Source organism: Staphylococcus sp. SA22 (assembly GCF_054165785.1).
The window spans coordinates 1-115,343 of record NZ_JBSZQY010000008.1; the positions used below are offsets into that span (position 1 = coordinate 1).

Annotated in this window: 107 protein-coding genes, 1 other RNA gene, 1 riboswitch and 4 other annotated features (1 of these 113 running past the window's edge); of the genes, 8 read left to right on the plus strand and 100 right to left on the minus strand. The window is 32.8% G+C overall.

Features of this window, described 5'->3' with window-relative positions; translation table 11 throughout:
- Positions 1–417 precede the first annotated feature (417 nt).
- The 20 genes from ACXQH5_RS08270 to ACXQH5_RS08365 form a co-directional block, all read right to left on the minus strand.
- A complete protein-coding gene (locus ACXQH5_RS08270; protein ID WP_000542305.1) occupies positions 418–1,638 on the minus strand; it encodes a Fic family protein in 1,221 nt (406 codons plus the stop codon).
- 287 nt (positions 1,639–1,925) lie between these two features.
- Positions 1,926–3,155 (minus strand): NRAMP family divalent metal transporter, encoded by a 1,230-nt coding sequence (locus tag ACXQH5_RS08275; RefSeq protein WP_000533241.1) that lies wholly within the window; start codon positions 3,153–3,155, stop codon positions 1,926–1,928.
- An 11-nt stretch (positions 3,156–3,166) separates the two neighbouring features.
- On the minus strand, positions 3,167–3,919 hold the full coding sequence (pxpA, locus tag ACXQH5_RS08280; protein WP_001261799.1) for a 5-oxoprolinase subunit PxpA: 753 nt from the start codon (positions 3,917–3,919) through the stop codon (positions 3,167–3,169).
- Positions 3,919–5,280 carry an acetyl-CoA carboxylase biotin carboxylase subunit gene (locus tag ACXQH5_RS08285; protein WP_000942737.1) on the minus strand — a complete coding sequence of 454 codons (1,362 nt, stop codon included), beginning with the start codon at positions 5,278–5,280 and terminating at the stop codon, positions 3,919–3,921. The genes pxpA and ACXQH5_RS08285 overlap by 1 nt, the downstream gene beginning before the upstream one ends.
- Positions 5,281–5,293: 13 nt before the next feature.
- Entirely contained in the window at positions 5,294–5,743 is a 450-nt protein-coding gene (locus ACXQH5_RS08290; protein WP_001019350.1) for an acetyl-CoA carboxylase biotin carboxyl carrier protein, read from the minus strand.
- Between the two features lies 1 nt (position 5,744).
- Positions 5,745–6,755, minus strand: coding sequence for a 5-oxoprolinase subunit C family protein (locus ACXQH5_RS08295; RefSeq protein WP_000023312.1), 1,011 nt, complete (start codon positions 6,753–6,755; stop codon positions 5,745–5,747).
- Entirely contained in the window at positions 6,745–7,479 is a 735-nt protein-coding gene (gene pxpB, locus ACXQH5_RS08300) for a 5-oxoprolinase subunit PxpB (protein ID WP_000383164.1), read from the minus strand. Before pxpB ends, ACXQH5_RS08295 begins: the two co-directional genes overlap by 11 nt.
- 325 nt (positions 7,480–7,804) lie before the next feature.
- The gene (gene greA / locus ACXQH5_RS08305) at positions 7,805–8,281 is read right to left on the minus strand and encodes a transcription elongation factor GreA (RefSeq protein ID WP_000431312.1); all 477 of its coding nucleotides are present in this window, start codon (positions 8,279–8,281) and stop codon (positions 7,805–7,807) included.
- A 27-nt stretch (positions 8,282–8,308) separates the two neighbouring features.
- A complete protein-coding gene (udk, locus tag ACXQH5_RS08310; protein ID WP_000648617.1) occupies positions 8,309–8,932 on the minus strand; it encodes a uridine kinase in 624 nt (207 codons plus the stop codon).
- Entirely contained in the window at positions 8,932–10,200 is a 1,269-nt protein-coding gene (locus ACXQH5_RS08315) for a peptidase U32 family protein (RefSeq protein WP_000848304.1), read from the minus strand. The genes udk and ACXQH5_RS08315 overlap by 1 nt, the downstream gene beginning before the upstream one ends.
- Positions 10,201–10,211: 11 nt before the next feature.
- On the minus strand, positions 10,212–11,135 hold the full coding sequence (locus tag ACXQH5_RS08320; protein WP_000137775.1) for a peptidase U32 family protein: 924 nt from the start codon (positions 11,133–11,135) through the stop codon (positions 10,212–10,214).
- 2 nt (positions 11,136–11,137) lie between these two features.
- Positions 11,138–11,776: an O-methyltransferase gene (locus tag ACXQH5_RS08325; RefSeq protein WP_000342260.1), complete on the minus strand. Its 639-nt coding sequence runs from the start codon at positions 11,774–11,776 to the stop codon at positions 11,138–11,140.
- Between the two features lie 284 nt (positions 11,777–12,060).
- Positions 12,061–12,369, minus strand: coding sequence for a DUF1292 domain-containing protein (locus ACXQH5_RS08330; protein ID WP_000134779.1), 309 nt, complete (start codon positions 12,367–12,369; stop codon positions 12,061–12,063).
- Between the two features lie 14 nt (positions 12,370–12,383).
- The gene (gene ruvX / locus ACXQH5_RS08335; protein ID WP_000939062.1) at positions 12,384–12,812 is read right to left on the minus strand and encodes a Holliday junction resolvase RuvX; all 429 of its coding nucleotides are present in this window, start codon (positions 12,810–12,812) and stop codon (positions 12,384–12,386) included.
- A gap of 3 nt (positions 12,813–12,815) precedes the next feature.
- The gene (locus ACXQH5_RS08340; protein WP_000426912.1) at positions 12,816–13,076 is read right to left on the minus strand and encodes an IreB family regulatory phosphoprotein; all 261 of its coding nucleotides are present in this window, start codon (positions 13,074–13,076) and stop codon (positions 12,816–12,818) included.
- 62 nt (positions 13,077–13,138) lie between these two features.
- Entirely contained in the window at positions 13,139–15,769 is a 2,631-nt protein-coding gene (alaS, locus tag ACXQH5_RS08345) for an alanine--tRNA ligase (protein WP_000735809.1), read from the minus strand.
- A gap of 131 nt (positions 15,770–15,900) precedes the next feature.
- Positions 15,901–16,078 (minus strand) — a binding site (T-box leader).
- A 33-nt stretch (positions 16,079–16,111) separates the two neighbouring features.
- Entirely contained in the window at positions 16,112–18,589 is a 2,478-nt protein-coding gene (recD2, locus tag ACXQH5_RS08350) for an SF1B family DNA helicase RecD2 (RefSeq protein WP_001283328.1), read from the minus strand.
- Position 18,590: 1 nt separating this feature from the next.
- The gene (locus tag ACXQH5_RS08355) at positions 18,591–19,259 is read right to left on the minus strand and encodes a tetratricopeptide repeat protein (protein ID WP_000567020.1); all 669 of its coding nucleotides are present in this window, start codon (positions 19,257–19,259) and stop codon (positions 18,591–18,593) included.
- A 629-nt stretch (positions 19,260–19,888) separates the two neighbouring features.
- Complete coding sequence (gene mnmA, locus ACXQH5_RS08360) at positions 19,889–21,007, minus strand: tRNA 2-thiouridine(34) synthase MnmA (RefSeq protein WP_000066097.1); 1,119 nt, start codon at positions 21,005–21,007, stop codon at positions 19,889–19,891.
- On the minus strand, positions 21,008–22,150 hold the full coding sequence (locus ACXQH5_RS08365) for a cysteine desulfurase family protein (protein ID WP_000409170.1): 1,143 nt from the start codon (positions 22,148–22,150) through the stop codon (positions 21,008–21,010).
- A gap of 311 nt (positions 22,151–22,461) precedes the next feature.
- Between ACXQH5_RS08365 and ACXQH5_RS08370 the strand changes: the two genes are divergently transcribed.
- Positions 22,462–23,475 (plus strand): LLM class flavin-dependent oxidoreductase, encoded by a 1,014-nt coding sequence (locus ACXQH5_RS08370; RefSeq protein ID WP_000985896.1) that lies wholly within the window; start codon positions 22,462–22,464, stop codon positions 23,473–23,475.
- A gap of 236 nt (positions 23,476–23,711) precedes the next feature.
- Here ACXQH5_RS08370 and ACXQH5_RS08375 read toward each other — a convergent pair whose 3' ends face one another.
- From ACXQH5_RS08375 to cymR, 3 genes are all read right to left on the minus strand, one after another.
- On the minus strand, positions 23,712–23,858 hold the full coding sequence (locus ACXQH5_RS08375; RefSeq protein ID WP_000009238.1) for an SAS049 family protein: 147 nt from the start codon (positions 23,856–23,858) through the stop codon (positions 23,712–23,714).
- Between the two features lie 39 nt (positions 23,859–23,897).
- Complete coding sequence (locus ACXQH5_RS08380; RefSeq protein WP_000752909.1) at positions 23,898–24,080, minus strand: CsbD family protein; 183 nt, start codon at positions 24,078–24,080, stop codon at positions 23,898–23,900.
- A 99-nt stretch (positions 24,081–24,179) separates the two neighbouring features.
- Positions 24,180–24,602: a cysteine metabolism transcriptional regulator CymR gene (cymR, locus tag ACXQH5_RS08385; RefSeq protein WP_000704122.1), complete on the minus strand. Its 423-nt coding sequence runs from the start codon at positions 24,600–24,602 to the stop codon at positions 24,180–24,182.
- 84 nt (positions 24,603–24,686) lie between these two features.
- Between cymR and ACXQH5_RS08390 the strand changes: the two genes are divergently transcribed.
- Entirely contained in the window at positions 24,687–25,961 is a 1,275-nt protein-coding gene (locus tag ACXQH5_RS08390) for a replication-associated recombination protein A (RefSeq protein ID WP_000102738.1), read from the plus strand.
- Positions 25,962–26,122: 161 nt separating this feature from the next.
- Here ACXQH5_RS08390 and ACXQH5_RS08395 read toward each other — a convergent pair whose 3' ends face one another.
- The 25 genes from ACXQH5_RS08395 to ACXQH5_RS08515 form a co-directional block, all read right to left on the minus strand.
- Complete coding sequence (locus ACXQH5_RS08395) at positions 26,123–26,896, minus strand: tRNA threonylcarbamoyladenosine dehydratase (protein ID WP_000682646.1); 774 nt, start codon at positions 26,894–26,896, stop codon at positions 26,123–26,125.
- A complete protein-coding gene (locus ACXQH5_RS08400; protein WP_031845039.1) occupies positions 26,896–27,024 on the minus strand; it encodes a hypothetical protein in 129 nt (42 codons plus the stop codon). The genes ACXQH5_RS08395 and ACXQH5_RS08400 overlap by 1 nt, the downstream gene beginning before the upstream one ends.
- A gap of 64 nt (positions 27,025–27,088) precedes the next feature.
- Positions 27,089–27,279, minus strand: a non-coding RNA gene (ssrS, locus tag ACXQH5_RS08405) — 6S RNA.
- 77 nt (positions 27,280–27,356) lie between these two features.
- Positions 27,357–29,123 carry an aspartate--tRNA ligase gene (gene aspS / locus ACXQH5_RS08410; protein ID WP_000044807.1) on the minus strand — a complete coding sequence of 589 codons (1,767 nt, stop codon included), beginning with the start codon at positions 29,121–29,123 and terminating at the stop codon, positions 27,357–27,359.
- A 15-nt stretch (positions 29,124–29,138) separates the two neighbouring features.
- Positions 29,139–30,401 carry a histidine--tRNA ligase gene (gene hisS / locus ACXQH5_RS08415; RefSeq protein WP_000590822.1) on the minus strand — a complete coding sequence of 421 codons (1,263 nt, stop codon included), beginning with the start codon at positions 30,399–30,401 and terminating at the stop codon, positions 29,139–29,141.
- A 460-nt stretch (positions 30,402–30,861) separates the two neighbouring features.
- On the minus strand, positions 30,862–31,737 hold the full coding sequence (locus tag ACXQH5_RS08420) for an N-acetylmuramoyl-L-alanine amidase (protein ID WP_234720444.1): 876 nt from the start codon (positions 31,735–31,737) through the stop codon (positions 30,862–30,864).
- Complete coding sequence (gene dtd / locus ACXQH5_RS08425) at positions 31,734–32,186, minus strand: D-aminoacyl-tRNA deacylase (RefSeq protein ID WP_000869979.1); 453 nt, start codon at positions 32,184–32,186, stop codon at positions 31,734–31,736. Before dtd ends, ACXQH5_RS08420 begins: the two co-directional genes overlap by 4 nt.
- Before the next feature lie 11 nt (positions 32,187–32,197).
- Positions 32,198–34,387, minus strand: coding sequence for a RelA/SpoT family protein (locus ACXQH5_RS08430; RefSeq protein WP_001058593.1), 2,190 nt, complete (start codon positions 34,385–34,387; stop codon positions 32,198–32,200).
- 426 nt (positions 34,388–34,813) lie between these two features.
- Positions 34,814–35,332, minus strand: a complete 519-nt coding sequence (locus tag ACXQH5_RS08435; protein ID WP_000364543.1) for an adenine phosphoribosyltransferase — start codon at positions 35,330–35,332, stop codon at positions 34,814–34,816.
- Positions 35,333–35,353: 21 nt separating this feature from the next.
- Positions 35,354–37,627 carry a single-stranded-DNA-specific exonuclease RecJ gene (gene recJ / locus ACXQH5_RS08440; RefSeq protein WP_000594983.1) on the minus strand — a complete coding sequence of 758 codons (2,274 nt, stop codon included), beginning with the start codon at positions 37,625–37,627 and terminating at the stop codon, positions 35,354–35,356.
- A gap of 202 nt (positions 37,628–37,829) precedes the next feature.
- On the minus strand, positions 37,830–40,109 hold the full coding sequence (gene secDF / locus ACXQH5_RS08445) for a protein translocase subunit SecDF (protein WP_000749798.1): 2,280 nt from the start codon (positions 40,107–40,109) through the stop codon (positions 37,830–37,832).
- Positions 40,110–40,383: 274 nt separating this feature from the next.
- Positions 40,384–40,644 carry a preprotein translocase subunit YajC gene (gene yajC, locus ACXQH5_RS08450; RefSeq protein ID WP_001160682.1) on the minus strand — a complete coding sequence of 87 codons (261 nt, stop codon included), beginning with the start codon at positions 40,642–40,644 and terminating at the stop codon, positions 40,384–40,386.
- Between the two features lie 18 nt (positions 40,645–40,662).
- Entirely contained in the window at positions 40,663–41,802 is a 1,140-nt protein-coding gene (gene tgt, locus ACXQH5_RS08455) for a tRNA guanosine(34) transglycosylase Tgt (protein ID WP_001112045.1), read from the minus strand.
- Between the two features lie 22 nt (positions 41,803–41,824).
- The gene (gene queA / locus ACXQH5_RS08460; protein WP_001019166.1) at positions 41,825–42,850 is read right to left on the minus strand and encodes a tRNA preQ1(34) S-adenosylmethionine ribosyltransferase-isomerase QueA; all 1,026 of its coding nucleotides are present in this window, start codon (positions 42,848–42,850) and stop codon (positions 41,825–41,827) included.
- A 1-nt stretch (position 42,851) separates the two neighbouring features.
- On the minus strand, positions 42,852–43,856 hold the full coding sequence (gene ruvB / locus ACXQH5_RS08465) for a Holliday junction branch migration DNA helicase RuvB (protein ID WP_001005767.1): 1,005 nt from the start codon (positions 43,854–43,856) through the stop codon (positions 42,852–42,854).
- Positions 43,857–43,887: 31 nt separating this feature from the next.
- A complete protein-coding gene (gene ruvA, locus ACXQH5_RS08470; protein WP_000271547.1) occupies positions 43,888–44,490 on the minus strand; it encodes a Holliday junction branch migration protein RuvA in 603 nt (200 codons plus the stop codon).
- Positions 44,491–44,503: 13 nt separating this feature from the next.
- Entirely contained in the window at positions 44,504–44,959 is a 456-nt protein-coding gene (locus ACXQH5_RS08475) for an ACT domain-containing protein (protein WP_000368900.1), read from the minus strand.
- A 12-nt stretch (positions 44,960–44,971) separates the two neighbouring features.
- Positions 44,972–46,264, minus strand: a complete 1,293-nt coding sequence (gene obgE, locus ACXQH5_RS08480; RefSeq protein ID WP_000496105.1) for a GTPase ObgE — start codon at positions 46,262–46,264, stop codon at positions 44,972–44,974.
- 754 nt (positions 46,265–47,018) lie between these two features.
- A complete protein-coding gene (gene rpmA / locus ACXQH5_RS08485) occupies positions 47,019–47,303 on the minus strand; it encodes a 50S ribosomal protein L27 (RefSeq protein WP_000916187.1) in 285 nt (94 codons plus the stop codon).
- A gap of 11 nt (positions 47,304–47,314) precedes the next feature.
- Positions 47,315–47,635, minus strand: a complete 321-nt coding sequence (locus ACXQH5_RS08490) for a ribosomal-processing cysteine protease Prp (protein WP_000633690.1) — start codon at positions 47,633–47,635, stop codon at positions 47,315–47,317.
- A 5-nt stretch (positions 47,636–47,640) separates the two neighbouring features.
- Positions 47,641–47,949 (minus strand): 50S ribosomal protein L21, encoded by a 309-nt coding sequence (gene rplU / locus ACXQH5_RS08495; RefSeq protein WP_000457386.1) that lies wholly within the window; start codon positions 47,947–47,949, stop codon positions 47,641–47,643.
- A 12-nt stretch (positions 47,950–47,961) separates the two neighbouring features.
- Positions 47,962–48,158 (minus strand) — a sequence feature (ribosomal protein L21 leader region).
- 26 nt (positions 48,159–48,184) lie between these two features.
- Positions 48,185–48,715, minus strand: a complete 531-nt coding sequence (gene mreD, locus ACXQH5_RS08500; protein ID WP_001259925.1) for a rod shape-determining protein MreD — start codon at positions 48,713–48,715, stop codon at positions 48,185–48,187.
- Positions 48,715–49,557 (minus strand): rod shape-determining protein MreC, encoded by an 843-nt coding sequence (gene mreC / locus ACXQH5_RS08505; protein WP_000911041.1) that lies wholly within the window; start codon positions 49,555–49,557, stop codon positions 48,715–48,717. The genes mreD and mreC overlap by 1 nt, the downstream gene beginning before the upstream one ends.
- Before the next feature lie 198 nt (positions 49,558–49,755).
- Positions 49,756–49,875 carry a hypothetical protein gene (locus ACXQH5_RS08510; RefSeq protein ID WP_000840603.1) on the minus strand — a complete coding sequence of 40 codons (120 nt, stop codon included), beginning with the start codon at positions 49,873–49,875 and terminating at the stop codon, positions 49,756–49,758.
- A 73-nt stretch (positions 49,876–49,948) separates the two neighbouring features.
- Positions 49,949–50,422, minus strand: a complete 474-nt coding sequence (locus tag ACXQH5_RS08515) for a DUF4930 family protein (RefSeq protein ID WP_001236737.1) — start codon at positions 50,420–50,422, stop codon at positions 49,949–49,951.
- 159 nt (positions 50,423–50,581) lie between these two features.
- Between ACXQH5_RS08515 and ACXQH5_RS08520 the strand changes: the two genes are divergently transcribed.
- Positions 50,582–50,779 (plus strand): hypothetical protein, encoded by a 198-nt coding sequence (locus ACXQH5_RS08520; protein ID WP_000025835.1) that lies wholly within the window; start codon positions 50,582–50,584, stop codon positions 50,777–50,779.
- A 116-nt stretch (positions 50,780–50,895) separates the two neighbouring features.
- Here the strand turns inward: ACXQH5_RS08520 and ACXQH5_RS08525 are convergent, their stop codons facing one another.
- The 5 genes from ACXQH5_RS08525 to ACXQH5_RS08545 form a co-directional block, all read right to left on the minus strand.
- Positions 50,896–51,180, minus strand: coding sequence for a hypothetical protein (locus ACXQH5_RS08525; protein WP_000171863.1), 285 nt, complete (start codon positions 51,178–51,180; stop codon positions 50,896–50,898).
- A gap of 67 nt (positions 51,181–51,247) precedes the next feature.
- A complete protein-coding gene (gene radC / locus ACXQH5_RS08530; RefSeq protein WP_170833331.1) occupies positions 51,248–51,934 on the minus strand; it encodes a RadC family protein in 687 nt (228 codons plus the stop codon).
- Positions 51,931–52,638, minus strand: a complete 708-nt coding sequence (locus tag ACXQH5_RS08535) for a prepilin peptidase (protein ID WP_000261111.1) — start codon at positions 52,636–52,638, stop codon at positions 51,931–51,933. Before ACXQH5_RS08535 ends, radC begins: the two co-directional genes overlap by 4 nt.
- 267 nt (positions 52,639–52,905) lie before the next feature.
- Complete coding sequence (locus ACXQH5_RS08540; RefSeq protein ID WP_001108341.1) at positions 52,906–54,177, minus strand: bifunctional folylpolyglutamate synthase/dihydrofolate synthase; 1,272 nt, start codon at positions 54,175–54,177, stop codon at positions 52,906–52,908.
- 12 nt (positions 54,178–54,189) lie between these two features.
- Positions 54,190–56,820 (minus strand): valine--tRNA ligase, encoded by a 2,631-nt coding sequence (locus tag ACXQH5_RS08545; protein WP_000425338.1) that lies wholly within the window; start codon positions 56,818–56,820, stop codon positions 54,190–54,192.
- Between the two features lie 45 nt (positions 56,821–56,865).
- Positions 56,866–57,168 (minus strand) — a binding site (T-box leader).
- A gap of 57 nt (positions 57,169–57,225) precedes the next feature.
- On the opposite strand from ACXQH5_RS08545, the gene ACXQH5_RS08550 reads away from it, so the two are divergent.
- Complete coding sequence (locus ACXQH5_RS08550) at positions 57,226–57,786, plus strand: DNA-3-methyladenine glycosylase I (protein ID WP_001001222.1); 561 nt, start codon at positions 57,226–57,228, stop codon at positions 57,784–57,786.
- Positions 57,787–58,008: 222 nt separating this feature from the next.
- Here the strand turns inward: ACXQH5_RS08550 and ACXQH5_RS08555 are convergent, their stop codons facing one another.
- From ACXQH5_RS08555 to ACXQH5_RS08710, 32 genes are all read right to left on the minus strand, one after another.
- On the minus strand, positions 58,009–59,082 hold the full coding sequence (locus ACXQH5_RS08555; RefSeq protein ID WP_000177994.1) for an AbrB family transcriptional regulator: 1,074 nt from the start codon (positions 59,080–59,082) through the stop codon (positions 58,009–58,011).
- 33 nt (positions 59,083–59,115) lie between these two features.
- Positions 59,116–59,217, minus strand: a complete 102-nt coding sequence (locus tag ACXQH5_RS08560) for a hypothetical protein (protein WP_001788970.1) — start codon at positions 59,215–59,217, stop codon at positions 59,116–59,118.
- Positions 59,218–59,277: 60 nt separating this feature from the next.
- Positions 59,278–60,564: a glutamate-1-semialdehyde 2,1-aminomutase gene (hemL, locus tag ACXQH5_RS08565; RefSeq protein ID WP_001270861.1), complete on the minus strand. Its 1,287-nt coding sequence runs from the start codon at positions 60,562–60,564 to the stop codon at positions 59,278–59,280.
- Between the two features lie 47 nt (positions 60,565–60,611).
- On the minus strand, positions 60,612–61,586 hold the full coding sequence (hemB, locus tag ACXQH5_RS08570; protein WP_000667126.1) for a porphobilinogen synthase: 975 nt from the start codon (positions 61,584–61,586) through the stop codon (positions 60,612–60,614).
- Between the two features lie 2 nt (positions 61,587–61,588).
- Positions 61,589–62,257, minus strand: a complete 669-nt coding sequence (locus ACXQH5_RS08575; protein ID WP_000805954.1) for a uroporphyrinogen-III synthase — start codon at positions 62,255–62,257, stop codon at positions 61,589–61,591.
- A 21-nt stretch (positions 62,258–62,278) separates the two neighbouring features.
- Entirely contained in the window at positions 62,279–63,205 is a 927-nt protein-coding gene (gene hemC, locus ACXQH5_RS08580) for a hydroxymethylbilane synthase (RefSeq protein ID WP_001230223.1), read from the minus strand.
- Between the two features lie 41 nt (positions 63,206–63,246).
- Positions 63,247–64,062, minus strand: coding sequence for a cytochrome c biogenesis protein (gene ccsA / locus ACXQH5_RS08585; protein WP_001157329.1), 816 nt, complete (start codon positions 64,060–64,062; stop codon positions 63,247–63,249).
- 21 nt (positions 64,063–64,083) lie between these two features.
- The gene (hemA, locus tag ACXQH5_RS08590; protein ID WP_000545461.1) at positions 64,084–65,430 is read right to left on the minus strand and encodes a glutamyl-tRNA reductase; all 1,347 of its coding nucleotides are present in this window, start codon (positions 65,428–65,430) and stop codon (positions 64,084–64,086) included.
- Between the two features lie 216 nt (positions 65,431–65,646).
- Entirely contained in the window at positions 65,647–66,237 is a 591-nt protein-coding gene (gene yihA, locus ACXQH5_RS08595; RefSeq protein ID WP_000867697.1) for a ribosome biogenesis GTP-binding protein YihA/YsxC, read from the minus strand.
- A 153-nt stretch (positions 66,238–66,390) separates the two neighbouring features.
- Entirely contained in the window at positions 66,391–67,653 is a 1,263-nt protein-coding gene (clpX, locus tag ACXQH5_RS08600) for an ATP-dependent Clp protease ATP-binding subunit ClpX (RefSeq protein ID WP_000472293.1), read from the minus strand.
- Positions 67,654–67,803: 150 nt separating this feature from the next.
- On the minus strand, positions 67,804–69,105 hold the full coding sequence (gene tig, locus ACXQH5_RS08605; protein WP_000127572.1) for a trigger factor: 1,302 nt from the start codon (positions 69,103–69,105) through the stop codon (positions 67,804–67,806).
- 47 nt (positions 69,106–69,152) lie between these two features.
- Entirely contained in the window at positions 69,153–69,263 is a 111-nt protein-coding gene (locus tag ACXQH5_RS08610) for a hypothetical protein (protein WP_001790560.1), read from the minus strand.
- A gap of 4 nt (positions 69,264–69,267) precedes the next feature.
- Positions 69,268–70,197 (minus strand): hypothetical protein, encoded by a 930-nt coding sequence (locus tag ACXQH5_RS08615; protein ID WP_001280027.1) that lies wholly within the window; start codon positions 70,195–70,197, stop codon positions 69,268–69,270.
- Positions 70,198–70,215: 18 nt separating this feature from the next.
- Complete coding sequence (locus tag ACXQH5_RS08620) at positions 70,216–70,824, minus strand: NUDIX domain-containing protein (protein WP_000032657.1); 609 nt, start codon at positions 70,822–70,824, stop codon at positions 70,216–70,218.
- A gap of 143 nt (positions 70,825–70,967) precedes the next feature.
- A complete protein-coding gene (gene rplT / locus ACXQH5_RS08625) occupies positions 70,968–71,324 on the minus strand; it encodes a 50S ribosomal protein L20 (RefSeq protein WP_001138360.1) in 357 nt (118 codons plus the stop codon).
- 46 nt (positions 71,325–71,370) lie between these two features.
- Positions 71,371–71,571, minus strand: a complete 201-nt coding sequence (gene rpmI, locus ACXQH5_RS08630; RefSeq protein ID WP_001125540.1) for a 50S ribosomal protein L35 — start codon at positions 71,569–71,571, stop codon at positions 71,371–71,373.
- 28 nt (positions 71,572–71,599) lie between these two features.
- Positions 71,600–72,127 carry a translation initiation factor IF-3 gene (gene infC, locus ACXQH5_RS08635; protein ID WP_001791162.1) on the minus strand — a complete coding sequence of 176 codons (528 nt, stop codon included), beginning with the start codon at positions 72,125–72,127 and terminating at the stop codon, positions 71,600–71,602.
- Positions 72,128–72,155: 28 nt separating this feature from the next.
- Positions 72,156–72,281, minus strand: a sequence feature (ribosomal protein L20 leader region).
- A gap of 73 nt (positions 72,282–72,354) precedes the next feature.
- Positions 72,355–73,848 carry an amino acid permease gene (locus ACXQH5_RS08640; RefSeq protein WP_000049297.1) on the minus strand — a complete coding sequence of 498 codons (1,494 nt, stop codon included), beginning with the start codon at positions 73,846–73,848 and terminating at the stop codon, positions 72,355–72,357.
- Between the two features lie 145 nt (positions 73,849–73,993).
- Positions 73,994–74,169, minus strand: a riboswitch (Lysine riboswitch).
- Between the two features lie 105 nt (positions 74,170–74,274).
- Entirely contained in the window at positions 74,275–76,212 is a 1,938-nt protein-coding gene (gene thrS / locus ACXQH5_RS08645; protein ID WP_000435132.1) for a threonine--tRNA ligase, read from the minus strand.
- A gap of 197 nt (positions 76,213–76,409) precedes the next feature.
- Entirely contained in the window at positions 76,410–76,532 is a 123-nt protein-coding gene (locus ACXQH5_RS08650) for a hypothetical protein (RefSeq protein ID WP_031844955.1), read from the minus strand.
- 92 nt (positions 76,533–76,624) lie between these two features.
- Positions 76,625–77,545, minus strand: coding sequence for a primosomal protein DnaI (gene dnaI, locus ACXQH5_RS08655; RefSeq protein ID WP_000808621.1), 921 nt, complete (start codon positions 77,543–77,545; stop codon positions 76,625–76,627).
- Entirely contained in the window at positions 77,545–78,945 is a 1,401-nt protein-coding gene (locus tag ACXQH5_RS08660) for a replication initiation and membrane attachment family protein (protein WP_000533476.1), read from the minus strand. The genes dnaI and ACXQH5_RS08660 overlap by 1 nt, the downstream gene beginning before the upstream one ends.
- Positions 78,946–79,416 carry a transcriptional regulator NrdR gene (gene nrdR, locus ACXQH5_RS08665; protein WP_000650082.1) on the minus strand — a complete coding sequence of 157 codons (471 nt, stop codon included), beginning with the start codon at positions 79,414–79,416 and terminating at the stop codon, positions 78,946–78,948.
- A 209-nt stretch (positions 79,417–79,625) separates the two neighbouring features.
- Positions 79,626–80,651, minus strand: coding sequence for a type I glyceraldehyde-3-phosphate dehydrogenase (gene gap, locus ACXQH5_RS08670; protein ID WP_000106134.1), 1,026 nt, complete (start codon positions 80,649–80,651; stop codon positions 79,626–79,628).
- Between the two features lie 169 nt (positions 80,652–80,820).
- Entirely contained in the window at positions 80,821–81,444 is a 624-nt protein-coding gene (gene coaE / locus ACXQH5_RS08675; RefSeq protein ID WP_001127167.1) for a dephospho-CoA kinase, read from the minus strand.
- Between the two features lie 15 nt (positions 81,445–81,459).
- Complete coding sequence (gene mutM / locus ACXQH5_RS08680; RefSeq protein WP_001114460.1) at positions 81,460–82,332, minus strand: bifunctional DNA-formamidopyrimidine glycosylase/DNA-(apurinic or apyrimidinic site) lyase; 873 nt, start codon at positions 82,330–82,332, stop codon at positions 81,460–81,462.
- Positions 82,333–82,347: 15 nt separating this feature from the next.
- The gene (gene polA, locus ACXQH5_RS08685; protein ID WP_001038293.1) at positions 82,348–84,978 is read right to left on the minus strand and encodes a DNA polymerase I; all 2,631 of its coding nucleotides are present in this window, start codon (positions 84,976–84,978) and stop codon (positions 82,348–82,350) included.
- A 292-nt stretch (positions 84,979–85,270) separates the two neighbouring features.
- The gene (locus tag ACXQH5_RS08690; RefSeq protein ID WP_000849430.1) at positions 85,271–86,758 is read right to left on the minus strand and encodes a hypothetical protein; all 1,488 of its coding nucleotides are present in this window, start codon (positions 86,756–86,758) and stop codon (positions 85,271–85,273) included.
- A 498-nt stretch (positions 86,759–87,256) separates the two neighbouring features.
- The gene (pnpS, locus tag ACXQH5_RS08695; protein ID WP_078065174.1) at positions 87,257–88,918 is read right to left on the minus strand and encodes a two-component system histidine kinase PnpS; all 1,662 of its coding nucleotides are present in this window, start codon (positions 88,916–88,918) and stop codon (positions 87,257–87,259) included.
- On the minus strand, positions 88,918–89,622 hold the full coding sequence (locus ACXQH5_RS08700; RefSeq protein WP_000080026.1) for a response regulator transcription factor: 705 nt from the start codon (positions 89,620–89,622) through the stop codon (positions 88,918–88,920). The genes pnpS and ACXQH5_RS08700 overlap by 1 nt, the downstream gene beginning before the upstream one ends.
- A 388-nt stretch (positions 89,623–90,010) precedes the next feature.
- Positions 90,011–91,279: an NADP-dependent isocitrate dehydrogenase gene (gene icd / locus ACXQH5_RS08705; RefSeq protein WP_000123175.1), complete on the minus strand. Its 1,269-nt coding sequence runs from the start codon at positions 91,277–91,279 to the stop codon at positions 90,011–90,013.
- A gap of 48 nt (positions 91,280–91,327) precedes the next feature.
- Complete coding sequence (locus tag ACXQH5_RS08710) at positions 91,328–92,449, minus strand: citrate synthase (RefSeq protein WP_000829167.1); 1,122 nt, start codon at positions 92,447–92,449, stop codon at positions 91,328–91,330.
- Positions 92,450–92,796: 347 nt separating this feature from the next.
- Here ACXQH5_RS08710 and ACXQH5_RS08715 point away from each other — a divergent pair, with 347 nt between their 5' ends.
- Positions 92,797–94,158, plus strand: coding sequence for an amino acid permease (locus ACXQH5_RS08715; protein ID WP_000818529.1), 1,362 nt, complete (start codon positions 92,797–92,799; stop codon positions 94,156–94,158).
- A gap of 346 nt (positions 94,159–94,504) precedes the next feature.
- On the opposite strand, the gene pyk is transcribed toward ACXQH5_RS08715, so the two are convergent.
- The 8 genes from pyk to ACXQH5_RS08755 all read right to left on the minus strand — a co-directional run bounded on the left by pyk (position 94,505) and on the right by ACXQH5_RS08755 (position 107,103).
- Positions 94,505–96,262, minus strand: coding sequence for a pyruvate kinase (gene pyk / locus ACXQH5_RS08720; RefSeq protein WP_001232650.1), 1,758 nt, complete (start codon positions 96,260–96,262; stop codon positions 94,505–94,507).
- A 21-nt stretch (positions 96,263–96,283) separates the two neighbouring features.
- Complete coding sequence (pfkA, locus tag ACXQH5_RS08725) at positions 96,284–97,252, minus strand: 6-phosphofructokinase (RefSeq protein WP_000717561.1); 969 nt, start codon at positions 97,250–97,252, stop codon at positions 96,284–96,286.
- 268 nt (positions 97,253–97,520) lie between these two features.
- Positions 97,521–98,465, minus strand: a complete 945-nt coding sequence (locus tag ACXQH5_RS08730; protein ID WP_000883646.1) for an acetyl-CoA carboxylase carboxyltransferase subunit alpha — start codon at positions 98,463–98,465, stop codon at positions 97,521–97,523.
- On the minus strand, positions 98,465–99,322 hold the full coding sequence (gene accD, locus ACXQH5_RS08735; protein ID WP_000471567.1) for an acetyl-CoA carboxylase, carboxyltransferase subunit beta: 858 nt from the start codon (positions 99,320–99,322) through the stop codon (positions 98,465–98,467). The genes ACXQH5_RS08730 and accD overlap by 1 nt, the downstream gene beginning before the upstream one ends.
- 194 nt (positions 99,323–99,516) lie before the next feature.
- Positions 99,517–100,746: an NAD(P)-dependent malic enzyme gene (locus ACXQH5_RS08740; protein ID WP_000058390.1), complete on the minus strand. Its 1,230-nt coding sequence runs from the start codon at positions 100,744–100,746 to the stop codon at positions 99,517–99,519.
- Between the two features lie 449 nt (positions 100,747–101,195).
- Entirely contained in the window at positions 101,196–104,393 is a 3,198-nt protein-coding gene (locus ACXQH5_RS08745; RefSeq protein ID WP_000226897.1) for a DNA polymerase III subunit alpha, read from the minus strand.
- Positions 104,394–104,413: 20 nt separating this feature from the next.
- Positions 104,414–105,355, minus strand: coding sequence for a pApA hydrolase Pde2 (gene pde2, locus ACXQH5_RS08750; RefSeq protein ID WP_000626083.1), 942 nt, complete (start codon positions 105,353–105,355; stop codon positions 104,414–104,416).
- 449 nt (positions 105,356–105,804) lie between these two features.
- Positions 105,805–107,103, minus strand: coding sequence for a CBS domain-containing protein (locus ACXQH5_RS08755; protein WP_000160435.1), 1,299 nt, complete (start codon positions 107,101–107,103; stop codon positions 105,805–105,807).
- Between the two features lie 204 nt (positions 107,104–107,307).
- On the opposite strand from ACXQH5_RS08755, the gene ACXQH5_RS08760 reads away from it, so the two are divergent.
- On the plus strand, positions 107,308–107,721 hold the full coding sequence (locus tag ACXQH5_RS08760; RefSeq protein WP_000277602.1) for a universal stress protein: 414 nt from the start codon (positions 107,308–107,310) through the stop codon (positions 107,719–107,721).
- A 387-nt stretch (positions 107,722–108,108) separates the two neighbouring features.
- Here the strand turns inward: ACXQH5_RS08760 and ACXQH5_RS08765 are convergent, their stop codons facing one another.
- Positions 108,109–108,798, minus strand: a complete 690-nt coding sequence (locus ACXQH5_RS08765) for a metal-dependent hydrolase (protein WP_000777188.1) — start codon at positions 108,796–108,798, stop codon at positions 108,109–108,111.
- 174 nt (positions 108,799–108,972) lie between these two features.
- Between ACXQH5_RS08765 and ACXQH5_RS08770 the strand changes: the two genes are divergently transcribed.
- Complete coding sequence (locus tag ACXQH5_RS08770; protein WP_000161673.1) at positions 108,973–110,028, plus strand: M24 family metallopeptidase; 1,056 nt, start codon at positions 108,973–108,975, stop codon at positions 110,026–110,028.
- 78 nt (positions 110,029–110,106) lie between these two features.
- On the opposite strand, the gene ACXQH5_RS08775 is transcribed toward ACXQH5_RS08770, so the two are convergent.
- The gene (locus ACXQH5_RS08775; protein WP_001824175.1) at positions 110,107–110,220 is read right to left on the minus strand and encodes a hypothetical protein; all 114 of its coding nucleotides are present in this window, start codon (positions 110,218–110,220) and stop codon (positions 110,107–110,109) included.
- Between the two features lie 123 nt (positions 110,221–110,343).
- Complete coding sequence (ald, locus tag ACXQH5_RS08780; protein WP_000689998.1) at positions 110,344–111,462, minus strand: alanine dehydrogenase; 1,119 nt, start codon at positions 111,460–111,462, stop codon at positions 110,344–110,346.
- 140 nt (positions 111,463–111,602) lie between these two features.
- Between ald and ACXQH5_RS08785 the strand changes: the two genes are divergently transcribed.
- Positions 111,603–112,103, plus strand: a complete 501-nt coding sequence (locus tag ACXQH5_RS08785) for a universal stress protein (RefSeq protein WP_000634175.1) — start codon at positions 111,603–111,605, stop codon at positions 112,101–112,103.
- Between the two features lie 245 nt (positions 112,104–112,348).
- On the opposite strand, the gene ACXQH5_RS08790 is transcribed toward ACXQH5_RS08785, so the two are convergent.
- From ACXQH5_RS08790 to ACXQH5_RS08805, 4 genes are all read right to left on the minus strand, one after another.
- Positions 112,349–113,551, minus strand: coding sequence for an acetate kinase (locus tag ACXQH5_RS08790; protein ID WP_000040069.1), 1,203 nt, complete (start codon positions 113,549–113,551; stop codon positions 112,349–112,351).
- A gap of 87 nt (positions 113,552–113,638) precedes the next feature.
- On the minus strand, positions 113,639–114,586 hold the full coding sequence (locus tag ACXQH5_RS08795; RefSeq protein WP_000840587.1) for a class I SAM-dependent methyltransferase: 948 nt from the start codon (positions 114,584–114,586) through the stop codon (positions 113,639–113,641).
- Positions 114,587–114,708: 122 nt separating this feature from the next.
- On the minus strand, positions 114,709–115,203 hold the full coding sequence (gene tpx, locus ACXQH5_RS08800; RefSeq protein ID WP_000136257.1) for a thiol peroxidase: 495 nt from the start codon (positions 115,201–115,203) through the stop codon (positions 114,709–114,711).
- A gap of 97 nt (positions 115,204–115,300) precedes the next feature.
- A protein-coding gene (locus tag ACXQH5_RS08805; RefSeq protein ID WP_000365324.1) for a sulfite exporter TauE/SafE family protein crosses the window boundary here: on the minus strand, positions 115,301–115,343 show its 3' portion. 728 nt of this gene lie beyond the right edge of the window; the window shows 43 of its 771 coding nt (coding positions 729–771); its start codon lies beyond the right edge, outside the window; the stop codon is at positions 115,301–115,303.

A 115,343-nucleotide genomic window follows, 5' to 3' on the forward strand; every position in this document is an offset into this window, starting at 1 on the left:
CATTAGCTGTGGCTAATGTGTAAGAACCACTACATAATAAATCATTAGTGGCTCTTTATCATTTCTGTCCCACTCCCTTGAGCCTACAATTTTGATTTATGTATCACACTCATAATACTTTTCAATTTGAAATACCCTGTTCGCAATTATTAGTTGAGTTATATCAACCAATACAGTGTAAACTTAAAAATTCCAAACCGTTTAACAATATATCAGAAAAAATGATAATTATTTCAATTATTTTTATTAAATTTCATAATGATTCATATAATATTCGCATTAAAACATCACAATACTGATACTCAACAAAAAGAGCAGTACACTTGTCATGCACCACTCTCAACAAATATATTTTTTCAATGAAGCAATTACGCAATCTTACAAATACTATAAGTATAGCTGAATCACATATTACATTTATTTTATAATCGAATTTAGAAATTCATCACTTATCTCATAAATTGTTGGTCTACTTTTAATTTTAACTAAGTAGTTACCAAATTTTTTAATTGTATTATTAATTTTTACTCTTCCTACTCCCAATATGTTTTCTAAATCAATTAATGTTAATCTATTTCTTTTATTTCCAAACAATTTATCCATTGAAAGGAGATACAAAAATTCATAATCTATCTGTTTATAATGACTAGTTAAATAAAGCGTTAATTTTTCAGTCGCATCCATTTTTGGTATTAACTCATCAAGTATTCTTTCTTGTCCTGCTATCAATAACTCAAGCATTGTGTCAATAAATTCCGTCAGATCACCACAATTCAAATGATTTGAAGCAGTCATAAACGCCTTGTAATATTTCGATTTATTTCTATTTATGACATATGAAAATGTCAAAGCAGTATAATTATCATAATAATCACTTAAGAGCTTGGCAATTATAAATCTTCCAACTCTACCATTGCCATCATAAAAAGGATGTATATATTCAAACAGATAATGACTAGCCATGATTTTGAACGGCTGAGGCGCATCAAAATATTTTAAAAATGTTAGCATTTCACCTATATATTCAACAATTTTGGTTTCAGGTTGTAACCCAACATGTATATATTTATTCGTTGACCCATCATGCATACCAACAAAATTTTTACGAAATAGCTCTCCATCTAACTTATCTTGTTCGTTAATTTCATTTGAAACTAATTTATCATAAATCGCTCTAATGTCTCTTACATTATCAACTTTAATTTTTTTATTAAGTTCTATCTCTTTATATTGATCCACGAGGCCTCTGAACTTAAGAAATTCTGATGCTTGGTTATTTAACGCATGTGCAATCTCTTGTTTAGTACTAAATACATTTTCAATTTCATTAGTACTTTGTAATTCATCGATTAATAAATCATTAAAATATTGTTCTCTAGCTGCATATGGTAAAGAATTAAGTGCTCTATCAATTTTTCTACTATTAATTGATATTAATTCTTGTTTTTTTGATAGATTTTTAGTCACCATAAAGAATAGAGGATATTCCAAATCATTAACTTTTTTTCCATTTTCCATAGGTATGATATTAATATTAGTATTGAAAGAAGCTAAAGAATTAAATCTTTTAATATACTCTTCCTTCATTTTACTTTCATTGTGTTCATGAAAAATACTTTTTAAAGTTCTGTAACCCATTTGCACCCTCCTCTACTTATTTAAAATGTATTTTTAGCTCAATAAATCCATTTTCATTAGATTAGCTAAATATTATCACTTTTTTTCTTTAAAAACTATATAAATATCTATTTTCTCAATCAATAGAAAAAGATTTTTCATCATAACAAAAAAGAGCAGTACATTTGTCATGCACCACTCTCAACAAATATATCTAATTATGCTTTATAAATGAATCACCGGAAATCAAAATACATCTTGCCTAATACTAACAACATTTACAGTGATGCTATTAGTCGAAATGTCTTTTAAAATAACTGAAGTACTTCTTTGAATGAGAATATACCTGTCAATATTGTAACAAGTACTGCAACGATACCAAAGATGAACATCCAATTTGGGTGTTTATAATCACCAACAATTGATTTCTTTTTACTTGCAATCAAAATTGCACCTAACGTAATAGGTAAAATCCATCCATTTATCGCGCCTGCTATAATTAAAAGGCTGATTGGTTTTCCAATAAATAAGAAAATCATTGTTGAAATAACGATAAACACAATCACAATTAAATTACTTCTTTCGTTAAGTGATTTATGAAGTGTTTTTAAAAATGTTGCGCTTGTGTATGCTGAGCCAATTACTGATGACATAGCTGCAGCAAATAACACAACACCAAAAATATTCTTTCCAATTGGTCCAATTGCGTGTTCAAAAACTGACGCTGGTGGATTTTCAGAACTTAGTGTCACACCTGTTACAACAACTCCTAATACCGCTAGGAATAGTAACGTTCTCATAATACCTGTAGTTAAAATACCAGCAATTGCTGATTGATTTACAAATGGTAAATATTGCTTACCTTTAATGCCAGAGTCTAATATACGATGTGCACCTGCAAAGGTAATATAACCACCTACAGTTCCACCAACTAACGTAATGACTGGCAAGACTAATTTCATTGGATGTTCTGGCGCAAATGTATGCACAAAAGCATCACCATAAGGTGGATTAGAAACAAACATCACATATGCCACAACTAAAATCATCACAATACCAAGAATCATTGAAACAACGTCCATGATTTTTTGGCCACTTTTACTTACAAAGATTAATATTGCAAAGATTGCAGTAATAGCTGCGCCCCATTTTACATCTAATCCAAAAATTGCATTTAAACCTAAACCGGCACCAGCAATATTACCAATATTAAAAGCTAGACCACCAAATGCAATCAATATTGAGATAACAGTACCAAGCCCAGGAACAACTTTATTTGATATTTCTTGACCTCTTAAACCAGTTACAACTAATATGCGCCATATATTAATTTGTGCACCAATGTCAATGATGATAGACAGTAATATAGCAAATGCGAAACTTGCAAAAAATTGTGATGTAAATACTGCTGTTTGCGTTAAAAATGCTGGCCCAATTGCAGAAGTTGCCATCAAAAATACAGAACCTAATAATAACCTTTTATGATTTTTTGTGAATTCAAAGTCACTTTCTTTTTTAAGCTTTAAATTTCTCCCCATTTTTTAGCCCCCTATAAGGATTGAATATCAATGCCTTCTTTCATTAAAATTTCTCTAATTTTCGAAACAAATAATAATGCATGTTCTCCATCACCATGCACACAAATTGTATCTGCTTGTAACGTTACTTCCTTATTGTTTTTTGAAATAACTTTATTTTCCTTCACCATCTTCAAAACCTGCTTAAGTGCTTCGTCAGTATCAGTAATCACAGCATCACTTTCTTTTCTACTAACGAGCTGCCCATCATCTTCGTATCGTCTATCAGCAAACACTTCAGAAGCTGTAATTAATCCGACATTCTTTGCTTCTGAAATTAGATATGAATTTGCTAATCCTACCAACACTAGTGATGGATCAAAGTCATGAACAGCTTGTGCTATAACGCTTGCTATTTCTCTGTCTTTTGCACCCATCTGATACAATGCACCATGCGGTTTAACATGATTAATTTTAACTTGATGAATGCGACAAAACCCTTGTAATGCACCTAATTGATAAATCATCAAATTATAAATCTCCTCGTTAGAGATATCTATATTTCGTCTGCCAAAGCCTTTCAAATCAGGTAAACCAGGATGTGCACCTACTGCAACATTATGTGCTTTGGCAAGTTTTACCGTTTCATTCATTACATTTTCATCACCAGCGTGAAAACCACAAGCAACATTCGCACTTGTAATTAACGGAATAATTTGATGATCACCACCAAAGGAATAATTTCCAAATGCTTCTCCTAAATCACAATTCAAATCAACTCGCATTATAATTCCACCCCTTTAACAATTTGATGTTTTTCTAAAAATTTAATATCAACATCTTTTGCATCTCCATCACGATATAGTGGATAATTTAAAACTGCATATAAAAAATCGGCAGTTGTAGAAAATCCATCTATCACCATTTCATCTAAGGTGGCTTTCAATTTATCAATTGCTGAAGCTCTATCATGAGATTTTACAATTACTTTAGCTACTAAAGAATCATAATATGGTGAAACTTGATAACCGTGATATAGTAAAGAATCGACTCGCACATTAAAACCTTGTGGTAAATGTAACGCTGTCACTTTACCTGGTGTTGGTTGAAATTTCTTTTCAGGATTTTCGGCATTTATTCTCGCTTCTATCACATGACCATTAAATTGAATATCGCTTTGTGAAAAAGGTAAATGATTATGTTCCAATAAATACATTTGTGCTGCAACCAAATCACGTTCTGCTCGCATCTCTGTAACAGTATGTTCAACTTGAATTCGAGCATTCATTTCAATAAAGTAATGTGCGGTATCAGTTACTAAGAATTCAATCGTACCTGCACTTCTATAATTTGCTGCACGTGCAACTTTAACAGCATCGTTACATATTTGTTGTCGTCTTTCTTCAGTTAATGCTGCACAAGGAGATTCTTCGATTAATTTTTGATTTTTACGTTGTACAGAACAATCACGTTCCCCTAAATGTACATAATTATCCTGCCCATCCCCCATAACTTGAACTTCAACATGTTTTGCAACAGGTATAAAAGCCTCAACATAAACACGATCATCATCAAAGTATTTTTTTCCTTCACTTTTAGCTTCTTTAAATGCCTTTTCTAAATCTTCAGCTTTCTTTACAATACGTATACCTTTACCACCACCGCCACTGGCAGCTTTGATAACAACTGGATAACCAATGTCTTTGGCAAGCTTCTCAATTTCAGACACATGATTCACAGCACCATTTGATCCTGGAATCACAGGAACACCTGCATGATGAACTGTTTGTCTTGCTGTTATTTTATCCCCCATCATTTCCATCGTTTTTTTAGTAGGCCCTATAAACGCTATGCCTTGTTCCTCAACGGTTTGAGCAAATTTTGTCGATTCTGATAAAAAGCCATATCCTGGGTGAATTGCATTAGCACCAGTGATTTGTGCAGCAGATATGATGCGGTCAATATTTAAATAACTATCCAAAGCATTAGCTTCCCCAATACATATAGCTTGATCTGCTAAATGTACATGCAAGCTTTGCTCGTCCCCTTTTGCATAAACTGCTACAGTTTCAATCCCATATTCTCTGCAAGCTCTTATAATCCTTACAGCAATTTCACCTCTGTTCGCAATTAAACAACGAAGCATTTACTTACCCCCTTTACTTAATACGTACCAAAACTTGGTCGTATTCAACATTTGTGCCGTGATCAGCTACTATTTCAGTAATTTCTCCAGCAACATCTGTTGTTACCTCGTTTAATACTTTCATCGCTTCAACATATCCTATAATATCTCCCTTGTTAACTTTGTCACCGACTTTCACAATTGGTTCAGTTAATTCTTTACTGTCTTGTAAAAAGAATGTACCTACCATTGGTGATTTAATGTCATGATAATCATTTGTCGAAACATTGGAGTTATCATTCGCTTTTGAAGCTGTCAAATCATTATTGTTCATACTTTGATTTGATTGATTACTGTGTGCAGCCAAATGATTCGAGTCAGTGAAGTCAATTTCTATTTCAACTTCAAAATTTTTATATTTAAATTTCTTAACATCATTTTCCTTCACTAATTTGATTATTTGTTCGATTTTTTCAATATTCATTTTACAAATCCCCTTTTAAAATTGTTGCTAATTTTTTCGAAGTATGTCGCAAGCTAGATGTATCAAAAATTGGAGTCTTTTGATGACTCTTAAGAATTTCATTAAACAGAGACATTTGTTCCCGATTCTTATCTACAGCTTCTTGGAATGATATCCATTTAAATTGAATTGTATCTTGTGGTTTCATCTGTGCTAACTTTGGCAGATCAAATTTGCATACAGTTGCAATTTTGGTATAACCACCTATCGTTTGTTTATCATTAAGCAGAATAATAGGTTGACCATCATTTGGCACTTGAACACTGCCAAGAGCAACCGGTTCAGAAATGATATCTGCTTGATTAATTGGTGCAACGCTGTCACCTTCCAAACGATACCCCATACGGTCTGATTGTTCAGTGATTAAATATGGATGATTTACAATTTTCGCTCTAGCCTCTTCAGAAAATGCCTCGAATTGAGGTCCTTGAAGAATGTGTATAATATTATTTTCTGGCAATAAATCGTCCTGTAAATGAATAGTCTTTCCAATGTTTTCTTTAAAGTCATTATTTATTTTCACTGTTATTACATCATTAGCTAATAACTTTCTACCTTTGAATCCTCCTATACTGCTTCGGGTATGTGTTGCATAACTTTCAGCAATAGGAGGTACGTTGATAGATTGACCAAAAGTAAGATAACCGCGTGCACCTTTGGTTATAGCACCTATTTTTAAAATGTCACCTTTCTCAGCTAATATGACAGAATTCATTGATATAGTTTTATTATTTAGCGAAGCATTAACACTACCACCGGTTATAACAAATGTATTTTGCGTATTAAATTGAATGGTAGGACCAATCAAAGTATATTCAATCGCTGGACCATCATTGTTAATTAATGACTGCGCAACCTTAAAACTAAATTGATCCATGGCACCTGCGCCTGCAAATCCAATATGTTCATAACCTTTTCTTCCTAGATCTTGTACCGTTGAAAAGAGACCTGGTTTTAAAATCTTAATTGACATTTTCGATCACCACCCAGTCATCAACATTAAAGTTGCCATCTGATATATCTCTTTCGATTTGTATAAATTCCTGTTCATCTATTGCATAAAATTGTATCCATTCTCCTGCTTCATACATTGACATTGGTTCACGCTCGCTGCTAAATACTTTTAACGGTGTGCGTCCAATAATTTGCCATCCGCCAGGAGAATCTGATGGATATAGTCCTGTTTGATTATTCGCAATACCTACAGAACCTGCATGAATTTTTAACCTTGGCTGATTACGTCTAGGTGTATGTAGTTGTTCATCAAGTCCGCCTAAGTATGGAAATCCAGGCATAAATCCTAGCATATATATTAAATAAGGTTTATTTGTATGTTTTTCAATAACTTGCTCAACAGTTATTCGATTATGCTTTGCTACTTCTTCAATATCAGGTCCATATGTACCACCATATTGAACAGGTATTTTAATAATACGATTGGTTTGATTCACAGCATGAAGATTTTTTTCATTAAATTTGTTAAGTTCTAAATTTTCAATTAATTTAGAAGGTGTTATAGCTTGTTCATCAAAATATATTAGAACTGCTCGATACGAAGGGACAATATCTTGAATTTCTAATATTTCTTTTTCTCGTATCCACCGTACCATTGCTGTGACATTTCGATATGTCTCTTCAGATATTTTATTTTCAAAATAAATCATAATTGTCTGCTCGTTAATAAATCTTACATCCACTCTAAATCCCCCTTTGTATTGCAATAAAACAGTATTGAATACCTTTTCATTGTATCATTGAGAAGCACAAGTTGTTTAATAAGTAATTCAAATCGCATACAATAACAAATGATAATCAATTTGTTTTCTCGGAAATATTTTGCTTTTTTAAAATGGAGTAGTTAATATTGAAACACTTACACTAATTTAGGTTCTGCTATCAATCGGTCTGATGGAAAATTTTCACTTTTCATCTGTCCGATTTTTTGATTTTGAATATAAAAAAGCACGACCGAAGTATCATTAACACACTTCAATCGCGCAATTAAACAATCTATTTGATCATTTATTGGATATTAACAATTTTTACGTTCATTTCGCCACCATTAGGTAGTGGAACACGAACTTCATCATCTAAACCTTTACCAATTAACGCTTTAGCCATTGGTGATTCATTTGAAATCTTACCATTAAATGCATCTGATTCAGCTGAACCAACGATTTGATAACTTTCCTCTTCATCACCTGGTAATTCTACAAACGTTACTGTTTTACCAATTTTAACAACGTTGTTATCTCCAGTATCTTCAATGATTAATGCATTTCTTAACATATGCTCAATTCTTTGAATATCTTGTTCGATGAATCCTTGTTCATCTTTTGCCGCATCATACTCAGAGTTCTCTGATAAGTCACCAAATGAACGTGCAACTTTAATTTTCTCTACAACTTCAGGACGCTTAACTGTTTTTAATTCTTCAAGTTCACGCTCTAATTTTTCAAAACCTTCTTGAGTCATTGGATATTGCTTTTGATTTTCCATATTGTCATCTTCCTTTACTGAATTATACTATTGCTTGCTAACTAAAGACTGAATTTTTGTTGTCATAATATCTATTGCAACTTTATTGCTCCCACCTTCAGGAATAATTATATCAGCATATTTCTTAGTCGGTTCAATAAATTGGTCATGCATAGGTCTAACAACACTTAAATATTGATTGATAACAGAGTCCATTGAACGCCCACGCTCTTTAGTATCTCGTGTTAAACGGCGTAATATTCTCAAGTCTGCATCTGTATCAACATATATTTTAACATCCATCATATCACGTAATACCTTATTTTCTAAAGCGAAAATACCTTCTACGATAATAACATCTTTAGGTTTAAAATCAATGGTAATGTCACTTCTTGTATGACTAGCATAATCATATGTCGGTACTTCTACTGCTTTACCATTTTTCAAGTCTTTAAGATTTTCAATTAATAAATCATTATCGAATGCAAATGGATGGTCATAATTGGTTTCTAGACGCTCGTCGAAAGTCAAGTGCTTTTGATCTTTATAATAGTAATCTTGAGCAAGTAAAGCGACACTATGACCTTCTAAGTTTTTCATAATTTCGTTAGTTACAGTTGTTTTTCCTGAGCCAGATCCACCAGCTATGCCAATGATTGTAGTAGCTTTCATTAGCCAATTTCCTTTCTCATCATGTTGTTTGGATATATCGGGCGATCCACTTTAATTTGAACGATTTGTAATGGATGGCGCGCCGCGTCTAAGCTGTTACCTTCTTCATCATAAATTGCTTCTACTACTTGTGTAAATGTTTCAATTTCTGGACCAAAGAATTCTATTTCTTGACCTGGTTTAAAGTTATTTCGTTGTTGAATAGTCGCAATTTTTGTATCTTCATTATAATCTAATACCAAACCACAAAAATCAAATGGTGATTTTTTAGATTGTTGTTGACCAAACATCTGTTCTTCATAACCAGGTGTACCCTCAAAGAATGCTGGTGCAGTGTCTCTATTTGCACATTTATCTAACTCAATTAACCATTCCGGATTAATCTTAAAGTTGTCAGGATCTGCCGCATACGCATCAATGACTTTACGATATACTGAGACAACTGTTGCAATATAATGAATTGACTTCATACGTCCTTCAATTTTTAATGAGTCCACACCAATATCCATCATTTGAGGAATAGATTCGATTAATTTTAAATCTTTAGGACTCATCGCAAACGGTGTAACTTCACCTTGATTATAAAATACATCAAGTTCACCATTATCATCAACTTCTAATAATTCATAATCCCAACGACAACTTTGACAGCAACCGCCTCTGTTGGAATCCCTTGCAGTCATATGATTACTTAATGTACATCTACCTGAATAGGCGATACACATAGCACCATGAATAAATGCTTCGATTTCAATATCTACTTTTTCCTTCATTTCACGCATTTCCATCGCGCCGGTCTCACGTGCTAATACAACACGATCCAATCCTTCTTCTTTCCAATATTCTACAGCTTTGTAATTAGAAAGTGATTGTTGAGTAGATAAATGAATTTCAAGTTTTGGCGCAACTTCTTTACATGTTTCGATAATTAAAGGATCTGCAACAATGATACCTGTCGCACCTGTCTTTTCCAAATTACGCAAATATGATTCTAGACCTTCAATATTCTCATCATGTGCAATAATATTTGTCGTAACATAAATTTTGGCACCGTAACGGTTCGCAAATTCAACACCTTCAGCTATTTCTTCCATCGTGAAATTATCAGCATTTGAACGTAATCCATATTCTTGACCACCTAAAAATACGGCATCAGCGCCATAATGTACTGCTATTTTTAACTTTTCTAAGTTTCCAGCAGGTGCTAATAATTCTGGTTTCTTCATAACTGTTTTAGGAGTTGATTTAATCTCTTCTATTGTCTTCATGATTAACCTCCTTAATATACTGTTTGTTTATATAAGAAACCTTCGTCAAATGGTCGATGATCAGGTTGAATTTCTTCAATTGGGTCCATCAACATAAATTTCTCATCTTCATAGATTTCAGGATCTTCATTGTACAAATCTATCGCTTGACGATACTGTTCCGTTACCACATTAATATATTCTTCTGTTTGTAGAATACCATCGATTTTAAATGAATCTATACCCGCCTCAAAAAATGGTGCTAATTCTTCAATTAAACAAATGTCGTTTGGTGACATAATGTGCGTACCATTGTAATCTTCGTAAACTGGGTAATTATTTTGTCTTTCTTCATCATAAAGTAATAAAGATTGTTCATCATTGCGACGTTCAATTTTCATTTGACGATCTTGGAACGTATAATAATTGCCTAGTAGCATACGCTTTGATTGGAACATACAAGTCATTCCTTGAACTTGCACCTCAATTTCCACATTTGAATTTTCTTTTATATTAATAATTTCATCCAAATTCAGCTCACGTGCTAAGACAGCTCTTGATGCGCCTCTTTTACCCCAGTAATTACATTGAAAATGATTAGTTACTAACGTCTCTGCATTCCAATGAAGTGGTATTGGATTCTCTTGCGCCTTCACATACATTACTACTGCTGGATCCCCGAAAATAATTCTGTCAACTCGTATTTCATGTAAAAAATTAATATAATCTTCTACAGCATCTAAATGATAATTATGAAATAATCCATTCACCGCCGCATATACTTTTTTATCGTTTTTGTGAGCTAATGCGACAGCCTCTGTCATTTGTTGTCTATTGAATTCCCCTGGAAGTCTTAAACCAAACTTTTGCTCGCCAATTACAAAAGCATCTGCACCTAAATCAATAAGTGTTTCCATATGGCTTAATGACTTGGGTGTGACAAGTAATTCTGTCATAGTCATTCTCCTTTAATTGAAATCGCTAATCCATCGTCTATATTTAAAAAATTCGTTGTATATCCTGGTTGCTTTATTAACCACTCATTATAATCTTGAACCTTTTTAACCATTTGTCTTACATTTCTCGATCTAACAATCCCAATATCCGATACAAAACCGTGATATAAAACATTATCTGTAATTACAAGACCTTGGTGCTTTAAAAGTGGTGTATATATTTCAAAAAATTTCTTTGATTGCGCTTTTGCTGCATCAATAAATATCATATCATAAACTTTGTCATTTACATTTTCAAATTGCTCTAAAGCATTACCTTCAATAATTCGAACCTGGTTTTCAAAATGATAAGTAGCTAAATTTTCTTTAGCATATTGAATCATCGTTTCATTACGCTCTATCGTTGTGACATGAATGTCATCAGATATAGAAGCGAATTGCATAGAACTATAGCCGATTGCTGTACCAATTTCTAAAATATTTTTAACATTATTCATACGAATTAATTGCTTAATTAAATCTAATGTTAAACGATCTACGATTGGCACTTCATTTACTTCGGCAAATTCACGCAAAACTTCGATTGAACTATTTTGATGTTGATGTAAATCTATTAAATATTTTTTATTTAGGTCATCCATGTTTTAAACTTCCTTTATGTAAAATAAGTCAATATGATTATGACAATAAAATAAATCAGCCTTCACAATTGATTATAATTTTGCCAACCAATTAAATGACTGATTTTGTGTTAGACGCAAAGCTATTTTATTTATAGAAGCGAATCATTCATATAAAATTTAACTTTAGATATTTTACCATATTTTCAATAAAATTATAAGCGTTAATTATTTATACATTGCTTGACTTAAAAAAATACTCTTGCCTACCCATCTTAAGGTTAGCAAGAGTAAAATCTTTTTAATTATTCTTCCATTTCAGTATTTACAACTTCTTCAATCATGTCCCATTCTTCATCAGTTTCGATTGGTACTAACTTACCACCGTCACCTGACTCATCTGGTTCATTGATCATTGGTACAAGCTCAATCATATCGTCTTCATCTGATTGAGCACCTTCTTCAGCTAAGATAACATACTCTTTTTTGAATTCAGGATGATAAAATTCTAAAACTTTTCGGTATAAAACTTCATTTCCTTCTTCATCGAATAAAGTTAATAATTCTTCTTCGTTATTAATTTCTAATTGTGAATCATGATTATGTTCAGTCATAGTAAAATCTCCTTTTAATGTAGTGAATCTAAATAGCCTTGTAAAATAAATACCGCTGCCATTTTATCAATCACTTGTTTTCTTTTTTGTCTTGAAACATCTGCTTCTAATAATGATCGTTCAGCAGCCATTGTGCTTAATCTTTCATCCCACATCACAATCTCAATAGAAGGATAAGCTTTTAATAATTTTTCTTTATATGTTAACGAAGCTTCGCCTCGAAATCCTATTGAATTATTCATGTTTTTAGGTAGTCCTATTACGACTGTACCCACATTATTTTTTTTAATAATGTCTACTAATTGGTCAATACCTAATTCATTATTTTCTTCATTGATTCGGAGTGTGTCTAATCCTTGTGCCGTCCAACCCATTATATCACTAATTGCAATTCCTACCGTTCTACTACCGACATCGAGTCCTAAAATTTTATGTTGTAACATAAATTATTTATTTTGCTCTTTTAAATAGTAAGAAACAAGCTCTTCCATAATAACATCTCTATCAATATGACGAATTTGATTTCTTGCTTCATTTTGGCGTGGAATATACGCAGGGTCACCTGATAATAAATAACCTACAATTTGGTTTACGGCATTATATCCTCGTTCATCTAATGTTCGATAAACATTATTTAAAACATCTCTTACATCTTGTGTTGGAAGTTCTTCATAATCGAATTTCATTGTTTTATCAAAGTTTTCCATTTGCGACACTCCTTTAATTACAAATATAACTCACTATCATCATACAATATTATGGCTTTAAATTATAGATTTTTAATGTAATCTTTAATAAAGCTTAATGATTTTGAGATATTTTCAGGTTGTGTACCGCCACCTTGAGCCATATCTGGACGACCGCCACCTTTACCACCAACGATTGGTGCCATTTGTTTGATAAGATCACCGGCTTTAACATTATTTGTTAAAGATTTAGGGACAGTTGCAACCATCGATACTTTATCATCAACATTACTTGCAAGAATGATAATTGTATCTTGTAGTTTAGATTTAAAATCGTCCATTGTCGAGCGAATTGCTTTCGCATTTGGTACATCCACTTCAGTAACCAATACTTTATAGCCATTGATTTCTTCAACTTGATCTTCAATATTACCCATTTTAAGTGATGTGATTTCTTTGTCACGTTGCTCTAATTGTTTTAATAATGCTTTTTCTTCATCTTGCAATTGTGTTAACTTATCGACTACTTGATCATCAGATTTCACTTTCAGCTGTGATTTCATCGTATTAAATTTCTCTTGAATATCTTCTAAATATAAGAAAGCTGCTTTACCTGTTAATGCTTCAATACGACGCACACCAGCTCCTGTACCTGACTCACTTACTATTTTGAATAAGCCAATTTCAGAAGTATTGCGGACATGAATACCACCACATAATTCAATTGAAAATGGTGCCATATTTACTACACGCACAACATCACCATATTTTTCACCGAATAATGCCATTGCGCCCATTTCTTTAGCTGAAGCAATATCCATTTCTTGAATGTTAACGTCAATACCTTTCCAAATTTCTTCATTTACTAAGCGTTCAACTTGATCAATTTCCTCATTAGTCATTGGACCAAAATGAGAGAAATCAAAACGTAAACGATCTGCTTCTACTAGTGAACCAGCTTGGTTAACATGATCACCCAGTACTGATTTCAACGCTGCATGTAATAAATGTGTTGCACTATGGTTCTTTTGAATGTCACGTCGATCATTTTGGTTCACTTCAGCAGACACTGTAGCGCCAACATTTACTTGGCCAAATTGTACTACTCCTTTATGCAAGTTTTGACCATTTGGTGCTTTGGTTACTTCACTAACAGCAATTTCAAAATTGTCATTATAAACAATACCTGTATCCGCAACTTGTCCACCACTGACTGCATAAAATGGTGTTTCCGTTAACATGAAGTATACTGTTTCACCCGCTTCAACTTGTGAAACTTCTTCACCATTATATATCAAGTGTGTTAGTGTTGTTTGAGCTGTCGCAGTATCATAACCAACAAAAGTACTTGCAGATGTAATATTTTTCAATACTTCACTTTGAACTTGCATTGATTGAGAATTTTGACGTGCTTGACGTGCACGATCACGTTGTTGTTGCATTTCTGACTCGAATGTTGTCATATCAACTTTCAATCCTGCTTGCACTGCTATTTCTTCAGTTAATTCAATTGGGAACCCATACGTATCATACAATTTAAATGCATCTTTCCCATTAATTTCATTTGTTGTCACTTTAGCTTTTTTAATTAATTCATTTAAAATCGCTAAACCATCTTCTAATGTTTCATGGAATCGTTCTTCTTCAGACTTTATAACACGCTTAATGAAATCTGCTTTTTCCTTAACATTTGGATAATATGGTTCCATAATGTCTGCAACAATATCAACAAGTTTGTACATAAATGGCTCATTGATTCCTAACGTTTGACTAAAACGAACGGCACGACGTAACAATCGACGTAATACATATCCTCTACCTTCATTGGCAGGTAATGCACCATCAGAAATTGCAAATGCAATCGTACGAATGTGGTCAGCAATTACTTTAAATGCCACATCTTGTTCGTTGTTTACTAAATATTGTTTACCTGATACTTTTTCGATTTCATTCATTATAGGCATAAATAAATCTGTTTCATAGTTAGTACGTACATTTTGAGAAACTGAGGCCATACGCTCAAGCCCCATGCCGGTATCAATGTTTTTATTAGGTAATGGTGTGTAACTATGATCTTTATTATGATTGAATTCACTAAATACTAAGTTCCATACTTCAAGATAGCGTTCATTTTCTCCACCTGGATACATTTCTTCTGCCGGATCGTCTTGTCCATATGCTTCTCCGCGATCATAGAAAATCTCAGTGTTCGGTCCTGAAGGCCCTTCACCAATATCCCAGAAGTTACCTTCAATGCGAATAATACGACTTTCTTCAAGCCCAATATCTTTATGCCAAATGTTGTATGCTTCCATATCTTCCGGATGAATCGTAACGTACAATTTATCTGGCTCCATACCCATCCATTTATCACTCGTTAAAAATTCCCAAGCAAATTCAATCGCTTCTTGTTTAAAGTAATCACCAATTGAGAAGTTACCTAACATTTCAAAGAATGTATGGTGACGCGCTGTGAAACCAACATTTTCAATATCATTTGTACGGATAGCTTTTTGAGAGTTTACAATTCTTGGCTTTTTAGGTGTTTCACGTCCATCAAAATATTTCTTTAATGTTGCTACACCTGAATTAATCCATAATAATGTATCATCATCAATTGGCACTAATGGTGCAGAAGGTTCAACCATATGTCCTTTTTCAACAAAGAAATCTAGATATTTTTGTCTAATTTCACTCGCATTTAACTTTTTCATCATTTACACATCCTATTTACTGTTTTTAAATTACCATTCCATAAAAATTGATGACACAGATAGTCGATTTGAAAAACTAGTATAAATCAATATCATTTTTTATTATTAAAAAATAAAAAACGCCCATCCTCAAAAGGGACGAACGTTATCGCGGTACCACCCTAGTTATAAATGTAATTCAACACATTTATCACTTTAAATCGACTATACAGTTGTGCATAAAGTAGCGTTCACTAATGTTTGTTGTACTTTTCACCAACCAGTACATCTCTGATAAACAAATCATTAACTACTCATCTTTATACGAATTTAATTCTATTTTAGTTACATTTACGCTTGTTGTCAACGTTCTATAAAGTCATACGGCGTGATTTCTCCCATATTAATCATTGGGTCAATTTTAAACATTGTAGCTTCCGTTAATACATTTGTATCTGTTTTTGTTGAATCAGACGTAACTTCTTCACTAGCATTCGATGACATTGGAACTTCTACTTGATCATCTATTGTCGTTTGTGAAGCTCCTGTATCATTAGTAGCTGTGTTTTCCAGCATTTCTTCATCTTCTGAATTAAAATAATTTTTCAACAATGTACATAATTGTGTTAAACGCGCTTGACCATTTGTTTTCAATCCAATATCAAATGCTTCCGGATCACCAAGTAAAACTAAACTCGTTTTCGCTCTGGTTAAACCAGTATATAATATCGGTCTTTGTAACATTCTAAAATACTGTTTAACAATAGGCATGATAACAATAGGAAATTCTGAACCTTGTGATTTATGGATTGATGTACAATATGCATGCGTTAATTCCATCATATCTTGTTTTGTAAATGTAATTTCATTACCTTCAAAATCCACAACAAGTACATCTTTATTAAGGGCATTTTCTTTCGCCCCAAAAATACCAACAATAACTCCTATGTCACCATTAAATATGTTATCATTTGGCCTATTAACAAGTTGTAATACTTTGTCACCTTTTCTAAAGACTACATCACCAAACTCAATTTCTCGTGTGTCTTTCTTTTTAGGGTTTAAAATATCTTGTAAAACTTGATTTAAACGTTTAATACCGGCATTTCCTTTATACATTGGTGCAAGCACTTGAATATCAGCCATAGTATACCCTTTATTAACAGCACTAGTAACTACCTTCTCAACTACTGTTGGTATTTGGTTTGCCTGACAGTTAATAAAACTTCTATCATGAAAACGCTGTGTAATATCAATTTTCTGACCCAATTTCATTCGATGTGCTAATTCTATAATGCTTGAACCATCTTGTTGACGATATACTTCAGTCAGATTAACTCGTGGTATAGCTTTCGATTCAATTAAATCTTTAAATACTTGACCAGGACCTACAGAAGGCAATTGATCCTCATCACCTACAAATATCAATTGCGCATCTAAAGGAACTGCACTTAAAAATTGGTGGAACAACCAAGTATCTACCATAGACATCTCATCAATGATTATGAGTCGTGCGTTTATTTCATTTTCTAATATATCCTCTGGCTTTGTGTCTTGATTCCAACCTATTAAACGATGAATCGTCATTGCTTCTAATCCAGTTGACTCTTGTAGTCTTTTGGATGCTCTTCCTGTTGGCGCTGCTAATACAACTGGATAATCATCATTGACATAATCATCATAATCTAATGATAAGCCATGAATCTCAGCATATAATTCTACAATGCCTTTAATTACTGTCGTCTTTCCTGTTCCCGGCCCACCGGTTAATAGCATCACCTTAGAATTGATAGCCGTTTGCAAAGCTTCTTTTTGTGAAGCTGCATAGTTCACTTGATTCGCATCTTCTATTTCGCCAATATGCATTTGTAAATCTGACTGTTCAATTTCCGTAAGTTTATTTGTATGCGTCTTTATTCTGAATAAGTTTTGAACACTTTTGATTTCAGAATAATACAAACTTGGAATTGCAACTTGTTCATTGTCAATAATTAGTCGTTTTTCCTCATTTAAGTATTGCAACATTTCGTCTAATTTTTCAGGTTCGATGACTTCTTCATCTTGATAATTTAATACATCAACCGTTAAATCTATAACAACATTTATAGGCAAATATGTATGTCCCTGTTTAATACATTCTTCTTCTAACGTATAGAGCAACGCAGCTTTTAATCGTTCATTATCGTTATAAGCGATACCAATATTTCTAGCAAGTTGATCTGCTTTATTAAAACCAATACCTTTAATATCATAAATCAATTGATAGGGATTTCGATCTAAAATAGTCAGTGTATCACCGAGATAAAACTGATAAATTGCCATTGAAAGTTTAGGACCAAACCCTAAATCATGTAAACGAATCATTATTCTTTCAGATTCTTGATTTGCTGAAATTTGTTCTGCAATTTGTTTCTGTTTCTTTTTAGATAATCCCGAAACTTTTTCTAGCACTGAATGGTCATCTAATATATCATTTATCGCATTATCACCTAATGTATTAACAATATTTTGAGCTGTCTTTTTACCTACACCTTTAAACAAATCACTTGATAAATAACTTATAATTGCTTCTTTCGTTTGTGGCATTTCTTTTTCAAAAGTCTCTGCTTTTAATTGTTTACCATAACGTGGATGATCAACAACTTGACCTTTAAATGTGTAGACATCGCCTTCAACAATATTCGGAAGAAACCCTACAACAGTTGGCATTGTATCAAAGTCTTCATTTGTTTCAATAGTATCTACTTTAAGCACTGTATAAAAATTATCACTGTTTTGAAACAATATCGCTTCAACAGTACCTTTGATCATTGAATAATCAAATAGTGTAGGGTCTGACATGTTACTCCTCCTCTTTCATTTTAGTGAATGTTTTCAGCGCATGCTGACTTAATAAGTGTTTAGGGTCGATAGTCACAGCTTCTTTAAAATGAGTTATTGCTTCATCAATATCTTCATTTTTCATAAATAACGCTAAGCCTAAATTGTATCTTGCATCAACATGATTTTTATCAATCGTTAATACATGTTTAAGTTGTGTTATGGCTTCATTAAACATTTCTAATTGACATAATACAAGACCATATTGAAATTGAACTTCTGTATCTTTGTCTTTATCTAGTTCCGCTGCAGTCATTAAATACGGCAATGCCAGCTTAAATGATTCTAACTGATTAAACGCCATACCAATCATATAATTACAATCAACTTGTTCAATCTCTGTTTGTAATGCTTGTTGATATAATTTAATAGCTTCTTGATAACGTTGCTGATTATAATATACATTTGCTAGATTATAAAATACGACGCCATTCTTCGGATCTATTGTTAAAGCTTTTTGGAAAAAACGCTCTGCCTTTTCAATCTCATTCGCATCAGCAAGTACGATACCGGCATTAATATAATTTTCAATAATTGTAGGATCCTCTTCGATATTTCCGAACAATGCTTGTAACGCTTCTTCTATTTTTCCATTTTGTATGTATTGATAAATTGTTTGTTGATCTATCATTTACGAACCTCATTTCTCATCAATTATAACATCTTGATAAATTGTATGTCTCGAATCACTTAACAACGAATAAAATATAATCTAATATCATCTTCATTCATGAAAAAGCGGGAATGGAATAGAAATGCTAAAGAACCATTAACGGTTTATTATGTAATGGTTCTTCCGCATTAGCCACCACTATTATGTACTTAAAAATAGGAATACATAATTAGACTCATGCATAGGGAGTGGGACAGAAATGATATTTTTACAAAATTAATTTGTTTACCCCAACTTGCATTGCCTGTAGAATTTCTTTACGAAATTCTCTGTGTTGGGGCCCCATCCCCAACTCGCATTGCCTGTAGAATTTCTTTACGAAATTCTCTATGTTGGGGCCCCGCCAACTTCCATTGCCTGTTGAATTTCTTTACGAAATTCTCTGTGTTGGGGCCCCGCCAACTTCCATTGCCTGTTTAAATTGGGGTTCCAATTTCTCTATGTTGGGGCCCTGCCAATATAACATTGTAGAGCCTAGGACATTGTGATGTCCCAGACTCTATCATCATGAATTATTCTCATCAAAAACTGTCTTTCGTCATTTCCAACGCTGAAACTTCAAATAAGTAATTTATTGTTCCCATTGTTTATACAACATAATTTAATTGACCTTCATTTTTGAACACATCGTCAATTGTTGCACCACCAAGACACACATCACCTTGATAAAAAACAACTGCTTGTCCAGGTGTGATTGCTCTTACTGGCTCAGCAAAAGTAACACGCAGTGCATGGTCGTTTTCACGTTTCACAAAAACTTTCGTATCTTTTTGGCGATATCTAAATTTAGCTGTACATTCAAAACCTTGATCTAAGTCATTATCTTCTGGATTTACAAATGAATAGTCTGAAGCAATTAAGTAATCACTGTATAATGCATCGTGATGGAATCCTTGTTCTACATATAAAACATTATCTTTTAGATTTTTACCGACAACAAACCAAGGATCGCCATCTCCACCTATACCTAAACCATGTCTTTGTCCTATTGTGTAATACATCAAACCACTATGTTTACCCATTTTCTTACCATCAAGTGTTATCATATCACCCGGTTGTGCAGGTAAATATTGTGATAAAAATGTTTTAAAGTTTTTTTCGCCGATAAAACAAATGCCTGTAGAATCTTTTTTCTTAGCAGTAACAAGTCCTTGTTCTTCAGCAATTCGACGCACTTCACTCTTTTCGATGTCACCAATTGGGAACATCACTTTTGAAAGTTGTTGTTGAGATAATTGATTCAAGAAGTATGTTTGATCTTTATTATTATCTACACCACGTAACATTTCAACATGACCATCTTCATGACGATGTATGCGTGCGTAATGTCCTGTTGCTACATAATCTGCACCTAAATTCATCGCATGATCTAAAAAGGCTTTAAACTTAATTTCTTTATTACACATAACGTCTGGATTTGGAGTACGACCTTTTTTGTATTCATCTAAGAAATACGTAAAGACTTTATCCCAATATTCTTTTTCAAAATTAACAGCGTAATATGGTATGCCAATTTGATTACACACTTCAATAACATCGTTGTAATCTTCAGTTGCAGTACATACGCCATTTTCGTCAGTGTCATCCCAGTTTTTCATAAATATGCCAATGACATCATAACCTTGTTCTTTTAAGACGTGGGCTGTTACAGAACTATCTACACCGCCTGACATACCAACGACAACACGTATATCTTTATTTGACAATTATGACTCCTCCTTAAATTTAAAATATATTTTATGAATTTCAGCTACAATTGCATTAATTTCATTTTCAGTAGTCAATTCGTTAAAACTAAATCGAATCGAATGATTTGATCGCTCCTCATCTTCGAACATTGCACCTAAAACATGCGACGGTTGTGTAGAGCCTGCTGTACATGCAGATCCAGACGACACATAGATTTGTGCCATATCCAACAATGTTAACATCGTTTCAACTTCAACAAACGGAAAATATAGATTTACAATATGGCCTGTAGCATCCGTCATTGAACCATTTAATTCAAATGGAATCGATCTTTCTTGTAATTTAACTAAAAATTGTTCTTTTAAATTCATTAAATGAATATTGTTATCGTCTCGATTCTTTTCTGCTAATTGTAATGCTTTAGCCATCCCGACAATTTGTGCAAGATTTTCAGTACCTGCACGGCGTTTCAATTCTTGTTCACCGCCAAGTTGAGGATAATCTAATGTGACATGGTCTTTAACTAATAATGCACCGACACCTTTTGGTCCGCCAAACTTATGAGCAGTAATACTCATTGCGTCGATCTCAAATTCGTCAAACTTAACATCAAGATGTCCAATTGCTTGAACCGCATCAACATGGAAATATGCATTTGTCTCAGCAATAATATCTTGAATATCATAAATTTGTTGCACTGTGCCAACTTCATTATTTACAAACATAATAGATACTAAAATCGTCTTATCTGTAATTGTTTCTTCAAGTTGGTCTAAATCAATAGCACCTGTATCATCAACATCTAGATATGTTACATCAAAACCTTCTCGCTCTAATTGTTCAAAAACATGTAACACAGAATGATGTTCAATCTTCGATGTGATAATGTGATTACCCAATTGTTCATTTGCTTTTACTATGCCTTTAATTGCCGTATTATTCGATTCTGTTGCACCACTCGTAAATATAATTTCATGTGTATCCGCACCAAGTAATTGTGCAATTTGACGTCTTGACTCATCTAAATATTTACGCGCATCTCTTCCCTTAGCATGTATTGATGATGGATTACCATAATGCGAATTGTAAATCGTCATCATCGCATCTACTACTTCAGGTTTTACTGGTGTGGTCGCAGCATAATCTGCATAAATTTCCATGTTTGGACACTCCTCACAATTTTATCAATGTTCCAATAATAGCACCTTACATACTATTTTTCTACTTTTCTGTTTAACTTTATTTATAATGTTTTTAATTATATTTTACCATTTTCTACACATGCTTTTCGATAGGCTTTTTTAAGTTTATCGCTTTATTCTTGTCTTTTTTATAAATTTTAGTATTTGCAGATATTTTTTCATTTGTAAAATGTAACGTACTATTATTTTGGTTATGAGCAATTTAATATTTACCTGGTTATTCGATTGGTATACTTCTTATATCATAAAAAAGGAAGGACGATACAAAAATGGCGATTAAATATTCAGCATTAAACCTTGTCCCTATTCGAGAAGGTGAAGATGAACGAACAGCAATTAATGATATGGTTAAGCTCGCACAACATTTAGACGAATTATCATATGAAAGATATTGGATTGCTGAACACCATAACGCTCCCAACCTAGTAAGTTCAGCAACTGCTTTATTAATTCAACATACGTTAGAACATACGAAACACATACGTGTAGGTTCTGGAGGAATCATGTTACCTAACCATGCTCCATTAATCGTTGCGGAACAATTTGGCACGATGGCAACATTATTTCCAAATCGTGTCGATTTAGGATTAGGACGTGCACCTGGAACAGATATGATGACCGCAAGTGCATTAAGACGAGATCAACATGATGGTGTTTATAAATTTCCAGAAGAGGTTTCATTATTACAACAATATTTCGGCCCTGCTCACCAACAAGCATATGTTCGTGCTTATCCAGCAGTAGGTAAAAATGTGCCTTTATACATTCTTGGTTCTTCAACAGATTCTGCACATTTAGCTGCTCGCAAAGGGCTTCCATATGTGTTCGCTGGACATTTTGCACCTCAACAAATGAAAGAAGCTATCGAAATTTACAAAACGTTATTTGAACCTTCTGATGTATTAGACGAACCTTATGTTATTGTATGTTTAAATACAATCGTTGCTGAAAATGATGACGAAGCACAATATTTAGCTTCATCTATGGCACAAGTAATGGTTAGTATCACTCGTGGCAGAATGCAGCCCGTTCAACCGCCAACACATGAACTACAAAATATATTAACGCCGAGAGAATACGCGATGGCTATGGAAAGACAGAAAATATCATTAATAGGTTCAGAAAATACTGTTCAACAAAAAATTCAAGATTTTATGGAAACTTATGGTGAAGTCAACGAAATTATGGCAATAAGTTATATTTATGATAAAGATATGCAATTAGACTCTTATCGTCGGTTCAAGAATGTTATAAATCAGATAAATGAAAAAAGCACTTTATAATGTGATAAATAAACTAAGTGAAAGTATGTATCCATAATATTAATAAAAATATACAGTAACAGCATTTTGAATGAAAGATGTCTTTATTGTTCGATCATTTATTTTAGTAATGATTCAAATTCACTTAAAATTCTAATGCAAATATGAAAGCGCCCCTTCAACTTTACACTGTGTAAGTGTTTATTTGATGGGGCGCTTTCAAAATATTGAAAAGCATATCCAAAATTTAAAGAATTTTATTTCTCTTTATCTTCATTTTCTTTTTTCTCTTCGTTATTCGAACCTGTATATTCATTTATCTTATCTTTTACATTTTTAACTTGTTCATTATCGCTATTTTTAAATTTTTCTACTGCGTCTTTAGCTTTATCCATAAAACTCATATTAATCGCTCCTCTTATATTTGATTAGTTTAATTGAACTTATTTTTTAAGTTTATCAATTGCATCAGTTATTTTGTTTTTAGCATTTTCAACAACTTCTTTTGCTTTACCAGTCGCTTTATCTTGCTGACCTTCTTTTTCTAATTCTTTGTTGTCAGTAACGTTACCTACTGTTTCTTTAACATTGCCTTTAAATTGATCGAACTTACTTTCGTCTGCCATAGTGAAACCTCCTTAGATGTATATATTTATATACCACAAAGGAGGTTCGCTAAACATTATAATATGAAGTTTTTATGTTATAGTATAGTATTTATACGATTAAATATAAAACATGTATCCGTCTAAATCTTCACTTGTATCTACATATTCCGCTAAATATTTCAATGTTGTATTATCTAAAACATCTCTCACTGCATCTCTCATGCGAATCCATAGTTGTTTTTGCGCAGGTGGTTCTGATTCAATACTTTCAACAAATGTAATTGGACCTTCTAACAGTCTTATAATATCCCCTGCTGAGATTTCTTCCGCTGGTACTCTTAATTGGTATCCACCTTTAGCACCGCGTACACTTCGAATTAACCCCGCATTTCTTAAAGGACCTACAAGCTGTTCTAAATATAAATCACTCAAATTATTTTCTTCAGCAATTGACTTTAATGATATACATCCTTGCCCCTCTTTTTTAGCAAGAGAAATCATCAATGTAAGTCCATATCTCCCTTTAGTAGAAATTTTCATTGTATAACCTCACTTAATTCGAATATTGATATTCCCATTTTAGCATTTTTTGAGTTAAGATAGTATAAGAAAGGTGTGACAAATGTGAGTACAGAACCATTAGCATCGAGAATGCGCCCAAAAAATATAGATGAAATCATTTCCCAACAACATTTAGTTGGACCAAGAGGCATTATCAGAAGAATGGTTGATACAAAAAAATTAACTTCAATGATTTTTTATGGTCCACCTGGTATAGGCAAAACAAGTATTGCCAAAGCAATTTCGGGCAGTACGCAATATAAATTCAGACAATTGAATGCTGTAACTAACACTAAAAAAGATATGCAACTTGTTGTTGAAGAAGCTAAAATGTCTGGTCAAGTTATCTTGTTATTAGATGAAATACATCGACTAGATAAAGCTAAACAAGACTTTTTATTACCTCATTTAGAAAATGGCAAAATCGTCTTGATCGGTGCTACAACTTCAAATCCTTATCATGCTATCAATCCAGCGATTCGTTCAAGAGCGCAAATTTTTGAGTTATATCCTTTAAATGATGAAGATGTGCGTCAAGCGTTAACTCGTGCAATAGAGGATGAAGAGAATGGTTTAAAAACATATCAACCCAAAATTGATGAAGATGCCATGGCCTACTTTTCTACACAAAGTCAAGGTGATGTTCGTAGTGCGTTAAATGCATTGGAATTAGCTGTATTAAGCGCAGATAATGACAAAGACGGTTATCGACATGTTACATTGCAAGATGCTAAAGACTGTTTACAAAAAGGTGCATTTGTAAGTGATAAAGATGGTGACATGCATTACGATGTTATGAGCGCTTTCCAAAAATCTATCCGTGGTAGCGACGTCAATGCCGCTTTACATTATTTAGCACGATTAATTGAAGCTGGAGATTTACCTACAATAGTTCGACGATTACTTGTAATTAGCTATGAGGATATAGGCTTAGCCTCACCTAATGCTGGTCAGAGAACACTTGCTGCTATTGAATCAGCAGAACGTCTAGGTTTACCAGAAGCTAGAATTCCACTAAGCCAAGCAGTAATCGAACTATGCTTATCACCTAAGTCAAATTCAGCAATGAGTGCCATTGATAGTGCATTGTCCGATATTAGAAACGGTCATGTGGGCCAAATTCCAAACCATTTAAAAGATGGACATTATCAAGGTGCTAAAGATCTAGGCCGATCTATTGGTTACAAATATCCACACCAATATGTTAATGGCTATGTTTCACAGCAATATTTACCTGATAAACTAAAAAACAAAATTTATTATGAACCAAAAACGACATCTAAAAGTGAACAACAACTCAAAGAAATATATAACAACTTACTTAAACAAAGGCCGTAAAAATAAGATTAAATCGATTACCTTTGATATTTTAGCTATAATCAAATCAAAACTGACTAGTACACGAGGCATATTCTACTATGCTTGCGAACTAGTCAGTTTTAGTTTTATGGTGTGGTTACACTTGCCTTACGTTGAAAATTATCCCTTTCAAAAATTAATTATTGCCCTTTGTCTTTAATGCGACGAACTGGAATATCTTTTAATACGTCATTCACCACATAACTTGCACAAATTAATCCAACAACACTTGGCACAAAGGCATTTGAAGAAGGTGGCATTTGTCCTTTTCGATTGATAGCATTTTTATCTCCAACTATATCTTTTACATCTTCTCTTATGACAATTGGGCTTTCATCTGAAAATACAACTGGAATCCCTTTACGAATTCCTAGTTTTTTCAATTTTTGACGAATAATTTTGGCCATTGGATCGGTATGTGTTTTAGAGATATCTGAAATTGTAAAACGTGTTGGATCTGTTTTATTTGCAGCACCCATACTGGAAATCACTTTAATCCCTCGGTCAAGACACTCTTTCATTAAGTGTACTTTGTACATTATTGTATCACTTGCATCTACAAAATAATCTATATCGTAATTATCGAAAATTTCTTCATATGTCTCTTCTGTATAAAACATATGTAAAGGCGTGACTTTACAATCTGGATTAATTAATTTAATACGTTCTTCCATCAAAGAAACTTTACTTTGTCCTACCGTTGTAGTTAAAGCGTGTAATTGTCTGTTTACATTTGTAATATCAACATCATCTTTATCTATTAATATAATATGACCAATATTCGTTCTTGCTAATGCTTCAGCAGCAAATGAACCAACACCTCCAACACCAAGTATGACAACAGTTTGTTGCTTCAATAAATCTAAACCTTGTTGTCCAATCGCTAGTTCATTTCTTGAAAATTGATGTTTCATTATTTTACCTCTTTCACTGATTTATACATAATTACATAGTAACTTAAAATTTTATGTTTAGCATTATTGCTTTGATTATTTTCCCAAAATTCAACGAGGAAACAATTATTAAACGCTATTAAACCCAACTAATTCTTTATTAAAAACTTAAAGAAAAGCATAAAAATACGCAAGACAAAGTCTTGCGTATCGATAGAGTCCGTATTGCCGTAGTTATAATAGCTTGATCATTCGGCCTGTTATATACAGGTGGGTGCCCTGTTTCTTGTTTTGTACGTCCTTCATATAAGGCGTGTACGCTGCAAGAAAACCCATTGGGCTCCCTTGATCAAAGAGTGTTAGGCCCAAATTAAAAAGCAAACTTACGAACAACTCAGATGACTATCTTATGATGTTATATTACCACATAATTAAAATTAATGAAATTATAACAAACCAAAGTTTATTGATTTTTTAAAATTTAGTGACGAATTCGCAAAGAAAGTTCTTCTAATTGTTTATCAGAAACTTCACCAGGCGCATTCGTTAATAAACATGTAGCAGATGCTGTTTTAGGGAATGCAATTGTATCTCTCAAGTTTGTTCTATTAGTCAATAACATGACTAATCGGTCTAATCCTAATGCAATACCGCCATGAGGTGGTGCACCATATTTAAATGCATCTAGTAAGAAGCCGAATTGTTCCTGTGCTTGTTCTTTAGTAAATCCAAGAACTTCGAACATTTTTTCTTGTAACTCACCGTCATGAATTCTGATTGAACCGCCACCTAATTCATAACCATTTAATACTATGTCATAAGCATTTGCCTCAGCTTCTTCTGGCGCAGTGCCAAGCTTAGCAATATCGGCTTCTTTTGGAGATGTAAATGGATGATGTGCTGCAACGTAACGTTTCGCATCTTCATCATATTCTAATAATGGCCAATCTGTCACCCATAAGAAGTTTAATTTTGTTTCATCGATTAAACCTAATTCTTTAGCTAATTTGACACGTAATGCACCTAAACTTTGTGCAACGACATTTGGTTTGTCTGCAACAAACATTACTAAGTCACCAGCTTCAGCACCAGTTAATGTAAGTAATGTTTCAACATTTTCTGCTTCAAAGAAACGTCCAATTGGACCTGTCAAACCATCTTCCACAACTTTAACCCATGCTAATCCTTTAGCACCATAGATGTTTACAAATTCTGTTAAAGCATCCATATCTTTACGTGTATATTGTTCAGCTGCACCTTTAGCGACAATTGCTTTAATTTCACCATCATTTTCAACAGTATCTTTAAATACTTTAAAGTCCATATCACGTCCTAATTGAGAAACGTCAATTAATTCCATTTCAAAACGCGTATCTGGTTTATCAGAACCATAGCGACGCATCGCTTCTTTATATGTCATGCGTGGGAAAGCGCCATTAATTTCAACGCCTTTAACTTCTTTAACAACTTTTTTAAGCATTTCTTCACCCATTTGCATCACATCTTCTTGATCTACAAAACTCATTTCAATATCGACTTGTGTGAATTCAGGTTGACGATCTGCACGTAAATCTTCGTCACGGAAGCATTTTACGATTTGGTAGTATTTGTCAAATCCACTAATCATCAATAATTGCTTAAATAATTGTGGCGATTGTGGTAATGCATAAAATTCACCATCATGGACACGAGATGGTACTAAATAGTCACGTGCACCCTCAGGTGTTGACTTCGTTAGTACTGGTGTTTCGATGTCAAAGAACCCTTCATCATCCAAATATCGACGAATAGAACGAGTAATTTGATGTCTCATTTTAAATGTTTGCGCTAACTCTTGACGACGTAAATCTAAATAACGGTATTTTAATCGAATATTTTCATCAACGTTAACATTTTCTTCATTTATAGAAAATGGTGGTGTCTCAGATTTATTAATCACTTTAATATTTGTAACTTGTACTTCAACTTGGCCAGTTTTAATTTTAGGGTTAACTGTTTCAGGGTCACGCTTCGTAACTGTACCTTGAACTTCTACAACATATTCAGAACGTACTGTTTCAGCAATTTTCAATGCCTCTTCTGAAAATGCAGGATTAAACACGACTTGTACAATTCCTTCTCTATCTCTTAAATCAACGAAAATCAATCCACCAAGGTCACGACGATTGTTAACCCATCCTTTTAATGTAATTTCTTGTCCTAAAAATGCTTCAGTAACTAATCCACAATAAGTTGTTCTCTTACTCATATTTTAACGCCCTCTCTACTTCTTAAAATATTCGACTAATGCGTCTAATTCAATTGTTTCAGATTCACCAGTTGTCATATTTTTAACATCGATTTTATTATTTTCTAATTCTTGATCACCAATAACGATTGTAAACTTGGCACCTAAACGGTCTGCTTGTTTCATTTGTCCTTTAATTTTACGCTGTAAGTAGTCTTTATCTGCTTTAATACCATTATGTCTCAAATGATTTAATAACTTCACAGCATATCGATCTGCTTGATCACCCATTGTAACAATGAATAAATCTAAGTTTTCTTCAATATCTAATTCGATACCTTCTTCTTCAAGTGCAAGCAATAATCGTTCTATACTTAACGCAAAACCAATACCTGTTTCGCTTGGACCATCTAGCAATTCTAATAAACCATTATAACGGCCACCACCACAAAGAGTTGTAATGGCACCATCATAGTTTGGGTTATCCATCATTAATTCAAATGCTGTATGTGTATAATAATCCAATCCACGAACTAAGTTAGGATCTTCAATATATGGAATACCTAAATCATCTAAATAAGCTTTTACTTGTTCATAATATGCCTTAGATTCCTCATTTAAGAAATCAGTGATTCTAGGTGCAGTCTTAATCGCTTCTTTATCACGGTCTACTTTACAATCCAAAATTCGCATCGGATTTGTATGCAAACGTGATTGACAATCTGAACAAAATTCATGAATTACTGGTTCAAAGTGTTTCACTAACGCTTCGTTATATTCTTTTCGAGACGCAATATCCCCTACACTATTAATAACAAGCTTTAAATGTTTTAATCCAAATGATTGATAAATATGCATAACCATAGCTAATACTTCTGCATCTACGCTAGGATTTTCAGCACCAATAGCTTCTACACCAAATTGTTTAAATTGACGATAGCGCCCTTTTTGCTTACGTTCATATCTAAACATCGGTCCATTGTAATAAAGTTTAATTGGTTGGTTTGGATTACCTTGCATTTTATGTTCAATATATGAACGCACAACTGCAGCTGTTCCCTCAGGTCTTAATGTAATACTTCTGTCGCCTTTATCTTTAAATGTATACATTTCTTTTTGTACGACATCGGTTGAATCACCAACACCTCTTGCAAAAAGATCTGTACTTTCAAAAATTGGTGTTCTTATTTCTTTATAATTATAAAATGTCATTAATTCATCTAATTGATTTTCAATGTAACGCCATTTCTTTGAATCTTCAGGTAAAATATCCTGCGTCCCTCTAGGTATTTTAATCATTTTGACATCTCCCTCGGCAAACTATTTTATTTAATTACCTTTTTAAAACTAAAACTATATACGACCACTTAACTTTGCACGATAAATCATAATTTTAAAAGCAAAAGAAAAAGCCCTTGCACAGCCTGAAACTGCACAAGGGACGAATATCCGTGTTGCCACCCTCATTGGTTTAAAAAACATGCCTAATTGTAATCATCATTACTTTTTATAAGCGTGCATTTAATAAACCCACTCAAAACGTTTAACGTACGTTTAACGGCTTTACTTTTCATAAAGCACCTCTTCTTGTGTTCAATGTATATAAACTACTCAGCATAATCTTTCAGTCTATGGATTATATTCCTACACAATCTTAATTAGATTGCTACCTATTTCATTTACCATTTCAAGAATACAAACGGTTTTAGTTATAAAATTCAATATCAATGATAACTACTTTCACATATTTTTGCAAGCCCTACGCAGAAAAATAAATTTCAAGGCCATCAACAATTGCTTGTTCTAAAATTTGTCTATGTAATTGATCTTTAATCATCGTTTCATCAGTTGGGTTACTAATATAACCTAATTCTAATAAAACAGCAGGAACTTTTGTTTGTCTTAACACTTGATAATTTTCTTGTCTTGAACCGCGATTAGAAAGTAGACCTTTCTTCTGAATCGTAGCGTCTAACGTATCTGCTAAAGCTCTTTGATTATCATGATACCAATAAACTGTCATTCCATTTGCATTAGATGATTCTAATGCATCATTATGTATACTCAAATAGGCATCGCCTTTGATATCACGATTTTCTAGTGAAACATATGTATCGTCTGTTCTTGTCATCTTAACAGTTGCGCCTTCTTTTTCTAAAGTGCGCTGCAATTCTTTTGCTGTTTTCAACGTATAATCTTTTTCTAAGCTTTTATATTTAGTATAGCTTGAAGCACCCTGGTCACTACCTCCATGACCAGGATCAAGCACTATTGTTTTACCTTGCAAAGGATTTTTCTCCTTTGTATTATCCGCGACAATATCTAAATTTGTGTGCCATCCAGCTATCCAACCTTTTTCATTACTGGATGTATCTTCAACTTCAATCCATTTACCTACTTTACCAATCTTTTTAAAATGGTCACCTTTCTCAACTTTGTAAATGACTGGATACGCAGCGTTTGGACCTGTACGTAATTCAGCATTTTCAGTTATCGTAATGTTCCCACTATCTTCACTATTGCTATTCAGCAATAAAAATAAAAAGATGATAAATAAGACAAAGGCAATCACTACTATTAGAGTACGTTTATTTTTAAGACCCTTTTTAGATAACCATGCCTCTATTTTTTTCATTGAATTTTGCCGTCCTGACTTTCATAAATAATAGTGACTGGACCATCATTATTTATGTTAACATTCATGTGTGTTCCAAATTCACCTGTTTTCACAGTAAGACCATACGCTCGTAGCGCATCATTAAAATACTCATATATTTTTACTGCTTGATCAGGATTTTTAGAATTTGAGAAACCTGGACGGTTACCTTTTTTTACATCTGCATAGAGAGTAAATTGTGAAACTGATAGTATTTCACCATTCATTTGTTGGATATTAAAGTTTAATTTATTATTGTCATCTTCAAATAATCTTGCATTAGCAATTTTCTTTGCAATTACATCTGCATCTTGCTCTGTAGAGTCCTGACCGATACCGACTAATAAACAATATCCTTTTTTGATTTGATTATTTAATGTATCATTCGTCACCGATGCTTCTTTAACTCTTTGTACAACTACTTTCATATTTTGCACCTCTAGTTCCAAACTCTTGTTACTGTATAAACATCACCAAGTTGTTTGATCTTTTCTACCACACGATAAACATCATTCACGTTTTTCACCATGACACTAATATTTATTATTGCATTTTTATCAATATCTGAACGTCCTGAAACTTTAATTAAATTGCCGGCTGTCGAGCTAACAGCTTGTAGTACTTCATTCAACAAGCCATTTCGGTCATACGCAGTTACCTCTAAATCAACCTGGTATTTTTGAGTTGCGTCTTTTGATTTTACCCATTCAACATTAATTAGTCGTTCAGTTTCGTTCTTAATATTTGGGCAATCAGTGCGATGTACTTTAATACCGTGACCTTTGGTGATATAACCTACAATATCATCACCTGGTATAGGATTACAACATTTTGACAACTTGATAAGCACATTTTCTAAACCTTCTACATAGACACCACTATCAGTAATGATGTTGTCTTTAATAGGCAATGATTTCGTAACTTCTTGTGCTTCATTTAAAGCACGTTGTTTATCTAAAATACGTTGTCTCTCAGTTAATTTATTAACAATCTGCAAGGATGTCACGCCGCCAAATCCTACAGCTGCGAATAAATCATCTTCATTTGCAAAGTTATATTTTTCATTAACAACCTGAATATTTTTCTCTGTCAAAATATCTTCGACTCTAAATCCTTGCTCTTTTATTTCAGCTTCAACCATCATTCGGCCTTTTTCAATATTAGATGAACGATCTTGTTTTTTGAAGAAACTTTTAATTTTACCTTTGGCACTAGACGATTTAACAATTTTCAACCAATCACGACTTGGTCCATATGAATGTTTACTAGTACGTATTTCAACAATATCGCCTGTTTGTAAAACATAGTCAATTGGTACAATTTTGCCATTCACCTTGGCACCAATCATCTTATTACCTACTTCACTGTGAATCGCATAAGCAAAATCAATCGGCACAGCACCATATGGCAACTCAATAACATCACTCGCTGGGGTAAATGCGTATACTTTGTCACTCTGTAAGTCATATTTTAAGGTTTCCATAAATTCTTGAGCGTCAGACGATGTATGATCCGCTTCAGCTAATTCTTTTAACCAATTTAACTTATTTTGATAAGTTTGATCTTTTTCACTTACTTTTTTACCTTCTTTGTAAGCCCAGTGTGCTGCAACACCATGTTCAGCAATTTCGTGCATATCAAACGTTCGTATTTGGATTTCGAGCGGGTCTCCATTTGGACCTACTACTGTAGTATGCAATGACTGATACAAATTTTGTTTAGGCATTGCAATATAATCTTTAAAACGTCCTGGCATCGGTTTCCATAACGTATGCACCAACCCAAGTATCGCATAACAATCATTAATAGAATTGACAATAACACGTATCGCCAACAAATCAAAAATTTGATCAAATTGCTTTTTCTGCTTCATCATTTTCCGATAAATACTGTAAATATGTTTAGGTCTACCATTTATATCGCCTTCAATATTCATTCGGTCCATTTCAGTACGTATTCTATCAATAGCTGTTTCGATATACGCTTCACGTTCACTACGTTTCTTCTTCATTAAATTGACTATTCTAAAATATTGTACATTATCAATATAACGAAGAGCCGTATCTTCTAGTTCCCATTTGATTGTATTAATACCAAGACGATGTGCTAAAGGTGCATAAATTTCTAATGTTTCTCGAGAAATTCTAATTTGTTTTTCGCGCGGCATGGCTTTCAAGGTACGCATATTATGTAATCTGTCTGCTAATTTCACCAAAATTACGCGTACATCTTTGGCAATCGCAATAAATAACTTGCGATGATTTTCAGCTTGCTGTTCTTCTTTTGAGCGGTATTTTACTTTTTTAAGCTTCGTCACACCATCAACAATTCGAGCAACTTCTTCATTGAACATTTCTTTTACATCTTCAAATGTATACGGTGTATCTTCAATTACATCATGCAAAAAACCTGCGACAATCGTTGGTCCGTCTAATCGCATTTCTGTTAAAATACCTGCAACTTGTATAGGATGCATAATGTATGGTAATCCGTTTTTTCGGAACTGACCTTTATGTGCTTCATAAGCAATATGATAGCTTTTTAAAACATACTCATATTCATCTGCTGACAAATATGATTTTGCTTTGTGAAGAACTTCGTCTGCACTATATGGATATTCGTTGTTCATTATATGATACACCCCATTCATATTTATTACTTCGCCTTAAACAATGATTTAGGTACTCTTGTTGAATAGTATTTGTCCCACACCAATCATACGTCCGTCGACGATAAATATTTATCCTGTCGTCATTAATCGTAATATTAATTTTACTTGAGCGAGTTTAATTTGTATACTATTCCTACTTTTAAAACTTTTACAAAAATTCGACCTAAATCTACTGTTTCATTTTTTAAATATTAGTTCTATGATACTACAATTTATGAAATAAATAAACGATGTTATTAAGGTATAATGCTCAATCATCTAACATTTTCAGTAAATAAAAAATCCTAACATCTCAGTTAAGAAAACTTAAACAACTTTTTTAATTAAGTCATTCGTTCTTATACATTTGATGAAGGATTTCATTTGATAAAATTATATTATTTTTTATTCGTCGTAAGAGATTAAACTCATAACATCGTAATCTTTAATTTTTTCAATACCATTTAAATATTTCAATTCAATTATAAATGCAATACCTACTACGATACCGCCTAATTTTTCGACTAATTTTATTGCTGCTTCAATCGTACCACCAGTAGCTAATAAATCATCTGTAATTAACACACGTTGACCTGGTTTAATTGCATCTTTGTGCATTGTTAAAACATTTGTACCATATTCTAGGTCATACTCATAACGAATGACTTCACGAGGTAATTTCCCTTCTTTTCTAACAGGTGCAAAGCCAATCCCCATTGAATAAGCTACAGGACAGCCAATGATAAAGCCACGCGCTTCAGGTCCTACAACGATATCAACATCTCTGTCTTTTGCGTATTCTACAATTTTATTTGTTGCATAGCCATATGCTTCACCATTATCCATAATTGTAGTAATATCCTTGAAACTAACACCTGGTTTCGGCCAATCTTGAACTTCTGATACGTATTGCTTTAAATCCATTAATATTTCCTCCTAAATTGCTCACGACAATTGTGACTTTATCCAATTTTTTATTTCTGAAAAATCTTGATATAATAATTGCTTTTCAACATCCATACGTTGTTGTCTTAATTGATACACTTTGCTGGAATCAATCGATCTTTTATCAGGTTGTTGATTGATTCGAATTAAACCATCTTCTTGTGTTACAAAATTTAAGTCTAAGAAAACTTTCAACATGAATTTAAGTGTATCTGGTTTCACACTTAAATGTTGACACAATAACATACCCTCTTTCTGGATATTTGTTTCTTGTTTAGTTATTAATGCTTTATAACACTTTTTAAAAACATCCATATTAGGTATACCATCGAAGTAAATCGAATGATTATGTTGCAAAACTATATAAAGTTGAGAAAATTGCAGTTGTTGCAGGGAATTAGACAAATCTTCCATCGACGTAGGTAAATCTCTTAATACTACTTTATCAGTTTGTTGTTTAATTTCTTCACCATAATAATATTCATTCGCATTTACTTTATCACTTTTAGGATGAATAAGCACGACAATATTTTCATCATTTTCTGTAAAAGGTAAACTTTTTCGTTTACTTCTATAATCTAATATTTGCTGTTCATTCATCGCAATATCTTGAATAATTAATTGCGGTGATTGATTACCATTCCATTCGTTGATTTGAACAGATCCTAATATATTAATTGGCTGTTCATCTTGCAACTCAGGTTCTAAGTGTCCATTTTGCCAAAATAGTGCGGCGATATTACTTTCACCAAGCGTCAATTTTAGATGATTTTTTTGTTGACCTATCGCCTTAACTGAAGAAACTGATAAATCATCCATTTCAAAAATAGGTCTAGAAAAATCTGTTCCGAAGGGTCTTAAACGATTCATATCACGAATATTTTTAATCGTTATATCATTTTCTGTTAATAATACATCTACCGGCTTTACGGGATCTAACGAAGTTGTTTTAGATAATTCTTTCATCCATTTATTTAAACCTTCAGCTAACGATTCTATATTATCAATATCCATCGTCATACCTGCTGCCATATGATGGCCGCCAAATTTAGCGATTAACTCTTGGTGTGCTGATAGTATTTCAAACATCGACACTTGATCAATTGATCTGGCGGAACCTTTTGCATGATTTTGCTCCCTATCAATATTTAAAATTAATGTTGGCAAAGCAAATGTTTCGACAATTTTCGAAGCAACAATACCTAAGACACCTTCATGCCAATTTTCTTTTGCTAAAAGTAAAAATAAATCTCCATTTTTAACTTTCATTTCTGCCATTGCCATTGCTTCTTCTGTGATAGTTGCTACAATATCTTTTCTTTCACGGTTAAAATGTTCAACTTGTTCTGCTAAAAATGCAGCTTCTTCTTCGTCGTCAGTCATCAACAATTCGCAAGCTAATGATGCGTCATCTAAACGACCTACAGCATTAAGTCTAGGTCCAATAATAAAACCAATTGTTTCTTCATCAATATTGTCATTGTATCCCGCTTCTTTTAGCAATGCTTTAACAGAGGTCGGACATTGATCATTTAAGACTTTTAATCCTTGTTTCACTAATGATCGATTTTCATCAGTTAAGGATACTAAATCCGCAATGGTACCTATCGCAACTAATGCTTTAAAATAATCAGGTACATTTTCAATCAATGCTTGTGCTAATTTGTACGCAACACCTGCACCACACAATTGTTGGAACGGATAATTAAACGATGGATGCATTGGATGTACGATTGCATATGCTTCTGGTAATGTACTACCAATTTCATGATGATCAGTTACAATGACATCAACTCCTAAATCTTGAACCATCTTAATTTCATTATGACCTTGTATGCCATTATCAACAGTTATGATTAATGTTATGCCTTCATCATGAGCATTTCTAAATGCTAGTTCGTTTGGTCCATATCCTTCGGTAAAGCGGTTAGGAATATGCCATCCTACTTGTGCACCTAAAAGTTGTAATGTTGTCACTAAAATTGTAGTTGAGGTAACACCGTCGGCATCGTAATCACCATAAACTAGGATTTTCTCATCATTCGCTATTGCTCTTTTAATTCTTTCAATAGTCTTAGTCATATCGCTCAATTGCAGTGAATCATGATTGATATCTGTATCTGAAATGATGGATTCAATTGCTTGTTCATCAATAATCGATTTACTTTCTAATATTTTTTTTACGATTGGCGTTAACTTTAATTTTGATGTTAATTCATCACTTATGTATTCAGTTGGTTTATTTAATTTCCACTTATACTTCGGTTTAATCATATATATTTACGCCTCATTTCCAAAAGACATTATATCTAAAATTACTTTAAATAAAAAGCACTTATCTAAATAATCAAGACTTTAATTATACCATTTTTTAAAAATGAATGCGGGAACTTATTTATATATATTTTGTTAAATTTAAACAAAGTAAAAAGCGGTATGTGAACTCTTTATTGTTTCACATACCGCTTAATTCATTTTAAACTAAAATCTTTTCATCGTTCGATTTCTTTTCTTTATATACAACTAATTTCTGTTTCGGCGATTTTTTCAACTGACGTTTTTTCATCATTCCCCATAGCGGAACGGCAATGAAGATTGAAGAGAATACACCAGAAATCAATCCGATAAATAATGCTAAAGTAAAGTTGAATATCGTAGGAGCACCGAAGAATAGTATAGCAACTACTACTACAATAACTGTTAATACTGTATTAATTGAACGTGTCATTGTCTGTCTAATTGATCTATTAACGATATCATCAATTTGTTCTGTTGTCGTAATCACTTTAACCTTTTGTAAGTTTTCACGTACACGGTCAAACGTTACGATTGTATCATTAATTGAATAACCGACAATTGTTAATACAGCGGCGATAAATGTTAAATCTACTTCAATTCTAAATAAACTGAAAATCGCTACTATAATAAATACATCATGTAATAATGCCAATACAGATGAAAGACCCATGCGCCATTCAAATCGTAATGATACATAGATGATGATACCTATCGATGCATAGATTAATGCAAGCATTGCATTTTTTGCTAATTCCTGTCCAATAATTGGTGATACAGTGTTAATTTGAGGTGTGTCACCGAATTTCGATTTAATATTATCACTCAATTTATTATCTTGAGCACGCGTTAAATCGTCTTTAAATTGAACAGTTGCTACTTTATTATCTTTACCATTGATTTGAATTTGATCTGCTTTAAGTCCACTATCTTTTACAACTTGCTCAACCTTTTGTTGAGTAATTGCTTGTTTAGATTGGAAATCTACACGTGTACCACTTGAGAAATCAATTCCTAGGTTTAACTTGAAGATATAAAGAATAACTAAACCGACAACTACAATTAAAATACTTACTCCAATTAATGGCTTAGCTAATTTAACAAAATTCCATTTCTCGAATGAAGTTTTAAGGTCATGAACATCTACACCTTCATTAATATCATGTCGTTTATTCTTTTTAACACCAAATAACCAAAATTGATTTTTGAATATATTTGATGAAACAAGTAATGATAATAAGAATCTTGATAAGAACACGGCTGTAACAAAGATCATTAGAATACCTAATAATAACATTGTCGCGAAACCTTTAACTGAACTTTCACCGAAGAAGAATAATACTGCTGCGGCGATAACTGTTGTTAAGTTAGAATCAAAAATTGTTAAGAACGAACTTTTGTTTGCTTTAGAAAATGCTTGCTTTATCGTTCTACCTATTCGAAGTTCATCCTTTATACGCTCATACATGATAATATTGGCATCTACAGCCATACCTACACCTAATACCAACGCCGCTAATCCTGGTAATGTTAGAACCCCGGAAATGAAATTAAATGCTACTAACGTTAGATAGATATAAGTTGTCAATGCAATAATCGCTACTAAACCAGGTAATCGGTAGAATCCAAGCATGAATAAATAAATTAATGCTACACCAATAAACGATGCAAACACAGTTTTATCTAATGCATCTTGACCAAATTGGGCACCTACTGAGTTTGAATAAATTTCTTTCAAGTCAACTGGTAAAGAACCTGCATTTAACAATTCGGCGATTTGTTTTGCTTTTTTAACGCCTTCTTGTCCTTTAAATCCACCAGAGATTTCTACGCTATCAGAATTGATTGGTTGATCAACACTTGCTGCAGAAATAAATTTAGGGTTTTTCTTTTGTGCTTCTTTTTTATAGCTGTCACCTTTTTTGAAATCTAACCAAACAACCATGACATTATCACGTTTCTTAGAGATTTCTTCCGTTACTTTTTTAAATTTGTTTTTGTCTTTTACTTTAAAAGTAACTGTAGGCTGGTTTGTTTCCTGTTTGAATTCTTGTTTGGCAGATCCCTGTTTAATATCAGAACCGCTTAATTTTACTTTATCTTCTGCATCGCGAATTGTTAAATTAGCTTGAGAAGATAAAATTTTACGTGCTTCATTCTGGTCTGTTACACCAGCAAGTTGAACTCTAATTCTATTAGGTTCTTCAACTTGAATTTTAGGTTCGGAAACACCTAAAACGTTAACACGATTTTCTAATGTTTGCGCTGTTGATTGTAAGGCTTTTTTATCTATTTTGTCGCCTTTATTTAAAGGGTCGACTTGATAAAGCACCTCAAATCCACCTTGCAAATCAAGTCCTAAATTGACATTCTTTATAACACTTTTATAAGTTGCAGCCATTCCGGCAAACAACAATACGACTAAAAGCAAGAACGCAATTATTCTACTACTTTTCTTCACATGAACACCTCATTATTTACGTATGTATTTAGAATACTTGAATACTATTTTATAACGCAAGTTAAATCTTTCTTACAAAATTTATTAGCCTTATACATATTAACATACTAGAGCAGGGAGTAAAAATAGTCATAGATATATTTAATTTAAATTTAACAATTATTATGTATCACAATTTCTTTTTTTGGAATAAAAATAAGCTATTCTACATACTACTTATAACTTAAAAAGGATGAAACGCTATTCGTTTCATCCTTTTTAATACCACTTCTTGTTATGAAGGGTCAACTTGTTTAATAGCAGGTTTTTCGAAAGTTAATTCAGTACCATGACCATTAACTGTAATAACAACAGTTGTTTCATCTACTGCTTTAACAGTACCTTTAATACCACCAATAGTTGTAATTCTTTGACCAGATTGAATGTTATTAATCAACTCACGATGCTGTTTCGCACGTTTTTGTTGTGGTCTGATCATCAAGAAATACATAACCGCAAAAATTACGACTATATATATTAGTAATGAAAATTGCATTTTATACGCTCCTCTTGCTTAAAAGTTTTTTGGGTTCTCAACATTTAATCCATATTGCTCGAAGAATTCTTCTTTGAAATCTAAAAGACGATCTTCTCGAATGGCTTGTCTTATATCTTCCATTAATTTTAGCAGAAAATGTAAATTATGAATAGTAGTAAGACGAATACCAAAAGTTTCCTCTGCCTTGATTAAATGACGTATATACGCTCTTGAGTAGTTTTGACATGTATAACAGTCACAATTCTCATCTAACGGTCTTAAATCATCTGCAAATTTTGCATTTTTAATAACCAAACGACCTTGCGATGTCATACAAGTACCATTTCTGGCAATACGTGTCGGTAAGACACAATCAAACATATCCATGCCGCGAATACTACATTCGATTAACGCATCTGGAGATCCTACACCCATTAAATATCTTGGTTTATCTTTAGGCATAAACTGCTCTGTATGTTCAACCATTTTATACATAACCGGTTTAGGTTCACCAACTGACAAACCGCCGATTGCATAACCAGGAAAATCTAATTCTACTAAATCCTTTGCACTTTGTTCTCTTAAATCTTCATATTCGCCACCTTGTATAATGCCGAACAATGCTTGATCTTCAGGTCTTTGGTGTGCATCTAGACATCTTTTCGCCCAACGTGTTGTACGTTCAATAGATTTTTTTACATAATCATATTCAGCAGGCATCGGTGGACATTCATCAAATGCCATCATAATATCAGAACCTAAATCATTTTGAATTTGCATTGATTTCTCAGGACTCAAAAATAATTTAGACCCATTAGTATGATGTCTAAATTCCACGCCTTCTTCTGTAATTTTACGTAAATTACTTAAACTAAACACTTGGAAACCGCCTGAATCTGTTAGAATCGGACCATCCCAATTCATGAATTTATGTAATCCCCCAGCGTGTTTGATAATATCATTTCCGGGTTGTAACCACAAATGATATGTGTTGCCCAAAATGATTTTTGCTTCAATTTGTCTTAACTCTTCTGGACTCATTGTTTTAACGGTTGCTTTAGTACCAACTGGCATAAACATAGGTGTTTCAAATGAACCGTGTGGTGTGTGCACGATACCTAAACGCGCACCTGATTGTTTACAAGTCTTAATGTGTTCGTATGTTACTGCAGGCATATTCAAAATCCTCACATTCTTTTTATATAATTAACATTGCATCGCCAAAACTAAAGAATCTATATTCTAAATTTACTGCCGTTTTATAAGCATTCAGAACATTTTCACGAGTACTAAACGCTGATACTAGCATAACTAATGTTGATTTTGGTAAATGAAAATTAGTAATCTGGCCATCAATTGCTTTAAAATCAAATCCTGGATAAATAAATATATTAGTCCAGCCACTCGTTTCAACAAATTTATCATGATCGCGTCGAATTGTTTCAAGTGTACGTGTTGAAGTTGTACCAACTGATATAATGCGATATCCTTTGGACTTAGTATCATTTAATAAATCAGCTGTTTCTTGTGTCATTTGATAATATTCACTATGCATTTCGTGGTCATTCACATCGTCGACGCTCACCGGTCTAAACGTACCTAATCCAACATGTAATGTAACAAATGCGATATTAACACCTTTATTTTTAATTTCAGTTAATAACTCATCAGTAAAATGTAATCCTGCTGTTGGTGCTGCCGCTGAACCACTTTCTTTAGCGTAAACTGTTTGATAACGATCTGGATCATCTAAACGTTCTTTGATGTATGGTGGCAGTGGCATTTCCCCTAATTCATCTAATCTTTCTTGTAAAATACCTTCATAATGTAAACGCATGATGCGTCCACCTTGATCCATTTCTTTTATGCATTCAGCTATAATTTTGCCATTACCAAAATTCAATTTATTACCAACTTTAATACGCTTAGCTGGTTTCAGTAAGACTTCCCAATCATTACCTTCAATTTGAGTTAACATTAACATTTCAACTTTTGCACCAGTTTCTTCTTTTAAACCAAAAAGTCTAGCTGGCATTACTCGCGTATCGTTAAGCACTAATGTATCACCAGGTTTAAAATACTCAATGATATCTTTGAAATGTAAATGTTTCATTTCACCAGTTTCTCTATCCATGACTAATAAACGACTATGATCACGATCTTTTAAAGGCGTTTGAGCAATTAATGATTCTGGTAAGTCATAGTCAAATTCTTCAATATTCACGTTATTCTCTCTCCTCATTCGACTTTGCAAAATGTTCATAAGCTAATGGTGTTGCTTTTCTGCCACGTGGCGTACGTTCTAAAAAGCCTTTCTGAATAAGAAATGGCTCATAAACGTCCTCAATTGTAATACGTTCTTCGCCAATTGTTACGGCAATCGTATCTAAACCAACAGGTCCACCATTATACTGCTTAATAATACAGTTCATCATTTTATGATCAATGTAATCTAGTCCGTGTTGATCAACTTGAAGTAAACCTAATGCATGCTTTGTTGTTTCAATGTATATTTGTTCATCTTCATTCACTTGCTGGAAGTCTCTTACCCGTTTCAATAGTCGATTTGCTACTCTTGGAGTCCCTCTAGAACGTTTAGCAAGTTCAATAGCACTTTCTTCATCAATACCTGTGCCTAAAACCTCAGCTGTTCTAATAATGATTTCTTTTAAATCTGATTCATTATAATATTCTAATCTTAAGTGCACACCAAATCGATCCCTTAGTGGACCTGTTAAGCTACCAGCTCGCGTTGTTGCACCTACCAAAGTGAATGGAGGTAAGTCGATTCGGATACTTCTAGCCTCATCGCCTTTACCAATGATAATATCTAAAAAGAAATCTTCCATTGCAGGGTATAACACTTCTTCAACAACACTACTCAGTCTGTGTATTTCATCAATAAACAAAACATCTCCAGGTTGAAGCCCTGATAAAATTGCAGCCAAATCACCAGGTCTTTCTAATGAAGGCCCTGATACTGTACGTATATTAACTTCCATTTCATTGGCAATGATATTAGATAATGTTGTCTTACCTAATCCAGGGGGGCCAAAAAGCAATACATGATCTAATGGTTCATGACGAAGTTTAGCCGCTTTAATAAATACTTCTAAATTACTTTTTATTGAATTTTGACCAATATATTGTCGTAATCTCGTAGGTCTAAGCGACAATTCGAAATCAGTTTCTTCACTATGCATTGATTGATCAACCATACGCTCATTCATGACAACACTTCCCCTATTAATCTATTTAAAATTAAGATACAACTAATTGAAGACCTGCCTTAACAGCTTCATCAACTGAGTCATATTTATTTTTATTTAACGTTTTCTCAACTTTTGCAAGCTCTCGTTTAGAATAACCTAATGCTTCTAACGCTAACATTGCTTCTTGCACGAATTGATCTTGCACCGTCGATGTAGCGTCTACTTGTAATAATGAATCGCTATCTTCTTCAGTGATTTTCACTTTACCTTTTAAATCTAAGACAATCTGTCTTGCCGTTTTCTTACCAATTCCTGGGAATTTAGTTAAATACGTATCATTTTCATTTTCAATGGCACGTTTTACTTCATTAGGCGTACTTGTCGCTAAAATAGCTAAAGCTGATTTCGGACCAATACCAGTAACTTTAATTAAACTCAAGAACATATCTTTCTCTTCTTCACTACTAAATCCATACAATAATTGTGCATCTTCACGAACAATTAAAGATGTATGAATTAAAACTTCATGATCTAGATGCTTTTGAAAACGATAAGAATTTGGTGTTTGAATTTCATAACCAACACCAGCAGTTTCAACAACTACGTGTGTAGGATATAAATGTGTTAACTTACCTTTGACATACGCGTACATTATAGGCACATCCTTACATACTCATACTAATTAATTCTACTTTTGATACATAATCTAAATTTCTCAAAGCGCCAATAATATCTTCTACTGAAGTTTCTTTAGATTTAGCATTCAGTGATAATGTTATTGTTGCTTTTTCTTCCATTGGAATACTTTGATGAATCGTTAATACAGATAGTTCTAACTTTGATATAACATCTAGTACACGTGCCAACATACCCACAATATCAGTTACATATAAAATTAATGTAAATTCTCGATGGTCAAGCATTTTATCGTCTACTGGAAATATCGTTTCTCTATATTTATAAAAAGCACTTCTAGATAGATCAAACTGTTTAACGGCATCATAAATGGACAATGTTGGATCACTTTTTAAGGCATCTTTAATCTTCAATGTTTTAACCACGGATTCAGGCAAGACATCTTCTCTAATTAAATAAAACTTTTTATAATCTTTATTGTCCATCATGTTACGCTCCTATTCAACGAATTCAAATTCTCCGCCAAGAATTCTAACGATATCACCATTTTTACAACCACGTTCCCTAAGCGCATCATCAATACCCATCGAACGCATTTGACGAGCAAATCGACGTACTGCTGGATCACTGTTAAAGTCAGTCATTTTAAACATTCTTTCAATAGCATTACCACTTACCACATAAGCACCATCATCATCTCTTGAAATTGTAAATTTATCTTGTGACGGTGTATGTTTATATAATACTCGGTTAATGCCAACCGACTCCTCTTCTTCAACTGTGAAGTCAACATCTTTATATTCTTCTAATTTATCTGCTATTGCATATAATAATTGATCAATATTATCACGCGTTATTGTTGAAACTGGAATAACTGGCACATCTTCGCCAATTTCTTCTTTAAATAAGATTAAATTATCTTGTGATTCAGGTAAATCCATCTTGTTAGCTACTACGATTTGAGGTCTATCTTCTAAACGTTGCTCGTACGCGGCTAATTCTTGATTAATGACTTTATAATCTTCAATAGGTTCTCTACCTTCAGAACCACTCATATCAATCATGTGAACAATAACTTTTGTTCTCTCTACATGTCTTAAAAATTGATGTCCTAATCCAACGCCATCAGATGCACCTTCAATTAAACCTGGTAAATCTGCCATAACAAAACTTCGTTGATCAGGTGTTGAAACAACACCTAGATTTGGTTTAATCGTTGTAAAATGATATACCCCAATTTTAGGCTTAGCTTTTGAAACGATAGATAATAAAGTCGATTTACCCACACTAGGGAAGCCTACTAATCCTACATCAGCTAATAATTTCAATTCTAAAGATACATCTAATTCCTCACCTGGTTCACCTTTTTCACTGAAGTCAGGTGCAGGGTTTCTAGGTGTTGCAAAACGTGAATTACCTCGGCCACCTCGACCGCCCTTCGCTACTACAGCTCTTTGACCATCTTCAACAAGATCAGCTAACACTTCGTCTGTTTCAACATTTTTAATAATTGTACCAGGTGGAACTTTTAATACTAAATCTTCCGCATTTTTACCATGCATATTACTACTTTGGCCATTTTCACCTTTGCTTGCTTTAAAATGACGTTGATACCTAAAATCTAATAACGTTCTTAAACCTTCATCCACTTCAAATACGACTGAAGCACCTTTACCACCGTCACCGCCAGCTGGTCCACCAAATGGTACATATTTTTCTCTTCTGTATGCGGTAATACCATTACCACCATCACCGGCTTTAAGAGATATTTTGACTTGATCGACAAACATATATCTCACCTCTTTTACATATAATTTTCATTTTCCCAATAATTATAGCATATTAGAGCCCCTTATATATTGTAAATAATTAGGGGCTCTTATGCAGTTGCTTTTAAGTTTACTTTACTCAAATTGCTTATATTTCCGAGTACCAAATATGATACTTTTTTTACTTTTTATACTGCAACTGTATTCCTTTGTCCCCTTATATATTGTAAATAATTAGGGGCTCTTATGCAGTTGCTTTTAAGTTTACTTTACTCAAATTGCTGATATTTCCAAGTACCAAATATGATACTTTTTTGCTTTTTATACTGCAACTGTATTCCTTTATCCCCTTATATATTGTAAATAATTAGGGGCTCTTATGCAGTTGCTTTTAAGTTTACTTTACTCAAATTGCTGATATTTCCAAGTACCAAATATGATACTTTTTTGCTTTTTATACTGCAACTGTATTCCTTTATCCCCTTATATATTGTAAATAATTAGGGGCTCTTATGCAGTTGCTTTTAAGTTTACTTTACTCAAATTGCTGATATTTCTCAGAACCAATAGTGGTACAGTTTATTCTTTAAACGCTGCAACTGTAATCCTTTTAGCCCCTTATAGTTTAGCGATTAGGGGCTCTTATGCAGTTGCACATTTAGTATAACGTCTAAAATTCCCATTTTTTAATAACAAAATGAAAATAATAATGAAAAACGTTTTATAAAAAGTAAAAAACACCAGAAGATTCACTTCTGGTGTTAACTAGACAAAATTATTCAGCTACTGCATATACAGAAACTTGTTTTTTGTCGCGACCTTTACGTTCGAATTTAACAACGCCGTCGATTTTAGCGAATAATGTATCATCGCCACCACGACCTACATTTTCACCAGGGTAAATTTTAGTACCACGTTGGCGATATAAAATTGAACCACCTGTTACGAATTGACCGTCAGCACGTTTAGCACCTAAGCGTTTTGATTCAGAGTCACGTCCGTTTTTTGTAGAACTTACCCCTTTTTTAGATGCGAAGAATTGTAAGTTTAATTTTAACATCGGAATGCACCTCACTTATAATTTAATCTAATATTCTCATTATATTCTTCTTCAATAGTTTGTAAAGACACAAGCATTGTTTGAAGAATTAGTTGCGCTTCATCGTTATTTGTATCAACGCTTCTTATATGAAAATGACCACCATTGTCGTCATAATTGATATCTGGTCTCTCAGATGTCAATCCTATAATCGCATTAACACTACCAAACAATACAGCTGAAGCTCCAGCACAAACGATATCATGACCATGTTCACCATGGTCAGCATGGCCATCCATAATAACGTCTGTTACTTTGCCTTCATCATTAACTGTAATATCAACAGTAATCATAATAATTACGCGTTGATTTTATCGATTGTTAATTTAGTGTATGGTTGACGATGGCCTTTTTTACGTTTTGAATTTTTACGACGTTTGTATGTGAATACAGTGATTTTTTTACCGCGACCTTGTTTATTAACAGTAGCAGTAACTGTTGCACCTTCAACTGTTGGCGCTCCAACTTTAACTGAATCTCCACCTACAAATAATACTTTATCAAATGTAAAAGTATCTCCTTCGTTTACGTCTAATTTTTCAACGAAGATTTCTTGACCTTCTTCTACTTTGATTTGTTTTCCACCTGTTTCAATAATAGCAAACATACTTTGCACCTCCTGTATAATAAGTCACGCCATACATAGGTGACATTTCGTTATTGAGTCAAGCGTTTGCACTCTACGTTGTTTCGGTCGCAACTCGAGTCATTTATAAAGATAAACTCTTCTCGTTTCTTCCTTCAACGCCTTGATTGACAATCGCTTTCTTCATTAAAAATGTTCTTGAACCTATATTTGAGCGGTTGTATGTAGCTACTTATAACTACTCAACTATTGCATCTTACCATTGACGGCGTTTCATGTCAATGTCATTGTTTGTTTTTTTAAGGAACTTTATAATCAACGGATAAAGCATGATTAACAGTACAAAATTCATAATTAATGTTGGCAATAATCTAAAGACTACAAAATGAATAATATCAAATTGAATGAATCCTAACATACCGTATATTAATGCCACATAGACTTCTAATAATAAGGTGCTGGCTAATATAATAATGAATAACATCGAATGATCTTTGTAAAAAATTTTAAAGAATCGATCTATAAGTGCTAAAAACAATATATAGCCAAATAAGTACACTCCATAAATACTACCAAAGTATACATCAGTCATTACGCCTAAAAATATGCTGAGCAATAATGATACGCCAAAGCCGCGATACACTACCATCATTAAAATATACATAAATGTAAGGTGTGGTACAAACACAAGTTCAAACTTACCTATGTGCATTGGAATAAGAAGCCCAATTGCAGTATCTATATAAAATAGTAAAATACCTATCAAAAAATAATACAGTGTACGCATTATTTATCCCTGCTTTCATCATCAGGAATTGTTTTAGGATCTCTTTTTGCAACATAAACATGGCTCAAATCTGTTAAGTCTGCACCAGTCTTAACCCTAACTTCTTTAGCTAAGCCGTATTGATCATTTTGAACCTTAGTCACTTCTCCTATATATAAATTACTTGGTAGTTGATCAGCTAATCCACTTGTAACGACTTTATCACCTTTTGAGATATTATCTCTATTATTAATATCACTAATAACAAGTTCTGAGTTCTTTTCATCATAACGATCAATTAAGCCAAATATATTTTTAGAACCGTGTTGTATATTTACAGATAATTTACCCGCACGTGTATTAGTTGAGATTAAATCAACTTGTGAAGAAAATTTATTAACTTTAGTAACTCTTCCAACAAAACCTTGTGATGTCATCACAGCCATATTTGAAGTTATACCTGATTTAGATCCCTTATCAATTACAATTGTATTCATCCACTGATCCGGATTTCTTGCTAAAACCGTAGTAGAAATAGGATCAAATTTTGAAATATCTTTTAAATCAAGCTCTTTTTTTAATTTTTCATTTTCCGCTTCTAATTGTTGGTTCTTAGATTCTAACTGGCTAATCTTATTTTTAGATTCTTTAGAATCTCCTTTTTTAAAAAAGTCCCCAATCGTACCAGCAACAAAATTAACTGGATAACTCACAACTCGTTGTCCAAAAGACACAGAATCACCTATATATTGTTCAGGAGGTGATTGAGATTGTGAACGTATGGACAGCCCAATTAATGCAATAAAAACGATAATTGCACATAAAACAACAATTAATTTGTTATTTTTAAAAAACTTAAGCACCCAGAACACCTCTATTATGTCAAAATATTGTATATCCTTTTCTATTTTATATTACTCCCATTATGAAATAAAGCACTAACTACGAATTACTTTGAAAATGAACAACTCCGTAAAATATTTGTGGCATTTTAAAAACAAAAAACTACTAGCAAACATTCCAGTCACTAGTAGTTTAAATAATCGATTTAAATTTTAAAATTATCTGTTTGTATCGTTCGAGGATTCACTGTTCGAATTCTGAAGTTGTCTCCAACGTGCGAATAAGTTCTGGGCCTTTTGTTGTTCATTAGCTTGTTTCTGTTTTGATTGTTCTGCCATTTGAACTACACCAACCTTTTAAATTTATTCTAGTGGCAGGATAACTAAAATATATTTCTTATGCAATAATTTCCTATTGATAAGCATTTTCAGGTTTTAGTTGTAAATTTTGCCCTAATTCATTTAAGTCTTGTTGCATTTCAAATTCAGTATTGTAAACACGCATTGACTCATCTCCAAATTTATAAAGAATAAATTCGTCTCCTCTTTGACCTATAATATATTGATCATTATAAGCCATGCGATTCATTCCAGACACAGCCATAAACTCTTGTTTATCTATCATTTTAAATACATTTTTAATTTGGCTTAATGGTACATTCTTTATTAAATCATTTTCTTTTAATGAATATTTCTCACCACTTACATAAACATGTTGGGCATCATTAGTGGGTTGCGTAACTTGATTCGTTTGATCATTATCGTGATTTACAGGATTCCAATCTTGTTCTTTTAAAAAAGGTGCGTATTTCAAGGCGATATAAACAATTATCACAATTGCTATTACTGCTATAATGTTTTTAATCATACTAAATATCAATCTCATAGTTCGCCTCCAATGTCTTCATCTAATTATATATTTTATTATGTATATTTTCCTCAGTCTTCAGCCTTAATCATGATATATCTTAGGACTGATGCACGTTCATTTAAAATAGCTTATAATTTTGTTATGATTTAAAAGCGTATGAGGAGGTTTGTAGCATTGAGTATACTAACAATTATTTTAATAGCACTATTAGTCATCCTCCTTTTTAGAGTTGGACTTTCTATTTTGCGATTTTTAATTTATGTCGGACTTGTTTTATTATGTATTTACTTAGGATATCAAGGTTTAATATGGTTGCTCGATTTTTTTCAAATAAATAGTGGGTTTTTACCACACTTTCAATTTAACAATTAAATTTATTCTGCATAACAAAACTCCTAATGTACTAGTTTAGAATTTTTTAACTAGTTCCACATTAGGAGTTTTAATTTGTTTTCAAACACGGATACTACTTGATGAACAGATTACTATTACTTACGCCCAAATGCGTTAGATAAAAATCGTATCAGCGCGTAGCTACCACTTAGTAAAAGGCCCCAAACGATTCCAGTAAAAATTGAGCCTATTGCTACACTTAATAAAGGAAAAGCTTGTTTCGTAACGATCACACCTGCTAACGCCGTTACTAAAATACCTACCGTAGATAAAGCTAATGTTATTAATAGATTGCGCTTTGTTACAGGTTCATTTTTAATATTTAACTGCATGGTATAAACCATAGGCACGAGAACCCCGATAATAATAAATAGAGTCACTATTTTTCCTCCAATGAAAGTACTTCGTAGGTATTATACACAAGATACGTCATTAATTCTATCAACTTCAATCATTTTCATCAAAGTAACCCGCTTCTACAAGACTCGTAAATCTATTATCACCGATTATAATATGATCCAATAAATCTATCCCTAAAATCAAACCACACTCCTTCAACCTCATTGTTGTTATGATATCTTCTTGTGAGGGCGTTACATCACCGGATGGATGATTATGAACTGCGATGATTGCATTGGCATTTTCTCTCACCGCAATACTAAAAATTTCGCGTGGATGTACAATTGAACTATTTAATGTACCTTTAAAAACACAGCTTTCTTTAATCACTACATTTTTTGAATTTAACAATAAAATGACAAAATGTTCTTGTGTTAAATCTTTCATTGTTGGAATCATATAATCAGCAACATCACTTGGTTGCGTTATTTTTATACGATTATTTTCAGCTCTTCTCCCCATCCTTTCCCCTAACTCAAATGCTGCTTTTAATGTAATTGCTTTTTGTAATCCAATCCCTTTAACTTGTATCAAATCGTAAATTGAAGATTTTTTCAATTCATTCAGATTCGAAGCAGATTTAAGCAGTTCATTACTAATGTCTATACTCGAGAATCCTTTTCTTCCGGTGTTAATTAATATAGCTAATAATTCTGTATTCGAAAGACTTTTTGCACCATGGCTTAACAAACGTTCTCTTGGCATTTCTGAAGTTACCATTTCTTTAATTTTCAAAAATATACGCCTCCTAAAAATTGATGGATATCATTATAAAAAAGTGAATTGATAAAAAAGGAAATAAATATAAATGGAACAAGGGGTAATAGTTTTATCGGCTTAAATATCATGGTAATTAAAGCAACTAAACCAGCAATGACAAATGTAAATAAAATGACATAAATAGTGAATTGGAGAGGGAAAAACAAAGAAAGTGCAGATATTAGTAAAACGTCACCATAACCAATATATGCCCGAAATAAAAAGTAGAATATATGCGTGGTCATACTAATAATGATAAAAGCTACTGGATAAATAATACTTAACGAGAGAGAAACAATACAATAAATTATAATTAAGCGACAATCTAACATTAAAGACGTGATATCGGTCATAGTAAAAATAAGCAGAAAAACATATGTAGTTATAAATAGCGTAGCATTTACGTATGTGAAATCATACTTAATAAAGACGATAGGGATTAAAGCAAAGGTTTCCCCTAAGAAATGTGTTAGGGAAATACGCTTACGACAGTTTCGACATCGCCCTTTTAATAATAAAAAACTAATAATCGGCATTAATTCATACCATTTGAGTGATGAATTACAATAATCACATTTCGATCTTCTATGTAAATAATCAAATGACGTTTCTTCTATAGATATAAATTGATATAGAAAACTAAAGATACAACTGCAACTATAAGATAACAATACTACCAAATGACAACCTCCTTACGTAAAGTATAGTTAGTCATTACCAAAATGTAAATATACACCATTTTCCAAGAATTGCCCCTCTTTTTCATTTAAATTTTTCAATATTGCTAAGCATAATTGATGGATACTTTAATAACCCATTTCTGCTCGTCAAAATTAATAATGGCAAGAAATTGAACCTTATAAACACATACGATTTAGAGCATAAAAAATAACCATGAAGCTACCTATTAATTAAATAGATTCTTCACGGCTATTTTAGTTTTAGTTTTATAATGCTTCGAAGTCTAATTTTGATTTAACTTCACTTATGAAGTACAGACTACCGGTAATTACTAATGTATCACCTTGATAATTTTTTATAAATTCAACGTAGTCATCTACTAATTGTATTTCATCATTTTCAATACTACCTACAATTTCTTCTTTGCGTAACGCTTTCGGAAAATCAAATTCAGTTGCATAAAACGTATGCGCAATTAAACTTAAATGTTTGACCATCTCGTTAATCGGTTTTCCGTTTATTGCTGAGAACAAAATATCTACTTTTTCTTTATCATGGTACTGTTTAATTGTATCAATTAGAGCATCTATACTCTCTGAATTATGTGCGCCATCCAAAATGATTAAAGGTTTGTCATGCACCTGCTCAATACGTCCAGTCCAACGAACTGATTCAATACCGTCTATCATCTTATTGAAATCTAATTCAATTAATCCTTGTTCATTTAATTCAATAAGAGCTGTTATGGCTAATGCAGCATTTTGTTTCTGATGTTCACCTAACATACTTAAAATGATTGTTTCTAATTCATAATCTTTATAACGGTAAGTAAATTCATCATTTTGCGATACAACAACAATTTCTCTATCTAATTCAATTGGCTTTGCATGTTGTTCAATTGCGCGTTCACGAACATACTTTAATGCATCTTCATTTTTAACAGCATATATCACTGGAACGTTAGGCTTTATAATCGCGCCTTTATCCCTAGCAATATCTAGATAAGTACCACCTAAAATATCTGTATGGTCTAGACCGATACTAGTTAAGATTGATAAAATCGGTGTAAAGACATTTGTCGAATCGTTCTTTATACCCAATCCAGCCTCAACAATGACAAAATCAACAGGATGTATTTCACCAAAATATAAAAACATCATCGCTGTGATTATTTCGAATTCAGTTGCAACACCTAAATCTGTTTCACGTTCCATCATTTCACTAACTGGTTTAATACGTGATACTAATTCTACAATAGCGTCATTTGATATTGGCACACCATTTAGACTAATTCGTTCATTAAATGTTTCAATAAACGGCGACGTAAATGTACCTACTTCATAACCATTTTCAACTAAAGCTGTTCTAAGGTAAGCAACTGTAGAGCCTTTACCATTTGTGCCACCTACATGAATACCCTTAATGTTATTTTGAGGATTATTAAATTGTGCTAGCATCCATTCCATACGTTTAACACCTGGTTTGATGCCAAATTTAGTTCTTTCGTGTATCCAATACAAGCTCTCTAGGTAATTCATTGTTACTAACTCCTATGCTTTTAATTGTTCAATTCTTGCCTTCACACCATCATATTTTTCTTGATAATCTTGTTTTTTACGTTTTTCTTCATTTATAACCTTTTCAGGCGCTTTACTTACAAAGTTTTCATTAGAGAGCTTTTTATCTACTCTATCTAATTCGCTTTGAAGTTTAGCTAATTCTTTTTCCAAACGGCTGATTTCCTTATCCATATCAATTAGCCCTTCTAATGGTAATACCACTTTACCTGCAATTACAACTGATGTCATTGCTTTCTCAGGAATTTCCACGTCAGTGCTAATATTTAACGTACTAGGATTACAGAATTTGATTAAATAATCTTTGTTTTGTGATAAAGTTGTTTCGATTTCTTTATCTTTAGCTTGAATTAAAATAGGTATTTCTTTAGACAATGGCGTATTTACTTCTACACGTGATTGTCTTACAGATTTAATGATTTCAACAAGTTGTTGCATTGTTTGTTTACTTTCTTCAAAAATCAATGATTCACGCACTTCTGGCCATGAAGCTTTAACAATTGTGTCACCTTCATGTGGTAAACTTTGCCATATTTTCTCTGTTACAAATGGCATGAATGGATGTAGCATTCTCATAATATTGTCTAAAGTATAACTCAATACTGAACGTGTAATTTGTTTTTGTTCTTCATCATTACCATTCATTGGAATTTTACTCATTTCAATGTACCAATCACAGAAATCATCCCAAATGAAATTATATAATGCACGTCCAACTTCGCCAAATTCATATTTGTCACTTAGATCAGTAACTGTTGCAATCGTTTCATTTAAACGTGTTAGAATCCATTTATCTGCTAATGATAAGTTACCACTTAAATCGATATCTTCAACTTTAAAGTCTTCACCGATATTCATTAAACTGAAACGTGCCCCATTCCAGATTTTATTGATAAAGTTCCATACTGACTCAACTTTTTCAGTTGAGTATCTTAAATCATGTCCTGGAGATGAACCCGTTGCTAAGAAGTAACGCAAGCTATCAGCACCGTATTCGTCAATAACATCCATTGGATCCACACCATTACCTAATGATTTACTCATCTTACGCCCGTCTTCAGCACGAACTAAGCCGTGTAATAACACATCATTAAATGGACGACGATCTGTAAATTCTAAGCCTTGGAATATCATGCGTGCTACCCAGAAAAAGATAATATCGTAACCTGTAACTAAGGCATTTGTTGGGTAGTATCGTTTAAAGTCTTCACTTTCTAAATCAGGCCAACCTAACGTAGAGAAAGGCCATAAAGCACTTGAGAACCACGTATCTAATACATCTTCATCTTGTTGCCAATTTTCAATATCAGTTGGCGCTTCTTCTCCAACATATATTTCGCCTGTTTCTTTATGATACCAAGCTGGAATTTGATGACCCCACCATAATTGTCTTGAAATCGTCCAATCTCTAATATTTTCCATCCATTGGTTAAATGTATGTTCGAAACGTTGTGGATAAAAATCAATACGATCATCTGTTTTTTGGTTATCTAATGAACGTTTCGCTAAGTCTTCCATGCGCACAAACCATTGCGTTGATAAATATGGTTCAACAACAGCGCCAGATCGTTCTGAATGACCTACAGAATGAACATGATCTTCAATCTTGATAACTAAATCTTGTTCTTTTAAATCTTCAACTAGCTGTTTACGACAATCAAAACGGTCCATACCTTCGTATTTACCAGCTTTGTCGTTCATTTTACCATTTTCATCCATAACGATAATATTTTCTAATTGATGTCTTTGACCAATTTCAAAATCATTAGGGTCATGTGCTGGTGTCACTTTCATAGCACCAGAACCGAAGTCTATATCAACATACTCATCTGCTAAAATAGGCAGTTCGCGTCCTACGATTGGTAATATAACAGTTTTACCGATTACATCTTTGTATCGTTCGTCATTAGGGTTAACAACAATCGCTGTATCACCTAACATCGTTTCTGGTCTTGTTGTTGCAATTTCAATAAAACCTTCACCATCAGCGTAAGGATATTTAAAATGATAAAACGCACCTTGAACATCTTCATGTATTACTTCAATATCAGATAAAGCTGTACGTGCTTTAGGATCCCAATTTATAATACGTTCGCCACGATAAATAATTCCTTTATTGTACAGATCAACAAAAACTTTTTTAACTGCTTTACTTAAACCTTCATCTAAAGTAAAACGTTCTCTACTATAATCTAAACCTAGACCTAATTTAGCCCATTGCGCACGAATAAATGACGCATACTCTTCTTTCCAATCCCATGCCTGTTCTAAAAACTTTTCACGACCAAGATCATATCTAGTTATTCCTTGTTCTTTTAATTTAGCTTCTACCTTTGCCTGTGTTGCAATACCAGCATGATCCATACCTGGTAAGTATAACGTATCGTATCCTTGCATACGTTTCATACGTGTAATGATATCTTGTAAAGTTGTATCCCATGCATGTCCTAAATGTAATTTACCAGTTACATTTGGTGGCGGGATAACAATTGTATATGTTTCTTTTGATTTATCTTCTGACGGTTTAAAATAACCATTCTTTACCCATTCTTCATAACGTCCCGCTTCAACTTCACGAGGATCATATTTTGGTTTCATTTCCATTTGCTATACCTCCTAAAAAAAATAAAAAATATCCATCCTATATACAAATAGGACGGATATTCCGTGGTACCACCTATATTCAAGAAGGATGATTAATATCAAATTCACTCTTTTAACATAATTGGAATAATCATACCAATACTATCATCGTGAAATTTGAAATGCTTCATCTCTTCAAGCACTCTAGATTATGATTAACGCTCAAACACGTCTTAGCCTACTATATAATCACGTTCAGCTAAGATACTCTGTGGGCTACCTTCAGTAAAAATCATTTACATACTCACACCAAATCATATGCTCTCTTTAAAATAATTTGAACTTACTCTTCCCAAATCCTATATTAAACTCTTAACTTATAGTATAATGATTGACAAAATAAGTCAATGTATAGGTGGGAATAAAATGAATGAATGCGCATTTGGAACTAAAGATCCAGTCTATTTAGACTATCATGATCATGTATGGGGACAACCGCTCTATGATAGCAAGGCATTGTTTAAACTTTTAGCATTAGAATCACAACATGCTGGGCTATCTTGGTTAACTATTTTAAAAAAGAAAGAAGCCTATGAAGAAGCATTTTATGATTTCGAACCAGAAAAGGTAGCACAAATGACCGCTCATGATATCGACCGCTTAATGACTTTTCCAAATATCGTTCATCATCGTAAAAAATTAGAAGCAATTGTTAATCAAGCTCAAGGGTATTTAAAAATTGAACAAGCTTATGGTAGTTTTAGTAAATTTTTATGGTCTTATGTAAATGGTAAGCCTAAAGATTTACAGTATGAACATGCTTCTGATCGTATCACAGTTGATGATACTGCAACACAACTATCTAAAGATTTAAAACAATACGGGTTTAAATTTTTAGGTCCAGTAACAGTATTTTCGTTTTTAGAAGCAGCCGGTTTATATGATGCACATTTAAAAGATTGTCCATCAAAACCTAAACACAATTAATTTGCTATAGCATCATAAAGCAAACGAGACATCATCTATTTTTAACTAATAGACTGTCTCGTTTTTTAATGTAGAAATTGATTCAAATCACAAGTTAAAGTTCCATGTTAATGCACTGCTAATATTAGATATCTTAATCTAAAAATAGATGTACAACCTTTGCTTAAACCTTAATAATGAATTCTATCCTAAGCATAATTTAACTTAAATGGATGATAGTTTCTAATCTTCACGCTTATTCGAACGATATTTTAAAAAGTAATTAATTCCTGGTGCAATAATAAATAGGATGAAAAAGATTCGGAAAATATGATAACTCGTAATCATAGCAACATCGGCACCAGTAGCTAATGCAACTAAAACTATCTGATTAACCCCTCCTGGTGCTGCACCAAGAAACAATTCATTTATAGGATTATTATCAAAGAAATGTATGACATAAACCATGATTAGCGCACCAATTATCAACATAATATTTTGAATTGTAATTGCGATTGCTAGTCTACCTTTTAAATCTGACAATAAATGCGCAATTTGAACTCCAATTCTAATCATATATATTAGTTGTGCCATGTTCAACAACCAATGATCTAGTGTAAATGTTAAACCTGTAGAAAAATTCCAAACAATTAATACAATGAGTGGTGCTAATAATTGAAATGTTGGAAACTTTATTTTAGACATAATTAGATAAACTATAAAGATAGCTATCGCTAAAATAACTATTTGCCCTATGTTTAATACTTGTGATAAAGGCAAGACTTTTGTTAACTTACCATTCGCATGCATGTTACCATCATGAAAAAAATATGAAATGAACGGTACTAAAACAACAACAAATATAATTCGTGATGTTTGCGTTAAGCTAACTACTAACAAATTAGCACGTTTGTCTTGTTCAGCCATGACCAGCATTTGTGTTAGTGCTCCTGGTATAACACTTAAAATAGCTGTTTCTGTATTAATACGTGCAATTTTTTTGAAAATAAATGCCATTACTAATGCAATTAATAATATCGAAATAGATACAACAATAATCGAAAGCCAATTGTCTTTAATATCCATAACGACATTTTTCGTAAACGTTGATCCGATTTGCACCCCTAATAGTACAATCCCTAATTCACTAAGTAAGAATGGCCATTTAATATCAAGTTTGAAAACTTTCACACAAATGATTGATGCGATAATAGGACCAAACATAAATGGGAGTAATACGTGCGATGAATACAATATAATACTAATAAAAAATGATAAAACGAACACAATGAAATTATTTCTATATATCATTGTCATGTTTTCCACTTCTTTCAATAAAAAATAAAATGACTAAATTGCTGCTTGAGCTTCACGTTTGTTAAGATAACAATATCCGCTAGCAGTTTTGACTACAAAGCATATATGGACTTTCACTATCAAGTCGCCGCCCATGCCTGATATACATTTAAAAAGAGCCTGAACAAAGTTCAGGCTCTCAATTTGTCCGTATATTTATTTTACAATACGACTTAAAGCCGTATCAAATGCTTGAATCGTTTTTTCAATATCTTCTTTCGTGTGTGCCGTAGATAAGAATGTACCTTCAAATTGAGATGGTGGTAAAAATACACCTTCTTTTGCCATTTCACGATACATTTCTGCAAATAATTTCAAATCACTTTTATTCGCTTGTTCAAAATTAGTTACAGGTCCTTCATTTAAGAAATAACCAATCATTGAACCTGCTCTATTTACAGTTATTGGTACATTGTGTTTAGCAAATACACGCTTTAAACCGTCTTCAAGTATATCGCCTAACATATTAAAATACTCATATGTCTCTGGCGTTAATTGACTTAACGTTTCATAACCACTTGTCATTGCAAGAGGATTCCCTGATAACGTACCCGCTTGATAGATATTTCCTAATGGTGCTATATGATCCATGATTTCTTTTTTACCACCAAAAGCACCTACTGGTAGTCCTCCACCGATAACTTTTCCTAAGCAAGTTAAATCTGGTGTCACACCAAAGTGACCTTGTGCACAATGATAACCGACTCTGAAACCAGTCATTACTTCATCGAAAATTAGCAATGCGCCGTATTCTGTCGTAATATCTCTTAATCCCTGTAAAAAACCTTCAATCGGCGGTACGACACCCATATTACCAGCAACAGGTTCTACGATTACACCAGCAATATCATCTCCAAATTTTTCGAAAGCGATTTTAAGTGCATCTAAATCATTGTATGGAACTGTAATTGTATTTTTAGCAATACCTTCAGGCACACCAGGAGAATCCGGCAATCCTAATGTTGCCACCCCAGACCCAGCTTTGATTAATAACGAATCACTATGACCATGATAGCAACCTTCAAATTTCACAATTTTATTTCTGCCAGTATAACCACGTGCTAATCTTAAAGTATCCAATGTAGCTTCTGTACCAGATGACACCATACGCACTTTTTCTATTGAAGGTACTCGGTCAATTACGAGCTGCGCCAATTTATTTTCAAGTAATGTTGATGCACCAAAACTTGTACCTTTATCAATTGCTTCATGTAAATGACTAATAACTTGAGGGTCTCTATGTCCTAAAATAAGCGGCCCCCAACTTAGTACATAGTCGATATACTCGTTACCATCGATATCATAAATTTTTGAGCCTTTACCGTGGTCCATAAAAATTGCTGGTGTATCTACTGATTTAAATGCGCGTACTGGACTATTTACACCACCTGGCATTAAAGTTTCAGCAACCTTCATTGCTTCTTCTGACTTCGTATATCTCATAAAGTAAATTCCTCCTATAGTTTATGGAAAATCATACATATAAAACCTTATTTATCTAAATAGCGACAAATGTCCTTTGCAAAATAAGTAATAATCATATCAGCACCTGCACGTTTCATTGAAACCATTTGTTCCATAACGACACGTTCTTCATCTATCCAACCATTTTGTGCCGCTGCTTTAGTCATACTATATTCTCCACTCACATTATATGCAACAACTGGAACATTCGTATGATTTTTAACATCTCGAACTATGTCTAAATAACTTAGAGCAGGTTTAACAATCATCATGTCGCACCCTTCTTTAAGATCACTTTCTAATTCACGAAGTGCTTCCAAACGGTTAGCAGGGTCCATCTGATACGTTTTTCTATCACCAAATGATGGCGCTGAATCTGCTGCATCTCTAAAAGGTCCAAAGAAACTAGATGCATACTTGACACCATAACTCATTATTGGAATATTGTAATAGCCGGCTTCATCAAGTCCACGACGAATTTCAGCAACAAAACCATCCATCATATTACTTGGTGCAATAATATCAGCTCCAGCTTCCACTTGAGAAATTGCTGTTTTAACAAGTAGTGGTAATGATTTATCATTGTCAACGTCATGTGTATGGTCATCAATCACACCACAATGACCATGATCAGTATATTCACACAAACAAGTGTCTGCAACAATTAATAAGTCATCATACATTTTTTTAGCAATACGTGTTGCCTGTTGAATAACACCATCGTGAATGTATGCACCAGTACCTATATCATCTTTTGAGTTTGGAACACCAAAAAACATAATGGCACGTATACCTAAGTCATAAGCTTCTTTTAATTCACTTTCAAGTAAATTCAAACTGATTTGGTATACACCTGGCAATGACTTAATTTCTTTTTTCACATCGTCTTTTTCAACTACAAAAATTGGATATATTAAATCTTCTTTTCTTACATGATTCTCTCTAACCATATCTCTCATTGTCGCTGATGATCTCAATCTTCTATGTCTATCAAATTTCATTTTTAGCCCCTACTTTCTAAAATCTTTTCAATTAGTGATTCAAGTGTTTGAATTTCTGCAATTGTTACTGGTTGTTGATATGATTTAATGGTCCGTGCTGTTTGTTCTCCAATAGCAAAATACGACTTGAATTTTGGTACAAATCCTTCATTAAAATAATAACGTACTGCCGACGAACTTGAAAATGTTAATGCATCGATTTGTTGATGTTCTATCATTTCTTTAACATCCTGTATATTTTGTTTGTTAGGCACTGAAGTATATAAATCTATTTTAACAACTTCATTATCTTTAGATAACGCTGCTAATAATAATGGTCTCGCCAATTCACTCGAAGGCAAAAGTATTTTTTGGTTAGTTTGATTAAATGATTTTAAAAATCCTTCTTGAGAAAAGTCGTTTGGCATAAAATCAACTTGAATGCCAAGTGATTCACAATATTGCGCTGTCTTACTTCCTATCACAGCAATGTTATCAACATTAATTCTTTTTAGATATTTATAAAAGAATTTCACAGCATTTTTAGATGAAAAAATAAGCCAGTCATAGCGTTGATTTAACAAATGAATATCAAAATTTAGTGGCTTTATATCAATAAAGGGTTTGTGAATAATTGATACTAAATCACTTTGCATGTCATTTGTTTGTGTCATAACTACAACTGGCTTCATATTTAAACGTCACTCCATTATTTAATGTTGTTCATTTAAGCGTTTTATAATTTCATAAGCACCTTGCTCTTTTAATTTGTTACTCACTTTTTTGCCTAACTCAACCGGATCTGTTTCGTTCATTGTATATTCAAATCGTTCTTTACCATCTGGGGTCATAATTAAACCTGTAAATTCGATTTCTTTTTGATCTGAGATTGTAGCATATCCTGCGATTGGCACCTGACAACTACCATCCATTTCTGCTAAAAACGTTCGTTCAGCAGTCACACATTTTGCAACCTCATCATTATGTACTTTGCTTAATAATGTTAATAGTTCTTCATCGTCACTACGACATTCTATCCCTAAAGCACCTTGTCCGATTGCAGGTAACAATGTATCTCTATCAAGATAAGACGTTACGATATCATCTGACCAGCCCATTCGTCTTAAACCAGCTGCAGCTAAAATAATCGCATCATAATCTTCAGTTTGTAACTTTTCTAATCGTGTATCTATATTACCTCTAATCCATTTAATCTCTAAATTAGGATACTTAGATAATATTTGTGCACCACGACGTAATGAACTAGTACCAATAATACTGCCTTCTGGCAATTGGGATAGTGGTGTATGTGTTTTAGAAATATACGCATCAAAAGGTAATTCTCTATCAGGGATACAACCTAATGTTAAACCTTCCGGAATTACACTTGGTACGTCTTTAAGCGAGTGTATTGCCATATCGATATTTTTTTCAAAAAGTTCATGTTGTATTTCTTTAACAAATAAGCCTTTGCCTCCGACTTTAGATAATTGTTTATCTACTATACGATCGCCTTTCGTGACAATTTCTTTAATTTCAATTTCTAGATTTGGCTCGACAGCTTTTAATTTATCAATAAATTGCTGGCTTTGTGTTAAAGCTAATTTACTTCTTCTGGAGCCAACGACTAATTTACGCATGTTCAATTCCTCCTAGGAACGGATTGCTCTAGATTATTTTCTCAATTCACAAAATGTGTTGCAAAAAATAAATTAATCATATTTAAGCAAAATAAAATAATGTTATAGTATATTAAATACCTTGAATTCAACCATTTGTTGATTCTAAGTAAAATATAACTTCCATATAATACTGTAATAATTGAAGAGAGTATTACCTTCGGGTCAATGAATATACGTTCACCAACTGAAATTACACCCCACTGTGTACCTAAAATAATACTAAATATGAGAATTATCCACCCACTTAACGTTGAGTAAAACACAATTGATTCAAGTGTAGCAACGCTACCTATTCTAAAGTATTTTTGATCAAAACGCTTTTCCTTCAAATTACGGTATTGCATGATATACAGTAATGCATTGACAAAAGCTAAGGCAAAGAAGACATAACTTAACACAGCTAGACCAATATGGACTAACAGTAACTCGTCTACAACAGCAATTTTCTGAACCTTATTGGTATAATGTGTCGGTTGAAATGTATTCATCCCTAAAAGTGTTAACCCTATTAAATTCAAGAAAAACACAGAGAAATTCAAAACTTTGATAAGGTTAAGAATTAAAGAGATTGAAATAATCAGCCAACTTAAAGTATAGAATACATCTGAAATAGACCCTAATGGAATATGTCTAGTTTGTATAATAAAAATAGATAAAGAGATTGTTTGTAAAACCCAAACAATCCCCAATAAATATATGCCTAAACTTCTAATCTTATGACTTTTTTGGACAAAATCATAAAAATAGCAAATGATACTGATTAAGTATATTAATAATATAATTTCATTGAATCGAATAAACAGGTTTTCTTGCATATTATCACCATATTAATATGCTTATTCAAAACTAAAGATACGTCGCGCTGAAATTTCCTTGACCTTGCTTTCTTTTTGTTGCTTCGCTTGCTCATGAGGACATTCAGCTTCGATATCAAATATATTTTGAAATAGCTCTAATTTTTCATTACTTTTCTTATCACTACTTAATTCTTTGGCCTGTTTAATAGGATCTTTCAACATTTGATTGATGATACTTTTTGTATGTTTAGATATAATTTTACGTTCTCTTTCGCTTAAACCTGGCAATTTACGATCAATACTGTCCATCGTTTCTGCTTGAATTGCCATAGCTTTTTCACGTAAAGCTCTAATCACTGGAACAACACCCAACATACTAATCCACTCATTGTGTGCATGTATTTCTGCAGGAATTTGTTCCGAAATTGTTGCAGCCGCTAATTGTCGCTCACGTAAGTTTGCATCAACTAAACCTTTTAAGTCATCAACATCATAATTAAAGATGTTTGTGATGGCACTAATACCAGGTTCAATATCTCGAGGAACTGCAATATCAATCAATACTAGTGAATCTTGCTTTCTATTTTCTGCAATTCTTTCTATCATTTCATTTGTAATGATATAAGTTTGTGCACTCGTTGAACTAATCACAATATCTGCACTTTCAAGTAAATTTGGTAATGATGATAGTTCATCATATTTCACTTGATGCTTTGCTGCTAATTTCATAGCATTTTCAATTGTTCTATTTACTACTGTAATATCAGTAATTCCAGAACCAAGAAGATTTAATAGTGATAATTCACTCATTTCCCCTGCACCAATAATGATAGCTTGCTTACTTTTCAATTTGCCAAATACTTTTTTCGCCAACTCGACCGCAGCATAAGACACACTTACAGCATTATCAGCTATATCTGTTTCATTATGTGCTCTTTTTGCAAAAGTAATTGCCTGTTTAAATAGATGATTAAAAATTGTTCCTGTCGTACCTGTGCTTTGCGCTAAGAAAAATGCATCTCTTATTTGACCTAAAATTTGAGTTTCTCCAAGTACGATTGAATCTAAACCAGAAGTGACACGCAATAAATGTTCTACTGCTTCGTCCCCCACTTTTACTTCTGACATTGTTTTAATATCATCTACTTCAAATCCAAATGCACGAGCTAGAAATCGTTGAATATAGTAACGACCTGTGTGAATTTGATCAACAACAGCATATACTTCAGTTCGATTACATGTTGATAATATGACATTTTCTAAAATAGATTTAGTTTCATATAAATCTTCATGGGCAATTCGTAAGGCATCATCTCTAAAAGCAACTTGCTCTCTTAGTGCAACATCAGCTGTGCGATGATTTATACTAATTGCAATAAAATGCATTTGAAACGCCCCCATATATACTAACAATACAAATATTATAACATAATTTAAAATCCAATTAAGTACGATGCTTAAATAAATTATAATCTTTCTAATTTACTTTTGAGTTTTTGACAAAATGATGAACGTTGAAAAATGTTATCAATTGTGTACTAATTAAAAGTTTCGTGCTTACATTATTTTTAAAATTTTTGTATAAGTTTTGTCGTACAAAAACTATGAAATATACGGTTCAATTAAATTCCATATTTGTTGTTGTTTATTATTTTGAATTGATGAATAACTTACAATTGTATCGTCTGGATCCATATCTAATTGTGTCTTAATATTTTTAATATGCTTTTGAACTTTTCCTTTTGGAATTTTGTCTTCTTTAGTACATATAACTAAAGTAGGAATATCAAAATGTTTCAAATAATTGTACATTAAGATATCATCTTGTGTTGGATCATGTCTTAAATCAACTAATTGAATAACTAATTGCAAATTCTCTCTCTTAGTTATGTATTCCTCAATCATTTTCCCAAATTTTTCACGTTGTGTTTTACTTACTTTAGCATATCCATATCCTGGAACATCCACAAAAATAAGTTGTTCATCTATATTATAAAAATTTAACGTTTGCGTTTTGCCGGGTTGCTGTGATGTACGTGCCATATTTTTTCTACCAATCATACTATTGATAAATGTAGACTTACCTACATTAGATCGACCGCTCAGTGCAACTTCAGACAATTCTGTTTCTGGATATTGTTCTTCCTTTACTGCACTAATGATTAATTCTATATTATTAGGATTAACTTTCATTTTGTATCCTCACTTTTTTATATTCTCTTTCAACTCTACCATTATATAATATTTGAACCTTTCGGTATACATTATAAAAAAGCTCCAATCAAAGTTAAACTATTTGAGCGTCAACTTTGATTGGAGCTTTTCACTTTTATAACACATCAATGATTAAGCTGATGTTTTACTATTATTAATTAAATTACCTTCTGCGTCGTATAGTTCTGGTTCAGTTTCTTCATTAATTGTTTGTGCTGTAATAACTACCTTCGTTACATTTTCGTTAGAAGGCACATCAAACATAATATCGATTAACGATTCTTCTATGATTGAACGTAAACCACGCGCACCTGTTTTTCTTTCAATTGCTTTTTCACTAATGGCTGATAAAGCTTCTTCAGTGAACTCTAAATCCACATCATCTAATTCCAGCATTTTAGTATATTGTTTCACAAGTGCATTTTTAGGTTGCGTTAAGATGTTTTTCAACGCAGTTACATCTAATGTTTCTAAATTAGCTACAATTGGCACACGTCCGATAAATTCAGGAATCAAACCATAGGCTTGCAAATCTTCTGGGCGAATTTGTGCTAATAATGCTTGTTCGTCATATTTATCAGCTTCATTGCTTGAGAAACCAATAACTTTTTCACCAAGACGGCGCTTAATCACTTCTTCAATACCATCAAAGGCACCACCAAGAATAAATAAGATATTTGTCGTATCAATTTGAATCATTTCTTGGTTTGGATGTTTGCGTCCACCTTGTGGCGGAACACTTGCAGTCGTACCTTCTAAGATTTTAAGCAATGCTTGTTGAACACCTTCACCTGAAACGTCACGTGTTATAGATGTGTTTTCAGATTTACGTGCAATTTTATCAATTTCATCTACATAAATAATACCTTTTTCGGCTTTATCAATGTCAAAGTCAGCTGCTTGAATTAATCTCAACAAGATATTTTCAACATCATCGCCTACATAACCAGCTTCAGTTAAACTTGTCGCATCTGCAATTGCAAATGGTACATTCAACGTCTTGGCTAATGTTTGAGCTAATAATGTTTTACCACTACCTGTTGGCCCAATTAAGGCAATGTTACTTTTTTGTAATTCAACATCATCTTCTTTTGGTCCTAATTGTTGAATACGCTTATAGTGGTTATAAACAGCCACAGCTAAAGATTTTTTAGCTTTTTCTTGACCAATAACATATTCGTTTAAATGATCCATAATTTCTTTAGGAGTAGGTAATTCTGTAATCGCTTCAGAAGTGTTTTGAGCTAATTCTTCTTCGACGATTTCTGAGCATAATTCAATACACTCATTACAAATATATACACCACTTCCTGCTACAAGTTTTTTTACTTGATCTTGGTCTTTTCCGCAGAAAGAGCATTTCAAATTTTCTTCATCTTCATTGAATTTAAACATTCTTTTTACACCCCTATTCGTTAAAGACTATACTAGATTGGATATTACAATGCAACATATTAACATACAAACTTTTTGCTTAAAGAATAGTAGCAGATACATAAGCTATGCATCTGCTACTCATTTTTGTAATTTAATATTTAATGAAGATTAATCTTCTTTAGTTCCTTCAACGAACTTTGCGTTATCTCTTAATAAATCGATAACTTTTTGGATACGAACATCATTTTTAATGATATCAGTATTACCTAAAGTATTTTTGATATCTTCAACTGAGATATTAAATTGTTTACTCATTTTTTCTAATTCTTTATCGATATCTTCATCAGTAGCTTCGATTTTTTCAGCTTCAGCGATTGCAGTTAAAGTTAAGTTAGTTTTAACACGTTGTTCTGCATCGTCTTTCATTTGCTCTCTTAATTGAGATTCATCTTGACCTGAGATTTGGAAGTACGTTTGTAAATCTAAACCTTGTTGTTGAATTCTTTGTGCAAATTCAGACACCATACGATCTAATTCAGTATTAACCATTGCTTCAGGAATATCGATTGTTGTATTATCAGTAGCTTTAGTAATCGCTTCTTCTTTTTCAACATTTTCTGCATCTGTAGCTTTTTGTTCAGCTAAACGTTTACGTAAGTTTTCTTTGTACTCGTCTACTGTATTTGCTTCTGCATCTAATTCATTAGCAATTTCATCTGTTAATTCTGGAACTTCCTTGAATTTAATTTCGTTAACTTTTGTTTTGAAAGTTGCTTCTTTACCAGCTAATTCTTCAGCATGGTATTCTTCTGGGAATGTTACGACAACATCTTTTTCTTCGTCAACTTTCATACCTTCTAATTGCTCTTCGAAACCAGGAATGAATGAACCTGAACCGATTTCTAAATCGTAACCTTCAGCTTGTCCACCTTCGAATTCTTCTCCGTCAACTGAACCACTAAAGTCGATGTTAACTGTGTCGCCATTTTCAACAACACCATCTTCTTTAACTACCATTTCAGCTAAATGTCCTAAGCTGTGGTCAATTGCTTCTTGTAACTCATCATCAGATAATTCAGTTTCTTGTTTTTCAATTTCAAGACCTTTATAGTCTCCTAATTTAACTTCTGGCTCAACTGTAACTGTTGCTTCAAAAATGAAATCTTTACCTTTTTCAATTTGAGTAACACTTACTTCTGGTTGTGCAACTGGTTTAATATCAGTTTCGTCAATTGCTTCACCATAAGCATCTGGTAATAAAATGTCGATAGCATCTTGATATAATGCTTCTACACCAAAGCGTTGTTCGAAAATTGGACGTGGTACTTTACCTTTACGGAATCCAGGTACGTTAATTTGTTTAACCACTTTTTTGAATGCTTGATCTAACGCTTTGTTTACTTTTTCTGCAGGAACAGTAACAGTTAATAAACCTTCGTTACCTTCCTTTTTTTCCCAAGTTGCTGTCATGTATATATACCTCCATGATTAACTAATTTATTTTTTCAACTTCCCTATTATATCATAGGTCTATTCCCTATACAAACATTGAAATCACAACGTTTATATATTTGTAAATCAACTTTTTTCGTCAAAACTATATTAAAATGCTGAGTATTATTTTGCAACAATTTAACTATTATTATTCAAATCTAATTGCTGAATAAAATTAAATGCATCGATACTTTGTAATTCACATTTAAGTCCTAACATATTTTTGAAATAACATTCGTATGCATTAATCCATTTATTCGTTTCAAACAAAGTTTCAATATCAATTGGATAAATCATTATAGAGTGATTATTCATAATATGGTGTGCTTCTTCAGCGATATGTAAAGCACCATCATTTAATGTTTCCATAACGTTAGGTATAACTTTTTCTTTCAGTGTTGTATGTTCTAGCCCTTTTAAATTAGCTGGTACAAAAGTTACATCCATGCCATACTTTTCAATTGTCAGTTCTTGTGTACATTTTGCGAACCTTAAATACTCAATCATTAAACTAATTAGGTTATAACTGTACGTATTAGATTTTAATATATATAATACCGTTTCTTGAAATTGAAAATGACCATTGTCTATTAACTTCAAAATCAAGTGCGTCTGTTCCCTCATTGATAACATATCAAAATCAGTTAATGACTGAGTCAATCGTTTTTCATCTTCAATTAATTTTGACTTAGCAAATTCTTTAAGAGGATGTAATGCCATTCTTGTTTTGTGATCTTTGACTTCATCAATAATTTGATGAATTACTTCTACCGCTTCAAAATATTGTCCCAAACCTATCAAACTTTTCACGTAATAAATCATCAATGCATCATATTGTTGTATGCCAGTTTTCAATAAGACAATTGTTTCTTCTCTTAATTCAAGAAATGACCCCGTCTCATATAACATACGGCATTTCATCATTGCTATTTCTTCAGTGAGTTCAAATTGACGTTCATATTGTACAATATATTCATACATCAGGTCATAGTTTCGGTCTTGTTCAGCACGTTTTATATCTTTATATAACTTTTTCGAAGAGTTAGGAAACTGAATAATATCTGACATATATGTCACCTCGTTTGATTATAAATCTTGAAGGATTAATGCGCTCCACGTTTCGAAATCATCATATGACTCTATGTTGCCTTTTTCAACCCATTTTATTCGTAAAGTATCTGTTTCTTTTGCTTCTACATCATTCGTACTTACAGTGATTTTAAATACAACACCAATATGTACCTTGCCCACTTCATTATTATCGTCATTAATAAAACCGATATATTCCATATTTTGTGAATCTTGCTCACTTAAACCTACTTCTTCTTCTAATTCTCTCTGTGCATTAACTCTCAATACTTCGTTAATAGATTCTGCTCCTGGAACATCATTCATATGACCGCCTACACCTATTGAAGATTGTCCATGCAATCGAGCTTCTCCACCGCCAGATAATCGTTCATACACTAATATCTCGCCATGCTCATTTTCAAGTAAACAATAAGAAATGAGTTGTTTATATGATGGATCCTCTTCCATATCGCCGCGTCGCTTAACTTCATATTGACTTAGCGCATCAAAAATATTTTGACCTTCTGGTTTATTCTTATTTAAAAACCCATTGAAAGTATTCTTTTCATTATTAAAAATAATTTCTCTAGGTACTACAATGATTTGTTCATCAAATTTAGACATCGTATAAAACTCCTCACTTTAATGTTTGTTCTCTTAAATGCATTTTAGCAAATATGTCATATTTTAGCGATTAAATGTGGCATTTTGCTATTTAAAAAATAAAAAAAAGAGATGACAACGCCATCTCTTTTTTATAAGTGTTATTATTTTAAAGCATCTTTAGCTTTAGTTACTAATTGAGCAAATGCTTTTTCGTCAGAAATTGCAATTTCTGATAACATTTTACGGTTAATGTCGATACCAGCTTTTTTCAAACCGTTCATTAAACGTGAGTAGCTCATTTCATGTTGACGAGCTGCTGCGTTGATACGTGTAATCCATAATTTACGGAAGTCACGTTTACGTTGACGACGGTCACGGAAAGCGTATTGACCTGATTTCATTACTTGTTGCTTAGCTACTTTGTATAATGTATGTTTTGAACCGAAGTAACCTTTAGCTAATTTAATCGTTTTTTTACGACGCGCTCTTGTTACTGTTCCACCTTTAACTCGTGGCATAAAAAATTCCTCCTTAGGTAATTCCTACCGATTTCTGTATTTGTTCTTATTTTTTGTATGCTAATAATTGTTTTACACGTTTCATATCGCTCTTAGACACTAATCTAGCTTTACGTAATTGACGTTTTTGTTTAGTGCTCTTGTTTGCGAATAAGTGAGATGTGAAAGCTCTTGAACGTTTTAATTGACCTGAAGCAGTTCTTTTAACACGTTTAGCTGCTCCGCGGTGAGTTTTCATTTTTGGCATAATATAAGTCCTCCTGTAATAGCTTTAATTATTTTTCAGCTGTTGGCGCTAACATGATAAACATTTGACGCCCGTCCATTTTAGGTTTTTGTTCAACTGTTGCTATATCTTTGCATTCATCTGCATATTTTTCTAGCACACGTTGACCAATTTCCTTATGCGTAATGGCACGCCCTCTGAAACGAATAGATACTTTACATTTATCGCCTTTAGTTAAGAATTTACGTCCGTTTTTCAACTTAGTTTGGAAATCATGTTCCTCAATAGTTGGACTTAAACGAATTTCTTTAACATTGATAATTTTTTGTTTCTTTTTCATTTCTTTTTCTTTTTTCTGTTGTTCGAATTTGAATTTACCGTAATCCATAATTCTTGCAACTGGTGGTTTCGCATTCGGTGCAACGACCACTAAGTCTAAATCTACACGTTCAGCCATTTCTAAAGCTTCTCGCTTTGATTTAACACCAATTTGTTCACCATCTTGACCGATTAAACGTAATTCTTTTGCACGAATTTTGTCATTGATTTGAGTTTGATCTTTTGCTATGGTTGACACCTCCAAAATTTTTACGAAATTTGCACCAAGCAAAAAGGAAGAGCAGGTATAAAATACCCGCTCTTCCTTATACACAGTTATGTGTAATGTGATTAACCTGCCAACTGCTTTATGCGTCGCTACAGGTGAGAAGCGGGTGCTTCTACTTGGTTCGTTTCGTATTCAACGTTGTTAATCATATCAACAATTCACATTTAAGTCAACACTATAACTGTAATTTTTTTATTTTAACCTTTTATTTCATCCATTGACACGTCTTGACGTAAATCTACTTGTTCTAATGGAATTTTTTTCGTTTTATATCGAAGCTTATGATAAATAAAGAATGCTAAAAATACTGGAATTCCCATATACGTAATTAGGAAGCGGCTAAAATTAAAATCTCCTGTTTTAATAAAGTCCACATCTTGACCGATGATTACAACAATACATAAGATAGCTGCAAAAATAGGTCCGAACGGAAACAATTTAGCTGTATATTTCAATTTAGATTTATCATAATTTTGTTTATCAAATGCTCTTCTAAATCGGTAATGACTCACTGCAATACCTACCCAGGCAATAAAGCCAGTTAACCCACTTGCAGCAACGATATATTGATAAGCACCTTCTGTAACACTTTGTACCACAAATATGATGACTACAATAATTGCAGTTACTAATAAAGACATATATGGCACACCATTTTTATTTGTTTTCCCAAATGTTTCAAACGCCAATTTATCTTTACTCATTGAATATAGCATTCGAGTTGAAGCATACATACCTGAATTACCTGCTGATAAAACTGATGTTAAGATAACTGCATTCATAAATGAGGCTGCAAAAGCAAATCCTGCATTTTTAAAAACTAGCGTAAACGGAGAGGTTGCAACGTCATTACCGCCTCCCATTAATGCACTACTATCATAAGGAATTAACATACCGATAACAAAAATGGCTAAAATGTAAAATAATAAAATTCTCCAGAATACTTGTTTAATCGCTTTCGGCACAGCACGTTCAGGATTTTCTGATTCACCAGCTGTAATACCAATTAACTCAGTACCTTGGAATGAGAAACCAGCGATTAAGAATACACCTAGAATTGATAACAAACTTCCTCCTAAGTTGCCACCTAAAATAGGTCCTTCACCTTTATTAAATATTTCAAATCCTACAAAATGTCCACCCATAATTCCTACAATCGTTAATAAACCAATAGCAATAAAAACGATAACTGTAACAACCTTTATTAATGCAAGCCAATATTCACTTTCACCATAGACACGAACCGATAACGAATTCAGACTAAAAATTATAACTAAGAACAACGCACTCCATGCCCAAGCGGGTATGCCTTGCAATGGTGTCCAATATTGAATGACTTGTGCTGCAATCGTAATATCTGCTGCTACAGTTACTACCCAGTTAAACCAATAGTTCCAACCAAGCGCAAACCCTAAAGATGGATCAACAAATCTTGTAGCATATGTACTAAATGAACCTGATACTGGCAAATAGGTAGCCATTTCGCCAAGTGACGTCATTAAGAAAAATACCATTATTCCGATAATTGCGTATCCTATTAATGCACCCAAAGCACCTGCATCATGAATTGCTCCACCAGAAGTTACAAATAAACCTGTACCAATACAACCCCCAATCGCAATCATAGAAATATGACGATCTTTAAGTCCCCTTTTGACAACATTGTTACTTTCATTTCGAACTTTTGACATATAAGCTCCCTTTCCATGTTTTAGAGGCCAAGTAATAAATAACCTTTATTTACTTTCATACCCTTTTTTTACAGAACATAGTGATATTAAAAGTAAAAAAGTGGCTACATACCTTTAAGATATGCAACCACTTTGGCAATTATCTATATAAGGTAGCACATCACATTCTGTGACAGTACAGTTCCTATTCGAAAACTGTCCCAATAGATATAATTTATGGTTCATATCTATTTCGGCATCTTTACCTTTCACTTGTTCAACTTATGTACCATAAATACTTCTGACAAGTTACTAATTAAACATGCAACCTCTAACTCAATTTAATATTTTAACTAACTTGTAATATACAGGATTCATCACGCATAATCAACCCTGTAAAACTTGATACGCAATAAAAGTTTCAAAGCATTTTATTGCGACAACTGTCTATCTATGTTTTTTCAAACGAATTTCATCAACTAGATTCCAGATAAATTCATCTTTTTCAACTGTTTCTTGGTCTTGTGATCCATATTGACGCACATTCACTTGATTATTTTCAACTTCCTTATCCCCAACTACGATTTGATAAGGTATTTTTTGCATTTGAGCTTCTCTAATTTTATAACCCATTTTTTCATTACGGTCATCAATACTTACACGAACGCCTTGAGATTTCAATTCGTCTTGTAATTGGCGCGCATAATCATAATGTAAATCAACGTTAACTGGAATGATTTGAACTTGTTTTGGCGCTAACCAAGTTGGGAATGCACCTTTAGTTTCTTCAGTTAAAAATGCTACAAATCGTTCCATTGTTGATACAACACCACGATGAATAACAACTGGACGATGATGTTCACCATCTTGACCAATATAAGTTAAATCAAAACGTTCTGGTAATAAGAAATCAAGTTGTGCTGTTGATAATGTCTCTTCTTTACCCATCGCTGTTTTAACTTGAACATCTAGTTTCGGACCATAGAATGCTGCTTCACCAATCGCTTCTTCGTACGATAAGCCAAGCTCATCCGCTGCCTCTTTAAGCATATTTTCAGCTTTATTCCACATGTCATCATCATCAAAGTACTTTTCTTTATCTTCAGGGTCTCTATAACTTAATCTAAAGCTATAATCCTCGAAACCAAAGTCTTTATACACATCAATAATCATGTTTACAACGCGTTTGAATTCTTCTTTAATTTGATCAGGTCGAACAAAGATATGTGAATCATTTAAAGTCATACCACGAACACGTTGTAATCCTGATACAGCACCACTTGCTTCATATCTATGCATAGTTCCTAGCTCAGCGATACGGATAGGTAATTCACGATATGAGTGTGGTTTATTCGCATAAATCATCATATGATGTGGACAGTTCATTGGACGTAATACCATAGATTCAGTTTCGTCTAACTGCATTGGTGGGAACATATCTTCTTGATAGTGATCCCAGTGACCAGATGTTTTGTATAAATCAACATTAGCAAGTACTGGTGTATAAACGTGGTCATACCCCATGCTAACTTCTTTATCAACAATGTAACGCTCAATTTCACGTCTAATTGTTGCACCGTTAGGTAACCATAATGGCAAACCAGCACCAACTAATTGGCTATTTGTGAATAATTCTAACTCTTTACCAATTTTACGATGATCACGTTCTTTACGCTCTTCTAACATTTGTAAATGTGCTTTTAATTCTTTTTTATCAAAGAAAGCAGTACCGTATATACGTTGTAACATTTTGTTGTTACTATCTCCACGCCAGTATGCACCTGCTGTAGATAATAGTTTAAACTCTTTAATTTTAGCTGTTGATGGAACGTGAACTCCACGACATAAATCAGTAAAATCACCTTGACTATATAATGTTACATTTTCATCTTCAGGAATCGCGTCGATTAATTCTAATTTGTATTCATCATTGCTGAATAACTCTTTCGCTTCATCTCGTGAAACCACTTTTCGTTCGATTTTCATATTTTCGTTAACGATTTGTTTCATTGTTTTTTCAATTTGTTCAAAGTCATCAGATGAGATGTTTTGGTCAATGTCGAAGTCATAGTAGAAGCCACCTTCTATTACAGGACCAACACCAAATTTAACATTACCATATAATCTTTTAATCGCATGTGCCATTAAATGTGCAGTAGAATGACGTAATACCTCTAACGCTTCTTCACTACCTGGTGTCACAATTTCAATTGATCCATCAGTTTCAAGCGGTTTAGTTAAATCTACAAGTTGCCCGTTAAATTTGCCGGCAACTGCTTTTTTACGTAATCCAGGACTAATTGATTGTGCTATATCTTCAGTAGTAGTACCTTTATCAAACGCCTTTTTATTACCATCTGGAAATTGAATATTAATTTGTTCCATGTTAAACCCTCCTATTTGCTTTATAAATACTTTTATCTGACCTCGTTAAAATATTGAACAACAATCATCGTTTTAACATTAAACCTATTAACAATAAACAGGGAATTTATGACACCAACGAACATTTTTGTCTAAAAAAAACAAAAAATCCCGCCCCTATACAAGGGACGAGATCGTCGTGGTACCACCCTAGTTATTTAATACAAGTTATATATTAAATATCTCTGCTTAAGATAACGGTCTTGAGCCGGGTATTCATTACAAATACCATAAATGAAGTAGTAATCATCTAATTTATTAACCATATTCTCATCAAACAATGGCTTTCTGTGTAATATTGATTAGATCATCTTGTCTTCAATCATTTAAACGATTTAGATTTGTATTCATTATACACCAATCATTTTAAAATTCAATTGTTTCTGAAATTTTCTCCTGATAAAAAGTATGGTGTTGACAAAGATTTGACACGTTCAATAATACGTGCTGCTTTAGTCTTCTCTTCACCATCACGAGTCATCGCTAAATGATGTTCCAATTCACTATAGTCAAAATTAGAACTAAAGAATGTTGGTAATTCATGAACCATTCGATAATGTAGCAAAGGTCCAATTACCTCATCTCTCACCCATGGAGTCACTTCTTCAGCCCCAATATCATCAAGCATTAAAATGTTTGCTTCTCTTACGCGATGTAATTTCTTTTCAAAAGAACCATCTTTAAAGCCACCTTTTAATGTTCTAATAAATTCCGGTAAATAAATAATTGTCGAACGTACCTTCTTAGATTTGAGCTGATTCGCAATTGCACCTAGAATAAAAGATTTACCTGTCCCAAATGGACCATAAAGGTAAAGCCCTTTCACTTGTTCCCCATTAGTTATTGCTGTACAAATATCATCTGCTGCCATAGCTACATCAAGACGGTCTCGATGATTCATATAAATATCTTTCAATTTGGCATTTAAAGTATCTCGTTGCATATGATGAGATGTAATTAACTCAGCTTCAAAGCGTTCTTCGTCGTACTTGATTTTACATGGGCATTGTAAATAGCGTATTTTAATTCGGTTATTATCAACATATAACTCAGGCACATGCCCCTTTACGAAATTTGGACAATCAGCAAATTTATGACCGTCATAATGTTTTTGTTGATCTTTATACTCTTGTAACACATTTAAGTCTTCATCAATCATAGCATTCGTTAATTCAGCTCGATGCGCTTCCAAAAATTGCTTAACATCTGGGTCATTGATTACTTCTTTTTTTATCTTTTCTATTCTTTTTTCAAAGTCCTGCGACGTGTTAATTATACTTTTAAATTGCTTCATTATTGACTGTCCTCCTCCCATTTTTTAGATAATTTATCTAGAAATGCTTGTCGATCTTGCTCTAATTGTTGATCATCTACGCTATTATCTTTAGCCGAATCTTCTTCACTAGGTTTATCTCTATTTTCTAACCATTTAGGTGTTTTTTCTTTTGAAATGCGATTACGCTGCCCATAGTATGAACCACGCTTTTGGTAATTTCCGCTAGAACCCTCATTTTTAGATTGATTAACTTTTTTAGCGTAATTATATGCTTCTTTAGCTGTCTTAATACCTTTTTTCTTCCAATTTGATGCTATTTCCAAAATATACGCTTTAGGAAGTTTCATATCTTCTTTTAACATGACAAATTGCAACAAAATATTAATGACGCCAAAAGACATTTTTTCACGTTCAATTAATTCTTCAACCATTGTCTTTTGCGATATAGTTGGTTCTGATTCAGACCAAGAAGCTAACATATCAATTGGACTCGTTTGTTCAAGTAATTCAAACCATTCATCACTTTGTGGCTTTGGATTCACTTCTGAAGATTTGGCCGTCGAAGATGATGTAGCAGGAGATTTCACCTGTAATTTAGGCATTTGATTTTCGTGTTCCATTAAGTAATACGAGCGTGCTTGTTTACGCATTTCTTCAAAGGATAACTGTTGTCCACTTGTAATTGAATTTAAAATAACATGCTTCATGCCATCTGCTGTTAAACCATATAAAGTCGCGAGTTGTGTAATTAAACGCTTTGCATCTTTGGTAACAATGTCTTGACTAATAAAATGTTTACCTAACATTTGTCTCAACATTTCAAAGTCAAAAGATTCATTTGATAAATCGATACCTTGGTACGGTTCATTAATCGGAATATCACTTGTATCGATATCTATTTTTGTAGACGGCACTTTAAAAACATCAGTAAATTGTCTCGTTACCTGTTTAAATTCACTCAAATCAATTTGTTGATACTCAAAGTATTTCTTCAACTCATGAAATCGACGATGCTCAACTTCACTATATAAAAAGATTGACAACATTGGATCATTAAAAAATAAATGTGCTGAAGGCGGTTGAATTAATTGGTAAACAAATTGTGTTTCTTGTTCATCATGTTTGACAAACGCCTTTAACAATCCAATCGCTTCAAGTAAGTCCATTTGTTGTCTAAACTCTAGTAAATTAATTTTAAGTTCATTCATAAAAATATAATGAGAAAGAATCAATGTTTCATTATGACTTTCTTTAACGAATTGAGTCATAAAATGATATAAACCCACTGCTTGTGCTCCAATTAGCGGTGTATAAAGTCGATTCAATACCTCTAAATGATTCGTATTTAAATCAAAGTGTTGCATAACTTTGAATTGATCCTTTGGTCTTAAGCCGAATTCGAAGGCTTGTCGTCCCATTTAAGCATCACTCCGTTTGTTTTCGCTTAAAATCCCTTGCATCGATGCTAACAATTGATCAACATCTTTAAATTCTTTATAGACTGATGCAAATCTAACATATGAAACTTGATCAACATGCATTAACAAGTTCATAACGTGTTCACCTATATCTCGTGAAGACACTTCCGTATGACCTTCATCTCGTAATTGCCATTCAACCTTGTTTGTTATGTCTTCAAGTTGTTGATATCTAACTGGTCGTTTCTCACAAGAACGCACAAGTCCATTAAGTATTTTTTCTCTTGAAAACTGCTCCCTTGTACCATCTTTTTTCACAACTATAAGCTGACTAACTTCGATATGTTCAAATGTAGTGAATCGTGTTCCACAATTTTCACATTCTCTCCGTCTTCGAATGGCATTTAATTCATCGGCATGCCTTGAATCTACAACTTTAGATTGTGTAGAATTACATTTCGGGCATTTCATTACATCACCCTCTTTATTTTGATTATGCCTAATTATACTATAAATCTAGAGATGAAAAAAGAATCCCTCAATTTAATTCATTTAACCAAATAATGAAACAATAAAAAACATTATATCGTTACATATTAAGTAATATGCATGACAAAATTATTGTATTAAAAATAAAAAACCTAACTCCGAAGTCAGAGTTAGGCTATTAAATAATTGTATTAACTTGCACTTACAGTTTCTTTTGATGTCAAAAGTGCTCCAATTTGCTCAGCAACATCTACAACTCTATTTGAATAACCCCATTCATTATCATACCAAGCAATAACTTTTACTTTATTCCCTGACATGACCATTGTTGATTTTGCATCAATAATAGCTGAATGTGGATTAGTATTGAAATCAACAGACACTAGTGGTTGATGTTCGACTTCAATGATACCTTCTAAACCTGCATTTTCAAAAGCTTGGTTTACTTCTTCTGCAGTTACTTCTTTTTCTAAATCAACAACTAAATCAACGAGCGATACATTCTTTGTTGGTACACGTAATGCCATGCCATGTAATTTACCTTCTAATTCTGGTAATACTTCTTTTAAAGCTTTCGCCGCACCAGTAGAAGTAGGAATAATGCTTTCATTACATGAGCGTGCACGTCTTAAATCTTTATGTGGATTATCAATATTTTTTTGGTCATTTGTAATAGCGTGAACAGTAGTCATTAGACCATTAACTATTCCAAACTGATTATTTAAAACTTTTGCAACTGGACCAATGCAATTAGTAGTACATGAAGCATTACTAAAAATGTCAAATGCTTCTATATCTAATTGGTCATCATTTACGCCTTTAACTACCATTTGAACATGTCCACCTTTTGAAGGACCAGTTAACAATACTTTTTTGGCACCTGCTTTAATATGTGCGATGGCTTTATCACCATGATTAAATTTACCAGTTGCATCTATAGCAATATCGATATCTAATTCTTTCCATGGCAAGTTTTCAGGATTGCGATCAGCAACCAATTTAATTTTATGATCACCAACTTGCAATCCATTTTCAATCGGTTCAACTTTTAGATTATATTTTCCATGTGTTGTATCGTAATTGATTAAATGTGCAATTGTTTCGGGTGGATAACTAGCATTTATCGCTACTACATTTAAATTTTTATTTTGTAATGCAATACGTAATACCATTCTTCCAATTCTACCCATACCATTAATTGCAATATTCGTTGACATTAAAAGCACCCCTTGATTTTTATGTGTTATACTTTATGGAATTAGTATAGCATATTATATGAAATTTGAAAGCGTTTTCCGTTGATTTATTTATCTTTTTTATAAAAAATAGTCATTACTTACATACATCAACGCGTACGTAAAGTAATGACTTATTTATAGAGTAATATTAATCTTCTTCTCCGTAATTCGGCTTTTCAATATAACCTTCTTCTTCTAACAATCTCTCAAGGTTTTGTTTTAATTCAAGTTTATCCCCTAAATTATCGATAACATGATCGGCCATTCGGCTTTTTTTATCAATAGAAATTTGGCTATAGACACGAGCTTTCGCATCTTCTAATGACAAATTATTACGTTGCATTAAACGATCCATTTGTATACTTTCAGAAGTGTATACAACCCACACTTCGTCTACTGTATTTTCCAATTCATTTTCAAATAATAATGGAATATCCATGATTACATTATATCCTTGTTTTAAATATTCTTGCTTTTCTTCTTCCATAATATCTCGCACGATAGGATGTATGATAGCATTTAATTCTAAGCGTTTTTCTGGATGGTTAAACACTAAATCACCCATATAACGACGATTCATCTCACCATTTTCATCAATAGCTTCATCACCAAAGACTTCTCGTACTTGAGCTAAACCTTTACTCCCCTTTTTAACAGCTTCCCTGGCTGCTTTATCAGCATCTACTACTTTAAAACCGAATACGGATAAGAGTTCTGATACTGTTGATTTTCCTGAGGCGATTCCACCTGTTAGACCAATAACTTTCGGCATAATTTCACTCTTTCTTTATTTTTGACATACTGGACAATAATGACTATTTCTTGTCGCGATGATTTTTGTTTCAATTTGACTTCCACACACTTTGCATACCGGCTGCTTATATACATTAAGATGCAATTGCATCTCACCAGTTTTTCCATCAGCATGACGATAATCTGAAATACTTGTACCGCCAAATTTAATACCTTCTTCTAGTACTTCTCTAACATAATAAAAAACCATTTCTTGTTGTTGGTGTGTTAAGTCTTTTACTTTTTTATCTGGTAAAACACCTGCACGAAACAACGCTTCACATGCGTAAATATTTCCACAACCTGCGATTACTTTATGATCCAAAATCACTTGTTTGATTGGTTTATTCTTATTAGACTGTTGATGAATTCGATTTAAATAATACGTCAATGCTTCATTTGAAAAAGGTTCAGGCGCTATTTCTAAAAATGAAGGATAAGATGCTACAGACGCAACATTTCTAATTTCTCCAAAACGACGTATATCTGAATAAATTAACTTTTTGTCATTTGACAACTCAAAAATAACATGCCAATGTTTACGATAATTAGGTATCATAATATCTTCAAGTTCATTTACAATGAAAAAACCACCCGCCATACCTAAATGGCTAATTAATGTACGTTGTTCTCGTTTATTATCTAGTTGAAAAACGATATATTTACTTCTTCGTTCTACATTAGTAATGGTATAGCCTTCCGATAAAGTTTTAAAAGTATCTAATTCAATTCCTTTTATAATTGTTTCCTTGCCTTGAGCTTTACCTTCGATTACTTTATCCGAAAATATAACGTGTTCAATTTTTTGATTTATAACGTAGGGTTCAATTCCTCTTTTTACATGTTCTACTTCTGGTAATTCGGGCATACCATTAACCTCACTTTATTTTGCATCATACCAAGTTGCACCATAACTTGAGTCTACTTTTAATGGAACATCTAATTGCAATGCATTTTCCATTATCTCTTCTACAAATTCACTAAATGAATCTACTTCTGACTTAGGTACTTCAAAAATTAATTCATCGTGCACTTGTAATAATAGTTTAGCTTGATATGTTGTCTCTTTCATTTTTTGCGCAAATTTAACCATTGCCAGTTTAATGATATCTGCAGCACTGCCTTGTATTGGCGTATTCATAGCAGTACGTTCAGCAAAGCCGCGTAAATTAAAGTTACGACTCGTAATATCAGGAATATAGCGTCGACGATGTAGCAATGTTTCCACGTAACCTAAAGCTTTGGCATCTTTTACAATATCAGACATATATTGTTTTACACCTGGGAAACTAGCTAAATAATCATCAATGAATGCTTTTGCTTTTTTACGAGTAATACCTAAACTTTGACTTAAACCATAATCACTTATCCCATAAACAATTCCAAAGTTAACCGCTTTTGCTTGACGACGCATTAAACTATCGACTTGATCAGCTTCTACACCAAATACTTTCATAGCAGTTGCTGTATGAATATCATCGCCGTTGATAAATGCTTCTTTCATACTCTCATCTTGTGTAATGTGTGCTAATACACGCAATTCAATTTGAGAATAATCTGCTGATAATATAACGCTATCTTTTGAAGTTGGTTTAAAGGCTTTTCTTATTTTACGCCCTTCTTCAAGTCTAACCGGAATATTTTGTAAATTAGGATCTACACTTGATAAACGTCCAGTTTGCGCTAAAGTTTGGTTAAAACGTGTATGGATACGTTGATCATCACTAATTACCTTTTGCAATCCTTCAACATAAGTAGACTGTAACTTAGATAATTGACGATATTCTAAAATATAATCAATGATAGGATGTTCACCTTGCAATTGCTCTAAGACATCTACAGCAGTAGAATATCCTGTTTTCGTCTTTTTAATAACAGGTAATTGTAATGTCTCAAACAATACAACACCTAATTGCTTAGGAGAATTTATATTAAAATCTTCACCAGCTGCATCATGTATATTTCGAATTAAGACATCTAATTTTTCTTGAATTTCTTTTTCCATTTCTTCTAAATCATGAACATCTGTATATATACCAATTTCTTCCATTTCACTTAAAATCTTAGCTAGCGGTAGCTCTAAATCAGCTAAGAGTTCTACCTGATTGTATTCTTCTAATTGTTTATCCATATTTGGTTTCACAAAGTAAATTGCATCAGTAATAGAAGCAACATATGGATTTAAAACATCATCTTCAGGCACCTTAAATTTCTTACCTTTTCCATATATACTCACATCGTCTTTCACAAAACTTTGACCGTACAATGAAACAACTGATTGAACATCACTAATCGTACGAGATGGATCAATTATATAACTGGCCAACATAATATCGAATGAAATATTTTGAATATCAATTCCCAATCTATGTGATGCTACATATGTTTTTTTAGCATCATATACGACTTTTTTCGTATTCGGATTTTCTAACCATGAAACTAGTTCGGCATAATTATTTATGTCATCCGCATTAATTACAATATGTTTCTCACCTGTAAATAAAGAGAATTTTAAAATATTATTTCGCAAATAGTTACCACCCTCTAATTCGAAATGGATGGCCGCTTCTTTCAATGAAGTAAAATCAACATTATCAAAAGACGTTTCAATTTCAAATGTCTTTTCTATTGCATCTTCAACGCTTGCTGATTGATCAATGTCAGCCAACAATTGTTTGAATTCTAACTTCTTAAACAATTCGATTTTTTCTTGTTGTTCATCTTGATGAGTCATTAACGTATCTTCAAGTTTTACTTCAATCGGACTATCTACATTAATCGTTGCTAATTCTTTACTCATTAATGCATCTTCTTTGCTATTTTGAAGTTTTTCTTTTAACTTTTTACCTGAAATTTCATCTAAATGTTCATAGACACCTTCTACTGAGTCAAATTGGTTCAGCAATTTTATTGCTGTTTTCTCTCCAACACCTGCAACACCTGGTATATTATCAGAAGTATCTCCCATTAATCCTTTCATATCAATAATTTGATTAGGTGTTAACCCGTTGTATTTTTCCGCAATAAAGTCAGGTGTATAATGATCAACATCAGTAACACCTTTTTTAGTGTAATAAATGGTTACATTATCCGTTGCAAGTTGTGTTAAATCTCGGTCTCCCGTAATAATAATTGTCTGAAAGCCCGCTTTATCTGCTTCTTTACTTAAAGTTCCGATAATATCATCTGCCTCATAGTTATCTAATTCATAACGTTTAATATGATAAGCATCTAATAATTGGCGTATATAAGGAAATTGCTCACTTAGTTCAGGTGGCGTTTTCTGGCGTCCGCCTTTATATTCACTATATTTTTCATGTCTGAAAGTCGTTTTACCTGCATCAAACGCTACTAAAAAATGATTTGGCTTTTCTTCTTTTAAAATCTTCTCTAGTAACATTGCAAAACCATATACTGCATTGGTATGAATGCCTGCTTTGTTTGATAACAAAGGTAATGCATAAAAAGCTCTAAAACTTAAGCTATTACCATCGATTAATACTAATTTATTCACAATTTTAACCTCCAGAACTAATTTATATATATTTTAGCATATTCGACTGTGATGTCGTAATTAAAGAAACTATCTCATAGAGTATTTATACACGACCTAATTTCAAATAAAACAAGTGACTATATAGACTAAGCTAAAAAATAAAAAGACATAATCATGATTGTTCTTGATGAGCACTCCATAAAGTCAGGTTAAAAGTCCAACTTTTGAGATGCACATTATCATTTCATGATTATGTCTACTTTTTAATATTTTTATGCTGCTATTTTAAATTTTTATAGGTAAGAATAAGTTATGAATCGTCAGAACCAAATGGAATATATTTAACTTTGGTCATTTTCGGTAATTCTTCATAATTATTAAACCACTCTTGGTAATTTTTATTGATTGGTGACGGATGATGCATATAATGTTCAAACGGCAATGATTCCACTGTATAAACCTCTTGTCGTGGATGATCTTTAATTTGTTGTTTTAATAACTGAACTCTTTTTTCATGTTCATAATGAACATAAATAAATGCACTAAGATATATCATAGCTAAAACTAGTGATGCACCTTTAATAAAATTAACATTGATTGACTTATATTTCCGAAATTCTTTTAATAAAATAATTAAAATGATTACATGTATCGTATAAACAATCAAAAAATTACCTGGTTCAATTGGAGTAACAATGACTAGTGTCGACGCCGAAACACATATTGCAATAAGTAAGGAATATAAAGTAATTTGTGTTTTACGATCATTAATAGACAAATAAATACCTACAAATATCGAAAACGCAAAGTAACCACATACAATTACGTTCGCAAAACCAACCAATCCAATATCTGTATTTTTATTTAATAAAAACTGATTGTAAAATAGTAAATAATAAAGCGGTAAAGTGATAAATCCTATCATAATGATACGACGCTTTAATATTGTTAAATGTACATACCGATCACTTCTAAGCAGTAGATAAATAATAAGCGCTGCAATCATACTTAAAATTATAACCTGACTGAAAATGACACCATATGGAAGTGACGTTGATATCATTTCTGCAAATTTTGAAAAGATACCTTGATTATTAGAAACTTGTTGATATTCTGATCCTTCAAATAAAATTTTGCGATAATTTGGATTGGAAAACATAATGATTGTACCTATAGTAGCAATCATAAATGAAAACAATAATTTATAATTAAGTGTTCGATTTGCAGTAAATTCATACAGAAAAGCTAAAATTAAAATGATACAGTGGAATAATGTCACATTCTCCATAAATAATTGACCGAAGAAGCATAAAACATAGAATAATACTGTAACACTTACCGGCTGCTTTTCTTTATATATAATTGCATTAATACAATAATAAATGATAAAGAGTGAAATTAGTGTTGATGTCGCATAATTGTAAAATCCTGCAAACCAGCCAAATGTATCTGCATAAATAGCACTTGGTAAAATTAACATTAAAGAAAATGCTAACAAATAATAGCTTGTCCACGCTTTACAACGTGTAATGTGCATAATCATCCAAATGATCCCCATACTAATGAGACCATATGAAAGCCAACGTAACCAGCTTACATGTACAGCTATAATTTCAAAGATATTTCCGATATAGCGACCATTAAGTGATGCAAATCCTACTTTTAAAATATCAGTATTATAATTGCTAAACCATTGTAAATCATCGTGCATGAGTGGTAGTAAGATACCCATAAAAGTATAAAACAATAATATCGCAATTAATATCAAAGTTGTCTTGTGTAATTGAATTGTTTTCACTTTGCTAATCCTCAAATCTAGTTAAATTTTCCTCAACTTGTAGGTCGAAAAATTAATTCAATATTTATAATGTATTTCTAATTTTCACCTATGCATGTTTCCTCAATCAAATTAGATAAACAAGGTATTTAATATTACTTTCAACAATTTATCTAAATCGCTCCTCGTCTTTTTCTATGACGAATGATTACACTTGTGTATTCAAGTGTTTAAATTAAGATTTATTTCCGTTCAAATAAAACTTATTACTTTTTAATTAAGCATCTATTTTAAGTGCGTTACTAAAATTTCTTTATTATAATAAATATATTATAAAATTGCTTGATTCACAACAATCTATTACTTATAACTTACAAAACGACATATGCAAATGACAAAATTGACAACCGAGTTTATTCCACTTCATTAACTCTAATTTAATACCAATAGAGATTTGAACGAAATAAAAAAGCAGCAACAACTTCGTGAAAAATACACGCGCTGTTACCACTTTAATTTTTATTCTTTATAATCTTTTAGAATAACTTTGAACGTTGAGCCTTTGCCAACTTGACTATTCACTTCAATATTGCCTTGGTGGGCCTCTACTATATGCTTTGTAATTGATAATCCAAGACCTGTCCCACCAGAATCTCTACTTCGTGCTTTATCTACTCTATAAAATCTTTCAAAAATACGTTGTTGGTCTTCTAATTTAATACCTATACCAAAATCTTGTACTTCGAAAATGACACGAAAGTCATCTCGATACACACGAACGTTAATATCTCCATCTTCATAAGAATAGTTAATTGCATTCGTTAACAAATTCGTGATAACTTGAGCAATTTTACTTTCTTGTGCTTTAACAATGACATCTTTTTCAATATCAGTATGAATGGAAATATTTTTTTGATTGGCTTGAGTCATCATATTATCAATAATACGCCGCGTTAAATCTGATAAATTCATATAGTCTGTATCTAACTCGGTATGTTGCTCAATATGCGACAAATCTAACAGATCTGTTACTAAAGATTCTATTCGATTTGATTCTTTTAAAATTATGTTCAAAAACATGTCTAATGATTCCGCATCATTTTTTGCACCATCAATAAGCGTTTCAGCAAACCCTTTAATTGAAGTAATAGGTGTTTTTAATTCATGTGAAACATTTGCTACAAATTCACGTCTTAAATTTTCAAGTTGTTTCAGATTTGTAATGTCATGCATCACAACTAAAATCCCTTGCAAACTTTTTTGAGACCTAGTTAAAATTGGAACGCATGAAATGTCAAAGTACTTAGCATGGACTTGGTTTATTGCAACTTCCAATTGTTCATAGATAGGTTTTTCAACTTTAAAACTTTCTAAAATTAATTGCTCAATTTCAGTATTAACATAGCCGTGATAGCCTACTTGTTCAATATTATGCGAGATGTTGAACTGTTCGTAATACGCTTTATTTGCAACAACGATTTTTCCATTTCGATCTATCATTAAAATAGCACTTGGAATATTTTCAATCGTTGTTTTTAAACGGTTGGATTGAATTTTTTGCTCATTATTAAGCTTTTGAAGGCGTCGTGCTAAATCATTGGTAGACACAAAAAGCGCTTTAGTTTCTACAACATTACTTTCAGGTACACGTATGTGATAATAACCATTTGCCAACAATTGTGTTGCATAAGTAACTTCTTGAATAGGACGGATTAGTGTACGCTTAAAACTACGGCTTGCAAAATACAGACAGATAAGTACAACTAAACATGTCAATATAAGATATTTCCACAACGTCCAATGCATTTCTGTAATATCATTATTGTAACCTTTAATCCACACATGATAACCGTTAACCTTCTTATTAAAAATAAAAATGTCCTTTTTTTGAATATAGCTATCACTATTTTTGGTAGCTTTCAGTTTGCCACTACTAAACACCTTTTTATCATTTTTAGTTATCAATAAATCTATATTTTGCTGTTTTACAATTTCTTTAACTTTATCAATCTCATTATCTTCGACCAAATAAATATATGATCTTGCATCTGTTGCTAGAGCTTGTTCGTGTTTTTCTGATAAAACATATGTGATGGAAGCGTGAATAATAATGCCTAATGTAACAAAACTGATAATTAATATACTGCTTATCAATAACATTAAGCGGTGGTGAAACTTCATCATTGTTCTTTAGGTCTTTCCAATTTATAGCCTAAGCCACGCACAGTTTTAATAAGTTGTGGCTTCTTAGGATTATCTTCTAATTTATCTCTTAAATGACTGATATGTACATCAACAATTCTTGAGTCTCCTGCAAATTCATAATTCCATACCGTATTTAACATATGCTCTCTCGTAATGACTCTGCCTTGTCTTTCTATCAAATAAAGCAAGAGTTCAAATTCTTTCGGTGTTAGCTCCAATAACTCATTATGCTTATATACTTCAAAATAATCGGGTCTAATACGTATCGATCCGATGGTAATATCATCGTCAATCTCTTCTACTTCTTTTACAAATTGAGAACGTCTTAAAATGGCTTTCACACGGGCAACAACTTCTCTAGGTGAAAAAGGCTTAGTCATATAGTCATCGGCACCTAATTCTAAACCTAATACCCGATCAAATTCATCATTTTTCGCCGTTAACATTAATATAGGGACTAAATTTTTATTTGTTCTTACAGTCTTACATACGTCAATGCCATCTTTTTTAGGTAGCATAACATCTAAAATAATTAAATCTGGCTGTTCATTTTCTACCTTTTCTAAAGCCTCATCACCATCAAATGCGACAACAACTTCATAACCAGCTGTTTCTAAGTTATATTTAAGTAATGTTACGATTGAATGTTCGTCATCTACTACCAACACTTTTTGCGACATGGTATGCCTCCCTAACTTATAATTATATTTACATTATAACCGAACTATTTATAAAAATAACATCCTACACATTATCTTTACACATTTTTTACATTACTTTACACATAAATAAAATACTTCTTATATTTCCTTCTATAATTTGCATGTCTTACTCTGGGACAACGAAATAAATTTGTGAAAATATCATTTCTATCCCACTACCTATGCATGAGTTTTACTCATTTATTCCTAAGCTTATGTACACATTCGCTTTGGTTAATGTGTAAGAAACACTACATAATCAATCATTAGTGACTCTTTATTATTTCTGTCCTGTTGCCAACTTCAATTCATTTAAAAAGGCGAACCTAGCAATTAAAGTTGCTAGACTCACCTAAGTTTATTTTGCTTATTTTAAATTTTTAATCAATTCATCTGCAAATGCTGATGTAGAAACTTCTTCAGCACCATCCATTAAACGGGCAAAGTCATAAGTAACAACTTTTGAAGCAATTGTATCTTCAATTGAATCTGTAATCTTATCTGCCGCTTCTTGCCATCCTAAATGTTCTAACATTAATACAGAACTTAAAATTACTGAAGATGGATTCACTTTATTTAAACCTGCATATTTTGGAGCTGTACCATGTGTTGCTTCAAAAATAGCATGACCTGTTTCATAATTAATGTTTGCACCTGGCGCAATACCAATACCACCAACTTGTGCAGCTAAAGCATCTGAAATATAGTCACCATTCAAGTTCATAGTTGCTACAACATCATGCTCAGCTGGACGAGTTAAAATTTGTTGTAAGAAAATGTCAGCAATAGAATCTTTAATGATAATCTTGCCTTCTTTTTCAGCTTTTTCTTGTGCAGCATTAGCAGCATCTCTGCCTTCATTTTCAACAATTTCGTCATATTGTTGCCAAGTGAATACTTGATCACCAAATTCAGTTAATGCTAAATCGTAACCCCACTGCTTAAATGAGCCTTCTGTAAATTTCATAATATTACCTTTATGAACTAAAGTAACTGATTTACGGTTATTATCGATAGCATATTGAATAGCTGCTCTAACTAATCGCTCAGTACCTTCTTTAGAAACTGGTTTAATACCAATACCTGAAGTTTCTGGGAATCGAATGTTTGTCGCACCCATTTCGTTTTGTAAGAAGTCAATTACCTTTTTAACTTCTGTTGTACCTTCTTTAAATTCAATACCAGCATAAATGTCTTCAGTATTTTCACGGAAAATAACCATATCAACATCTTGTGGACGTTTAACAGGTGATGGTACTCCTTTAAACCAACGTACCGGTCTTAAACAAGTAAATAAATCTAATTCTTGGCGTAAAGCTACATTTAATGATCTAATACCACCACCAATTGGTGTTGTTAAAGGTCCTTTAACAGCAATTAAATATTCTTTAATTGTATCAAGTGTTTCTTGAGGTAACCATTCACCAGTTGTATCAAATGCTTTTTGGCCAGCTAGCACTTCTTTCCATTCAATGCGTTTTTCGCCATTATAGGCTTTCTCAACAGCAGCATCTATAACTCGGCTTGCTGCCTTCCAAATATCTGGTCCAATTCCATCACCGATAATAAATGGGATAATTGGTTCGTTAGGTACGTTTAATCCTTCAGTTCCTTGAGTAATTTTTTCTGCAGTCATAGTTATTTTACCTCCAAATTTTACATCTTCATTTTTAATTTGTATTGATTATTTTCTTTCTTCAAGCGGGATATACTTACGATTCGTTTCGCCAATATATTTCGCTCTAGGACGCATAATTCTATTATCTTTATATTGTTCTAAAATATGAGCAATCCATCCTGCAGAACGACTTACAGCAAAGATTGGCGTGAATAAGTCATGAGGTATTTCCATACAGTGATAAACACTCGCACTATAAAAATCAACATTAGGAATTAATCCTTTTTCTTCTGCCATACGTTTTTCCATTTTCACTGACATTTCAAATAATTCTTCACGACCAGCGTCTTTCGTAATTTGACGGCTCATTTCTCTTAAATATTTCGCTCTAGGATCACCATCTTTATATACACGATGACCGAAGCCCATTACTTTATCTTTATTAGCAAATTTTTCATCTAAGTAAGCATCAACATTTTCAATTGACCCAATCTCAGATAACATCGTCATAACTTGTTCGTTTGCACCACCATGTAATGGCCCTTTCAGAGAACCTACAGCTGCTACAATACCTGAGTACATATCTGACAATGATGATACCGCACAACGTGCTGTAAATGCAGATGCGTTCAACTCATGATCAGCGTGTAAAATAAGTGCTTTATTGAAGGCTTCTACTTCTATATCTGTTGGTAATTCCCCACGTAACATATATAGGAAGTTTGCCGCATAACTTAAGTCAGGATTAGGCTTAAGTGGTTCTTTATCTTGTCTTACTCGAGCAAACGCTGTAACTAATGATGCTACTTTAGCCTGTATACGCATTGCTCTTTCATAACGATTTTCATCTGATTCATTTTCAGCATCTGGATCGAAATGTGCAATATATGATAACGACGTACGTAATGCTGTCATTGGATGCACGTGATCTGTAACATACTCCTCAAAATGTGTATACACACGAGGATTTAATGTCATGTATTGATTTAATTTCCCTTTTAGATGAGCAAGCTCTTCTTCATTTGGCAATCTATAGTTCCATAATAGGAAAATAACTTCTTCAAATTGCGCATTTTCAGCTAGATCATCAATATCATAGCCGGCATAAGTCAATTGACTTTCAATAATTGAACTTATTTTAGTCTCCGCTGCGATAACCCCTTCTAAACCTCTTTGTAATTCTGCCATGATAAATTTCCCCTTTACTGTTTCTTTATGAAATGGCTTTCAACTAATATTATAGCTAAACGCATTTCGTTTGTGAAATATAAAAACTGGCATTATATGTGCAACAATTATTTTGTAAATCTATGTAAATGTCACAGAATAGCCACAAATAGCACCATTAAAGCTTTTTCAAGATGTGAATAATCCATGAATTTTACAATAGAATTAAATTTTCAATTGGTTATTATATATGATTATAAAAACCAAAGTATATTAACATGGAATTTTACACATTTTTACCGAAAATAATTGTATATATCTCAATATAAGTGCATAATAAACATATCTATATTTAAGGGAGATGTATTATGGCTGAAAAATTACAAAGGGAACTGAGCAATCGCCACATACAATTAATTGCAATTGGCGGTGCAATTGGTACAGGCTTATTCTTAGGTGCTGGTCAAACGATTGCATTAACCGGCCCTTCAATTCTATTAACATACATCATTATAGGATTTATGTTATTTATGTTTATGCGAGGTTTAGGAGAAATCATTATACAGAATACTGAATTTAAATCTTTCGCAGATGTAACCAATACATATATTGGGCCTTTTGCAGGATTTGTTACCGGATGGACATACTGGTTCTGTTGGATTATTACAGGTATGGCTGAAGTAACGGCTGTGGCAAAATATGTTAGCTTTTGGTTCCCAGAAATTCCAAACTGGATAAGTGCACTATTTTGTGTACTGTTATTAATGTCATTCAACCTACTTAGCGCAAGACTTTTCGGAGAATTAGAATTTTGGTTCTCTATCATTAAAATAGCGACAATTATTGGTTTAATAGTAGTTGGTTTCGTCATGATTCTATTTGCATTTAAAACTCAATTCGGGCATGCCAGTTTCACAAATCTATATGAACACGGCATATTCGCTAAAGGTGCTTCTGGATTCTTTATGTCTTTCCAAATGGCATTATTCTCATTTGTAGGAATTGAAATGATTGGTGTTACAGCTGGGGAAACAAAAGATCCAGTTAAAACAATTCCAAAAGCAATTAACAGTGTACCCATTAGAATTTTAATATTTTACGTTGGTGCGTTAGCGGTTATCATGTCTATTATCCCATGGCAGCAAGTTGATCCTGATAACAGTCCATTCGTAAAATTATTCGCATTGATCGGAATTCCGTTTGCTGCGGGCTTGATTAATTTTGTAGTATTAACCGCTGCTGCTTCATCATGTAACAGTGGTATATTCTCAAATAGCCGTATGCTTTTTGGTTTATCAAGTCAACAACAAGCACCTCCGAACTTTACTAAAACGAATAAATATGGCGTTCCACATGTTGCAATCTTTGCTTCATCAGCATTATTACTTGTGGCAGCATTACTAAACTATATTTTCCCAGATGCGACAAAAGTATTTACGTATGTGACTACCATCTCTACAGTGTTATTTTTAGTTGTATGGGGTCTGATTATCATTGCATATATCAATTATAGTCGTAAAAACCCAGATCTACATAAAAATGCTACGTACAAACTATTAGGTGGTAAATATATGGGCTACTTAATATTTGTATTCTTCATTTTTGTGTTCGGGTTATTATTTATTAATGTTGATACAAGACGTGCAATTTATTTTATTCCTATTTGGTTTATACTATTAGGATTTATGTACTTAAGATATAAACGTATCGCTGCTAAATCAAATAAATAACAACAAGTTTTACCCCTGTTGAATATATTAAAGTTCAACAGGGGTTTTTATATGCAACTTATAATATTAAATTGCGTACTTGGCTCAATGCTTTTACTTTCTCATCTATTTAATAATGTATCATTTCAGAAATACATCCATACTTCTATTTTATAATAACTTTCCAAAGTAATATGAGTGAAGGTTTAAAGGTGATAATGTACATGTATAAAAGATATAAACATTTATATAGATTTCCATTCATACACTATCATTATCAAATAACCTATTAATTACGTCATAAAATACCAGATGAACCAAAAAACGCCTTTCCATTGTTGATAAATGGAAAGACGTTTTTTATAAATTATAGTACGTTTGCATATCCTTCAAAGATTTTACCTTGAGCAGCATCAATCGTAACTAACATGTTATTGCTTATGTTTTTAACAGCTTTTTCTACACCTACAACTGTTGGAATACCTTTTTCTAAACCAACAATTGCACTTGGTGATGTAATACCATTTTCTTCTGTAATTAAGCCTAAAGCTTTTTCTACATAAGGTACAAACGTTTCATCGATTGAGTTAGTAACGATAACTTTGTCAGATAAATCTTTACCTTCTAAATCTTTAACAGTTTCAGCAACTAACGTAGTACCAACAACTGATCCACGTCCAATACCTTGACCATTAGCAATTTCGTCACCAACTAGGTGAATTTTCATCATATTAGTAGTTCCAGTTTCACCAGTTGGTACACCAGCAGTAATAATGATTAAATCACCATTAGTTACTCTACCAGTTTCAACAGCTGTTGCAACTGCATTGTTTAACAATGCATCTGTACTCTTACGTCCTTTTTTAACTACAGGTTGAACTCCCCAAACAATTGAACATTGACGTGCAGTTTCTTCACTTGGAGTCACTGCAATAATGTCTGAATGCGGACGATATTTAGAGATAGTACGTGCCGTTGAACCACTTTCAGTAGCAGCTACAATTGCTTTAACATTTAAGTTTAAAGCTGTATGTGCAACCGAAATACCGATAGCATTCACTAATGAAGTTTCAACTAATTTAGTACGATCTGACAATAACTTTTTGTAATCTTGGGCTGCTTCAGCTGATACAGCAATATTTCTCATTGTTTTAACAGCTTCTTCAGGATATAAACCAGCAGCAGTTTCACCAGATAACATTACTGCATCTGTACCATCATAGATTGCGTTGGCAACGTCACTAGCTTCTGCACGTGTAGCACGTGGGTTACGTTGCATAGAATCTAACATTTGTGTAGCTGTAATAACTGGTTTACCTAATTTGTTACATTGTCTGATTAAATCTTTTTGAACCATTGGTACTTTTTCAGGTGGAATTTCAACACCCATGTCACCACGTGCAACCATTAAACCATCAGACACTTCAAGAATTTCCGCAATATTATCAATACCTTCTTGGTTTTCAATTTTAGGGAATACTGAAATGTTAGCTTTTTGTTCTTCTAAAATTTCACGAATTTCTAAAACATCACTAGGACGACGTACGAAACTTGCTGCAATGAAGTCAACATTTTCTTTAATACCGAAACGGATATCTTCAGCATCTTTTTCTGTAATACCAGGTAAACTTACTCTTACACCAGGTAAGTTAACACCTTTTTTGTTTTTAAGCTCACCAGAGTTTAAAATATCACATTTAACTTCTTTTTTAGCATGATCAATATCTTTAACTTGTAATTCAATTAAGCCATCATCAAGTAAAATGTATGAACCTACTTGAACATCGTTAATTAAGTTTTCATATGTTACTGAGAACTTTTCAGGTGTTCCTTCAACTTCATTCATGCTAACAATAACTTCGTTACCACGTTCAAGTTCAATGATACCGTCTTTCATATTATGCGTACGAATTTCTGGACCTTTCGTATCTAATAAAATTGCTACAATTTTGTCTAATCTTTTAGCTACTTTACGAATTGTATCAATTCTACCTTTATGCTCTTCATGACTACCATGTGAAAAGTTTAATCGTGCAACGTTCATACCAGCATTGATTAATTTCTCAATCATTTCTTCTGATTCTGAAGCTGGTCCAATTGTACATACAATTTTAGTTTTTCTCATTTTATAATTCCTCCTGAAATCTTATATAGATAACTTGTTAGCAAGTTCATATAGACTATAATCAAATTTATGATCTTTACCATCAAAAATTTCATCAAAAGATGTTGCTACAATTTTATTGTTCTTAATTCCAACACCCTTAGCTGTTTCACCTTGCATTAATAAGTCTACCGCATATCCACCTAAACGTGATGCTAAAACTCTATCCGCACCTGTTGGGCTACCACCACGTTGAACGTGACCTAACACAGACACTCTATTATCAACATTGATGTATTGTGATAATTCTTTTTGACAATCTTGCGCAGTCATGCAACCTTCTGCTACAAGAACGATTGAGTGTTTCTTACCACGTTTAATACCTTGTTCAATTTTATCAGCTATTTCTTTAATATCTGTTTTCACTTCTGGAACTACAATTGTCTCAGCACCAACTGATAATCCAGCCCATAATGCTAGATCTCCACAATCACGGCCCATTGCCTCAATGATAAATGTTCGTGCGTGACTTGACGCAGTATCTCTAATTTTGTCGACTAATCCAATAATCGTATTTAATGCTGTGTCAAATCCAATTGTAAAATCAGTACCATTGATATCATTGTCAATCGTACCAGGAATACCGATAGTTTGAATTTCTTTGCATTCCTCACTGATGCGTTGTGCACCGCGATAACTACCGTCACCACCAATAACTACAAGGCCCTCAATCCCTCTTTTACGTAAGTTTTCGATTGCAACTTTACGTACTTCTTGCTCCTTAAACTCTGGACATCTTGCTGAATACAAGAATGTACCTCCACGCTGAATCGTATCCCCAACTGATCCTAATTCAAGTTTATGAATATCATCATTTAACAATCCTTGGTAACCATGATACACACCATAAACTTCAATTTCATTGTAAATTGCTGTACGAACAACTGCTCTTACGGCAGCATTCATTCCAGGTGAATCTCCACCACTAGTTAAAACTGCAATTTTCTTCATGACGACATACCTTTCTATAACTGATTTATCTTTAACTCTAAATTACCACAAATTGATATGTCATTCCATCAAAACTAATGTATTGAATTGATGTAAACGTTTTAAATATTGAATTTTATTTTAACTTAATTAAAAAAAGATTAGTAGCCACAATTTTGACTACTAATCTTAGTTAAAATTCAGTATCTAAATATAAAATTATTGTTCTAATGTACTTCAATTTATGGTAAAACCCAGTATCGATTTAACATAAAAATGCTCAAGTTGATTATTCTATATAAGAACCGATATTTCTGAATTTTTCAAACCGATCATTAGCAATTTCATCACGTGATAATGACTCAAGTGAATCTAACTGTTCAACAAACGCTGATTTTATAGCTAAAGCTTGCTGTTCAATATCTTTATGTGCACCGCCAAGTGGTTCAGAAATGACATCATCTATAATACCTAATTGCTTAATATCATGGGCAGTAATTTTCATTGTTTCAGCTGCAATTTTAGCCAAATTACTGTCTTTCCATAATAATGCCGCTGCACCTTCAGGAGATATAACAGAGTAAGTACTATTCTCTAACATCAATACTTTATTGGCAATACCAATACCTAGGGCACCTCCACTGCCACCTTCACCAATGACAATCGCAATAACTGGTACTTTTAGTGAAGCCATCTCAATCAAATTTGTTGCGATAGATTCACTTTGTCCACGTTCTTCAGCAGCTTTACCAGGATATGCACCTTTTGTATCTATAAATGTAAAGATAGGACGATTGAATTTTTCAGCTTGTTTCATTAAACGTAATGCTTTTCGATAACCTTCTGGATGCGCCATACCAAAATTCCGATAAATATTATCTTTTGTATCTTTTCCACGTTGTTGTCCAATAACCGTAACAGCACGACCATTTAAAAAGCCAATACCACCAATCATTGCTGGATCATCTCTAAAATTACGATCACCATGTAGTTCCATAAACGAATCAAAGATATATGGAATATAATCTAGGGTCGTAGGTCTTTCTTGCAAACGCGCAATTTGCACACGATCCCATGGTTTTAAATTTGTATATATTTTTTTAGTTTCTCGTTCCAATGACGCTTCAAGCATGTCAATTTCTTCTTGTAAATCCACATCATTTTTATCTTGAGACTCTTTTAAAGATTCAATTTTATTTCGAATTTCAAAAAGTGGTTTTTCAAAATCTAACATTATTTAGTCACCTCTTGATGGATTTTTAGAATTTCAGACAATGTTTGACGCATATCATTACGATGTACAACTTTGTCCAATTGTCCATGCTCTAATAAAAATTCTGCAGTTTGGAAATCATCTGGCAATTTTTCGTTTATTGTCTGCTCTATAACTCGACGACCTGCAAAACCTATCAACGCTTTTGGCTCACTTAAATTTATATCACCAACTGATGCAAAACTTGCAGATACACCACCAGTAGTTGGATGTGTTAAATATGATATATATAATAGTCCAGCGTCAGAATGACGTTTTAAAGATACACTGGTTTTACCCATTTGCATCAAGGAAATAATACCTTCTTGCATACGTGCACCACCACTTGCAGAGAAAAGAATAAATGGTAAACGGTTCTCAGTGCAGTAATCAATGATGCGACATATCTTTTCACCGATAACCGATCCCATACTTCCCATTCTAAAACGTGAATCCATGACAGCAACGCCAAATTTCATACCATCTAGTTGCGCTGTACCAGTCACTACTGCTTCTTTAAGACCTGTCTTTTGTTGGTCCTTTTCAATTTTTTCTATATAACTTGGAAAATCTAATGGATTCGCAGAGGTCATTCCCTTATCGAATTCTGTAAATGATCCTTCATCAGAAATTGCTTCTATACGTTTATACGCAGTTAAAGCAATATGATGATCACAATTAAAGCACACATTTAAATTTTCAGCTAATTCTTTTGTGTACATAATTTTCTTACACTTTGGACACTTAGTCATAATACCTGCAGGCACATCATTATTTTTAGAGTCTTGTACTGTAAGATATTTCTTTTTCTTTGTTCGATTAAAAAAATCTTTAAACATAGGAAAACCTCCAAATAACCTCTGTTCTAACCATTTAGAGCCTTAAACTGAACTTGACCAGTTAAAAACGGGTTTAAATTTATTTGATTTATATTCGTTTGACTGTTGAATGTTTATCATAAACTTTCATTTTCATCATTTTAATGACTCTTTATTGCTAACTTTTAAGCAATTTAATTAAACGTTAATTATTTTTATTGTAAATCTGTAAGTTTCATTGTTTTATCATACACATCTTGCGGATTAACTTCAATCCTAGCTACTCCAGATTCCATTGCCGCTTTAGCAACATTACGAGCAACTGATGGCGCCACACGTTTATCAAACGGTCCTGGGATACAGTAGTCTTCATTTAATTCAGAACTATCTATTAAATCAGCAATCGCTTCTACAGCTGCCTTTTTCATTTCTTCATTTATATGTGTAGCTTCAACCTCTAATGCACCTCTAAAAATACCAGGAAAAGCTAATACATTATTAATTTGGTTAGGATAGTCTGAACGTCCTGTACCAACAACTCGTGCACCTGCCGCTTTGGCATCATCAGGTATTATTTCAGGATTTGGATTAGCCATTGCAAATATAATTGGATTATCTGCCATACTCTTAACCATATCTTGTGACAGCGCATTAGCTACAGAAACTCCAATAAATACATCTGCGTCTTTTACGACTTCTTCTAAAGACCCTTCAATCTTATCTTTATTTGTCCATTTAGCTACAACATCTTTCGTAGGATTCATACCATATGAACGTCCTTCAAAAATTGCGCCTCTTGAGTCACACATAACCATATTTCTTACACCATACGCGTATAGTAATTTAACAATGGCTATTCCTGCTGCACCAGCACCATTTAGTACAACTTTTATTTTAGCAATATCTTTGTTAACAACTCTCAATGCATTTACCAAACCTGCCATTGTTACAATTGCTGTACCATGTTGATCGTCATGGAATACCGGAATATTAGTTTCTTTTTTCAATCGTTCTTCAATTTCAAAACAACGTGGTGCCGAAATATCCTCTAAATTAATACCACCATAATTAGGTTCTAACAACTTAACTGTTTTAATGATTTCTTCGGTATCAGTTGTATTTAACGCAATAGGCACCCCATTGATACCAGCGAAGCTTTTGAATAATACTGCTTTACCTTCCATTACAGGAATACTTGCTTCAGGTCCAATGTTACCTAAACCTAATACCGCTGTTCCATCAGTAATAACCGCAACTGTATTTCCTTTAATTGTGTAATCATACACTTTCCTTTTATCTTCATAAATATCTTTACACGGTTCAGCAACGCCAGGTGAGTATGCTAAACTTAATTCCTCTTTATTAGTAACTTTTACATTTGGTTTAACTTCTAATTTACCTTGATTACGTTTGTGCATTTCCAATGCTTCATCTCTTAATGACATGAAATCAGCCCCTAATTCAATATTTATTTTTAAAAAATAACTTGGATAAAACGCATTACATTATAAAAGTAAAAATATTGGGTAAATCTGAATGAGTAAGAATTTATGCTTTTGATTATGTAACACAAATAGCGATAAACGATAATAAAATAATATTTTTAAAGATACATTAAACCATACTATCTAAAGATATACCTTTAATTATTATAATGGATAGCAAAAACCAATATATCAAAAAGTTATTATTTTTTCGTACGATATATCGACAAAATTCTTTACTCAATTTATGTATACTGCTTTTTGTGCTAATTATTCTTATGGATTAATCAATAATGTAAAGTGAAACTCATAAAAATAATAAGCATAAAAAACTAATATAAACGCAAACTGATGGTTAAAAAATATCTAACCATCAGTTTACTATATCATAATTTATTAGTTGATAAAAGTTATATAAGCCTAATATCACTAGGGTTAAAGGATTGTATAAAATTATTAAACATACTATCTTTTTGATTAATATATCCTAAAGTAGTCATTTGTTTAATCGTTTCATCATAAAAGGATAACACAACATCATTGGCATTTTCTTTCGTAGCTTTAATCATCTCTTCAAACGTATCTATATGTGATTTATTTCTAATTATAATTTGTTTGGCAAATGCTAATTTTTGTTCTTCAAAAGTGGCTAATGTTTGAATCTCATTTATAATTAGTTGACGTTGTTGCTTTCTATGGTCAAATTTCCCGCTGACTATAAACAAGTCATTATGTGATAACAACTCTTCGTACTTTTTAAACTGATTAGGGAAAATCACACCATCTAAAGTTTCGATGCCATCATTTAATGTGACGAATGCCATATTTTGACCATTTTTAGTTCGAATTTGTTTAACTTTATCAAACTGCACTAATATAGGCTTATTATTCTGCGCGTTACTCAATTTAAATATCGTTAAATATTGTTTGGCAACAAACATTTTATCTACTGGATGTTGTGAAACATAAAATCCTAAATATTCTTTTTCATACTGACTAATAAGTGCATCAGGCAATTCTTCTTTATCTTCATACATCTGTTTTGGCGTTAAAATATCAAATAGAAAACCATCTTGTTCAATGTTTAAATCACCATCCAACACTTGATCAATAGCTTGTAACAACGTTGAACGTGTTTTACCAAAAGCATCAAATGCTCCCACTAAAATCAGTGCTTCAAGTAACTTTCTTGTTTTGACTCGCTTCGGTATACGTCTAGCAAAATCAAAGAAATCTTTAAATTTGCCGTTCTGATAACGTTCATCAACAATCACTTTTACACTTTGATAACCTACACCTTTAATTGTACCTATTGATAAATAAATACCTTCATGGGAAGGTTTATAAAACCAATGACTTTCGTTAATGTTCGGTGGCAATATAGTGATACCTTGTTTTTTTGCTTCTTCTATCATTTGAGCAGTTTTCTTCTCACTTCCAATAACATTACTTAAAATATTTGCGTAAAAATAATTTGGATAATGGACTTTTAAAAAGCTCATAATGTATGCAATTTTAGAATAGCTGACAGCATGTGCTCTAGGAAAACCATAATCTGCAAATTTCAGAATCAAATCAAATATTTGCTTACTAATGTCTTCGTGATAACCATTTTCCTTTGCACCTTCTATAAAATGTTGACGCTCACTTTCAAGAACAGCTCTATTTTTTTTACTCATTGCTCTTCTTAAAATATCCGCTTCACCATAACTGAAGTTTGCAAATGTGCTCGCTATTTGCATAATTTGCTCTTGATAAATAATAACACCGTAAGTATTTTTTAATATAGGTTCTAAATGTGGATGTAAATATTGAACTTTGCTTGGATCATGTCTTCTTGTAATGTAAGTTGGAATTTCTTCCATTGGACCTGGTCTATACAAAGAAGTTACAGCAACAATATCTTCAAAGTGTTCCGGCTTTAATTTTTTTAATACACTTCTTACACCGTCAGACTCTAATTGGAATATGCCAGTCGTATCTCCTTGCGACAACAATTCAAACACTTTTTGATCATCGAACGGAATCTTTTCGATATCAATATTAATACCTAAATCTTTTTTGACTTGTATTAAGATTTGATGAATAATCGATAAGTTTCTCAACCCTAGAAAATCTATTTTTAATAACCCAATTCGTTCGGCTTCAGTCATTGTCCATTGCGTTAATAATCCTGTATCCCCTTTCGTTAAAGGGGCATATTCATATAATGGATGGTCATTAATAATAATTCCTGCCGCATGTGTAGATGTATGTCTTGGTAAACCTTCTAACTTTTTACAAATACTGAACCAGCGTTCATGTCGATGGTTTCGATGTACAAATTTTTTAAAATCGTCAATTTGATATGCTTCATCAAGTGTAATTCCTAATTTATGTGGGATTAAACTTGAAATTTCATTTAATGTAACTTCATCAAACCCCATAATTCGTCCAACATCTCTAGCAACCGCTCTTGCAAGCAGATGACCGAAAGTCACAATTCCAGATACATGTAGCTCGCCATATTTTTCTTGGACGTACTGAATGACCCTTTCTCGGCGTGTATCTTCAAAGTCAATATCTATATCAGGCATTGTTACACGTTCTGGGTTTAAAAAACGTTCAAATAATAGATTGAATTTAATAGGATCAATCGTTGTAATACCTAGTAAATAACTGACCAGTGAGCCAGCTGAAGAACCACGACCTGGACCTACCATCACATCATTCGTTTTCGCATAATGGATTAAATCACTTACTATTAAGAAATAATCTTCAAAACCCATATTAGTAATAACTTTATACTCATATTTCAATCGCTCTAAATAGACGTCATAATTAAGTTCTAATTTTTTTAATTGTGTAACTAAGACACGCCACAAATATTTTTTAGCTGATTCATCATTTGGTGTCTGATATTGAGGAAGTAGAGATTGATGATATTTTAATTCTGCATTACACTTTTGAGCTATAACATCAACCTGCGTTAAATATTCTTGGTTAATATCTAATTGTTTAATTTCCTTTTCAGTTAAAAAATGTGCACCAAAATCTTCTTGATCATGAATTAAGTCTAATTTTGTATTGTCTCTAATAGCTGCTAATGCAGAAATCGTATCGGCATCTTGACGTGTTTGGTAACAAACATTTTGAATCCATACGTGCTTTATACCCTGAATCGAAATACTAAGGTGGTCCATATATGTGTCATTATGGGTTTCAAACACTTGTACAATATCACGATGTTGATCACCGACTTTTTTAAAAATGATAATCATATTGTTAGAAAATCGTTTTAATAATTCAAACGACACATGTTCTAATGCATTCATTTTTATTTCCGATGATAGTTGATACAAATCTTTTAATCCATTATTATCTTTTGCTAAAACAACGGTTTCAATAGTGTTTAAACCGTTTGTCACATATATTGTCATACCAAAAATCGGTTTAATGTTATTTGCTATACATGCATCATAAAATTTAGGAAAACCATACAATACATTGGTGTCAGTTATGGCAAGTGCATCAACATTTTCAGACACAGCAAGTCTTACGGCATCTTCTATTTTTAAGCTTGAATTTAACAAATCATAAGCCGTATGAATATTTAAATATGCCACCATGATTGAATGGCTCCTTTCTATTAGTTAAGTTTTGTGCGTAAAGCTGTAGCAAGTTGCTCAAATTCATCCCAGCTGTTCACTGAAACTCCTGACGCATTCGGATGACCACCGCCACCAAAATCTTGCGCAATATCATTAATAATCAATTGACCTTTAGAGCGTAAGCGACATCTTATTTCACTACCCTCATCAACTGCAAACACCCATATTTTCAAACCTTTGATGTCAGCAATTGTATTAACAAACTGAGATGCTTCATTTGGCTGAATACCGAATTGCTCCAATACATCTTCAGTTATTTTAACTTGGCAGAATCCATCATCCATAAGTTCGAAATGTTGTAAAACATAACCTTGAAACGGCAACATTTTTGGATCCTTCTCCATCATTTTATTTAAAAGCACATTATGATCAATATCATGTCCAATTAACTTTCCAGCAATTTCCATTGTATGTTCTGAGGTATTGTTAAAAAGGAATCGCCCAGTATCACCGACGATACCAAGGTATAAAACACTCGCGATATCTTTATTAACAATTGCTTCATCATTAAAATGTGAGATTAAATCATAAATGATTTCACTTGTAGATGACGCGTTCGTATTAACTAAATTAATATCACCATACTGATCAACTGCAGGATGATGATCTATTTTAATAAGTTTACTACCTGTACTATAACGTTCATCGTCAATTCGTGGAGCATTGGCAGTATCACATACAATTACAAGCGCATCTTGATATGTTTTATCATCAATGTTATCTAACTCTCCAATAAAACTTAATGATGATTCCGCTTCACCCACTGCAAATACTTGCTTTTGCGGAAATTTCTGCTGAATATAGTATTTTAAACCAAGTTGTGAACCATATGCATCAGGATCTGGTCTAACATGTCTGTGTATAATAATTGTATCGTTGTCTTCGATACATTTCATAATTTCATTCAAAGTACTAATCATTTTCATACTCCCTTTTTTAGAAAAGTTGCTTAATTTAAGCATTAGTCTATATCAAAATATCTAAATTATAAAAATTGTAACTACCATATTAAACTATTTGCCCGTTTTAATTATTTAGATATATATTTTCATACTAATTAGTTCATAACGAGTATAGGACATCAATCAATATTATATTAGCAACAGTTGACCAAATAAAAAATACACATATAACAAGCTTTTTAATTCAGGGGCCCCAACATAGAAGGTGACGTAATGTCAGCTTACTATAATGTGCAAGTTGGGGTGGGCCCCCAACACAAAGAATTTCGAAAAGAAATTCTACAAACAATGCAAGTTGGGGTGGGACCCAACATAGAGAATTTCGAAAAGAAATTCTACAGACAATGCAAGTTGGACTCCAACATTTGTGTGAAATCTATCTTATGCCTATTTTCTCTGCTAAGTTCCTATACTTCGTCAAACATTTGGCATATCACGAGAGCGCTCGCTACTTTGTCGTTTTGACTATGCATGTTCACTTCTATTTTGGCGAAGTTTCTTCCGACGTCTAGTATGCCGAAGCGCACTGTTATATGTGATTCAATAGGTACTGTTTTAATATACACGATATTTAAATTCTCTATCATGACATTACCTTTTTTAAATTTACGCATTTCATATTGTATTGTTTCTTCTATAATGCTTACAAATGCCGCTTTACTTACTGTTCCGTAGTGATTGATTAACAGTGGTGAAACTTCTACTGTAATTCCATCTTGATTCATTGTTATATATTTGGCGATTTGATCGTTAATTGTTTCACCCATTTGAGGCTGTCTTCCTAAAAGTTGCATAGACTTTAAAACATCTTGTCTATTAATCACACCCACTGTCTTTTTATTACTCGAAACGACAGGAATCAATTCAATACCTTCCCAAATCATCATATGCGCACAACTTGCTACTGTACTCATAGCATTTACATAAATAGGATTTCGCGTCATCACTTTATCTATTTCGTCGTCGTCCTTTGTATTAATCATCTCTCGACTTGTTACAATACCTACTAATTTATAAGACTCATTAACTACCGGAAATCTTGTATGGCCAGTTCGATTCGCCATACGCTTATAATCTGCTATTTTCATCGTATCAAACAGCACAGATAAATCATCTAATGGCGTCATTATATCTTGAACTATTAAGATATCTTTTCGTATTTTCTGATTAAAAAGTGCTTTGTTGATAATATTTGCAACTAGGAATGTATCATAACTTGATGATAGAACAGGTAAATCATGTTCATTCGCAAAATTAATAACTTTATTAGATGGCTTAAATCCACCAGTAATTAATATAGCCGTGCCTCTTTTTAAAGCTTCAATCTGCACATCTTCGCGATTTCCGACAATCAATAATGTCTTTGGACCAATATACTTTAAAATATCTTTGAGTTCCATTGCTCCAATTGCAAATTTAGACACCATCTTAGTGATACCTTTGTTGCCACCTAACACTTGGCCATCAATAATATTGACAATTTCATTAAAAGTTAAATGTTCAATTTCATTACGATTACGTTTTTCGATTCGAACCGTACCAACACGATCTATCGTTGCGACCATGCCCATTTTATCAGCATCTTTAATTGCACGATATGCTGTCCCTTCAGATACGTTTAAAAATTTAGCGATTTTACGCACCGAAATTTTAGAGCCTATAGATAACGATTCAATATAATCTAAAATTTGTTCATGTTTTGTCATTCTTTACCTCTTCTTTTCGAACAGTATTAACTACATTATAACTTTATTTTGGATAAAAAGCATTGAAGTGAAATGAAATAATGATCGTTTCACCTATTTTATTTTTTGAAAATATACAACAAACACAAAGATCACAAAATCTTTAATTTTAAATGGAAAAATCCATTATTATTTATTAGAATGTAAGTGAGGAGGGATGTACTAATGTATAAAAATATATTACTTGGTGTAGACACCCAGTTGAAAAATGAAAAAGCACTAAAAGAAGTGTCTAAATTAGCTGGCGAAGGTACAGTCGTAACAGTTTTAAACGCAATCAGCGAACAAGATGCTCAAGCATCAATTAAAGCAGGTGTTCATTTAAACAAACTTACTGAAGAACGAAGCAAGCGATTGGAAAAAACACGCAAAGCTTTAGAAGATTATGGTATTGATTATGACCAAATAATTGTTCGTGGTAATGCAAAAGAAGAACTATTAAAACATGCTAATAGCGGTAAATACGAAATTGTTGTTTTAAGTAACCGTAAAGCAGAAGACAAAAAGAAATTTGTACTTGGAAGTGTCAGCCACAAAGTAGCAAAACGTGCGACTATCCCTGTATTAATCGTTAAATAAAATTTTTATCCAGAATCACAAATAATCTTTCAATCATGATGCAGTCTCAAACGACTGAGTAAACACAAGAAATGATTATGACTGTGGTTCTGGTTTTTTTATATTATTCACTATTTAACCAACAACTTGTATCAAACAAAACCATTTTGAACCAAAAACATAATCAATATCATAACCCAGCAGGAGTTGACTATGGGGCCCCAACATAGAGAATTTCGAAAAGAAATTCTACAGACAATGCAAGTTGGGCTGGGCCCCAACATGGAAGCTGACGAAAAAGTCAGCTTACAATATCAGTAGAATATAAAAACACTCACTAAAAATATGCGGACGATAACTTCCACATAGATTAGCGAGGTGTTTTTTAGTGTAAAATCTATATTCTATTTAAAACTGAACAGATTCACCTGGTTTTAAAATTTGCACGTCCCCTACATTAACAGCATCTTTAAATTGTTGTGGATCTTGTTCGATTAATGGGAATGTATCATAATGAATCGGTACAGAAATTTTTGGTTTAATAAATTCATTAATAGCATAACTTGCATCATCAATACCCATCGTAAAATTATCTCCAATTGGTACAAAACATACATCAACTGGATGACGTTTCGCAATAAGTGACATGTCACTAAACAGACCTGTATCACCAGTATGATAAATTGTTTTTCCTTCAACTTCAAACACGATACCCATTGGCATACCTAAATAAACTGGAATACCATTTTCATGTGTAAAACTTGAACTATGAAATGCTTGAACAAATTTAACGCTTCCGAAATCAAAGTTTGCTTTACCACCAATATTCATACCATGAACATTTTCAACACCGTGATATGAAGAAAGATAGTCAGCCATTTCTGCACTTCCAATTACTGTTGCTCCTGTTTTCTTTGCTAGTTCCACAACATCACCAAAGTGATCAAAATGACCGTGCGTTAAAACGATATAGTCTACCTGCACTGTTTCAATATTCAAATCACACTTAGGGTTATTTGATATAAACGGATCTACGATAACCTTTTTGTTGTTCCCTTCTAAATAAATCGTTGATTGACCATGAAATGATAACTTCATTTGAGCATCCTCCTATCAATTGCTATATAAATTTAGTACCCTTTTGCCACTTAATTATAACAAATTCTCAAATTTTAAAAATTGAAAATCTAGTTAATGTATTAGCTCGATTTTGAAATCTAATAATAATTGGCATAAAATGTAAGTAATATTATGTTGAGGAGTGTTTATAAAATGACAAAAATATCAAAAATAATAGACGAACTGAACAATCAACAAGCTGATGCAGCATGGATTACAACACCGTTGAATGTATATTATTTTACTGGATACCGTAGCGAACCCCATGAAAGATTATTTGCATTATTGATTAAGAAAGATGGTAAACAAGTACTATTTTGTCCAAAAATGGAAGTCGAAGAAGTCAAAGCATCACCTTTCACAGGTGAAATCGTTGGATATTTAGACACTGAAAATCCTTTTTCACTTTATCCTCAAACAATCAATAAATTACTAATTGAAAGCGAGCACTTAACAGTAGCACGCCAAAAACAATTAACCTCTGGTTTCAATGTCAATTCATTCGGAGATGTTGATTTAACAATCAAACAATTGAGAAATATTAAATCCGAAGATGAAATTAGCAAAATACGTAAAGCTGCTGAGTTAGCAGATAAGTGTATCGAAATTGGTGTTTCTTATTTAAAAGAAGGTGTGACTGAACGTGAAGTAGTCAACCATATTGAGCAAACTATCAAACAATATGGCGTCAATGAAATGAGTTTTGATACGATGGTTTTATTTGGAGATCATGCCGCATCACCCCATGGCACACCAGGAGATCGCAGATTAAAAAGCAATGAGTATGTACTATTTGATTTAGGTGTAATTTATGAGCATTATTGTAGCGATATGACACGTACCATCAAATTTGGTGAACCTAACAAAGAAGCACAAGAAATTTATAATATTGTATTAGAAGCAGAAACATCTGCAATCCAAGCAATTAAACCTGGAATACCTTTAAAAGATATCGATCATATCGCTAGAAATATTATTTCAGAAAAAGGTTATGGTGAATATTTCCCTCATCGCTTAGGTCATGGTCTAGGATTACAAGAACATGAATATCAAGATGTTTCAAGTACTAATTCTAATTTGTTAGAAGCTGGCATGGTTATTACAATCGAACCAGGTATTTATGTACCTGGTGTTGCAGGTGTAAGAATTGAAGATGACATACTTGTCACTAATGAAGGATACGAAGTATTAACACATTACGAAAAATAAGGAGTGGGACAAAAATGAAAAGCTTGTTACAAGCGCATTCTCATTCAGTCAAACACTGACAATACAACATTGTAGCGCCTAAAACATAAATTTTTGTCCAAGTCTAACTGCAATATATAACAAACAAGCTAGAAACACATATGCAGGTACATTCATCAGTAACATGTAATGAATCAAATCAATATCATTCATGTTCGATGATTTCTTCGCATTGTTTCTAGCTTTAATTTATCATTATTTAATTTTAATAACCAAGGAGATGAAAACGTCATTCTTTAGTACGCTGTAATCCATTCCCTTTTCATTAAATTCAAATTATAATTGTAATGCTTCTTCTACAGATTTATATTCCATTTCAAATGCCTCTGCAACGCCTTTATTGGTTACGTGACCTTTGTAAGTATTTAAACCTAATGATAATGGTTGATTTGATTTAAATGCTTCTCTATACCCTTTATTAGCTAGCATGAGCGCATAAGGTAGCGTAGCATTATTTAAAGCTAACGTCGAAGTACGCGGTACTGCACCTGGCATATTTGCAACTGCATAATGAACCACACCATGCTTAATATATGTAGGATCATCATGTGTCGTAATTTTATCAGTTGTTTCAAAAATACCGCCTTGATCAATAGCAATGTCAATAATAACTGACCCATTTTTCATTTGTTTAATCATGTCTTCTGTTACAAGTCTTGGCGCTTTAGCACCTGGAATTAAAACTGCACCTATTACTAAATCACTTTGTTTAACATACAACTCAATATTCAACGGATTTGACATAATTGTATGTACACGTCCACCGAATAAATCATCTAATTGTTGTAAACGCTTTGGATTCACATCTAAAATCGTAACATCTGCACCTAGTCCTAGTGCAATTTTAGCTGCATTTGTTCCTGCTTGACCACCACCGATAATAGTTACTTTACCTTTAGGTACTCCTGGAACGCCACCTAGTAGAATTCCCATACCACCATTAAGTTTTTGTAGGAACTCTGCGCCAACTTGAGCGGACATTCTTCCTGCTACCTCACTCATTGGTGATAACAATGGTAAAGATCGGTCTGGTAACTGCACAGTCTCATATGCAATACTAATTACTTTTCTATCTATCAAAGCTTGTGTTAATTTTTCTTCATTTGCTAAATGAAGATAAGTGAATAATACAAGCCCTTCTTTAAAATATGGATATTCAGATTCAAGTGGTTCTTTAACTTTAATAACCATATCCACATCCCAAACTTTTGCTTGTTCAGCAACAATCTCAGCACCTGCTTCTTTGTAATCTACATCTTCAAAGAACGATCCTGAACCCGCATTTGTTTCCACTAAAACAGTATGCCCACTTTCTACTAAAGCGTGCACACCACTTGGTGATAAACCAACACGATTTTCATTATTTTTAATCTCCCTTGGTATACCAATTTTCATACCATCCACCTCCATAATCATCTTAACGCGAACATTTTGAAAGCGCAATCAAAAATCCACAAAATTGTAAAGGTTATTACACTGACTTTTCCGAAAATTGTGGTAAAATATAATTAAGAAAGAACAAGGAGGCACTTACTATGATTACTTACAAAAATATTTTAATCGCAGTTGACGGTTCACATGAAGCGGAATGGGCATTTAACAGAGCAGTTGGTGTTGCTAAACGTAACGATGCGAAGTTAACAATTGTGAATGTAATTGATTCAAGAACATATTCTTCTTATGAAGTTTATGATGCTCAATTTACTGAAAAATCTAAGCATTTTGCAGAAGAATTATTAAATGGTTATAAAGAAGTAGCTACTAACGCTGGTGTTAAAGATGTAGAAACGCGTCTAGAGTTTGGCTCTCCTAAATCTATCATTCCTAAAAAGCTTGCACATGAAATTAATGCAGACTTGATTATGAGTGGTACATCAGGCTTAAATGCCGTGGAAAGATTTATTGTTGGTTCTGTATCAGAATCTATCGTTCGTCATGCACCATGTGACGTGTTAGTTGTTCGTACTGAAGAGTTACCAGCAGACTTCCAACCACAAGTTGCAACAACTCAATTACGTGAAAAATATCAAAATTAAATATAGATGATCATTAGATAACTACTTGATCATTATGAACCAAGTGCAACTGTCTGCACTTGGTTTTTTTATTGTTTATAAATAAAACTCATTTAATAATGTTTTCATAATCTTCTTCGACTACTCAATTTTTAAGATATTCGCGAAAAGAGACATTACACTAGTTAATTTTCAAACAATACAAAAAGCGTCTACCTCCTACATATAATTGTAGCGGAGATAGACGCTTAATATTTATTAAAAAATTATTTTAAACCACCGAATGTCATAACATCACGGGCAATCATACTTTCTTCATCTGTTGGAATAACGACAACTTTAACTGGTGAATGAGGATAGTTAATAAATCCTTCTTTACCACGTAGTAAGTTTTCATTTTTCTTAGGATCCCAATAAACACCCATAAATTCTAAGCCTTCAAGAACTTTCGCACGAATTTCTACTGAGTTTTCACCGATACCTGCTGTAAATACGATAACATCAACACCATGCATTCTCGCAGCATATGATCCAATATATTTGTGAATTTTAGAAGCAAATACATCTAAAGCCATTTGTGAACGTGCTTTACCTGATTCAGCTTCTTCTGATAAGTCACGTAAATCACTAGATGTACCTGATAATCCTAATAAACCTGACTCTTTGTTTAAGATTTCCAATACTTGTTCAGCAGTTTTACCAGTTTTTTCCATAATAAATGGAATTAAAGCAGGGTCAATATTACCAGAACGAGTACCCATTGTTACACCAGCAAGTGGTGTGAAGCCCATTGATGTATCAATAGATTTACCGCCATCGATCGCTGCAATTGATGCTCCATTACCAATGTGACATGAAATAATACGTAAATCTTCAATTGGCTTATCTAACATTTCTGCCGCTCTTTGTGATACAAATTTATGGCTTGTACCATGGAAACCATACTTACGAATGCCATAATCTTTATAATAATGATATGGCAAGCTATATAGATATGCTTTTTCAGGCATTGTTTGATGGAATGCTGTATCAAAAATTGCCACATGAGGGATATTTGGTAATAATTTACGGAAAGCACGAATACCCATCAAGTTAGCTGGGTTGTGAAGCGGTGCTAATTCGCTTAATTCTTCAATTTCCTTTTCAACCTCGTCAGTAATAGCTACTGATTCAGGGAATTTTTCACCACCATGTACAACACGGTGACCTGTTCCATCGATATCGTTAATATCATTAATAATATTGTGCGCTTTAAAAGCATCCAACATGATATCAACTGCCTCAACGTGATCCTTGATATCTTGTACTGTTTTAACTTTTTCCCCGTTGACTTCAATTGTAAAAATTGAATCCTTCAATCCGATTCTTTCTACTAAACCTTTTGTTACTAATTCCTCTTCAGGCATTCTAATTAATTGAAATTTTAATGATGAACTACCAGCATTGATAGCCAAGATTAATTTTGACATAAGTAATGATCCTCCATCGTTTGCTTTTTATACTATTTCATTTCTCATTTTATCATTCATACAGTTTTATGACTATACTATTACAGATTATTTTTTAGGACGATTTGTGTCCATCCACTGATTTAACTCTGTCATAAATCCTTGAAATTGTGAAGGATTTTTGAAATCAGGAATATTTGCCAATAATACTTCAACTGGCTTTGTTTCACCCGATTTTTTCTTTTGTAAAATTAATATAGATTTTCGCGCTTTTTCATTTTTAAATAAAGTTGGTGGTAAATTTAAAAATGCTTGCATCTCTGTCTCTGTTGCAATATATTTTTCAAGCTGTTTTACATGTTCGCCTGTAAAAATATTACTCGGTACCACTAGAAAGGCATATCCAGCATCTTTTAATGCATTTATTGCTTGTTCTATTAATAAATAATGTGAATAACTATGTCCTTTTTCGAAACCTAGCTTAAACTCCTTACTTCTTTCATCAATTGGATAATAGCCTACTGGAAAATCACCAATAACGATATCTGCTTCTTCTAATGGTAGTGGCATAATGGCATCTTGAGGATACACATCGAAAGGAATTTCTAAGAAGTTTGCTAAATGTACACTAACACGTGATAAAACTGGATCAACTTCAATTAAATGATGCATAACCGCAATTTCAGGTAACACTTCTTTTACAGTAGCACTTAAATGACCGACACCACTTGCAATATCAACAATATGTAATTCTTCTTGGTTGTTCATAAAACGCTCAACTAAAAATCCTAGTATCAAGCCAATTGAATCTGGTGTAATTTGATGATTTGCTTGTATCTTTTCTTCCTGCATTAAACTTAAATATGCAAATTGGAATGCTTTACGTCGATCTTGTAACGTCGATTGTTCTAACAATCCTCTTTCATTGGTATATACTTGTTCCATTGCTAGTCCAAGATTTTCAATAAAACTTTGGCCATTTTCATTATTTAATGTTTTAGCTTTTTCATCTAATGTATGAAACAAGCGTTCCATAATTGTTTGTTGTTCTGCCATATTCGTCCCTCTCCAATAAAAAGTGCCCATAGGTCTTAGCAATCATAGAAAACAATTCTATTTTAATGCTGTTGACAACGATGGACACGATGTATACATTTTAAGATTTATCTCTTTAATGATTAAATATTTTTGTATGCAGCTAAAGCAGCATCAAAATCTGGGAAATCAGTACCTTCACTAACGATTTCTTTATAAACAACTTTATTATCTGCATCTAATACAAATACTGCACGAGCTAATAAGCGAAGTTCTTCCATAACAACGCCATAGTTTTCACCAAATGATAAGTCACGGTGGTCACTTAATGTAATGACATTGTCTAAACCTGCAGACGCGCACCATCTTTTTTGTGCGAATGGTAAGTCTGCTGAGATTGTAAGCACAATCCCCTCTTCTTTAGAAGCTTCAGAGTTGAATTTGCGAGTCTGCTGATCACAAACACCTGTATCAATTGATGGTACCACACTAATTAATTTCTTTTTACCAGCATAATCTGCTAATGTTACTTGATTTAAGTCATTATCTAACACTGTAAAATCAGGTGCAAAATCACCTTCATTAATTTGTTGACCTTTTAAGTGGATTGGTCCACCTTTGAATGTTATTTCAGTCATATACTTGACCTCCTGCATTTTAAAATTCTAACTACATCATACGACAATTTATGGTTTGATTACAATTTTCATGCTTTAATCAAAAGCAAATTTAATTTTATACAAATTGTTGAATATAATCAAAAGCATTTTTTAAAATT

Excerpts from the sequence above, each read along its gene's own strand:
- recD2 (WP_001283328.1), bottom strand. The coding sequence starts at position 18,589 with ATGTCAGACCCTACACTATTTGATTATTCAATGATCAAAGGTACTGTT.
- tig (WP_000127572.1), bottom strand. The coding sequence starts at position 69,105 with ATGACAGCAACTTGGGAAAAAAAGGAAGGTAACGAAGGTTTATTAACT.
- tpx (WP_000136257.1), bottom strand. The coding sequence starts at position 115,203 with ATGACTGAAATAACATTCAAAGGTGGACCAATCCACTTAAAAGGTCAA.
- ACXQH5_RS08560 (WP_001788970.1), bottom strand. The coding sequence starts at position 59,217 with ATGGGCGGCGACTTGATAGTGAAAGTCCATATATGCTTTGTAGTCAAA.
- ald (WP_000689998.1), bottom strand. The coding sequence starts at position 111,462 with ATGAAAATTGGTATACCAAGGGAGATTAAAAATAATGAAAATCGTGTT.
- hisS (WP_000590822.1), bottom strand. The coding sequence starts at position 30,401 with ATGATTAAAATACCTAGAGGGACGCAGGATATTTTACCTGAAGATTCA.
- ACXQH5_RS08395 (WP_000682646.1), bottom strand. The coding sequence starts at position 26,896 with ATGAAACATCAATTTTCAAGAAATGAACTAGCGATTGGACAACAAGGT.
- ACXQH5_RS08420 (WP_234720444.1), bottom strand. The coding sequence starts at position 31,737 with ATGAAAAAAATAGAGGCATGGTTATCTAAAAAGGGTCTTAAAAATAAA.
- ACXQH5_RS08640 (WP_000049297.1), bottom strand. The coding sequence starts at position 73,848 with ATGTCAAAAGTTCGAAATGAAAGTAACAATGTTGTCAAAAGGGGACTT.
- ACXQH5_RS08270 (WP_000542305.1), bottom strand. The coding sequence starts at position 1,638 with ATGGGTTACAGAACTTTAAAAAGTATTTTTCATGAACACAATGAAAGT.
- ACXQH5_RS08380 (WP_000752909.1), bottom strand. The coding sequence starts at position 24,080 with ATGGCAGACGAAAGTAAGTTCGATCAATTTAAAGGCAATGTTAAAGAA.
- dtd (WP_000869979.1), bottom strand. The coding sequence starts at position 32,186 with ATGAAAGTAGTTGTACAAAGAGTTAAAGAAGCATCGGTGACGAATGAT.
- ACXQH5_RS08275 (WP_000533241.1), bottom strand. The coding sequence starts at position 3,155 with ATGGGGAGAAATTTAAAGCTTAAAAAAGAAAGTGACTTTGAATTCACA.
- ACXQH5_RS08700 (WP_000080026.1), bottom strand. The coding sequence starts at position 89,622 with ATGTCGCAAAAAGTGTTGGTAGTAGATGACGAACATTCAATCGTAACA.
- ACXQH5_RS08355 (WP_000567020.1), bottom strand. The coding sequence starts at position 19,259 with ATGATAGATCAACAAACAATTTATCAATACATACAAAATGGAAAAATA.
- ACXQH5_RS08730 (WP_000883646.1), bottom strand. The coding sequence starts at position 98,465 with ATGTTAGATTTTGAAAAACCACTTTTTGAAATTCGAAATAAAATTGAA.
- cymR (WP_000704122.1), bottom strand. The coding sequence starts at position 24,602 with ATGAAAATTTCTACTAAAGGGAGATATGGACTTACATTGATGATTTCT.
- alaS (WP_000735809.1), bottom strand. The coding sequence starts at position 15,769 with ATGAAAAAGTTAAATGCGAGTGAAATTAGACAAAAATATCTAGATTTC.
- ACXQH5_RS08745 (WP_000226897.1), bottom strand. The coding sequence starts at position 104,393 with ATGGTGGCATATTTAAATATTCATACGGCTTATGATTTGTTAAATTCA.
- ACXQH5_RS08710 (WP_000829167.1), bottom strand. The coding sequence starts at position 92,449 with ATGGCAGAATTACAAAGAGGTTTAGAAGGGGTTATCGCAGCGGAGACT.
- obgE (WP_000496105.1), bottom strand. The coding sequence starts at position 46,264 with ATGTTTGTCGATCAAGTCAAAATATCTCTTAAAGCCGGTGATGGTGGT.
- ACXQH5_RS08615 (WP_001280027.1), bottom strand. The coding sequence starts at position 70,197 with ATGTCAGATATTATTCAGTTTCCTAACTCTTCGAAAAAGTTATATAAA.
- ACXQH5_RS08370 (WP_000985896.1), top strand. The coding sequence starts at position 22,462 with ATGGCGATTAAATATTCAGCATTAAACCTTGTCCCTATTCGAGAAGGT.
- ACXQH5_RS08295 (WP_000023312.1), bottom strand. The coding sequence starts at position 6,755 with ATGTCAATTAAGATTTTAAAACCAGGTCTCTTTTCAACGGTACAAGAT.
- dnaI (WP_000808621.1), bottom strand. The coding sequence starts at position 77,545 with ATGAAGCAATTTAAAAGTATAATTAACACGTCGCAGGACTTTGAAAAA.
- ACXQH5_RS08660 (WP_000533476.1), bottom strand. The coding sequence starts at position 78,945 with ATGGGACGACAAGCCTTCGAATTCGGCTTAAGACCAAAGGATCAATTC.
- ACXQH5_RS08430 (WP_001058593.1), bottom strand. The coding sequence starts at position 34,387 with ATGAACAACGAATATCCATATAGTGCAGACGAAGTTCTTCACAAAGCA.
- ACXQH5_RS08765 (WP_000777188.1), bottom strand. The coding sequence starts at position 108,798 with ATGAAGTTATCATTTCATGGTCAATCAACGATTTATTTAGAAGGGAAC.
- ACXQH5_RS08760 (WP_000277602.1), top strand. The coding sequence starts at position 107,308 with ATGTATAAAAATATATTACTTGGTGTAGACACCCAGTTGAAAAATGAA.
- ACXQH5_RS08490 (WP_000633690.1), bottom strand. The coding sequence starts at position 47,635 with ATGATTACTGTTGATATTACAGTTAATGATGAAGGCAAAGTAACAGAC.
- ruvB (WP_001005767.1), bottom strand. The coding sequence starts at position 43,856 with ATGAATGAGCGTATGGTTGATCAATCAATGCATAGTGAAGAAACTGAT.
- hemL (WP_001270861.1), bottom strand. The coding sequence starts at position 60,564 with ATGAGATATACGAAGTCAGAAGAAGCAATGAAGGTTGCTGAAACTTTA.
- yajC (WP_001160682.1), bottom strand. The coding sequence starts at position 40,644 with ATGCAATTTTCATTACTAATATATATAGTCGTAATTTTTGCGGTTATG.
- hemA (WP_000545461.1), bottom strand. The coding sequence starts at position 65,430 with ATGCATTTTATTGCAATTAGTATAAATCATCGCACAGCTGATGTTGCA.
- ACXQH5_RS08795 (WP_000840587.1), bottom strand. The coding sequence starts at position 114,586 with ATGGCAGAACAACAAACAATTATGGAACGCTTGTTTCATACATTAGAT.
- ruvA (WP_000271547.1), bottom strand. The coding sequence starts at position 44,490 with ATGTACGCGTATGTCAAAGGTAAGTTAACACATTTATATCCTACACAC.
- rplT (WP_001138360.1), bottom strand. The coding sequence starts at position 71,324 with ATGCCACGAGTTAAAGGTGGAACAGTAACAAGAGCGCGTCGTAAAAAA.
- ACXQH5_RS08330 (WP_000134779.1), bottom strand. The coding sequence starts at position 12,369 with ATGACTGAACATAATCATGATTCACAATTAGAAATTAATAACGAAGAA.
- ACXQH5_RS08770 (WP_000161673.1), top strand. The coding sequence starts at position 108,973 with ATGACAAAAATATCAAAAATAATAGACGAACTGAACAATCAACAAGCT.
- ACXQH5_RS08510 (WP_000840603.1), bottom strand. The coding sequence starts at position 49,875 with ATGGCAGAACAATCAAAACAGAAACAAGCTAATGAACAACAAAAGGCC.
- ACXQH5_RS08375 (WP_000009238.1), bottom strand. The coding sequence starts at position 23,858 with ATGAGTTTTATGGATAAAGCTAAAGACGCAGTAGAAAAATTTAAAAAT.
- ACXQH5_RS08715 (WP_000818529.1), top strand. The coding sequence starts at position 92,797 with ATGGCTGAAAAATTACAAAGGGAACTGAGCAATCGCCACATACAATTA.
- rpmI (WP_001125540.1), bottom strand. The coding sequence starts at position 71,571 with ATGCCAAAAATGAAAACTCACCGCGGAGCAGCTAAACGTGTTAAAAGA.
- ACXQH5_RS08545 (WP_000425338.1), bottom strand. The coding sequence starts at position 56,820 with ATGGAAATGAAACCAAAATATGATCCTCGTGAAGTTGAAGCGGGACGT.
- ACXQH5_RS08740 (WP_000058390.1), bottom strand. The coding sequence starts at position 100,746 with ATGTCATTAAGAGATGAAGCATTGGAAATGCACAAACGTAATCAAGGT.
- hemB (WP_000667126.1), bottom strand. The coding sequence starts at position 61,586 with ATGAAATTTGATAGACATAGAAGATTGAGATCATCAGCGACAATGAGA.
- ACXQH5_RS08315 (WP_000848304.1), bottom strand. The coding sequence starts at position 10,200 with ATGAAGACAATAGAAGAGATTAAATCAACTCCTAAAACAGTTATGAAG.
- ACXQH5_RS08435 (WP_000364543.1), bottom strand. The coding sequence starts at position 35,332 with ATGGATTTAAAGCAATACGTATCAGAAGTTCAAGATTGGCCGAAACCA.
- ACXQH5_RS08285 (WP_000942737.1), bottom strand. The coding sequence starts at position 5,280 with ATGCTTCGTTGTTTAATTGCGAACAGAGGTGAAATTGCTGTAAGGATT.
- hemC (WP_001230223.1), bottom strand. The coding sequence starts at position 63,205 with ATGCGTAAATTAGTCGTTGGCTCCAGAAGAAGTAAATTAGCTTTAACA.
- ACXQH5_RS08775 (WP_001824175.1), bottom strand. The coding sequence starts at position 110,220 with ATGAATGATATTGATTTGATTCATTACATGTTACTGATGAATGTACCT.
- ACXQH5_RS08755 (WP_000160435.1), bottom strand. The coding sequence starts at position 107,103 with ATGACAAAACATGAACAAATTTTAGATTATATTGAATCGTTATCTATA.
- nrdR (WP_000650082.1), bottom strand. The coding sequence starts at position 79,416 with ATGAAATGCCCGAAATGTAATTCTACACAATCTAAAGTTGTAGATTCA.
- pnpS (WP_078065174.1), bottom strand. The coding sequence starts at position 88,918 with ATGAAGTTTCACCACCGCTTAATGTTATTGATAAGCAGTATATTAATT.
- ACXQH5_RS08515 (WP_001236737.1), bottom strand. The coding sequence starts at position 50,422 with ATGAGATTGATATTTAGTATGATTAAAAACATTATAGCAGTAATAGCA.
- mutM (WP_001114460.1), bottom strand. The coding sequence starts at position 82,332 with ATGCCCGAATTACCAGAAGTAGAACATGTAAAAAGAGGAATTGAACCC.
- clpX (WP_000472293.1), bottom strand. The coding sequence starts at position 67,653 with ATGTTTAAATTCAATGAAGATGAAGAAAATTTGAAATGCTCTTTCTGC.
- accD (WP_000471567.1), bottom strand. The coding sequence starts at position 99,322 with ATGTTTAAAGATTTTTTTAATCGAACAAAGAAAAAGAAATATCTTACA.
- aspS (WP_000044807.1), bottom strand. The coding sequence starts at position 29,123 with ATGAGTAAGAGAACAACTTATTGTGGATTAGTTACTGAAGCATTTTTA.
- ruvX (WP_000939062.1), bottom strand. The coding sequence starts at position 12,812 with ATGTTACAACATAAAATTTTAGGACTCGATGTCGGTAGTAGAACGGTA.
- thrS (WP_000435132.1), bottom strand. The coding sequence starts at position 76,212 with ATGGAACAAATTAATATTCAATTTCCAGATGGTAATAAAAAGGCGTTT.
- ACXQH5_RS08555 (WP_000177994.1), bottom strand. The coding sequence starts at position 59,082 with ATGACAATGATATATAGAAATAATTTCATTGTGTTCGTTTTATCATTT.
- ACXQH5_RS08575 (WP_000805954.1), bottom strand. The coding sequence starts at position 62,257 with ATGAAGCCAGTTGTAGTTATGACACAAACAAATGACATGCAAAGTGAT.
- ACXQH5_RS08790 (WP_000040069.1), bottom strand. The coding sequence starts at position 113,551 with ATGTCAAAATTAATCTTGGCTATCAATGCTGGTAGTTCATCATTAAAA.
- ACXQH5_RS08340 (WP_000426912.1), bottom strand. The coding sequence starts at position 13,076 with ATGGAAAACTTTGATAAAACAATGAAATTCGATTATGAAGAACTTCCA.
- udk (WP_000648617.1), bottom strand. The coding sequence starts at position 8,932 with ATGAAAGCTACTACAATCATTGGCATAGCTGGTGGATCTGGCTCAGGA.
- ACXQH5_RS08365 (WP_000409170.1), bottom strand. The coding sequence starts at position 22,150 with ATGGAAATTTATGCAGATTATGCTGCGACCACACCAGTAAAACCTGAA.
- tgt (WP_001112045.1), bottom strand. The coding sequence starts at position 41,802 with ATGCCTGCAGTAACATACGAACACATTAAGACTTGTAAACAATCAGGT.
- ACXQH5_RS08475 (WP_000368900.1), bottom strand. The coding sequence starts at position 44,959 with ATGGACAATAAAGATTATAAAAAGTTTTATTTAATTAGAGAAGATGTC.
- yihA (WP_000867697.1), bottom strand. The coding sequence starts at position 66,237 with ATGAAAGTTAATCCTAATAATATAGAATTAATCATTAGTGCAGTAAAG.
- recJ (WP_000594983.1), bottom strand. The coding sequence starts at position 37,627 with ATGATTAAACCGAAGTATAAGTGGAAATTAAATAAACCAACTGAATAC.
- ACXQH5_RS08540 (WP_001108341.1), bottom strand. The coding sequence starts at position 54,177 with ATGAATTACCTAGAGAGCTTGTATTGGATACACGAAAGAACTAAATTT.
- pde2 (WP_000626083.1), bottom strand. The coding sequence starts at position 105,355 with ATGATTAGTACTTTGAATGAAATTATGAAATGTATCGAAGACAACGAT.
- gap (WP_000106134.1), bottom strand. The coding sequence starts at position 80,651 with ATGTCAACGAATATTGCAATTAATGGTATGGGTAGAATTGGAAGAATG.
- rpmA (WP_000916187.1), bottom strand. The coding sequence starts at position 47,303 with ATGTTAAAATTAAACTTACAATTCTTCGCATCTAAAAAAGGGGTAAGT.
- coaE (WP_001127167.1), bottom strand. The coding sequence starts at position 81,444 with ATGCCGAAAGTTATTGGTCTAACAGGTGGAATCGCCTCAGGAAAATCA.
- ACXQH5_RS08550 (WP_001001222.1), top strand. The coding sequence starts at position 57,226 with ATGAATGAATGCGCATTTGGAACTAAAGATCCAGTCTATTTAGACTAT.
- rplU (WP_000457386.1), bottom strand. The coding sequence starts at position 47,949 with ATGTTTGCTATTATTGAAACAGGTGGAAAACAAATCAAAGTAGAAGAA.
- icd (WP_000123175.1), bottom strand. The coding sequence starts at position 91,279 with ATGACTGCAGAAAAAATTACTCAAGGAACTGAAGGATTAAACGTACCT.
- greA (WP_000431312.1), bottom strand. The coding sequence starts at position 8,281 with ATGGAAAATCAAAAGCAATATCCAATGACTCAAGAAGGTTTTGAAAAA.
- ccsA (WP_001157329.1), bottom strand. The coding sequence starts at position 64,062 with ATGCAAGAAAACCTGTTTATTCGATTCAATGAAATTATATTATTAATA.
- pyk (WP_001232650.1), bottom strand. The coding sequence starts at position 96,262 with ATGAGAAAAACTAAAATTGTATGTACAATTGGACCAGCTTCAGAATCA.
- mreD (WP_001259925.1), bottom strand. The coding sequence starts at position 48,715 with ATGCGTACACTGTATTATTTTTTGATAGGTATTTTACTATTTTATATA.
- pfkA (WP_000717561.1), bottom strand. The coding sequence starts at position 97,252 with ATGAAGAAAATTGCAGTTTTAACTAGTGGTGGAGATTCACCTGGAATG.
- ACXQH5_RS08320 (WP_000137775.1), bottom strand. The coding sequence starts at position 11,135 with ATGACAGAATTACTTGTCACACCCAAGTCATTAAGCCATATGGAAACA.
- ACXQH5_RS08325 (WP_000342260.1), bottom strand. The coding sequence starts at position 11,776 with ATGGATGACCTAAATAAAAAATATTTAATAGATTTACATCAACATCAA.
- ACXQH5_RS08290 (WP_001019350.1), bottom strand. The coding sequence starts at position 5,743 with ATGAATATTGAAAAAATCGAACAAATAATCAAATTAGTGAAGGAAAAT.
- pxpA (WP_001261799.1), bottom strand. The coding sequence starts at position 3,919 with ATGCGAGTTGATTTGAATTGTGATTTAGGAGAAGCATTTGGAAATTAT.
- ACXQH5_RS08785 (WP_000634175.1), top strand. The coding sequence starts at position 111,603 with ATGATTACTTACAAAAATATTTTAATCGCAGTTGACGGTTCACATGAA.
- ACXQH5_RS08620 (WP_000032657.1), bottom strand. The coding sequence starts at position 70,824 with ATGTCTAAATTTGATGAACAAATCATTGTAGTACCTAGAGAAATTATT.